A 111436-nucleotide genomic window follows, 5' to 3' on the forward strand; every position below is an offset into this window, starting at 1 on the left:
CAGCGTTCATCCTGAGCCAGGATCAAACTCTCCAATAAAGTTAGTTTGTCTAGCATCTAAAATAAAAATTGACGTTTCACGTTGTTTGTTTCGTTCAGTTTTCAAAGAACTACTTGGTCGCTCATTTGCGACTCCCTTATGTTAACATCTTCGTTTTTCGATGTCAACTAAGTTTTTCAATTTCTTTTTTGTCGTTTTCTGCGTTTCCGCATCAGCGACGGTTATTAATATATCATGCAGAAAAATGAAATGCAACACCTTTTATAAACTTTTTTCAAATTAACTACATTTCTTTTTTAATATCATATACTTAAACGAAATATCTCTTTCATTTCTAAGAGATTCCTACATATATTCTATATAAAGTCACTCTATCCAAAAACGTTTCTTTCTATAATAAACGTTTTATTTATATACGATACCATACAAGGAGGAATATATATGGACTATACCGATTTATTAATCAAACTAGGTCTCTCGGCTATTTTAGGGTTCGCCATCGGTTTAGAGCGCGAATTAAAACGTAAACCACTTGGTTTAAAAACGTGTTTAGTTATTTCTATCATTAGTTGCCTCCTGACCATTGTTTCTATTAAAGCAGCTTACAATTTACCACATACTGATCATATGAATATGGACCCACTTCGACTTGCCGCTCAAATTGTATCAGGGATTGGTTTTTTAGGTGCCGGTGTTATTTTACGTAGAGGAAACGATAGTATTGCCGGATTAACAACTGCTGCTATGATTTGGGGCGCATCTGGTATTGGTATTGCTGTTGGAGCTGGGTTCTATATCGAAGCGATTTTTGGAATGTGTTTCCTTATGATTAGCGTTGAACTTATACCATTAACAATGAAATTTGTAGGACCTAGATCATTTCGTCAACGTGATATCGCAGTAAAACTTGTTGTGCGAAAGATGGACAATATCCCGGTTGTAATTGAGGAAATAAAAGAAATGGATATAAAAGTGAAGAATATGAAGCTTAAAACATTGGAGAATGGCTCGCACTATTTGCATCTTAAATTATGTATCGATCAAAAAAGACATACTGCTGATGTTTACTATGCTCTCCAGCATCTTGAAAGTGTTCAACAAACTGAAGTGGAAAGTATGTAACGTAAAACAAACTCTCTTTTAAATTAGAGAGTTTTTCTTTTTTCTATAATGGCAACAATGAATGTAGTCTTGCAAAGTAAGGAGGAATAGGCAATTGAAATCCCGTCCGAATTTAGTAGATACATTTCGTGATTCCATTATTTTTCGTTTAATTTGCTTTATTGTTATACTTACTGCTTTTTCCGGCTTTCTTATACATAGATTAGAACCATCACACTTTACCACATGGTTTGATGGAATTTGGTGGTCAATTGTTACAATTTTCACTGTTGGCTATGGTGACTTTGCCCCTCATACACTAATCGGGAAACTTATCGGTATGAGTATTATTTTATTAGGAACTGGATTTTGTTCTTATTATATGGTGCTGTTTGCTACTGAAATGATTAATAAACAATATATGAAAGTTAAAGGAGAAGAAGCTGCGACTTCTAACGGTCATATGATTATTGTCGGCTGGAATGAACGAGCAAAGCATGTTGTAAAACAAATGCACGTACTACAACCAAACCTTGATATCGTTTTAATTGATGAAACACTTTCTTTACTGCCAAAACCATTTCATCATTTAGAATTTATAAAGGGGTGCCCCCATCACGACCAAACGTTATTAAAAGCTAATATTACAACGGCACACACCATATTAATAACAGCCGATAAAGAAAAAAATGAAAGCTTAGCGGATACACAGTCCATTTTAAATATTTTAACTGCAAAAGGGCTCAACCCAAACATTCACTGCATCGCTGAACTTCTTACTTCTGAACAAATACAAAATGCAACGAGAGCTGGCGTGTCAGAAATTATAGAAGGAAATAAATTAACGAGCTATGTATTTACCGCTTCTCTTTTATTCCCTTCCATTTCAGGTGTACTATTTTCACTTTACGACGAAATCTCTGATAATAAATTACAACTGATGGAGCTTCCTATGTCCTGCACCGGACAAACTTTTGCGAATTGTAGCTATACTCTTTTAAAGCAAAACATTCTCTTACTAGGTATAAAGCGCGACGAACAATATATGATTAATCCAGTTCATTCCTTTGTTCTCATTGAAAGCGACATACTCATTGTTATTCACCATTAGTAAAATGACGCTCTAATTCTTGCATGAGCACTTTCCCAATATTGATATATTTTCTTTTTACATCTCCATCTGGATCTTTCGGCTCAGCAAATTGATCCATTCCACTCGTTCCAGCTGTTAACGTATTTACATGATCATCTAGTTCGTCTTGATATACGTGCGAAAGAATATACGGCGTTCCAAGACGAACTATTACGCCTGGTACATCTAGTTCTCCATCAATGGCTGTAAATGGCACTCGCAGAAATTGATAGCCATCTTCTTCATCAATTTTATAATCAAAGCATCCTTTATCATAATCCCAATTGCCACCAATGCTATATCCGAGTGGCTTCATTATTTCTTCTAACTTATATAACGCATATGTACGTCCTTCTAAATTTGAATGAATCGGAATCAAGTCCATCCCTCCTAGACTTTTTCTTTAGCATACCCACTCTAGTTTGAATATACTGATGGACTTTTCGATGAAATAATAAAAAGCGGCCGGATCCGGCCGCTTTTTATTATTTTAAACGCTCTTCTAATTCTGCTTTTAATTCTTCAAATCCTGGTTTACCAAGTAAAGCAAACATGTTTTTCTTGTATGCTTCTACTCCTGGTTGGTCAAATGGATTTACGCCTAATAAGTAGCCGCTCATCGCACATGCTTTTTCGAAGAAGTATACAAGGTAACCAAATGTGTACTCATTTAATTCAGGAATATTTACGATTAAGTTTGGTACTCCGCCATCGCTATGTGCAAGTAGTGTACCTTCGTATGCTTTCGTGTTTACGAAGTCTACAGTTTCACCAGCAAGGTAATTTAATCCATCTAAATCGTTTTCTTCTGATTCGATTGTTAGTTCATGTGTAGGTTTACCTACTTTTAGCACTGTTTCAAATAAGTCACGACGACCTTCTTGAACGTATTGACCTAATGAATGTAAGTCAGTTGAGAAGTTTGCTGAAGATGGGAAAATACCTTTTTGATCTTTTCCTTCACTTTCACCAAATAACTGTTTCCACCACTCAGCGAAGTATTGAAGTGCTGGCTCATAGTTAACAAGCATTTCAATTGTTTTTCCTTTATTGTATAGAGCGTTACGAACTACTGCGTATTGGTAAGCTGGGTTTTCTTCTAGTTCTGATGTACCGAAGTCCTCACGACCAGCAGCTGCCCCTTTCATCATCTCTTCAATATTTAAGCCACTCACTGCGATTGGCAATAAACCAACTGGCGTTAATACAGAGAAACGTCCTCCAACATCATCTGGAATAACGAATGTTTCGTAACCTTCATTATCAGCTAATGTTTTTAATGCACCACGCGCTTTATCTGTCGTTGCATAAATACGTTTGCGAGCTTCTTCTTTTCCATACTTTTCTTCTAATAACTTACGGAAAATACGGAATGCTAGTGCTGGCTCTGTTGTTGTACCTGATTTGGAAATAACGTTAATAGAGAAGTCTTTACCTTCTAGTACATCCATTAAATCTTTCATGTAAGTGGAGCTAATGTTTTGTCCAACAAATAGCACTTGTGGAGTTTTACGTTGTTCTTTAGAAAGTGTGTTGTAGAAAGAATGGTTTAACATTTCAATTGCTGCACGTGCTCCTAGGTAAGAACCACCGATACCTACAACAAGTAAAATGTCAGAATCATTTTTAATTTTTTCTGCGCATTTTTGAATGCGAGCAAATTCTTCTTTGTCATATTGAAGCGGAAGGTCTACCCACCCAAGGAAATCGTTCCCAGCTCCAGTTTTTTCGTGGATTGCGTGATGTGTTACTTTCACTGCATCACGTAAATAAGTGATTTCATGTTCACCGATGAAGGATAACGCTTTAGAATAGTCGAACGTTACATGTGTACTCATCTTTTTCCCTCCAATTATGGATATGTATTTCTGTATTCACTTTAGCGAAACTGAAGTTGTAAATCAAGCGATTCACCCCTTGTAAACGTAACCAATATATATTTTTTAAAAAAAGTTCATTTTTTGCATAAAAATTCGCATTTTTCGGTATAGATGTATATACATCCTATTTCGAACATTTTTTATGTATAAAAACAACATAACTACCCCATTCTATAAAAGAGTTAATTAACTCATCGCTTGCTCATGCTTCACAATTAAGGGGGGCTTTTTCATGAGTACTTTGCAACGTATCGCATTAGTCTTTACTGTAATTGGAGCTGTGAACTGGGGATTAATTGGGTTCTTCCAGTTTGACTTAGTGGCAGCCATTTTCGGTGGACAAAACTCAGCTCTTGCACGTATTATTTACGGCATCGTCGGTATTTCTGGGCTGATCAATCTTGGTTTACTCTTTAAACCATCAGAAAATCTTGGTACTCACCCAGAAACGAACGAAATTCGCTAGTCAGTATGTCCTTACTCACCTTCGACATACGAATATGATTGCATGCAATCATATTTGCAAATATATATCATAAGAAAAAGTAAAAGAGGAACGCTCATATGCGCTCCTCTTTTACTTTGTTAACTCAGACTCTTCAATCCATTCTGTTAGCTTTTCTCGTAGCGTATTAAATCCGTCCTTAGATGGATTCGGTATAAGAATCCGTCCTTGTTTTCTTTTCGCCGCTTTTAACGATAAACTCATTTTTCTGTGTTCTTCATCAATTGAAAGTACTTTTACTTCTACTGTATCGCCGACTTTTAAAAAGTCATGAATATCCTTTACATATCCATTTGTAATTTCAGATATATGCACAAGTCCTTGTGTTTCTGCATCTAACGCTACAAATGCACCGTAATCTTGAATCCCAGTCACTTTCCCTGTTACAACCACTCCTGTTGTATATTGTTCTGACATATGAAACACTCCCATACGTTTACCATTTTCTCTACAATTGTAGATAGCAAAGCAGATGATTTATTGTTAAATATCCGATTAGTTAATACGTACCGTAAGTAAAGCTACTCAGGATACGCATACCTTATATTAGTAAATTATACCACTATGACAGAGCTCATTCAAAATTCATGAAAAAATTTCCTTAAGTAAGTATAATTCTCCAATATTAGGATAGAATACTAACACATGGCTTTCTAGTATTCCCCCCCTTTTATGGACAAAACGTATTGTGTTTTGTCCTTTTTTTATTCTCTATAAACCGTTCCATTCTCTTCATTGCTTCCATAAGCTGTTCAAGCGATGTTGCATACGAACAACGAATAAACCCTTCGCCACTTTCGCCAAATACACTTCCAGGTACAACAGCCACTTTTTCTTCTAATAATAACTGTTCTGCAAATTCCGCTGAAGATAGTCCAGTTGAAGAGATTGAAGGAAAGACATAAAATGCTCCGCCCGGCACGTGACACGTTAATCCCATTTCATTGAAAGATGTCGTCATAAAATTACGGCGTTTCTTATAGCTATCTCTCATCCGAATTACTTCATCATTCCCGGCACGTAACGCTTCAAGTGCTGCGAACTGAGACATCGTTGGGGCACACATCATAGAATATTGGTGAATTTTGAGCATTAATTCTGAAAAATGAACAGGAGCTGCAATCATACCAAGACGCCATCCTGTCATTGCAAATCCTTTTGAAAATCCCGAAATTAAAATCGTATGCTCGCGCATATTTTTAATACTCGCGAAACTTGTATATGCTTCGTCGTATACAAGTTCTGCATAAATTTCATCAGATAATACGATTAAATTGTACTTCTCAACAATCACTGCTATTTCTTCAAGCTCGGACTTGTTTAACATTGCACCTGTTGGGTTATTTGGTGAACAAAGTAAAATTGCCTTTGTCTTCGCTGTAATAGCTGCCTCAATTTGTTCTGGTTGTACTTTAAATTCATTTTCTAAAGTAGTCGCCACAGGAACTGGAACGCCTCCAGCTAATGTCACAAGCGGGGCATAAGAAACGAAACTTGGCTCAATAATGAGTACTTCATCATCAGGATTTATAATGGCGCGCATCGCTACATCTAACGCCTGACTTGCTCCAACTGTAACAATGATTTCATCGTTTGGATCATAAGAAACTGCAAATTGTTTTTTTAGATACTTTGCTATTTCTTGACGGAGCTCCAATAATCCTGCATTTGCTGTATATGACGTATATCCTTGTTCTAAAGAACGGATACATGCTTGCCTCACATTCCAAGGTGTAACGAAATCAGGCTCTCCTACTCCAAGCGAAATAACACCTTTCATATTTGCTGCTAAATCGAAAAACTTTCGAATACCAGATGGTTGTAAAGATTCCGCTGCTCTAGATAGTTCAAATTGCTTCATGGTGTCACCACAATTCGCTTATCATCATCGTTTTTTTCATAAATAATTCCCTCATGTTTATACTTCTTCAAAATAAAATGCGTTGTCGTAGAAACGACAGATTCAATTGTTGCTAATTTCTCAGAAACAAACATCGCCACTTCTCCCATTGTCTTTCCTTCTAATGTAATAGAAAGGTCATATGTCCCTGACATTAAATACACAGATTTCACTTCTGAATAACGATAAATTTGCTCAGCAACCGCATCGAACCCAACGCCGTGCTTTGGCGTAACTTTCACATCAATCATTGCCGTTAAACCTGTATGTTCTTTCACCTTCGTCCAATCGATATGTGTTACATAATCCACGATAATCTTTTCTGCTTCTAATTTTTCAACCATTTTCTTTACTTCTTCTACTTCTATATTTAACAGCTTCGCTAATGTATCTACAGATAATCGACTACTTTTTTCAAGACAAGCTAATAATTCTAATTCTTTTTCTGTCACCATATAAATCATCCTTCCTTTTCGTTTGTGTCTAAATTATACAAATAGCCTTTCCAGTTTGAAAAGAAGATTTTTTTAGTGAATTATGTCAAAATAAAGTGAAACTTTAATCCATGGAAAGGTTCACCCCATGGATTATTAGCCCGCTCCAATCGGGCTTGATCTCCCACCTCACTTCTTTGTCTCAACCGTCTTTTTAGGTGGGAGTCTTACTGCTCGTTAAAGCGGGGTAAAGTGAAACTTTACTCAGCAGAAAAATGCATGATAAAGCGAAAGGGGATGGAATCGTGAAACCAAAAGTTTATATTGCTGAACCAGTTCCAACATTTGTAGAAAACTATTTATCAGAACACTGTGATTATGAAAAATGGGAGCAAAATGAGAAGGTACCTCGTGATGTTCTACTAGAGAAAATACAAGATAAAGATGGTTTATTAAATTTCGGATCTGCTATTAATGAAGAATTATTGGAGGCGGCTCCTAACTTAAAAGTAGTAAGCAACATTTCTGTCGGTTACGATAATTTTGATTTACAAGCGATGGAAAAGCGCAATGTCATCGGAACAAATACACCTTACGTACTAGATGATACAGTAGCTGACCTCGTTTTTGCTCTTATGTTATCTGCTGGTCGTCGTGTTTGTGAACTCGACTCCTACGTAAAAAATGGTAAATGGAATGCGGAAATTGGAAAAGAGCACTTTGGGCTAGATGTACACCATAGTACAATCGGCATTATCGGTATGGGCCGAATTGGTGAAGCTGTTGCAAAACGAGCGAAATTCGGATTTGATATGGATGTTCTTTATTATAACCGTCGCCGAAAAGAAGAAGCTGAACAAAAATTCGATGCTACATATTGTGATTTACAGACGCTTCTAAAGCAGTCTGACTTTATCGTTCTTCTTACTCCATTAACAGATGAAACGTACCATCTTATCGGAGAAAAGGAATTTTCATTCATGAAAGAAACAGCTATCTTCATTAATGCTTCTCGCGGGAAAACAGTAGATGAAGAAGCGTTAATCGATGCGTTAACAGAAAAGAAAATCTTTGCAGCAGGCATCGATACGTTTACACAAGAGCCGATTCAAAAAGACAATCCGCTCTTATCATTACAAAATGTTGTGACCTTACCACATATCGGATCTGCAACATTAAAAACTAGGCAACAAATGGCTATGACCGCCGCTGAAAATTTAGTTACAGCGTTACAAGGAAAAACACCGCCTAATATTGTTCGCGGGTAATACTGAATATACGAAAGGCAAGATGACATCGTCATCTTTCCTTTTTTTGTTAACATATTTTTTTCTGCCTTGGAAATGATATGAACAAAAATCAATGGAGTGACAAAAAATGAATCACGAATCTACTTGTCCTTATTTCACTTTTTCCACTCGCGGCACTACTGTTCATTACGAATTGTATGAACATGAAAATAAAACAGAACGTCCTACTTTCGTACTCGTTCACGGCTTTTTATCTTCCTCATTCAGCTACCGCCGTCTAATTCCTTTATTATCGAAAGAAGGAACAGTCATTGCCCTTGATTTACCACCGTTCGGGAAGAGTGATAAGTCTCATCTATTTAAGTATTCTTATCATAATTTAGCAACGATTATAATCGATTTAATTGAACACTTATCTCTCTCAAACATTGTGTTAGTTGGACATTCTATGGGCGGCCAAATTTCACTTTACGTAAACCGTATACGTCCTGAATTAATTTCAAAGACAATTTTACTATGTAGCTCTAGCTATTTAGCACGCGCAACTTTACCTTTACTGTACTCTTCTTATTTACCGTTCTTTCATTTATACGTAAAGAACTGGATTATACGGCGCGGCATCGTTCATAACTTAATGAATGTCGTTCATGATCATTCATTAATTGACGATGAAATGAAGGCAGGTTACTCTGCTCCTTTTTATGACAACCGTATATTCCCCGCTTTAACTCGTATGATACGAGATCGTGAAGGTGACTTACCTTCAACTGAATTACAAAAAATCGAAACACCTACGCTACTCATTTGGGGTGAAAAAGATCGGGTCGTCCCTGTACATGTAGGTCATCGTCTGCACAAAGATTTACCGAATTCGAAATTTATTTCTTACGAAAACACAGGACATTTACTACCTGAAGAAAAACCGGAACATGTTTATGAAGAAATTATGGCTTTTTCTGCGCAGTAATATAAAAAGGCTGTCGGAAATTCCGACAGCCTACAATGAACAACTTCCGCCTTCTTTTATTATAAGTAATTCCACAGCTAACTTCTCACATTTTTCAAGCGCAGGTACTTCCTCAAAAGACATAAAGTATATATGTTGAATCTTCTTTGCGATGTATTTTGAATCATCAAACACACTTGCGACGTTCACAACATCGCTCGCTTCTGTTTCATAAAACTCCGGTCCCATTTGAAACGGATCCCAATTCTTCACAACCTCTATCATCTTTTCATATGTACCCATTCGCTTCCCGCCTTTTCACTTTTTAATACTTTTCTTTATCCTATCACATCAGCTATTCTATAAGAAGAGAGAGAACTTTCATAACTTAACGGTTTTACAGAAGAAGGGGGCAAACTTATGCAACTATTTCATAAAGCAGTCAATCGCCGTGGAACTCATAGTACAAAATGGGATACATATAAAAACGAAGAACTTATCCACGCGTGGATTGCTGATATGGATTTTGAAGTACCACAACCAATTCAAGCTGCTTTAAAGAAACGTATCGAGCATCCTATTTTCGGCTATACACTTCCTCCCGAAAATATTGGCGATATTATTTGTAACTGGACAAAAAAACAGTACAACTGGGATATTCAAAAAGAGTGGATTGTCTTTAGCGCCGGAATCGTTCCAGCTCTTAGTACGAGCATACAGGCCTTCACAAAGGAAAACGAATCCGTTCTCGTACAACCACCTATTTATCCCCCATTTTTCGAAATGGTCACAACAAACAATAGACAATTATGCGTAAGTCCATTACAGAAACAAAATGATACATATGCGATAGACTTCGAGCATTTAGAAAAGCAATTTCAACAAGGTGTCAAACTTATGCTTCTTTGCAGTCCTCACAACCCGATAGGCCGTGTTTGGACGAAAGAGGAATTAACAAAGCTTGGATCTTTATGTACCAAATATAATGTAATCGTTGTCGCAGACGAAATTCATTCCGATATTATTTATGCAAATCATACACATACACCGTTCGCTTCTTTATCTGAAGAACTAGCAGCGCGCACGATAACTTGTATGGCTCCAAGTAAAACATTTAATATCGCTGGATTACAAGCATCGATTATTATCATTCCAAATGAAAAACTCCGTCAAGCCTTTACATCTATCCAATATAGACAAGGCTTCCACGGATTAAATACATTTGCCTATACAGCGATGGTAAGTGCCTATACAGAATGTAATGATTGGCTAAATGAAATTCGATTATATATAGAAGATAATGCTCAATTTGCTTGTAAATATATGAAAGATCACATACCTACTCTTTCCGTAACGAAGCCAGAAGGTAGCTTTTTATTATGGATTGATTGCTCTCGCCTACAGCTTTCTCAAAATGAGCGCACTAAATTGCTCGAAGAAAAAGGAAAAATTATTGTTGAGCCTGGTGAGAAATACGGATTAGGCGGCGAAGAACATATTCGAATTAACATCGGCTGTCCAAGGTCTGTTTTAGAAGAAATTTTAAATAGGCTGCGCCATACGTTTTCATAATAAGAAAGGAGACTGTTTGGGACAGCCTCCTTTGTCAACTTTTGTCGGTAAGTCGATATATTTTAAAAATCGTCGATATATTCCAATAATCGCCGATATATTTTAAGTTACAGTCGATATATTCCAATAATCGCTGATATATTTTCACTTACACTACACAAAAAAGCTACCGCGCACGGTAGCTTTTACTTTTTCTTCATATCCGACGCTTTTTTTACAATAACACCACAAGCAATTCGATCACCTGATTTACCTGTCGGTTGTGTCATGCCATCATCAGCGTTTTCTGTAATAATAATAGACGCTCCATCTTTTCTATGAATCGTCGTTTTTCCTTCTTTAAGCGTTATATGCGGCGCATCAATTTCTGCTTTAATCTTTCCAGAACCATCTGCAATTACGTTCGGTAAATCACCGTTTTCTGCACCCTTCGGATTGAGTAGTCCATGCTTTTTATCATCTGGATTAAAATGATTTCCAGCTGATTCAAAACGAGGTGCTTTACACTCTCCAATTTCGTGTACATGTAGTCCGTGCGGGCCAGGTGCGAAACCTTCCCCTTTAATCGTAATTTTCACTCCGCTTGTTTGCTGAGTTACTTTTGCAGTCCCCACTTCATCACCTGAAGCATTATGTAATTTCACGTCAATTTCTTTCGGCTTTCCTTGGTCACAACCTGCCATCAGAAATAGTAAACAACAACTGAAAAAAAGCCGTTTTTTCATTTTATTCCCTCCAAAATACATTCTGCCCTTAGATTGTCCGAGCATAGAGGGAAACATACAAAAATGAGTTACTGTTTCTTTTCAGCTAACAGCTTTTCTTCAACTTTCTGTAATCGATCTGCTTCTCGTTTTGATACACGAACGAACATACGCCATGTAGCAATCGCACCGATAATAAATAGAACACAAACAATCCCTGGAATAATATATTCTGTTTTATCTTCCGGAAAGTATAAAGGCATCATAACGAACACTCCTTAATTATAGGATTCGAAAAACATCAGAATTTTCTGTTATATACATTTAAATTATAGTTGAACCTATCCATATTCTCAAGGGGCGTTCCGAAAGCGAATGATTTCTTTGACTCCTTCTCCTACTTTCCTTACTATAAAATTGAGGTGAAAAATATGAGAGAAACATTTGAAATTGGCGAAATCGTTACTGGTATTTATAAAACGGGAAAATACATTGGCGAGGTTACAAATAGCCGCCCTGGCAGTTACGTCGTAAAAGTATTAGCTGTTTTAAAACATCCGGTGCAAGGTGACTTACATAACGTAAAACAAGCTGACGTACCATTTTTCCACGAAAGACGTGCTTTAGCTTTTCGTGAACAGACGAACATTCCAGAGCAAATGGTGAAGAAATATGAAGGAGAAATTCCAGATTACACAGATTCACTCAAATTAGCATTAGAAACTCAAATGAATTCATTTTCTGAAGATGATTCACCTTTTGCGGTTCGTAGTCTAGAAACATTAGAACAGTTAAAAAAGGACTACAAACTTTAAAAAAACAAAACGACCAAATTACATACTGTGCAATTTGGTCGTTACTGTGTACTCACTTTCTTTAACACTTTTGAAAAATCAACGAGTTCCCCTAATGTTGGAGGTGCTGGTTTCACTAAATACTCTTTATCTTTTTCTACTAATTTAAAAATATTATACGTCGTCATCGCATCATCTAGCGCACAATGATGCTTACCCGTCCCTACTTTTCCATACGCTTCAATCGCTTTCCACAATCCTGTTTGATTTCTCTCACCAAAAAACTTCTTATACTCAAGTGATAAATCACGACACTGTCCTTGGAAAGGAAAATCTACTCCCGCTTTTTCACAATTATGCTTCAACACTTTCATATCCATATTTCCCCACGTAACAATGGTCGGTTTACATCTCTTTTCATATTCTGCAAGTTTTTCAACGAGTTCTGGAAACGAAATTCCTTTATCTACGACTTCTTGTTTAATCCCTAAAAACTTCTTACATCGATCCGTTAAAGAAGGAAAAGTCTTCGGCCTAACATGAGCTGAATACGTATCTTCTACCTTACAGCCAACAACCGAAACGAGTCCTACCTCAATAATCTCCGGGAAAAATCCTTTTGGTTTTTTTCTGTGCTGGGGCATCGTAAACTCAAAATCCAAAAATAAAAATTGTTGTTCATTCATACGATCCCTTCCTTATCATCTTTGTCATTCCTTTCTATTTGACACTCCTACACGAACAAGCTCGAATGCTAATTCCATTTTAAATATTCAGATTGGATGTATCTTATATATATGTCAAATGCCCGCAAATATTTTTAAAAATAAGAAAAAGTAACCTTTGCAGAAAATATAACAAAATAAACCCTTTCATTTACATCCGACATTTTTCTACTTTATAATGACGTTATGTGTGTTTCATCTAGTTAATTTTTGACACACTAAGAAAAGTGAATGAAAGGAGATGAGAGTTTTGCACGAAACAACGCAAGAGCTCGCAAACTGGCAGTATTATTTTGCTATCGCAGTCTTTTTAATTACATATGCCATTATTATTTCTGAAAAAATTAATCGCGCTGTCATCGCACTTCTTGGCGCAGCACTCATGGTAATTATGGGGGTCGTTGATTTACACAACGCCTTTACGAAACATATTGAATGGGGGACGATTACACTACTCATCGGTATGATGATTTTGGTGAACATTACGAGTAAATCGGGTGTCTTCCAATACGTTGCCATTAAAGCGGCAAAAGGAGCGCAAGGAAATCCAATTAAAATTTTAATTTCCCTTTCCTTACTTACTGCGCTTGGTTCCGCGTTTTTAGATAACGTTACAACTGTACTTCTTGTTGTTCCAGTTACTTTATCTATTACGCGCATACTGCAAGTAAATCCTGTCCCTTATTTACTTTCTGAAATTATTTTTTCAAACATTGGGGGAACAGCAACATTAATTGGTGATCCACCTAACATTATGATTGGTTCTGCCAATAAGCATTTAGATTTCAATGCTTTCTTACTAAACTTAGCGCCAATCGTAATTATTATCATTGGTGTGACAGCGACAATACTTTACTTCATGTACCGCAAACAATTAATCGCTGATCCTGTACAAGTTAAAAAATTAATGAGTTTAGATGAAAAGCAATACATTAAAGATCCAGTATTAATGAAAAAATCTTTAACAGTACTTGGACTTACAATTGTAGGTTTCATGACTCATTCCATTTTCCACGTTGATGCAGCTATCATCGCTTTAACTGGTGCTACTGTACTTATGTTAATCGGTGTGAAAGAACATGAAATTGAAGAAGTATTCGCAAGTGTAGAATGGGTAACAATCTTCTTCTTCGCAGGACTATTCGTACTCGTTGGAGGACTTATCGACATCGGTCTTATTAAAATGTTAGCTCAAAAAGTAATTGGCATAACAGGCGGAGATATTTCTTACGCATCTATCCTTATTTTATGGGTATCTGGTATCGCCTCTGCAACAATTGATAACATTCCATTCGTTGCAACAATGATTCCTCTTATTAACGATATGGCTGTCGGATTAGGTTTATCACCTGCTGACGCACAAATCGACGTATTATGGTGGGCATTAGCATTAGGTGCTTGTCTGGGCGGAAACGGAACATTAATCGGCGCTTCTGCTAACGTAATTGTCGCAGGTATCGCAAGCCGCGAAGGACATAAATTTAGCTACATGGACTTCTTAAAAGTCGGTTTCCCAATTATGATCGTTTCATTAATCATTTCTCATATTTATATTTATGTACGCTACCTTATGTAGCACAAAAAGCGCTCTGATAACCAGGGCGCTTTTTTCATTACACATATTTAAATTAAACTTACTCGTTATACCTCACCGGCTCATTTCTGATAATGAACAAGTGAATCGGCAAGAACACTGAAAATGTGATGACATGAATAATTGTAAATAATATAGAGTTCGTTCCATATCTGTCTAAAATAGCGTAGATAAGATAAATAGACAACACAATGGATACAGCTGTTGCTATTAAATATAAAATTGGTACGAAATTAAAAATGAAACATGCGACATATATGCCGAATACTTTCCATCCTGCTTCTTCTTTCAAGAAATCGGGTAATTTATCTTTCGCTAAATCACCCCATATTTTACTATTTAAAAAAGGAATAAATGCTAGAACTCCATCCGTTGCACCGTCATTTTTCGCCATCGTATACAGTGCAAAAGCCGTTAACAAATACGCAATAACTGCCCAAATCAATATAACAAGAATAAACGCAAAACTAAGAGCAAAGAAACCTGCTAGTAAGCCTTGATCTTCCATCTTATCCTCTCCTCTCTACTCTCAACATATTTCATTGCATTGCAAGTTATGTTTTAAAATTCAACCAAACTCTCTGTATAATAATAGGAGTAAGATAATAAGAGAGGAGAACAACCGATGCATCCATTTGTAAAAACATTACAAGAGCATTTCATAGCTCACAAAAATCCGGAAAAAGCAGAACCGATGGCACGTTATATGAAAAATCACTTCCCATTTCTCGGTATTCAAACACCTGAAAGAAGACAATTATTAAAAGACGTCATCCAAATACATACTCTCCCAGATCCAAAAGACTTCCAAATTATCGTACGTGAGCTTTGGGATTTACCAGAACGAGAATTTCAGGCAGCCGCACTCGATATAATGCAAAAATATAAAAAGCATATAAACGAAACGCATATTCCCTTCTTAGAAGAACTTATTGTAACAAAATCTTGGTGGGACACTGTCGATAGCATCGTCCCTACATTTTTAGGTAATATTTTTTTACAACATCCAGAATTGATTTCTGCCTATCTTCCAAAATGGATTGCATCAGATAACATATGGTTACAACGAGCCGCTATTTTATTCCAGCTAAAATATAAACAAAAGATGGATGAAGAACTTCTTTTTTGGGTTATTGGACAACTACATTCTTCGAAAGAATTTTTCATTCAAAAAGCGATTGGATGGGTCCTTCGCGAATATGCAAAAACAAATCCCGATGTCGTTTGGGAATACGTGCAAAATAACGAGCTTGCCCCGCTCAGCAGGCGTGAAGCAATTAAGCACATTAAACAAAATTACGGAATAAATAACGAAAAAATAGGCGAGACTCTATCATAGATAGACGCGTTCCTCTATTGAGATTTAAAAAAGAACGTGTTAGAATATGTTCATTATTATTAATATAAGTAGCGATGACGGACTTATAAGTACTTGCACAAAAAGCGATTCAGGGATAGTGAAAGCCTGAAGCCGCAAGGAAACGGCAGTCTCGAGCAATACGTGATAAAGTGGATGCACCTTTTGTGTATCAACTAGGGTGGAACCGCGGGCAAACGCTCGTCCCTAGGCAATTAAGCCTTGGGATGAGCGTTTTTTTATGTTTTTCAAAGCATATACTGCTCGTTTCACAAGTTACCTGAGCACGTCATCGCCAATACGTTAACTTTCAAAAGGAGGATTTTATTATGTATTCAATGGAACAAGTAGTAAACTTAGCGAAACATCGCGGTTTCGTTTTCCCTGGTTCTGAAATTTACGGTGGTCTTGCAAACACTTGGGATTACGGTCCACTTGGAATCGAATTAAAAAATAACGTTAAAAAAGCTTGGTGGAAAAAATTCATTCAAGAATCTCCATACAACGTTGGTTTAGACGCAGCTATTTTAATGAACCCAAAAACTTGGATCGCTTCTGGTCACGTTGGTAACTTCAACGATCCAATGATCGACTGTAAAAAATGTAAAGCGCGTCATCGTGCTGACAAATTAATTGAAGATGCATTAGATGCAAAAGGCATCGAAATGGTTGTTGATGGTCTTACTTTCGACCAAATGGCTGACTTAATGAAAGAACATGAAGTAAAATGTCCTGATTGCGGTAGTGAAGAATTCACTGAAATCCGTCAGTTCAACTTAATGTTCAAAACATTCCAAGGTGTTACAGAGTCTAGCACAAACGAAATCTTCCTTCGTCCTGAAACAGCACAAGGTATTTTCGTAAACTTCAAAAACGTACAACGCTCTATGCGTAAAAAACTTCCATTTGGTATTGGCCAAATCGGTAAGAGCTTCCGTAACGAAATCACGCCTGGTAACTTCACATTCCGTACACGTGAATTCGAACAAATGGAACTTGAATTCTTCTGTAAGCCTGGTGAAGATTTAGAGTGGTTCGCATTCTGGCGTGAAACTTGTAAGAACTGGTTACTTTCACTTGGTATGACTGAAGAAAGCATGCGTCTTCGTGACCACGGTGAAGAGGAATTATCTCACTACAGTAACGCAACAACTGACATTGAATTCAAATTCCCATTCGGTTGGGGCGAACTATGGGGCGTTGCATCTCGTACAGACTTCGATTTAAAACGTCACATGGAACACTCTAACGAAGACTTTAACTATATTGATCCACAAACGAATGAGCGTTACGTACCGTACTGCATCGAGCCATCTTTAGGTGCTGACCGCGTAACATTAGCGTTCTTATGTGATGCATATGAAGAAGAGCAATTAGAAAACGATTCTCGTACAGTTCTTCGTTTCCACCCTGCTTTAGCACCATACAAAGCAGCGATCTTACCATTATCTAAAAAGCTATCTGAAGGTGCTACTGAAGTATTTGCAGAACTAGCTAAAGACTTCATGGTAGACTTTGACGAAACTGGTTCTATCGGTAAACGTTACCGTCGTCAAGACGAAATCGGTACACCATTCTGTATCACTTATGACTTCGACTCAGTTGAAGACAAAGCTGTTACAGTACGTGACCGTGACACAATGGAACAAGTGCGTATGCCAATTAACGAACTAAAAGGTTTCTTAGAGAAGAAAATCCAGTTCTAATTATAAGAAAAAGAGGCTGCTCATTAGAGCAGCCTCTTTTTTTACTTTTCACGTTTTTCTTTAATTGCTACTGTACATCTTGAAATACATAATAAATCGTCATTCTCATCAATGATACGTACATCCCAAACCATCGTTGAGTTTCCTCTATGTATCGGTGTTCCGATCGCTGTTACAATTCCATCTTTCTTTGAGCGAATATGGTTTGCATTAATTTCTAGACCGAAGCAAATACATTTCTCTTGATCAATTAAATTGTATGAACCGACGCTTGCTACTGTTTCCGCTAACGCAAGAGACGCACCACCGTGTAAAAAACCAAACGGCTGATGTGTACGTTCATCAACAGGCATCGTAGCAACTACCTTATCTTCTGTCATCTCTAACAACTCAATTCCAAGCGAATCCATTAAAGTTTTTGCCATATCGTTTCCCCTTTCTCTCACTTTAATTAAATGTATAATTTTACCTATTTACTTTCAAACTACTTATAACACTTATATAAGGAGGTTTCACCTAAATGAAACAGAAATTTTTTATACTATCGCTTATGTTCTCCTTGCTGACTATTGTACCAAATTGTGCACTAGCAGCCAAAGCATCCAACCTGACAATCGATGTTCAGACTGTCACGCAAAAAGGTAAGAAACCTTATATAGAATATCAAATCAATAGGCCTTCGTTTCATAACTTTTCCGATTCTAAGTTTCAAAATAAGCTAAATTTCTATTACAAAAAATCTACTGAAAAATTTAAAACAAAATTAGAAAAAGACGCAAAAAAATATTATAAAGAAACAGAAGGATCTAGTACACCATTTCATCCGTACGTGGCGAATGTTGATTATAAAGTCTCCTTAAATAAATCACCTTTGCTCAGCCTATATTTGAATTACTATCAATATACAGGCGGAGCACACGGTCTTTATACGTGGAAGGCTAACACATTTGATTTAAAAGAAAAAAAGTTACTACACTTAGACGATTTATTTCAACAAGAAGATAAATATAAAGACGTAATTCGTGCTGAGATTGTAAGACAAATTAAACAAAATGAAAGTATTTATTTTCCTGATGCAACTGAAAAAGTCATGAGCACGAAAAAGTTTCACTTCTTTTTAGAACCGAACAATCTCGTCATTTATTTCCCTTTATATGAAATTGCACCTTATTCAAGCGGCATTCCACAATTTCGTATTCCATATACGTTGCTAAGAGAGTATTTGAAGCCTTCTTATCAAAATATTTTAATTGACAACAAGTAAATAGTTTCGCTACGATAATGTTAACTTAAAAACAACAGGAGGTTAACATTATGAGGAGATTTCATGTTTTAGATTTAGCATTAGCCGCCATGTTCGTCGCTCTTATGGCCATTGGTGCAAATATTGTATCTTGGGCACCATTCCTGCAAGTAGCGGGCATCCCATTATCTATGCAACCATTTTTCGCAATTTTAGCAGGGCTTCTTCTTGGAAGTAGACTTGGTGCATTATCAATGACTGTTTACATGCTAGTTGGAGTAGCAGGTGCACCAATCTTCGCTAACTTCAAAGCTGGATTTGGAGCACTTTTAGATCCTACTGGTGGCTTTATTATCGCATTTATTATCGTTGCTTACGTATCAGGAAAACTCGTAGAACAAAAGGAAAAACCAACATTTCGTACATTTGCAACTGCCTCTTTCACAGGAATCATTTTAACTTATATTATCGGTACTACTTACATGTACGGGGCAGTCAATCTCTTTATGGGCGGTAATATGAGCTATAAAGCTGCTTGGATGATTATGATGTGGTTTGCAGTAAAAGATATTGCATTTACAATTATCGGTGCTATTATCGCACCTCGCATATACTATGCTGTGCGTCGTTCTGCTTATCAGCATTCTCATTCGACGATTTCATAAGAAAAAGGAGTTGTTCCTACTGGAACAACTCCTTTTTTATATTAAGACTCTTGATTCGTTTGTTCTTCTAAAATTTTCTTCATCATTACGACCATGTCATCACGTAATTCTGGGTGTTGCAGTGCCATTTCGATTGTCGTTTGAACAAATCCTAACTTTTCACCTACGTCATAGCGCTTTCCTTCGAAGTCGTAAGCGAATACACGTTGAATTTCGTTTAAACTTTGGATAGCATCTGTTAACTGAATTTCGCCACCAGCACCAACATGTTGCTGTTCTAAGAACATAAAGATTTCAGGCGTTAAAATGTAACGTCCCATAATCGCTAAGTTTGAAGGTGCTGTACCTTGCGCTGGCTTCTCAACGAAATTGCGAACTTGGTAACGACGACCTTCTTGTTCTAATGGATCGATAATTCCATAGCGATGTGTTTCCGACTCTGGAACAGTTTGTACACCAATAACAGAAGAAAGTGTTTTTTCATACTCATCCATTAATTGACGTAAACATGGTTTCTCAGCTTGGACAATATCATCACCTAGTAGCACTGCAAACGGCTCATCGCCAATGAATTTACGTGCACACCAAACAGCATGTCCTAGCCCTTTCGGTTCTTTTTGACGGATGTAATGAATATCTACCATTTTTGAAGAAGCTTGTACTTTTTCAAGCAACTCATATTTTTTCTTCTCCAATAAGTTTTGTTCTAGTTCAAATGCGTTATCAAAATGATCTTCGATAGAACGCTTTGTTTTACCAGTAACGATAATAATATCTTCGATACCCGATTTCACTGCTTCTTCTACAATGTATTGGATCGTTGGTTTATCTACTATCGGTAACATTTCTTTCGGCATTGCTTTCGTTGCTGGTAAAAAACGTGTTCCTAATCCAGCTGCTGGGATTATCGCTTTTCTTACTTTTTTCATCACAAAATACCCTCTCTCCTGTCGGAATCAATAGCAATCATTTCCTACATAAAACAAAAGGGAGATTTCGCTCCCTTTTGTTCCTTACTACTTAAAATTACTTTGTATTATAAACGATTCATAATGTCTTCTTTAATAGTAAGTAACTTTTGTTCACTATTTTGTAAAGAACTATCTTTTACACCAAAGTAGAACTTAATCTTCGGTTCAGTTCCAGATGGACGTAGGCAGAACCATGAACCATCCTCTAATTGATATTTTAACACATTTGATTTCGGTAAGTGAATCTCTTCTTTATGTCCATCTTGTAAAGATGTAACGATGCTTGCTTTATAGTCTTCAACTGCTACAACCGTTAAGCCCGCTACTTCTTTCGGAGGATTTTCACGGAATGTTGCCATCATCTCTTGGATTTTTTCCGCTCCATCTTTTCCTTTTAACGTTAACGACACAAGGTCTTCACGGAAGAAGCCGTACTTCTCAAATACTTCTAATAGACCGTCATATAACGTTTTCCCTTGAGATTTGTAGTATGCAGCTACTTCACATGCGAATAGGACAGATTGTACTGCATCTTTATCACGGCAGAATGGGCGGATTAAATAACCATAGCTTTCCTCATAACCGAATTGGAATTCATATTGTCCGCTTTCTTCATACTGTCTAATTTTCTCACCGATAAATTTAAACCCAGTTAACGTATCAATTGTATCTAAACCGTATGCTTTCGCGATTGTACGGCCGATTTCAGACGTTACGATTGTTTTTAATACGACACCGTTCTCTGGAAGCGTTCCGTTTTCTTTCTTTTGTGATAGTAAATAATCAAGCATTAATGCACCTGTTTGGTTACCAGTTAATACTTGGAACTCACCATCGTGATTACGAACTGCTACACCAAGGCGATCTGCGTCAGGATCTGTTGCGATTAATACATCCGCTCCTACCTTCTCACCGTCACGAATTGCATATTCAAATGCTGCATGCTCTTCTGGGTTCGGTGATTTTACTGTAGAGAAGTTCGGATCTGGTAACTCTTGCTCTTTTACAACTGTTACATCTGTAAATCCAACTTCTTTTAAACCACGGCGTACAGAAATATTTGATGTTCCGTGTAGTGGTGTGAAGACGATTTTCAAATCTTTGCCGGCCTTTTCCACCATTTCTTTATTAATAATGACATTGTTCAATTCTGCAGCATATGCATCATCGACTTCTTGTCCAATAATATGTAATAAACCGTCAGCTTTTAATTGCTCCACATTAGCAACCTCAACTGTTAACTCGTCTTCTACTGCGTTTACGTAGCTAATTAATTCATCAGCTTCTTTCGGAGGCAACTGTCCACCATCTTCACCGTATACTTTATAACCATTATATTCAGGCGGATTATGACTTGCAGTAAGAACGATTCCACTCACTGTATGTAAATGACGAACTGCGAAAGAAAGCACTGGCGTTGGACGTAAGCTTTCAAACACATATGTTGTAATGCCGTGTGCACCTAGTGTAGCAGCAACTTCCATTGCGAACTCAGGTGATTTATGACGAGAATCATAGGCTACAACAACACCGCGTTTTTTCGCTTCCTCACCTAACTTTTCGATAAAGCTTGCTAATCCTTTTGTCGCTTTACGAACTGTATATACGTTTAAACGGTTCGTACCAGCACCAAGTTCACCACGCATACCACCTGTGCCAAACTCTAGATTTTTATAAAAGCTATCCTCGATTTTCTTCTCATCTTGCTTCATATTTTCTAGCTGTTCTTTTAATTCTGCATCTAATTGTGCGTAAGAAAGCCAGCGACTAAATTCTTGTTTCCAATTCATTCTTCTCTCTCCTCTCGCTCGTCATACCTTTATTATATGAAAAAAACATGCTGTATCTCAATATTTTATAAAATCTAGCAGGATTTTACTAGGAATATTTGTATACACTATTGTTAAATACTCCACTAAAGGGAATGAGGATTATGCGCGAATGGGGCTTGTCAGAAGAGCTCAAAATACAAACAAAGCAAATGATTGAAATTGCTGAAAAAGAACTATCGATTATGAGGAGCGCAATCGATAAAGAAGACGAATGTATTTTATGCAAAATGGAAGATATTCATCATATGTTAGCAAATGTACAAACATTGGCAGCTACATACTATATTCAAGCATATTTATCACCTTATACGGAAAGTTCATCTTTTATTACGACAGCTATCCAACATTTAAGCGCCCGAAAACATGGCGCTCTTATCGTTGTGGAACGAAACGAGACGCTTGAAGCTTTCATTCAAACTGGAACGACATTAAACGCTCATTTAACCGCACCATTACTCGAATCAATATTTTATCCAGGTAACCCTCTTCATGATGGAGCCGTTCTCGTTAAAAATAATCATATTGTCTCAGCTGCCAATATTCTTCCGCTCACGAAAAGCACAGAAGTTGATCCTGAACTAGGAACACGTCACAGAGCTGCAATTGGCTTATCCGAAAAAAGCGATGCCCTTATTTTAGTTGTCTCTGAAGAAACGGGCCGCACTTCCTTTGCTTTAAACGGGACTTTATATACAATTTCTCTATAAAGTAAAATTACATCGGCCGTAACACCATATATCAATAAAAAAGGCTGTTCCAAAATGTAGGAACAGCCCTCTCTTACGATCTTATTCTTCGCCGAAACGTTCAACAAGCGTTGCAAGTGTACGTACCATTGCACCTGTTGCTCCAGCTGGACCTAAATCATGTGCTCCTGATGATTCAGATGTTCCAGCGATGTCTAAGTGTACCCAAGGTGTATCTTCAGCAAATTCACCTAGGAATGTACCAGCCATAACCGCATGTCCTTCGCGGCCTGGTGAGTTATTTAAATCAGCAAACTTACTGTTTCTCACGCGTTCTTTATCACGATCAAAAATCGGTAATTGCCAAATCGATTCATCTGTTTCCATAGATGCTTCTAGCACTTGCTCAAACAACTCTTCATTGTTTGTCATTGCACCCGTCGTATGATTTCCAAGTGCAACAATTACACCACCTGTTAATGTCGCAACATCAATTAAATAGTTTGCACCTAATTTTTTCGCATACGTAATACCGTCAGCTAATGCTAAGCGACCTTCTGCATCTGTATTTAATACTTCAATTGTTTTTCCGCTCATAGATGTGATTACATCGTCTGGCTTAAATGCGGTACCACTTACAACGTTATCTGTTGATGGAATAACAGCGATCACATTTTGCTCTGGGCGAAGTTCACCGATAATTTCCATCGCACCTAATACAGCAGCCGCACCGCCCATATCACCTTTCATACCGACCATACCTTCACGTGGTTTTAAAGAATAACCACCTGTATCGTATGTGATTCCTTTTCCAACGAATCCAATAACATCTGTCCACTCTTCTTTTCCTTTATAAATAAGAGCGATCATTTTGGGTGGCTCTACACTACCTTGGTTTACTGCAAGTAACGCACCCATACCAAGCTCTTCCATCTCTTCTTTCTCAAGAACTTTATAATCCATATCATACTTCTCCGCTAACTCAACAGCATACTCAGCAAGCTTCGTCGCTGTTAATACGTTTGGCGGCATATTTACAAGTGTACGAGCTGAATTTGTTGCACGTCCATGTACGTAGCCAACTGTTAATGCCGCTTCAATTTCCTGTGCATCTTCCGCTGTAATAGCCGTAAACTTCTCTAACTCTACACGATCCTTTTTATCTGATTTATACGTTTGTAACTCATATGTACCAAGGCCTTGTACTTCTGCCGCAATATGAGCGACATCAATCGCGTCTAATTTCTCTGTTACGAAAGAATCAAGTAAGATTGCTGCATCTTGTACTTTTGCTGCTTGCAGTGTTTTAAACGTCTTACCAAGAGCCGAACGTAATGTTTCTGTCGTATAAGATTCTTTCTTGCCTAAACCAACGAAATAATAACGTTTCACTTCTGTTTTTCCTAAACTATGTACTTTTGAAATAGCTTTCTTCTTCGTAGAAAGTTCTTTCTCTTCTAATAAAACTTGTAATTGTCCTTCAAACGCTTTGTCCAGTTCTTGTACAAAGCTACTCGTTTCCTCTTCTTCAAATAAGGCAACAATCACCGCTTCATGGCTTGCTAATTCTTTTTGTACTTGGAACATGTTCAGACCCCCTAAATTTCTCTACTCTATCTTTATTATAACTTTATTTTCGATAAAATGCGACAATTCTAACTTCTGTTATACCCTATATAAAATAAAAAAAGTCTAGCGTACTTACCACTAGACTATCTTTGTTTTAAATATTGACCACGAAACACTTGCATCGTCTCATCCTGGTTTAACATCGTTAACTCTTCTTCTGAAAACTTACCATTTCCTATCTTAACTACATATACATTTACTTTTTTCTTACCCCATTGGCTATAAACATCTTTCACTGTATCATAGTACAAATCAAGACGGTTTCCTTTTATTGCACCGCCCTTATCAGCTACTACACCATACCCATAACCTGGTACGAATAAGATTGTTCCAATTGGGAATACGCGTAAGTCCGCTGCAATTGTGGAATATAAATCCCGTTTCGCCTTAACACCTGAATATGTAATACCATACTCCGGATGTCCCGGCCTCTTACCAGTTGACTCAATTCCCGACGTATAACCTGTTGCAGTCATTTCAATTGAACGATATTTAGACCAGTCGTTTGCCTGCTCTAAAGCATTTATCACTTCTTTACTCGGAGCAACATTTCTTTTAACTTCTGCTGCATGTACTTCTTTTGCACTCGTTCCCTCATATTTCTTTACAATCTCTAATAAAGAAACTCCTGTGAAAGCATTCCATGTTACGCATAATGCAATTGCAAGTAAACAAGTCATCATAATGCGAATACAATATCGTTTTAACATTTTTATATGCCACACTCCTTCATCGTTAATCATTCCCTATACGATGAAAGAATATGCAAAAAAATAATCTCCAATTGCATTGGAGATTAAAACATTTGATATCCGCTTTTCCGAAGTTTCTTAATAACGATTCCCGCTAAAGCAGCACCAATCAATCCAGTAGATAAAATAAACACATCTGCTTGTCCTAAATGCGATACACTTGTCCCAAATGAAGAGAATGTTTCTTTTGGCTTTGAAAAATAATCCCACATACTCGCCTTATTAATAATAAGCATACAAACAATCGGATATACAATAACCATTACCCATGTCGCTCGCAATATCATGTTGAGTAAAAATCCAATTCCAAAAAACAAAATGAAAAATAACATCATTGAAATAAGTAATACCGGTATACTCACTCTTTCTCCCTCTCCTTTGTATGTGCCGTAAATACGTGATAGGCTGTATAACCAAACTGCTCTCCTGGATTTAATGTTTTGTCCATTTCAAGATGTAATTCTGATTGTCTTTCTAACAAATATGTAATAAGTACAGACGTATTTGGATCGTCCGCAATCGTATCTGGATGTAGAAACGCTACTTCAGACAATTCCTTCTCCTGTACAATAATCTCTTCCCCTTCAGGCTCCAAAAGGAAAATAATCATATTATCACTAATCTCATTGCGAATTACGCCCGATCTAACACCAATGATCCCCTTTACATGAGCGACAATACCTGTCTCTTCTAACACTTCACGTTTCACAGCTTCATCAACGGTCTCACCTTCATTTACAAAACCAGCCGGTAAAGACCATTTCCCCTTTAACCCACTGTATTTCTTCTTAACGAATAACCACCTGCCATCTTTTGTAGCTACTAGGCCACTGACAGCTAACCATACTTTTCCTCGCTTCTCCATGATGTCATACCCTCCTCTATTAGAACGGACAGAATATTCTTTCTTTTTTATATATTATACTATATTTTTTAAATGAAAAAAGCAGAAACAGCTCTTAGCCGTTTCTGCTTTTTCTACTATATATTAAAAGAACTTTAATTTACCTTTTTTAAGAACTAATAAAGGTCCACCTAATAAGAATAGGTAACGGTTATCGATCACTTTCTTCATGAAGGAAGCTTTCCAACCTGTTAACTTTTTGCCCATAACAACGCCCATTGCATCGTCATGACCTAAAGAACATACAGATCCTTTATTATCGAATACGAATTTCTTCATTTCGCCTTTACCACGAACTAACACAGTTAAGTTGTGCGCAATGTTGTAACCTTGTTGAATTGCGATTTGTGCTGTTGGTGGGTATGGACGGTTAATTTCTTCGTTAATGATTAACGCTGCGTCACCAACCATGAATACATCTTCGTATCCTGGAGCGTGCATGTACTCATCAACTTTTACACGTCCGCGCATTGCTTCAAAGCCAGACTCTTCCACAATACCGTTACCACGAACACCTGCAGCCCAAACTACTGTTTCAGACTTAATTAATTCAGTATCATCACCGTTCGCAACGATAATACCTTCTTCAGTTGCTTCTTTAATTGCTGTACCGATGCGGAATTCTACACCTTTTTTCTCAAGTTGTTTCACAGCGTATTCTACTAATGCTGGATCGAAACCTGGAAGTGCTGTTGGAGCAGCTTCTACACAGATAATACGTGCTTTTTCACGTGGTACATTGTACTGTTTGCAAAGTTCAGGAACACGGTTTGCAAGCTCACCTGCGTACTCGATACCAGTAAATCCAGCACCACCAACAACGATTGTTACTAACTCATCGCGCTTTTCATCTGCATATTTAGCGAAGCTAGCTTCCATATGCTCACGAATTTGACGAGTTGCATTAATGTTAGCGATTGAGAATGCATGCTCTTTTAATCCTGTAATTCCGAATGTTTCTGATTCGAAACCAAGACCGATTACTAAGTAGTCATATTCTAACTCGCCGTCTTTTAAGATAATGCGTTTTTCAGCTGCTTTAATTTCTACTACTGTATCTTGTACAAAGTTCACTTTATTTGTATCAATAACGTCTTGAATATCTAGACAGATTTTTTCATCTTGTAATGTACCAGCTGCGCTCTCGTGTAACCAAGTCGCTTGGTAGTGATAGCTGTTGTTGTTTACTAACGTAATTTCAGCTTCATTTACAGATAATGCTTTTTGCAGACGAACAGTCGTAATCATCCCGCCATAACCTGCACCTAAAACTACGATTTTTGGAGTCTTCACCAAATCACAACCCTTTTCTTTATATAATAGTAATGAAAAATAATACCAAGTACTAAAAACTCTATTTGTCAAGAATGTGGAATTTATCACATTCTATATCATAACAAAACACAGTCAAAAAATCGTACGAATTTTGTCATAGAAATTTAACATAATACTTCCCTATATTAGTCGGTTTTATTCCAGAATTCAAGCGTCTGGAGAATTATCAATATTTTAAAATAACATAGCGTTTTCAAGGGTTTTTCAGCCTTTTTTTCATGTATTTTCCTTTCTGTATATTTTATACAATGTAAAAAACATCTATGCGAAAACTTACACACAATTCAGTCGTTTTCAGAAGTATTATGCACTCAAATATGCTATCATTTATTTGAAAGTATCATCATTTGCAGGATTTTCGTGTACATATGAACAATATATGAAATCAATATCAAAATTCCATCTATAGGGGGAATGAAAGTGGCAGAAAATCAAAAAGTTTACGACATAACAATTATTGGTGGTGGGCCAACAGGACTATTCACAGCATTTTATGGTGGTATGAGACAAGCAAGTGTAAAAATTATTGAAAGCTTACCTCAGCTTGGAGGACAATTATCCGCGCTCTATCCTGAAAAATACATTTATGATGTAGCCGGATTCCCGAAAGTGCGCGCACAAGAATTAGTTGATAACTTAAAAGAGCAAATGAAGAAATTTGATCCAACCGTTTGTTTAGAAGAAGCTGTTGATACGCTTGAGAAACAAGCTGACGGTATATTTAAACTTGTTACGAATAAGCAAACTCACTATTCTAAATCAGTAATTATTACTGCTGGCAATGGTGCTTTCCAACCACGCCGCTTAGAATTAGAAGGAACAGCAAAGTATGAAAAGAAAAACTTACATTATTTCGTTGATGATATGAATAAATTTGCTGGTAAGCGCGTCGTAGTATTTGGCGGCGGCGATTCAGCTGTTGATTGGACAATGATGTTAGAGCCAATCGCCGACAAAGTTACAATCGTTCATCGTCGTGATAAATTCCGTGCGCATGAACATAGCGTAGAAAGCTTAATGAACTCTCGTGCAGAAGTAAGCACACCATACGTTCCAGTAGAACTCATTGGTGATGACAAAATTGAACAAGTCGTTCTTCAGCATGTAAAAACGGAAGAAAAAATTATCATCGATGTTGATGATGTAATCGTAAACTACGGCTTCGTTTCTTCTCTTGGCCCAATTAAAAACTGGGGCTTAGATATACAAAAAAACAGCATTCTCGTGAACTCGAAAATGGAAACAAATATTCCTGGTATTTACGCTGCTGGTGACATTTGTACATATGAAGGAAAAGTAAAACTCATTGCTTGCGGCTTCGGTGAAGCACCAACAGCAGTAAACAATGCGAAAGCTTACTTCGATCCAAACGCAAAACTTCAACCGATGCACAGCTCAAGTATGTTTTAATATAGAAATGAAAAGAACTCCCTTTATGCGAAGGAGTTCTTTTTTTATTACGCTATCGTCCCCTTCCAAAATATGTTACAATAAATAAGAACAAACGTTCTATTCAATAAGGGGGATATTTAAAAATGAAAGAACCTACTATCGTAAAAAAAGAAGCTTTCCAAGCAATCGGTGTTTCGGTTACGACGACAAATAAAATAGAGGCATCTACTGAAGGAAAAATTCCAGGGCTTTGGAACCAATACTTTCAAGAACAAATGATGCATCACATTCCAAATCAACAAACGAAAGAAACATTCGCTTTCTATTCAAATTACGAATCAGATGAAACGGGTACATATAAATACACAATTGGCATGCCTGTTTCTTCATTAGAAGACGTTCCTGCAAATATGACAACTTTAACAATACCTGCCGCTACGTATGCGGTATTTACAACGAGAAAGGGACCAATTGCTGAAGTCGTTTGCGAGGCTTGGGAATATATTTGGAAATGGTCAAAGGAAAACAAACGTGCTTTTACAACAGACTTTGAGCTTTATGATGAAAGAGCGTTAGATCCAACTAACGTACAATTAGATATTTATATTGCATTAGCCTAAACGACAAAAAAGAAGATACCAAATGGTATCTTCTTTTTTGTCGTTAAATAGCCACTGTGCAAATCCAACATAATTGTCTACAATGAGAAAGTGCAGTATAGAAATATTAGAAACTGTATAAAGTGAAACTATACTCAGTGGTGGGGGGGTATTCATCCCCCACCACTGAGTATTAGCCCTCACCAATCGGACGTTTACGGGCAGTTAGTCTCCCACCTAACTTCTTTGCTCGAGCCAAATTTTGAGGTGGGAGTTTTACTGCCCGTTAACGCGGGATAAAGTGATTGTTAACAAGTTTTTTAGTTTAAATTTGTCGCATAGAAAGGAAGCAATATGGAGGAACTACAACAAAATAAATCTGCTTTAGAAGGAAGCGGAAAACCGTTATTAAAAAATACGAATTTCCTTTTTCTTTGGGCAGCTACTCTTTTTTCAAGTTTCGCTTTAGCCTTTTTTACTTTTTCACAAACGTGGTACATAGCAAAAACATTAAACCTTGAGGCATCACTCGGTGTTGTTTTCGTAGCTCTTAGTGTTCCAAGGCTTATTTTTATGATTATCGGCGGCGCTGTAGCTGATAAATTCCCGAAAAAAAACATTATGTTTTATTCTAATATTGTTCGTGCTATTCTCGTCGCAACTATCCTTACATGGTTCATCGTAGGTGATGTAACACTATATACATTTGCTTTATTCGCTTTATTCTTTGGACTTGCTGATGCTTTTTTCTGGTCAGCTGATGGATCTATCTTGCCTGAACTTGTAGAAAAAAGCCGTTTAACACAAGCAAACTCACTTACACAAATGACGAACCAAGCATCGGTTATTTTAGGACCTGTACTTGGCGGCATTCTTATTAAATTTACGAACTATGAAACGATTTTCTCGATTACAATTTTATTACTCATTGTCGCAGCTATACTCGTTCAAAAAATACAATTTACGATGCCAGAGCAGCAAAATACAGACAAAAGCATGTTCACTTCTATTAAAGAAGGAATTTTATATGTAAAGGAATCTCCATTCCTTTCAACTTTCCTTATTTGTAGCGCCTTTCTAAACTTATTTTTAATCGGTCCGATGCAAGTCGGTTTCCCGCTTTTCATTAAAAATGTTCTACACGGTGACTCACTTCAATTCAGTTACTTAGAAGCATCTGTAGGAGGCGGAATGGCAATAGGCGCAGTCATTGTCGGTTTAAAAAATATTAATCGTAGACGCGGTCTATTTTGCATTATCATGATGCTACTGTCTGGCGTATTCTTCTTATCCATCAACTTTAGCACTGTACTATGGCAAGCGTTATTAGCCGGCATGTTTTACGGTATTACAATCGCAATGGCTATCGTTCCGCTTATGGCGATGATTCAATCGACAGTGAAAGAAGAAATGATGGGACGTGTAATGAGTTTGCTTATGCTATCATCAATGGGCTTTATCCCGCTCTCTTATGCATTCACATCAATCGCGCTTGCAATAGGAATTCCAATCGTAACCGTTATGAAAAGTGGTGCAATCGCCGTTATCGTCTTCGTACTATTTGTAGCGATTCGTGTTCCAGTTGTAAGAAAGTTTGATTAACTACTTGGAGTCATGCATTTACGCATGGCTCCTTTTTAAACGGATCAAATAACGGTATCCCCTTACTTCTTCTCACAGCTGCCCCCCATTCTAATCCAACCTCTAAAAATAAATCCCGCACTGTACTATATAAAAGTGCCTTCACATTTTTACGGATTTCTCCGTATTTATACGCTCTCACAACACTTTTTACGCGCCAAATGAAATTTCCATACACTTCTTCATCAGCTAATATTTGCTCCAGTAAAACACCTTGCTCTAATAATCCGCTCTTTTTATAAGCAAGCTCCACCTTACTCCAAAATATATTAATCTTCTTCGGATTACTCGTCATCGGCAGAAGTGCATATATAAAAGGCTTCGGTATATCATGACGGCAATACGTCTCATCAAGCTCGTACGTTCCTTTTCTATTCTCTTTTATTTGTGGAATGTTTTTAGAAAGAATTGTTTCCCCCTCATATTTTTGCCCCATTCCACTACAGCCAGCTGCATCATTCTCACTTTCACATGCGGACATTTGCATACGGTCATCCATGCGGTCAATTGCAGATATAAGAAATACATATAAGTTCGCACTATACCCGCCGCGTTTATGTCTTTCTTTCGTTGCAACACGCTTTATAATTCCTAATTCCTCTAACTTTGCAATGGAGCGGCGTACTGTACGAATACTTTTTTCAACATTTGTCGCAATCGTCTCCATTAATGGACAAGCAACCCCCACTGTTTTCTGTTTCTCATTCACTGCATACTTTCCTAAAAAATGAATAATGGTAACATCTGTTTTATTCAATTGAAATCGGTAGCATTTCAAAATTTGTTTTTGATATGTATTAAACTCTTCTTTACTTCGAAATTCACTATATGGTTTCATTAAGTTATATAAGCTTCCCATTTTTATCACCTCATTTATAAGTAAGAGGGAGGAAGGGGATTTGGCGTGCTATTTAATATTTTTTTAATGGAGATGAAAATATGATCGTAATTAGCGCTTGTTTAGGTGGTATCGCTTGTCGGTATGATGGAAATGACAATCTCGTTTCAAAAATAGGGGATTTGCTGCAACAAGAAGAGACACTCCTCATTTGCCCCGAAGTATTAGGAGGATTGCCAACGCCTCGTCCCTCAGCTGAAATTATTGGCGGGAATGGCGATGACGTTTTGGATGGAAAAGCGAAAGTGATGACAAAAGACGGTGAAGATGTCACGGAAGCTTTTGTAAATGGTGCTTATAAAGCATTAGAACAAATGAAAGATTTGCGCCCAGAATATATTATTTTAAAAGAACGCAGTCCTTCTTGTGGTAGTTCCACAATTTATACAGGAGAATTTAACGGGAATAAACAAACTGGTTACGGGGTAACAACTGCCTTATTCAAAAGACATGGATTTACAGTCATTTCAGAAGATGATTTTGAAAATATAAAAAGGAATTGACCCTGTTCGTCAATTCCTTTTTTCTTTCTTATTTTGTACCTAATTTTTCTTTCACTTTCGCTGGAAGTTCATCTTTTTTCACTTCTTCCCAAGCTGTTACACCTTTTTTATCTGAGTGATATACACGTAGGAATGCATCTTTACGGAGATTTTTATGAGCTGTGAATTCTATTTCTTTTTCTTTTCCGTCTTTATCGAATCCTTTTAATTTATACTCAAAATATTTGTATGGCTCTCCGCTATCAGACTTCTCATTTTTTTCAATTCCATCAGCTGTGATTTGAACATAGTACTGATCTTTCCCCATACGGTTAATATCACAACCAACTAAAAGGCTTGCGAATACAACTAAAATACTAAACAGTGCAATATATCTTTTCATTTCCTTCACCTCATATGTTTTTTCTTATATTGTTATCTTAAAGCCCAAAGCTTAAAGAAGAAATTCAAAAACATGACATGAACATTACACTTTTGTAAGATAATAATTATTGCTTCACTTTAGAAACCGTCATGCCGTCACCAATTGGCATGAGTACAGATTCTAAATATAGATGAGTTGCTACTACTTCATTATAAAAAGCCTTAAGGGAAATGAATGAATCATCTCCCTTAAGGCTTTTTATCCTCTATCTCTTTACTGCCAATTTTTTATGTACCTATTACCGCCAATAACGTCTTTCACGCCACTTTCGCCACTTATCACGTAATTTCCTTATACCGTTTATTACACCTTCTATTATGCATTCTATTATAATATCTATCACAAGGTATCTTATACATCTAAAAATAGGACCTATAACGTACTTCAATATAAATTCAAAAATATTTTCCAGCATATATCCCCTCTTTCTACCCTTCAATTATAACTGGAAAAAAGAGAACTTTAAAAGAAGATCAAATAAATAATCATGCAAGATTTGACCAACTTAAAGCTACTTCAGCAGCTATTTTTTGTATCAACTAGCAATTTCGTTTTCAATATGTGAAAAGGGATTTCTAAATGATGAAGTGAATATATATTTATTGTTTTCTAGCTCTCAGGTTGTTTTTTTACATAAATTTAATTATATCCCAATTAAAGGTTTTGAGAGGAGAAATAATATGAATCCTATTTTATTAGATGTTCCGTTACAAATAGAAACAGATAGACTCATTCTTCGAGCGCCACTTCAAGCAGGTGAAGGGAATGTAGTACATAAAGCTATTAAAGATTCAATTCATGAATTAAAGCAATGGTTGTCTTTATTCCAGTCCATTCCTACTGTTGAAGAAACGGAAATTCTTCTGAGAAATGCCCATATAAATTTTTTGAACAGAGAAAGCTTTCGCTACCTTATCTACCATAAGAAGACGAATAATTTTATTGGAACAGCTAGCCTTCACCGAATTAATTGGAATGTTTCTAAATGTGAAATTGGATACTGGGTTAACACGCAATTTAGTGGCAGTGGATACATAACAGAAACAGTACGTGCGTTAACAAACCTTGGATTTCAGTTATTCAAATTTAGAAGGATTGAAATACGATGTGAATCTAATAACACGAAAAGTCGTGCGATTCCTGAAAAACTAGGCTTTGAACTTGAAGGGGTATTACGTAATGAAGATGTTTCAGCTGACGGCAAACAACTAACTGATACTTGCATCTATGCAAAGATAAATTAGTTTAAGATTTTAAAATTTGTTATACAAATATCTTAAGGCTCGTTTCTAAATTTAGAAGGCGGCTTTTTGATTTTTTACTGTAAAAGAAAAGACCTCCTTAACGATTGCACTCCATCGCTAAAAAGGTCTTTCTCTATTTCAACTAAAAACTTAGCACTCTTCTGGCTTACCAGCATTCGTCGCTGTACGGAAAGATGATCCACATCCGCATGATGCGATTGCGTTTGGATTATCAATTGTGAATCCGCCGCCAAGCATAGATTGTTTATAATCAATTTTTACTCCTTTAACAATCGGAGCACTTTCTTTATCGATAACAAATTCGACACCGAAAAACTCAAGAACTGTGTCGTCTTCTTTTGGTTCTACTTCAAATCCTAAGCCGTAAGAAAGACCACTACATCCGCCGCCGTGTACAGCAAGGCGCACGTACTTCTCTCCATCTTCAGCATCTTTTAACATATCTTTAATTTGAAAAGCTGCTTGTTCTGTTACTTCAATCATGAAATACACCATCCTTTCTGTTCTCGTTCTATTATACATCTTTACGCTTCTATCTTGTACTCATACACTCCGTGGCAAATTACTTCTGCTGGTCCTTTCATTAAAACGTTGCCTTCTTCTGTCCATGCAATCATTAAATCGCCACCAGCTAAATGAACTGTAATTTCCTTACCACGTTCCATTTTTCCATTTAAAATAGAGGCTACAACTGCAGCGCACGCCCCTGTTCCGCAAGCTTGTGTTACACCAGATCCACGTTCCCAAACGCGGAAGTTCATCTCTTCCTCATTCAAAATCTCAATGAATTCAACATTTACTCGTTCTGGGAACATTTCATGTGTCTCAAGAACTGGTCCAAGTGTTGTAAGAGGTGCTTGTTCTACATCATCCACAAAAATAACTGCATGCGGATTTCCCATTGAAACAGCTGTAAATGCATAACGATGGTTATTGTATAAGAAGTTTTCACGAATAAATGGTGTTTCACCTTCGCCAAGCATCGGTATTTCTGCACGCGTTAAACGCGGTGCTCCCATATCAATTTTCGCTAACGTAACTTTCCCTTCTTCTACCGTTACTTCAGCCGTTACAATGCCAGCTAACGTTTCAATTGTGAAAACTGTATCTTCTACTAGTTTATGCTCATACGCATATTTCGCTACGCAGCGTAGACCGTTACCACAGCTCTTTCCTTCTGATCCATCATTATTAAACATGCGCATTTTCACCGGCGCTACGTCAGACGGACAAATTAAAATCATTCCATCTGCTCCAATACCAGTATTAATATTTGAAACCTTTTCCGCCACAAGAGCTAAATCTTCTTCAGGAATTTGTTCTTCAAACATATTTACATATATATAACTATTGCCAAGACCATGCATTTTTGTAAAAGAAAATTGGCTCATTTGTATTCACTCCAAAAATAATTTGTTATTTCAAGTATAAAATGCACGCTTTTAGAACACAATATGAATGTCCCCCGTTTCTCATATTTGACAACATTTGGCGATGAGCCATTCTTGCGCAAATTGTGTAAGAAAAAAGCCCTTCTAAAAAGGGCCTTTTTTATTTATATACAATATTATCCTCCCCTGCGAAATAAAATTTTATCTAATAGAAAAAGAAAAAGGTGCTGCCGATTGCAACACCTTAAAACATTGGATTTTCATCCAAATACTCATATACATTATTAACAAGTTCTTCTACTGTAGCCCCTTGTACCACTTCACCATTTACAAGAGCAAACGGTCCTTCAAAACAAATACCACAATATCCTAAACAACCATACTCCATTACATCTAAATTCGGATCTTTTTCTAATTTCTCTAAAGCGGCTTGTGAACCACTCGCAAGGTTACCTACACAAAATTCAATTAATGGTTTAATCAAAATTCTCCCCCCCTGTACTACAAAACAAATTACTTTCTGACTTCATCTATAAGAAAAAAACTAAGCTGTTTCTTGTTGTTTTCATTACACCTTCTAAACTATTTAGTTACTTCATTATTTCACTTCAAAATAGATGATTCCTTCTATATAACATGCTATTTACGATGAAATGGTAACTAAATAATGCAGATCGTTTACTCTACTTTTCTTCTTATTGTACAACAGAGTATTCATTCATGCATTGTTATTTGTTCACAAATTCGATATAATTTGATTGAGTAAAGTCAAAATATTTTATTAATATAAAATTTTATGATTAGGGGATATTTCAACAGAAAAGGGGTAATCCATCATGAAACACCTCGTAATATTAGGTGGTGGCTACGGTGGAATGAGAATTCTGCAACGGCTACTTCCAAGCAACCAACTTCCGGATGATGTACAAGTGACATTAATCGACAAAGTACCATATCATTGCTTCAAAACTGAATATTATGCATTAGTTGCGGGTACTATTTCAGAAACGCATATTCGTATACCGTTTCCTGAACACCCACGCCTCAATATTCAATACGGCACAGTAACAAATATTGATCTCGAAGAAAAAGCTGTTCATCTCGATGGCGGCGAAGCAATCCAATATGATGATTTAATTATTGGACTTGGCTGTGAGGATAAATACCATAACGTTCCTGGGGCGAAGGAATATACACATAGCCTACAATCGATTGAACAAACACGTAAGACATATGAACAATTAAATAGTCTAGAACCAAATGCAACGGTAGCTGTCGTTGGTGCTGGATTAAGTGGCGTTGAAGTTGCAAGTGAACTTCGCGAAAGCCGTTCTGATTTAAAAATTTACTTATTTGATCGAAAAGATAGAATTTTATTCCCATATCCAGAGAAATTAAGTAGATATGTAGAAGAATGGTTCGTAAAACATAAAGTTACTATTATACGAAACTCTAACATTACAAAAGTAGAGCCAAATATTGTGTACAACCACGATGAACCACTTGAATGTGATGCAATCGTCTGGACAGCTGGTATTCAAGCAAATGAAGTTGTTCGAAACCTTCCAGTTGAACAAGATGGTAGCGGACGGGTTGTTTTAACAAAATATCACAATATTCCAAATAACGAGCACGTATATGTTGTAGGAGATTGTGCAGCACTTCCACACGCACCATCTGCACAACTTGCTGAAGGTCAAGGGGAACAAATTGTCCAAATATTATTAAAACGTTGGCATAATGAACCACTTCCTGACGAACTACCTGTCATTAAATTAAAAGGTGTTCTCGGCTCTCTTGGTAAGAAGCATGGCTTTGGTTTGCTAGCAAACCAACCATTAATGGGACGTGTACCAAGGTTACTAAAATCCGGTATCCTCTGGATGTACAAATATCATAACGGTTAATACTTTACAGGCTGTCTCCTAATTAGGCAGCCTCTCTTATTCGTTAAAATATAATTATCAGACACATCTTTCTCAATATGAATCATGATTTATTTTTCATTTTCATATTAAAAACTACCAATAAACAGTGTATGCTATTGATAAGTTGTTTTATTTCCTTTAAGGCCGAATTCATTCGGTCTTATTTTTTGTGTTGTAAATACTTTTACAGGAGGCATTTCATTTCACTTATGAACGTAACGAAACTAAATGATCGCATAGAAGCGAAGAAGAAAGAATTGATCTATCTCGTTGAAAAGTACGGATTCACTCATCATAAAGTAATTTCTTTCAGCCAAGAATTAGATCGTTTACTTAACTTATTAATAGAAATCAAGACGAAGAAAAAACGTTACTCTTTATAACCGTTACCTTCTCTTTTTTGATACGATAGAACTAGAATCAGAAAGGAGCCATCTATGTTTATATTAAAAGACGTTACATATAAAGATATACTGCACATTCCTTATTTACAGATTCAAAAAGAAAAAATCACATGTATTATCGGCGAGAGTGGGAGCGGAAAAAGCACATTGCTCCGTATGTTAAATGATCTACAATCTCCAACATCTGGAACAATTGAATATAACGGAAAGCTAATTTCTGATTATCCCCCTATTCAATTACGACGTGACGTAGTCATGCTTGGGCAAACGCCACCTATTTTCGATGGAACCATTAAAGACAATCTATTAATGGGACTTCGTCTTTCTGAAAAGCCATTTCCAAATGATGCTGCCTTGCGAAGTGCATTAACGACTGTTAGCTTGGAAAAAAATTTAGAAGACAACGCTGATTCATTATCAGGTGGCGAAAAACAACGACTTGCTTTTGCACGTATCGTACTTATGGATCCACCTGTCTATTTATTAGATGAACCAACTTCGGCGTTAGATAGCGATACAGAACGACGCGTTATGAAGCAATTCACTATGCTAGCAAAAGAAAAGAAAAAAACAGTCATCTTCATCACACACTCACAACAGCTTCCAGAAGAAATTGCAGACGATATTATTGAGATTAGTAAAGCAAACGGTGCAACTAGAAAGGAAGTGCTCTCAGTTGAAGGGCGTGATTGAACTCCAAATTTGGCAACTTGCCGCTGCATATATTTTCATTCTTATTTTAATCGGGCTCGTGAAATTAAAAGGGATACCTCGCGAAAAACAAATCGCGCTCGCAACGTTCCGTATGACGATTCAGCTCGTACTCGTTGCATATGTCCTTACATACGTATTTGAAAATAGTAATCCATTTTATACAATTGCTCTTATTACTTCTATTACTACCTTTGCAATTTTTAATATTTATAAACGAGTGAATATCCCAATGTCTAAAGAATTAAAACGAGTAGCCGCCCTTTCCATGGTAGCCGGATCAATTGGGCCACTTCTACTATTTATCTTTGTTATTATCGGACATGATCCGTGGTACGCCCCGCAATATATCGTTCCGATTACCGGAATGTTAGTTGGGAATGCAATGACAGGTGTTTCTCTCGGTGCAAATACGTTCTTAAACAATATGAAATCGCAAAGAGGTCAAATCGAGGGGGCACTTATGCTCGGCGCCACACCGAAAGAAGCCGCTGCTCCGCTCATACGCGACGCTTTTGACTCCGCTATTTTACCAACGATCAATTCTATGGTCGGAATGGGAATTATAAGCTTACCGGGCATGATGACTGGTCAAATCTTATCTGGTGTATCACCATTTACAGCTATTCAATATCAAATCGCAATTATACTCGGTATTTCAGGAAGTACCGCTTTTGCTGTCATTATCTTTTTACAGCTTGGATATAAAACATTCTTTAATAAGAGGTGTCAGTTGAAGGATATTGACTATGGTGGACGGTAATCTAGCTTTTTGCTCGGTAAATGATGCCCCTTTCTCGGTGAGTGAAATTATATCGACGATTTTTCGAATATATCTATCATAACTCAAAATATATCAACGATTTTTGAAATATATCGACGATTCGACAAGGAATATCGACTTACCGACAAAAAATGACATAATAAAAAGAAGAGGCCTATACGCCTCCTCTTTTTATTTACTTACGCCTTCTTCACGAATTGTGATTTTAACTTCATAGCTCCGAAACCGTCGATTTTGCAATCAATATCGTGATCGCCATCAACTAGACGGATACTCTTTACTTTCGTACCGATCTTCACAACTGAAGAAGTTCCTTTTACTTTTAAATCTTTAATGACAGTAACAGCATCGCCGTCTTGAAGAACGTTTCCGTTCGCATCTTTTACAACTTTTGCACCATCATTATTTTCAGCTTCTGCTTCTTGGCCCCACTCATGAGCACACTCAGGACATACGAAAAGAACGCCATCCTCATACGTATATTCTGAATTACATTTTGGACAATTTGGTAAAGTAGCCATAAATTCATTTCCTCCGTTCATTATTTATACGTAAAAATCAAAATTGATGTTTACATCTCGATAAATAAAATTTGTATAGCATTTCTATATAGTGCCATAGTCTCACGTTATTGACAAGCCTACCTCAAATTCTCATTTTTTATTGTATTTTACAAAATTTCAATTCGTATGGTGTTTCCAAGTAAAAAAGAAGAACCTTCACAAGATTCCCCTTTTCAAAATGAACGAGTTCTCACTAGAACCCCCAACCATTTTCTTCAATGTAAAATTGATATTCTTCTAACTCTTCTTCACTTAACTTCTTATTATTTTCATGTACTTCTTGCCATTCAAAATAGTCTTCACTAAAATAAACAGCAAATTTAATTTTCACGTTCTTCTTCTCTGCATAATCATAACCAGTAAATTCTACTACATCATAATCTTGTTCTTTCTTCACAAACTTCCAAGTTGGATTATCCGTCATAATCTCTAAAGTCACACCTTCACTACTTGAACGAACGACATTTTTAATATTTGGCTCAGTTGGTAAAAGTGAGAGTCCGAACATAGCTCCACCAAACACGATTCCAACTATAACCTGGAAACCAACCATACCAGCAAAACTAGCGCCACCCTTTGATTGTAAGTAATAAGCCTTCTCATGATCTGGCATATCTTCTCCCTTATGTAATACACGAACAGCATGCTTATAATATAAACGGTTTCCTTGCCATCCAGTAAATATCATCGTTCCTAACTGAAGAACTAAACTACATGTTAAATAAATCCCATCTGGAATATCTATAAAAGGAGTTACAATGATACTAGGTACCGCTAATAACGTAAGTATAATAAACAACTTATACATTTTACGATAAGCTAACCAAAAAGTTGGGAAGAAAAAGGCTACCCAATTCCACGTATTCCCTTGCGCTGGATTTTCTACTTTGCCCCATTTAAAGTCATAATAAGCTGTATTCTTTTGAACAACTTTATGCAACTCTTGCGGGGAATTTGTTTCTTGTAAAACAGTGTCCTTCACGTACATCATCCTTTTCTTCTTTCTACATACATGTATTTTATAGAAAGAAAAAGAAGGAATCTAACAAAAAGTACATATATTTCATAAAAATGAACAGAAATCGAATATATTCCTACAATTTACCGTTTATTATTCCATTTTACTTTTAAATATATTAGAATACTTATGAATGATACGTTTAATACACTAAGTTAATTATTTTATATATTCACTAAAAAGGATGCATCAAAATCATTTTATACATCTTTTTTAGTGAATATATACTACTATTTTAAAACAAACATCTCGATTTAAGAGAACTCACAAATTAGCTTTCTACTATTTCAAACATATTTCCACTTACGCAACTAATGAATAATGCATTATTAACTTCCTCAATTGATACAATAAAATCTATTGCTACAACATTTTTAGGCAGTTTAATTATATCTTTTACCTCGCCACATGCAGCATCAAGTATTATCAATTCTAAATTTGAAGTTGCAATATAAATTTCTCGATCTTTATATAACAGAACCTCTGTAATATCATGTAGAGTCGTATTGTTCCAAATCACTTTACCTGTTTGAATATGAATACCACAAATTCTTCCTTCTCCTAAGGACAATACCATCATCTCTCCGATAAGAAATGGAGGCAATTCAATTTCAAAAGGCATATTTACTTCATATAACTTTTGAGCGCTCTTATGGTCATAACATTGTATTTGTTTACTTACCTCTTCATAATCATACTCAGTTCTTGTTAATAATATTTTTGATCCCTGTGATGCAATGTAAGAGTACTGTACCTCATCAAAGGCTTTTTCAAAAATTAAGTTACAACCTTCTTTTCCATATTCCCACTTTTGTAATGAATCTATTGCTACACATATAAAATGTTCATTAGTTAAAGTAACTGGTTCATTTGGATTACAATCTTCCATCATTTGTTTCCATCGTGTAGAAGCATCTAATAATTGAATGGCAATTGCAACGTTACTATATGCATCAACTTCCGCATCTTCATCCAAAGGATTCCCTGCTAACACATAGTAATCTGAGCCAAAATGGCATTGCAACTTCTCTCCTCCAACTCGGACATTCTTTTCCCATACTTTCACTCCACTTTCAAGCTCTAATAAAACATTGTAGCCTTCCTGTGTCATAACTAATAAACGTGGTAATTCTTCCTTCGTAGTTTTTACAACTTGTATAATATGCCCTTCTATTTCTAAATTCCATAGAAACTCCCCAGAACTTGATGAAATAGCGTACAATTTCGCAATATTTTCTCCAAATCTATTCGCATGCCAAATAATTGTGACATCATTCACAGTTATGCAATTACAATCTTCTACTAGTGGAAGATGACACTGCCAAACCTCTTCTTTCGTTTCACTATCGAGTTTACGAATTTCGTGGCTGTTTTCCTCCACATAAAAGATACTCTTCTCATTATGAGATAGTACCGGAGTAAATATCGGTTCAACCTCTACCCCCTTTAAATAATTCCAGTTTAATTCATACTTACCACTTGTAGAATGATATGTTCGGTACATAATTGCGTTATTTCTATTTACAAGTTCAGAAAGAAATGGCTCAATTTCTAAAATTCTATGATACGCATCTTTTATTCGGAAAGAATCAACTCCACTTATGTAAATCTGCTCTATCTCCTTTTTAAGAAACGAAAAGATTACTCGTAAAAATTGCTCGCTATCAACACTAGCTAACTTTTTTCCTCTCTGATTAATAATGAGAAAGTCCCCATCCTTCTTCTTAAACTCTACCTTTTTTTCATACCTATCTAAAAAAATCACAGCACCATCATCTTTAAAACATTCACCCCATGCGTCAAACAACTGACAAATCGGGTCGATTATGTCTGTTTTTTCTTGCAACACAATTCTATCATCTATACTAATTACTATTTCTCCGGCATTTTCTGTCGGCAGTTTATTTAGTTCGATTTGAAACTTTTTCATTATTTCCTCCCTCTATTGCTCGTTATTCAAACTAACTATAATATATGACATAAGATTCTTAAAACTATTATTTGAGGTGACCCAATATGAAGACTACAATTTGGACAGAAGATGATTATTTAAAACTAGCACCCATTAACGACGAACTAATCAAAAAAGCAGAAGAAGTACTGAACGTAAAGCTTCCGGAATCATACATAAACCTTCTAAAAGAACAAAATGGAGGAACACTGCGCCTTGATGCTCACCCTACTTCAGAGCCGAATTCTTGGGCAGACGATCACGTTAATGTTTCTGGCTTATATGGCATTTCTTTTGATGAAAATGAATCTAGTATTTTAGAGAGTCATTATTTAATTCAAGAATGGGAAATGCCTGAGAATCTCGTACTTTTATCTGGGGACGGACATACATGGATTGCATTAGACTATCGAAATGTAGCTGAAAATCCTCCAGTTATATTTATTGATAATGAAGTTGAGCAAATAATTGAATTAGCACCTAACTTTGAAAGTTTCTTACAAAACTTAACTACATATGAATATGACGAAGAGTAAACCTTATTCTAAAGCGGTACAAAATTCCATTGCAAATTTACATGCTGCTTTAAAACTGCTTGGATTTAAGAAAAAAAGACATACATTTTGCAAAGCTGAAAACGGATTTTATAAACTCATTAACATACAAAAAAGTCAATTTGGAGATGACTTCTATATACATATAGGAGTTCATCCTATCGGTCTCCCGCAGCTTATCACGGACCAATTACTAATTAAAGAAAACATCTCAATATTCGATTGCATTCTGCGAACGAGAATAGAGCCTATACATATGAAACAGAACCAGTTATTGCATAATGTTTCACATGAAACTATCGACATTCCGAATTATCTTTCTACTATTTTCGACTGGTTTCAAGTGTGGGCATCTTATGAGAATTTAGTAAAAATAAATATACATTCCGTTACTCCAGTACTAGCCGTCGTTCCAATATTACAGGAAAAAGCGTTTTTGCTTCTTACTTGTTTCTCTTTCTACAATTTAAAACAGTACGAGCAAGCTAATCACTACTTACAGCAATATTTGCAATGTGCTGTACATCTGAATACCGAGGAAAAAGAGCCCGTATTCTTTCACGAAGTTGACATGTATATGAAAAAACTAGTAGAAAACGCAATGTAACTTCACATTGTGCTTTCTGCTAGTGCTTTATCACACTTTTATATCCTTCTCCTACAACTCCCAAGTAATATTCATCTCTTTAAAAGATACTTTACTAACTTCTAACCCTTCACTATCATCCGTTCCAATCATTGCTACCTCATCTTTAGACAATATAATTTCCTCATTTTTACTTTGGATTTTTCTCTCATACACGATTTGTAAAAGCTCTATTTGTTCCTCTGTTAGCTCATACTCTTCTTCCAATCTTTCCATCGCTGATTCCTTATCAAGTAATGGCGTTTCTAATAAGAATCCGCCGTGCTCTTCCATCTCTTCAAATGAATCAATTGAATACGCACCGCTATCCTCAATCCAAAATGCAGTTGTAATAAAAGGAACTGTTTCACCTTCTACTTCTTCTAATACGTATTGAAGAGCTTCTTCTTTCGCAATATCTATCACTTCCGAAGGTGCTCCTTCAAAATAATTTGCCACATCAATCCACTCATCCATTCTCTCACTATTCACATCTTGAAGACATACGATCGTATAATCCGGATGAAACGTAATTGTCCCTCTTCCGCCTTGACTATCTTGCATACTATAGTTACATCCATCCCATGAACTTTCATGTAAAAAGTCCGGAGCATGCGCTACATTAATAGCATGAGCAATCGAATTTAAAACGCACCCTTTCCATAACTGTTCTCTATCTATATGTAATTTATATTTACTCATCGTCTTCCTCCACACACATATTTTTTCTATTATCTTTCCTCTACATAATACTTGTAAAGCCTTTCCCACCTACTACATAATACGAAAGACGCCCTTTCAAAAAGGCGTCTTTTTTACAGTTGAAAATTTACTAATAAATAAAATGAATTGTTTAATACATGAATTCCAATTGGAACGAGTAAATTGTTTGTTTTCTTATAGGTGTAGGCTAAACTTATGCCTATACCAAAAATATATAAAGTACTCCCTACTGTAAGGGGATGCCCTAAAGTAAATATGAAAGCACTTATAACGGCACTACTAAGTGTAGAGAAGCGCTGAGATAATTTCATAAAAAACATACCTCGGAATACAAGCTCTTCCCAAATCGGCGCAAAAATCGTGAGTACAACTACATATAAAATGATTTCATTTTTAGTAGGCTCTATTATTATATTAGATTCCTCCACACGAAGCCCATGTGGTAAAACTAAATTTAATACCGCAAGATATATAAGCAGTACGATCATCGTCATTATTATTGTTACATAATGTTTTGAGTTATTGAATTGTATTGATTTTAGTAAATGCACACAGTAATTTCTTGCCGGTGCATACATTACAATAATCATACAAAACGTGAAGGGTGAAATGAGATGATTTACATACCACGGATATAATGAGGAGCCATATAAAAAGTTCAAATAACCAATTCCATACATGGTCCCAAAAATAATTACGATCATACCGATTACTTCTAGCATACTCATTTGTACATTCTTTTCTTCATATGTAACTAATTCCGTGTCCACTATATCCCCTCCAGTATAATTAAACCTTTTAAACCATTATATACCAAATTAAACGTAAAAAAAGACAATACACTCAACTGTATTGTCCATTTTCTTCCCTACCATTTCTCTCTACATGTTTCAATCAAATGCAGTAAGTACCTCTTCGTCATATCTGCCCTTCTCCACCTTGAGAGCATTCGCTTTTCTTTTGGATTTTGCCGTATTCTCGCTACTTCTTTTAATAAAAGCTCCCACTCTTCCGCTGAATGTTCTAATAAGTATTGCAATCCTCTATCTTTTGAAACGATTGTTTTATAATTTAGTGTATATAAAATGCGCCCCATCGTAACGACCGCTGATTCTACCCATTCTTCTATAAAGAATAAATATGGCTGCTTCGCCTTACCACTCCAGTACTGTTCTACGTTGTATTTCATCGTATTTACTACATCATCCCACCTTATTTGGAACGAAAGGTCTTCTGCTTCTTTCCCGTTCACTGTAATACCTTGATTTTTCAATGTCCACCATGTGACTGCATTAATATCCCAATGTCCTATATTCGCCTTACCATCTGCACAATACACGTACTCATTCATTTCATCATTGTATTTTCCTAAATCAGCAAGCGGAATATACATACCATCCATTCTTTTCCCTAACGTACTACCACTAAGTTTCTTATGAAGCTCTACAAGTTGCTGTTTTTCAGCTTCATTCACGGGATCACTTATTACCGTGACAAAATCAACATCGCTCGTTTCTGCATGAAATGCACCGAGTGCGATCGATCCGTAAATATACACCCCGACTATTTTTTCATCTAAAAAAATTTCTTTCAGTCCTACTATGTACTGCTCCATCAACTGCTCTACTTCTTTCGGCAACGCATGCTTTACTACATTCTCCACATCTATCCCTCCAATAAAAAAAGCCTTTGCAAATTCGCAAAGGCTTCCTGCTTTATAAATATTTCTCGATTTCTTCGTAAACATCCTTCAAACGAGGATTTCCTTCTCCAACAATTTCTCCATTTACAAGAACGACCGGATAAAATAAATCTTCCTCCACTACGCGCTCTGCGAATGCTTTTTTCTCTTCATCTTCTTGTTCTTCTTGAAAATCAATATACTCGAAATTAAATTTATTTTCTTGTCCTTCATATTTACGACCAATCGCCGCTTGTAACCACTCAAACGTTTCTGTTGAAGATGGCATTCCAACGCAGCTCGCACAAATTACTTTCGTCCCATACACTTGCACATTAACCATTTCTTCTCCCCCACTTCTTGTTCTGACAGTATATTCAGATGTCTTATTACATAAGCACATCATTTTACAAACTTATTCCATACCCCTATACTGAAAAAACACGTTGTAAACATGATAAAAAATTTCGGCAATAAAACAAGAACAGAAAAAATAGATTTTCCCCTCTATCTTGATTATAATAAAACTGATGAAAGGAGTCGATAAAAATGGAAAACCCACATATGCAAGAACAAGTACTAGAAGTATTAGATAAATTACGTCCATTCTTACTTCGCGATGGCGGAGACGTTGAATTAGTAGACATTGAAGAAGGTATCGTAAAATTACGCCTTATGGGTGCATGTGGAAGCTGCCCAAGTTCTACAATCACACTAAAAGCTGGTATCGAACGCGCATTACTTGAAGAAGTACCAGGCGTTATCGAAGTAGAACAAGTATTTTAATCTAAAAGTGGAAGCGGCTCGTTCAGAACAGGAGGTCATTGGAGCTCCTGACGAAGAGGCGCTTTTTGCCTCACAGGAAGGCGCGAAATGGCCGACTGTTCTAGCCACCGAACATTTTAGCCGCTAGAGCTAGATATTATCTAGCGGCTCGTTCAAAGCCACTTGCTAAAAGGAGACCAAATTTGGTCTCCTTTTTTTATACAAATCACATTTATCCGTTAACATCATAAAACAAAATTGGAAATCCTTCTCAAAAAATGCGATAATTGATACTATATAGTGAATCGTTCACACATATAAAGTAAAAAACATAGGGGGACGACACATGCCAAAAATGGGGAACACTTTTTTAACAATGCAAGAACTAGAAAAGAAAAAAGAGTATTTATTAGACCTTTCATCCGTTATACCGACATGGAATGCGAGCTATCAATTTTTATTTAAAGAAATCCAGCAAGAATTATTGAGTAAAGTAAATGAAAAAATCGAACAACATCAATTCATTTTAAATATATGTGCAGATCAACAGGTAGGGGCATAATGTATTACATACAATTGTGGTATATAAAAAAGAGACCTCAATCGGTCTCTTTTTTATATTTTTAAGACAGCCAATCTAATTTTCTAATCCCAAGCTTATCAACCGGTAAACGGAGTGAGCCATAAAAATGCTTCATAAATTGCTCAGAGCGGTTCACATCGTGTAGAATGGCTTCTAAGCGATCTCTATATATGCTTTTTTGTTCTTCGTTTCCTGTTTGGTAGTACCGTTCGACTGTTTCAAAATAGTGAAGTGGGAACAGCAGTCTTGCAAATAATAGGCGCCATCCAAATGAGGATAGCGAATAATTCCGTTCATAATCTGTAACAAATTGAATGATTGTTTGCTCCCAGTCTTTCTTTTTTTCAATCATCATATAGCGGATTAATTCTGCTATATCTCGAGTCGGGTGATCATACACCCAATCAAAAGGAAGTTTGAGACGCTTCGTTTGATGCCATAATAAAGGTGTGAATCGTTCTTGGCAAATGGTTGCTGCATCCGTTAGTTGCGGTGTGTCATCCATTTCTGTATCAACAACATATTGAATGGCATTTTCCGCAACTCCTAAGTAATACGGGAAGGATTCAATAAACAATTGATCGAATACGTCTGTAGGGTGGTTCATCACTTGTGATTGCCAAAACTTTTCTAATTGATCGAGCCTTTTTTCCCATAATGCTTTCCATTCACCAATGCGGCTTAGTTGCTCAATTTCTTCTGGAAAGAATGCACCTCGTTTATGGAATATAGAAAGCTCACTTCCTAATGACATAGCATGTCGTTCTAACGCGCGCATACCTTTTAATAAGCAGTAATTTTGTTCTTCTATCTCACTTACATAGTAGCCGTGTATAGTCGGAACGAAAGTCGCTACAGTTATATCCCCTTGCTGGTTCATATAATCACTGAGCTTTTTCATCTCTACAAGTACTTCTTCCTCCATTTCTCCAATTGGAACAAGTACATAAATTTTGTTGCGAATCCAAAAGCTTTTATAGGGGCCAAGGGGGATTAATTCTTTAACATGCATATGATAATGCTCATAAATATGATGAATCATCGCAGTCGCCACCTATGGTTTTTCTTTATATATATGAGCTTGTGCTCGCCTTTCATTCCTATGCACATGATAAAGCAACGAAACGTATACAAATACTAAAAAGAAAAAAAGGTGATAAACATGAAAGAATCAAATCAACTACAAGAAAGAGCATTGCAACTATTACAAGAACGCGGTGTAACAATTGATGATATTGCTGAACTTGTTCATTTTCTTCAAAAAAAATATCATCCAAATTTAGAGATGTCAGAATGCCGTTATAACGTTGAGCGTGTATTATCAAAACGTGAAGTACAAAACGCACTGATTACAGGTATCGAACTCGATGTTCTCGCTGAAAAAGGCATGTTAAGTGAGCCGTTACAAGATATCGTAAAACGTGATGAAGGCTTATACGGAATTGATGAAGTGATCGCACTTTCTATCGTTAATGTGTACGGCTCTATCGGTTTCACAAACTTTGGATATATCGATAAATTAAAACCTGGTATTTTAGAATACTTAAATGATAAATCAACTGGAAAGGTGCATACATTCCTTGATGATATCGTTGGCGGAATCGCTGCCGCTGCTTCAAGCCGTTTAGCGCACAGAGCTGAGCATTCGGAATAATAAAATATGAAAGACCGTCAGTGTCATACTGACGGTCTTTCATATTCCATGAGCATAAATTCTCTTCCGCGGCTCAAAAAAATGGGCCCTTGCTGAAAACCTATGTTTTTATATAGCGTAATCGCTCTTGTATTAAATGTTGCTACACTAAGTCGAAACGTTTTCGGCCTAAATTCTTTAACAGCAAATGCTATGCCAACTTGAAAAAACATTTTTCCCAGCCCTTTCCCTGTTAACGCCGGCTTCATGCCAAGTCCGATATCAATTACATCTTCTCCACCATATAAATGGGCATCTCGTCCCCCTGGCACTTGTGCGTTTTCTCCAAAACAAAAATAGCCGATAAACTCCCCATTATCGTCACAACAGCCATAATACGTCCCATCTAATAATTCTTCTATTACTTCTTCTTCGCCTGAAAAACTATACAAATGATAAGGTTCTTCATACGTCCACGTATTTATCTCATTTGTTTCTTCTACCGTTAACTTATGTATATCCATCCTTCTCTCCCCTTATCAAATATTCTCTATATATTCATTCATTTTTCGTGCCTCATTTCCCTCTAATTGAAATATGCACAATTGCATACGCACGCCCACGGAACAAATGGTACAATTCATTTGAATCGCTGTTGCTACACTTCTTGATCAAAGAAAAGGCGTTAAAACGGATATTAGCGCCTTATCAAACTCAAGCAATTGGCACATTTTGTCATCTTGAAAGACACTCGAAAGAGTGTCTTTTTTTCTATACCTTACAAGGACTTACTCATTTCAAAGCATAAGCACATAAAATAATGTAACTCTTTACATGCATGAATTCTTTTCTAAAAGTTATGCAGTAGACTCAAAATAAAAAAGCACTCTTGGCTAGAGTGCTTTTTACTTTCAAATCAGGAGGTTACATATATGGATAGTACTCTCGTATTTAACTTCGGCATTGGTATTGTCATTATTTTATTTGTTTTCTTTGTTCTTTGTATGAGTGGTGTGTAGAAAGACGATTTGAGGCGTCTTTTTATACATATGTATTACTTGACTTCCGCAAAAGAAGTAACAATAATGGTTACAGAGAAACCATTCACATATCCACAAATAGGAGGAATAACAATGAAACATGTAATCGTTTATGCACACCCGAATACAGAAAGCTTCAACCATGCGATTTTAGAAACGGTAAAAAGTGAATTAGCAGAAAAAGGTCATGAAGTTCGCGTTCGTGATCTATACGAATTAAACTTCAATCCAGTATTAGGCGCTTCCGATTTCATCTCATTTTCTCAAGGAAACACACCAGCAGATATTAAAGAAGAGCAAGAGCATATCTCTTGGGCTGATACCATTACATTCATTTACCCAGTTTGGTGGGCGGGACTTCCTGCTATTTTAAAAGGATACGTTGACCGTGTATTTAGTCACGGCTTCGCTTATGCTTACGGTGAAAATGGCATCGAGAAGTTATTAAGCGGTAAAAAAGGATTATTATTATCTACAATGGGAAATACGAAAGAGGCATACCTAGCCGGCGGTATGTTTGACGCAATGAAGAAAACAGCGGATGTTGGTATTTTTGAATTTACAGGCATTGAAACAATTGAGCATACATTCTATACGAGTGTTCCTTCTGTGGATGACAGTGTGCGTAAACAATATCTTGAAGAGGTTAAAGATGTTGTGAATCGTGCATTTTAATAAAAAAACTCCGGTTTTAACAACCGGAGTTTTTCATTTCATCATTAATTTCGGAATATATCTTTGAAGAATGCTTTCTAATTCATTCATATCTCCCTGTCTAATAAGTAAATTCACATTGTCATTCATTTTTTCTCGCCCGCGATATAAAAATATATTCTCTTTTGGATTTTCCCATGTTGATGTTTTATAGCCCTGCAATTCTTCGTATGAATAAAAGTTTAATCCGTCTACTACACCTTTTTCATATATTTGTACACTTTTAATAAGATGGATGGCTATTAAAGTCATAAAACAACTTGCTACAGTATAACTCCCCGACTGAACAAGAAACTGTTCAACTGTATGAATATCTCCACTTACATACTGAGCATATATATACATACATTGTCCAATGAAATACGTTGGTCCAAGTAATGCAATCCAACGTCTCTTCACTCTTGGATATGTTGCAATAAGTTTTCCCGCACTTTTCTTCATTTCATTTATTTTATATATCTTCCATAGAACAAAAAATAAAACACATAATGTAAAAACAAACATAATACATGACATCCAGTACACTCTGATTTCCTCCCCACAATATCATTACATATAAATTTTACATTTTATATAACAATAGCACATATGCAATTATGCATAAAAAAACAGGTAACCTATTCCGGTTACCTGCATTTCATTACATCTTCTCAATCCACTCCGTCAAGTTATGCACAACTTGCGTCGGTTGAACTTCGTATTCTGTTAACTTCTCCACAGTTGTGACTCCAGTGTGGACAAGAAGCGTATGCATACCAGCATTGATTCCTGCTAAAATGTCTGTATCGTAGTTATCCCCAACCATTAAGGCTTCATTCTTTTCTATGCCAAGCACTTTTAAAGCTTGTTCCATAATGATTGATTCTGGTTTTCCGATAAAGATTGGATCCACACCTGTTGATACTGCTACAACTGATGTTAATGAACCGTTACCTGGTAATAACCCGCGCTCAGTCGGAATGGCAATGTCTCCATTTGTAGAAATAAACGTTGCGCCGTTACGTACAGCAAGACAAGCTTTTGCTAATTTTTCATATGTGATGTCACGATCTAAACCAACAACAACGAAATCAGGATTTTCATCTACAAGTTCAAATCCTTTTTCCACAAGCGCATCATGTAAGCCTTCTTCACCAATCATATATACAGTTGCGTCTTGTTTACGTTCGTAAATGAAGTTTGCTGTTGCCATACTCGTTGTGAATACTTGCTCTGCTTTCGCTGGAATATCGAAACGAACAAGTTTTTCTGCCACTTGTTCTGGTTTACGAGTTGAGTTATTCGTAACGAATAAATATGGAATGCCGCGCTCTCCTAATGCTTTTACGAAGTCGCTCGCTTCTTCAATTTGTTCTTCTCCGCGATACATTGTACCGTCTAAGTCAATTAAGTAACCTTTATACATCGATTATGTCTCTCCTTCTATGCTAACGTTCTCACCTTATCATACCACTCTTATATTACCCGCTTTTCCAAAAGAAAAAAACGCTTTACCTTAAAGCGCCCCATAACGTTCATTTTTTCTCTTTTATTTGGTAAGAACAACTACAATCGCCCTCGCACATGTTTGCTAGCGTTTTTACATCTGCGTTCGCAAATAAACGATTATACATCTCTTTTTCATCTTCACACACTTGCGGGAATCTCTCAGCGATTTCCTTTAACGGACAGTTTTGTTTTTCAATTACGAAAGAGTTCTCTCCGTCTCTCTTAATTTGAACCATATAACCATTTTTCTCTTGCATAGCTGCTATCTCTTGCACTTTATATGCTAAATTCTTTTGATTACTCACGCGCTTTTGTAACTGTTCTTCCATTCGCTTCGTTCTCTCTTTTAAAACGTAACGAAGTATTTTTTCATCGCCCATTCGCGCTAAATCTTCTAGCATATCAATCGCAAATTGCTTATACTCTTTCGGGAATGTATCTTCTCCCTTTTCGCTTAATCCATACAAATAAGTTGGTCTTCCGACATGTTGCCTTACCATCTTGGAATAGATGAAACCATCTTTCTCAAGATTACTTAAATGTCTTCGAATCGCCATTTCTGTAATCTCTAAAACTTCAGCTAGTTCCGCTACGGTGTGCTCTCCCTTTACTTTCAACAACTGCACAATTTCATCTTTCGTCGTACGTGCTTCCCCCATGCTTCACCCTTCTCCCTCACATACAATATAAGACCCCCAAAAGGCATTCTCTGGGGATCTTATAAGCATAATTATTCTGGTACAAATGCAGATACAGGTCCTAATTCCTTTTCTAAATAATTGCGAATATTTGCTGGGTATTTCCCTACCACCGCAATATGTTTTTGAATCGTCTTATATAATTCATCATGATTCATTTGAATATAATCTTGCGTAAGCATTTTTCGAAGAAGAATCACTTCTTTCATTCCTTGTCCTTCTTCTGCACTTATCACTCGCTCGTCCATTAAAATATCGATAATATCTTCATAACTTCCTGGATCGCGCATAATAAATCCATCAATCATCGCATTACCTACATCTAATACAGAATCAATCATTAGATGCGCTATGCGTTCTAATGCGTAAAATTCAAACTCGGTTTCATATATCTTTTTCTCTTGAAATGTACTTGTTGCTCGTTCTAAACATACTAGCATTTGTTCTATTTTCTTTCTGTCTACAAAATACATGAATGTCACCTACCTGGAAATTAAAGCATTTACATTTTAATTGTAACGCTTTCTTCTGAAAAAATCGACAATTTTTCGAATTCACCTTTTCCCCGTAATTTGTTATAGTTATATTTGTATGATTTTTGAAATTGGAGGAATGGAATCTTGGAACGTGAACTCGCACTAGAAATTGTCCGTGTAACAGAAGCAGCAGCATTAGCATCCGCACAGTGGATGGGCCGCGGAAAGAAAAATGAAGCAGATGATGCAGCAACTACAGCAATGCGTGATATGTTCGATTCAGTAAACATGGCAGGTACAGTTGTAATTGGTGAAGGAGAACTTGATGAAGCACCGATGTTATATATTGGTGAAGAACTAGGAACAGGTAACGGTCCAGAAGTAGATATCGCCGTTGACCCATTAGAAGGTACAAACATCGTTGCAAAAGGTCTTGCAAATGCAATGGCAGTTATCGCAATCGCAGATAAAGGAAACCTTCTTCATGCTCCTGATATGTACATGGAAAAAATCGCGGTTGGTCCAAAAGCAGCTGGTAAAATTAGCTTAGATGATCCAATTGAAAAAACAATTGAAATTGTAGCGGAAGCTAACAATAAAAAGATTCGCGATCTAACAGTTATCGTTCAAGAACGTGAACGTCATCAAGATATTATCGATCGTGTTCGTGCAAAAGGTGCACGCGTAAAATTATTTGGTGACGGTGATGTTGGTGCGTCAATCGCAACAGCACTACCTGGAACTGGTATCGACTTATTCGTAGGTATTGGCGGAGCTCCAGAAGGCGTTATTTCTGCAGCAGCATTAAAATGCCTTGAAGGTGAAATGCAAGCTCGCTTAGTTCCAATGAACGAAGAAGAAGAAGCTCGTTGTCGTGAAATGGGATTAGAAGACCCTCGTCAACTTCTAATGCTAGAAGACTTAGTGTCTGGTGATGATGCAATCTTCTCAGCAACTGGTGTATCTGCTGGTGAGTTATTAGACGGCGTGAAATTCCTAGGCGGAGATTTAGCTGAAACATACTCTATCGTAATGCGTTACAAAACAAGAACGGTACGATTCATTAAAACGCATCACCATTTAGATCATAAGCCACACTTAAACTTAGATATTTAATAAAAGGAGCCATGTGTATGGAAGAACGTTTCTTTCTGTACGACGACACTGTCGCTACAAAAACTCGTTTCGTTAGCTTTATGGGAGAAAATGAGCGTCATGATTTAGCGCTACTATACTCCGATCGTCATTACGGTAAAACAATTGTCCTTGATATGCAGCGTAATAAATTTGCAATCATCGGCGCCGACGATTTAAACGAACCAGGCTACTTAGAGCACGCATTTTCTATGACTGAAGAAATTGCAGAAGAACTACGCTCATTTTTATTTGAACTTATATAATTTATCTTAGGCACCAGCTTTTTAGCTGGTGTTTTTTCACTTTAATTATTTTGAATTTTCAATTATCCGTGTTATAATGAAAAATAAATCTATTTGGATAGAAAGGACGTTATCTACGTATGCCAACATTTACTTTGTAATGGACCAGCAATTGGATAGCATTACTCTCAAAAAAGCACCGTGCTTTTTCAAGGGAGTAGTCTGCCCATTCCCATTACAAAGGAGCGTAACTCATCTGTAGTATGATGTTTACGGAGGTTCCTCTTTGGGGAACCTCCTTTTATTTTTGTCTTTTCCTCATGTCTTCATACTACAAGACATCCAAATAGCTGTATTACGTTTCTTTGCCACTACGATAAGAGGTGAAGGAAAATGCAGAAAGTACAACTTTCTTGGAGTTTATATGAAAACGAGCAAAACACAATCGAAAAGTATTGTAAAAATTGCAGACGCACTACCCTATTTACCGACACAAATATTCGTAGGCATAACGCCAACGGAAAAAATATATATCGTTTTGCTATTTATAAATGCCCGAAAGATCATACGTGGAATCAAAAACTTCGTATTTATAAATCATTTACTGATCATGTGGAAACAGTCGATATGCCTCAGCAAGATCAAACGGAAACAACTACTACCATTTCCATTACACAGCATAAAGAAAGTGGCATAGCCGAAATCACAATTGTATTAGACCTCGTTTTCGGTTCCCACCGGATGGATAAAGCTTTATCCACATATATTTCCGACTGGAGCCGTACACGCATTGTGGATAAAATTAAAAACGGGGATATTCAATTGAACGGACAACAAATGAAACCAAATACAATACTTTCTGAAGGCGATCGTATCTCGATTTGTTTATAAATGAGAATATACAAAAAATCCTCTTACAATTGTAAGAGGATTTTTTTATTTCTTCACTTTTCGTAATACGAAGTGTGCACAACCAAAGTTACAGTACTCGTATAAATACTCCGATAACGTACTAATTTTCGTATCATATGTCGCACGCTGGTTACTATCATCAAAGAATCCGCGCAATCTAAGTTGCTCATAACCCCAGTCCCCAACGATGTAATCATATTTATTTAAAATTTCTGCATAGCGCTCTTTAAATGCTTCTTCACTAAAACCGTCACGAAAGTTTTTAATTACTTCGTACTGCACATTATTAATGCTCACCGTAGCATGAATCTCCTGCTTTTGCTCCATCATTAACTTCCTCTCTAAGCATTCTTCTTTTTATCGTATCACAAAGCATACCAACCAACAATTTCAAATACAAAAAATTGAAAATTAGTGCATGCTATGGAGAAGGAGGTGATACATCGTGAAAAAACAAATTATACTTTCTCTCCTCACTCTTTCCTTATTTGCAGGCTGCCAACCAACGAATAAAGCCGAAATGGAACGTGAAGAAGGAAGTCGTGTTCTTGTTTCCAACAAAAACGACATGTATCATACGGAAAATACAAATACACGATTAACGAGAGTCGGCTATTCATCTAAACAAAAGCATGAAGTATCTAATAAACAAGTAGGAGCCATTAACCGTGAGAAAGTTGCTGAAATGATTACAAGCATGACAGTCAAACTTCCTGACGTTACAAACGCTGCTACGCTCGTTACAGACGATGAAGTATTTGTTGTATACCGTGCAAACACAACGGATCCGAAACTCGTAGCGGATCAAGTATATAGAGCTGCTTTGTCCATCGTCCCTCGCTATTATAAAGCATATGTATCAACAGACCAAAAGTTGATTTCTCAAATTCAAGGGCTTCAATCTGGCGCATTAAATGATACAGAATATACGCAAAGCCTCGATATGTTAAAACGTGAAATGAGTAAAAATCCTCATTTGAACAATACAGGGGATCAGACTTTAAATGATATGATAAAAAAATAAAGAAGGTGGAGAAAAACTCCATCTTCTTTATTTTTTACTATTTCTTACGATTTGCGTAAACCTCCATCGCATCACACATAAACTGCGCTAAACCTTCGCCAAACTTATCGATATTTTTCGTAAAGCGCTCATCAGCGACGTACATTTGACCGAGTCCTTTAAAAGCATCTAATGAATATTCACCGAAGTTTTGCAAGTAATCGTACCATACTCCAATTGCTTCTTGTGCCTCTTTAGAATCTGGTTCTCCGTGTCTAAGCGCCGCTAAGTTTCTGTAAATCGTATTAAACTCTTCTTGGTTTTCTTTAGACATACCTTTCGCATATTCATTCGCTTTATCTACAGCTCTGTCTCCCCATCTTTCACGCGCTTCTTCTTCGTACGGATTATGGCTGAAATCGAAGCCTTCAAATTTCTCTTTATTCGTCATTTCAATCTCTCCTTTTGTATGCTGAATTGTTTTATCAATCGTCGCAATCACTTTATCTAACCTAGCCCGCTTTTCAAGAAGCATTTTCTTATGAAGCTGCAATGCTTCTTCCCGGTCAAATGATGGACTCATGATAATTTCTTTAATTTTTTTCAAAGGGAAGCCTAGTTCTTTAAAAAATAAAATTTGCTGCAGCGTCTCTAAATTTTCATTGGAATACAGACGATATCCAGACTCTGTCGTCTCATCTGGGGTTAACAACCCAATTTCATCGTAATGATGCAGTGTGCGCACACTAATTCCAACTAAATTAGCTACTTCTTTTACCTTCATTGCCATGTGTATCTCCCCCTTAATACATACGATAAAGTATGACGCAACGTTAGAGTCAATAAGTAAATTCATTTTCTTTATAAAATATTTCATGCATAATAGATATGTACATATATTAGAAAGCGGTGAAAATATGGTTTCAAATACTGTAATTGCCAGCATCATCTTTCAACTCATTGTCTCGATTCTGGTCCCAATTATTGTACTCGTTTATTTCCGTAAAAAATATAATATAAATTGGAAAGTGGTCGGCGTTGGTGTTCTTATCTTTATCGGATTTACCCAAATTCTCGAAACACCATTCCACCTATTTATGCGCGGTAATCCAGCAATCGCTCCAATTTTAGAAAATCCATTTGTTTTCGCACTTTATGGCGGACTAACTGCTGGTATATTTGAAGAATTAGGACGCTTCGTTGCCTTCTTCTTCCTACTAAAAAAATATCAAGAATATAAAGATGGCTTCGCTTACGGAATCGGTCACGGCGGAATTGAATCCATTTTAGTTGGCGGATTCTCTGCATTCCAAGCACTTATATTTGCGAATTCAATTAACAACGGTAGCTTCGCCCAGATGGTCGAAAAAATGCCAGAACTAAGCCGCCTACAAGACATGTTAATTCAGCAACCTGCCTACTTATACTTCCTTGGCAGCTTAGAAAGAATTATGGCACTCGTGCTGCAAATCGCCTTTACAATGCTTGTTTTATACGCAGTAAAACAGAAGAAGTATATCTTCCTTGTGTACGCTATACTATTCCACGCACTTGTAGACTTCTTCGCGGCACTTTACCAAACGAAAACAATTAACATCTTTGTTGCAGAAGGAATCACCCTTCTCTTTACAATTGGCGCTATCATTCTTATTCGTAAAATGAAAGAGAAATTAATGAGTGTGCCAAAGTAAAAATAACCCGCCTGTTGGTGGGTTATTTTTTATAAAGATTATCATAGCGATGATAACTTTTACCGCTTTGTAGCTCCTTCTTTGTTTCTGCATCTATAACGATGTACTTGTGTAACTCTTCTACTTCATTTTGAGAAAAGGAAGCGAAAAAATAAACTTGGCGATCAGGGTGAATAAAAGAATCTTGAAGCACTACTTCACCCCGACAACCCGCGGCTGTTTTTTGTAAAAAGGAATATTCTTCGTCGGGTACTTCTTTAAATAAAATCTTTTTTCGAACACTATACGCTGCATTATTGTATTCTTTATACATTTTCTTATCTAACTGTTCGTAAAACACATCTTCGCTCACAAATGGCTTATTTCGATTACTTGGATAATCTAACTTTTGATTGGATTGTGCATATGTTGTGGACAGTTGTGAGAGAAAACAAATCACAAATACAATACATAGCATTTTTTTCATCATTGCACCTCGATTTTCTATTATCCACATTACTTTTCCACATGATCAGATCATTATGTCCTTTCCAATAAAAAGGAATATTTTCCACATTTGTCGAAGTATATAGCGTCAACTTGAAAGATGGGGATGAATTATGAAGAAAATCATTGTAATACGACATTGTTCAGCAACTGGCCAAGAACGTGATGCCGAATTAACGACCGATGGAAAAAAACAAGCAAACACCCTTGCTACATTCCTTTTAGAAAACCAACTACAAATAGACCATATTATTTCAAGCCCATTTGTGCGAGCTATCGATTCTATTCGGCCCTATGCACTCCAAGCTAATTTGTCTATCCAAGAAGATGAACGATTAGCTGAACGCATATTAAGCGACGTTTCAATGGACGATTGGATGCAAAAACTAGAATCTACTTTTACAAATATAGATATTGCCTTTTCAGGCGGAGAGTCAACAAAACAAGCAACGGACCGTGCTATATCACTTATCGAAGACGTTTTAAAATTAAACCATACTACAATATTACTCGTTACACATGGAAACTTACTTACTCTCATTTTAAAGCACTTTGATCATACGATCGGCTTTCATGAATGGAGAACTTTAACGAATCCTGATATGTATGAAATTACAATTGATGAACAATGTAGCCTAAAACGATTATGGAAAGCACCGTCCAAGTAATATCTCTTTCCAACACATTCAGTTGACGCCACGAGAAGAAACTGTACCAATAATAGAAAGGGGTATCACTCCATATGTACGAAGATGTACTTGCTTTACTACATAAAACAAATGTTTCTTATGAAAAATTCGAACACGAACCGGTACTCGATTATGAGACAGATCGGATTGTACGCGAGAGGCTTGGCTTACAAGGTACTCCAAGTAAAAGCTTATTTTTAAAATCAAAGGCTGGAGATTATTACGTACTTTTCACGTTAGAGGGCACAAGGCTTAACCGCGGAGAGATGAAAGAACTAACAGGAGAACGCTTATCTCTCTGTTCCGCTGATGAACTGCGAGACAAAACTGGTTGTACGCCAGGATGTGTAGCTCCTTTCGGGTATGCACACGATGTAACAATTATTGTGGATAACGCTATTTATACGTACGATAAAATTTTAATTACACCTGGTGTACCTGAATTTACAATTGAATTATCCACAGAAGAATTAAAAAAGATTTTATTAACATGCCCAAATACTGTTTTGGAGTACAAACAAAAAGAGAGCTAATCATTAGCTCCCTTTTTTCATTATTTTGCTTCTGCTGTGTTTTCTTTTGCAGAACGAACTTGCTCGTCCGCATGGTAAGAAGAACGCACAAGTGGGCCAGCTTCACAGTGGCTAAAGCCTTTGCTAAGTGCAATTTCTTTTAGCTCTGCAAATTCCGCTGGTGGGTAATATTTAAGAACTGGTAAATGCTTCTTAGATGGTTGTAGGTATTGTCCAAGAGTTAAAATATCCACATTGTTTGCACGTAAGTCATCCATTGCTTCAATTAAATCTTCTCTCGTTTCCCCTAAGCCCACCATAATGCTCGATTTAGTTGGAATATCAGGCTGCATTTCTTTTGCTCGACGTAAAAACTCTAATGAACGATCATATTTTGCTCTAGCGCGAACTCGGTCAGATAATCGACGTACTGTTTCAATGTTATGGTTTAAAATATCTGGTTTTGCATCCATTAACATTTTTAAGTTTTCTTCTACTCCACCCATATCAGATGGTAATACTTCGATTGACGTAAATGGATTTTTACGACGTACAGCGCGTACTGTTTCAGCAAAAACAGCTGCTCCACCATCTTTTAAATCATCACGTGCAACCGCTGTTATAACAACGTGCTTTAAGCCCATTTGTACTACAGAATCTGCTACGCGTTCTGGCTCTTGTAAATCAAGCTCAGTTGGTAATCCTGTTTTAACCGCACAAAAACGACAAGCACGTGTACAAACCGCACCTAAAATCATAAATGTTGCTGTTTTTCTTACAGCCCAGCATTCATGAATATTCGGACATTTTGCTTCCTCACAAACTGTATGAAGATTTTTAGAACGCATCATTTTCTTTAAGCCTGTATAGTTTTCATTCGTGTTTAACTTAATTTTCAACCATTCGGGCTTGCGCTTATATTCTGTTTGTTTTGTCATGGTTATCAACTCCGCACAATATGAAATAGTTTACCGTGTTCGCTTCTTTCAATGTAACATATCTATTCTAACGTATGAAAGCGATTTGCTCAAATGAAGATTCTAAGATTTTTTCCAATCGTTCCCTATAATGAAATACTCCGTATATCCCACACTAAAAAGAGTGATGATGTGAAAGGAGTCTATTTCATGCTTCGAAAAATTTCTCTTTTGCTTTCGATTTGCTTTCTTCTCCACCAAAACATCGCTTACGGTGAAGATAATCAGCAAAGCATATACGAAAAGCGCATGGCACTATATAAAGAAACCGAGCAATCTTCAGGCATTCCGTGGTATTACTTAGCTGCAATGGATCAATACGAAAGAAATATACGGAGCGTAAGAAAAGATATTCCGAAAAAACCAGATGCCATCATTTCCCTTTATTTCAAACCAGAAATATGGGCTGGACCTGTTAATGGTAACGACACTCTCCCCCACACAATTGCTCTATTTGGCGGGTTAGGTTTAGATGGTGACAAAGATGGATTTGCAAATGCAAATAACGACCGTGATCTTTTGCATACAGCAGCAACGATTTTAAAGAAACAAGGAACGTCAGAAGAACGTATTAAAATCATGCTCTGGGAATATTATAGACGTGCAAAAACAGTTGATTTAATTACCGAATACGCCCAAATTTATAAACATTACGGACGTATTAATTTAGAAGGAAATGCGTTCCCTCTTCCGATTCGCAGTGACCATAGCTACCGTAGTACTTTTGGCGCTGGAAGAAGTTTTGGGGGAAGAAGGGTTCATGAAGGAACCGATATATTCGCAGGCTATGGCGTACCAGTAAGATCCACTTGCTATGGCATTATTGAAACAAAAGGCTGGAACCGCCTTGGCGGATGGCGCATCGGTATTCGTGACCTTCATAACAATTATCATTATTACGCTCACTTAGGCGGGTTCTCAAAAGAGATACAGCTTGGACAAATTGTCGAACCCGGAAAAGTAATCGGATTTGTTGGTAGCACCGGTTACGGTCCTCCCGGCACAGCTGGAAAATTCCCGCCTCACCTACATTTCGGCATGTATAAAGACAATGGTTATACAGAATGGGCTTTCGACCCCTACATGCACTTAAGTCTTTGGGAGCGAAAAGAACGCGCAAATACAAAACGATAACCGTAGCACATTGCTACGGTTATTTTTTATTTATGGCTAACTATCCGTTTTCTTTTTATCAGGTACAACAACACTTCCGCTTCCGTAATAAGTAGGCACTTCCCCTTGAACGATGCGCGTCGCAATTGGAACATTTTGTTTCACTTTTATTTCTTTCGTATGAAATGGAATAATGACTTGCAACGTAACTTCCATCTCCATAATAATTTGAATCGCTGTCGTATTGATTCCGTGCGGCTCAATTTTTTGTTTAATATCCGTATTTACATGACCAATCGTCGTGAAATCAATTGGAATATCGGGTCCGATATTTCCAAGAAGCGCATTATTTGTTACACGACCAAACGGAACTGCCATCGTTGCCCCATTTTTTTCAGAAATACCTAGTCCCTTCAAATTCCCTTGTTCTACTTGCTGTAAATACTTTTCTATGTATGTGGTCGTTGACGTTACGATTTCATTTACTTGCTTCGTATTTAAATTAATTGTGGATACTTTCCCGTTTTTATCATTTTGTACTTTCATTAATGAATCGACATCGAATCCCTCATCAATTCTATCTTTTACCGCCTTCGTCATAACCGCTGTCGCCATTTTATGTGTCTCTACTTCTCCATATTTCATTAATGTCGGCTGAATGCTACTATTCACAATCCATAATCCTTGCACGAGTAATATGACAAAAAGAATAAACGACATAAGCAGTATGTGCCGAAAGGAAATAGGCCCCCTTCGAAACCGCGAATTTTTCGAACGAAATATACTCATAAAAAACCCTCCTTCTTATATCATTTCTATGCAAGAAGGAGGGACGATATATGCTTATCTCATTTTTAATAATGCTTCTTTTCCGATTGTGCCAGCCGTAATACCTAACGCTTCGGCTTCAATCGTTACTGATTCTAGCGGTGCTTCAAGAAGTTGTTCAATCGTTCTTACACCAACCGCGCGACCAGCAATAATACCACGATCCCCTAACTTCTCATTTAAAAGACCTACATCTAATGCACCGCACATAATATATCCTTTATCGCTCATTACAGCTAGCAAATTTGTCTTTGGAAGTTTGACGCTAACCGCAATAAACGTATAATTATCGATTATAATCGGCTCTACATTAACCATAGTTCACACTCCTCTCTTTCTTATCTGTATGACAAGAGAAAAATGAGTGTTACAAGTTAACTAGCCTATAGTTTGACAGAAGATGTATAAGTTATTAACATGTCTGCTAACACATCTCTAAGTAGTTCTGGCATATAATATTGTTTGTCAGAAAGTGTGGATAGCTCTGGGTATAAGTAGCCAAATGTAAACATATCAATCGTTCCTACCGTATATATACGTTCTAATTCCAGCGATTCCCCGTTAATTAATACATCTTCGAGTAAAATTTTATTCCCAGGAATCGTATCTGGAATGACTTCTACACCAGCGTAAATCATTTTCCCCATTACTTTCCCCCGAAATCCAAACCCTTTTACCTCAAGGTTCTCCATATTCGGCCGACGTGCTTTCAAGATCACTTCTCTTAACGTTTTCCCCGGCACTTTTAATAGGCATGGATTAATTGGATGTGGACAAATTCTGTGAATATCTCCGCGCGTCACAACGCCTTCTTCTAATCCTTCAAGAAGTACACCAGCGTTCACCATGCCAATCTCTGCATCGCACCAGTTTTTCAACGCATTTGCTAACATGTGCGAAAATGCTGTCTCATGAAACCAATCAACCGGTAATGATTCCTTTAAATGAACAACAGGTTCTTCCATAATATGTTTACTTTCTTCCTGCAGCGCTTCAATTGTGGATAATGGTTTGTTATAAGCACCTAAACGTTCAGTCTTAATTGCTCTACCATCCTTTTTCAACAGCTTCTTCGTCTCTTTATCCACAGTAAGCTGAACGTGCCCAACGTAACGTCCCCACTTTTCACAACAACAAAGTAACGTATGATTCATAAGAACACCACGCTCAAATAAATGATGGGTATGTGCCCCTAAAATAACATCTATATCATAATGCTCCGCCATATGCTCATCCATACTTTTTCCAAGGTGAGAAAGGACAACCGTTATATGAGCCTCATCTCTCACTTCTTCTAAAATAGACTCTAAATGCTCAATTGGATCTTCAATATGCCAATCTAACATTTGATAAAACTCTGGATACGCAACCGTTAATCCGATAAAAGCAATCGTAATCCCATCTGTCGTTGTATGTAATTTATAAGGCTTTGCCCACTCTGGACGTACCCCTTCTTTTTCAAATAAATTTGCGACAAGCACCTCAAATCCAGCATCATCATATAGACGATTCAAATGCTCCTTCGCTAACGTAATTCCTTCATTATTTCCGATTGTTACATAATCATATAACGCCTCATTTAAAAGCTTCGTATTGCCAAGCCCATTCGTCGCTTCCGAAATACTATGAAAACGATCCACATGATCGCCGATATCTACAGTTAAAACAGTCTCTCCCGCTTCCTGTCTTCGCTTTTTCTCTCCTTGTACAAAGCGAGAAATTTGCGGCCAATTTTCAAAATGACTATGTATATCGTTTGTATGATAAAGGTGGATGATTGTTTCTTTATTTATATTCAGAGAAAAAACCTCCTCTCAGTTCCTTACTGCCATTTACGCTATGCGCACGCAATAATCCTGTAAATACTTTTCGTCTTTTCTTGCTATTTTACATTGTACTCGCATTGTGAGAAAAAGCAAAAGATTGCCCTTTTTATATGAGAAACTTTCTTTTTTAGTTGTTGGATTTGTTGGTAGAGCGGGGATTTGTCAGAAAGTTCAACAGGAGATTCGCAGGTCTTTTTTCAATTGGATTCACCAGTGGATTTGTCAGTATCTTTGCCTTACTTCCAGTCGGTCCCCTTTCATATAAAATGTTGCAGGGTATATGAAGAATTTCTTTTGTCGTAATTTGTTGATAAGTCGATATTCCTTGTCGAATCGTCGATATATTGAAATAATCGCCGATATATTCCGAGTTGTGATCGATATATTTGAAAAATCGCTGATATATTTAGTCAGAAACCCACCTGGGTATCTCGGCTAACCCCACCCCAAGCCCAACTCACACAATAAAAAAAAGCGCCCTGCACAGCAGGGCGCTTCCTTTATATATTATCCAGTTCCAGCGGCTAGAATGTTCGGTGGCTTCACTTCTTCCTATGAGGCAAAAAGCGCCTCTACGTCAGAAGCTCCATCCCCCTCACATTCTGGACGAGCCGCCTCCACTTTAAATATGTCCAGCTTTGCCTCCTAGACCCTCATGTCTAAGAACCTTCCGCACGAGAAGATAAAAAGCATCTTCTGTGCGAAAGAACCTTAGCCAACGGGTCTGAACAGTCGGCTCCGCATTTCTATTTAACCAATAGAACCTTCCATCTCAAACTTGATTAGGCGGTTCATTTCAACTGCGTATTCCATTGGAAGTTCGCGAGTGAATGGCTCGATGAAGCCCATTACGATCATTTCTGTAGCTTCTTGCTCAGAAATACCGCGGCTCATTAGGTAGAATAATTGTTCTTCTGATACTTTTGATACTTTCGCTTCGTGCTCAAGTGAAACGTAATCGTTTTTGATTTCGTTGTAAGGAATTGTATCAGATGTAGATTGGTTATCCATGATTAACGTGTCACACTCGATGTTAGAGCGAGAGTTTTTCGCTTTTGGTCCGAAGTGTACGATACCACGGTAAGTTACTTTACCACCATGCTTCGCAATCGATTTAGAAACGATTGTTGAAGACGTGTTTGGTGCTAAGTGAATCATTTTCGCACCAGCATCTTGGTGTTGGCCTTTACCAGCAATCGCGATAGATAATGTTAAACCACGAGCGCCTTCGCCTTTTAAGATAACTGCTGGGTATTTCATCGTTAATTTAGATCCGATGTTACCGTCAATCCATTCCATCGTTGCGTTTTCTTCACAAACCGCACGTTTTGTAACTAGGTTGTATACGTTGTTCGCCCAGTTTTGGATTGTTGTATAACGGCAATATGCATCTTTCTTAATGATGATTTCTACTACCGCACTGTGAAGTGAGTTAGTCGTGTAAACAGGTGCTGTACAACCTTCTACGTAGTGTACGTGTGCGCCTTCGTCTACGATGATAAGCGTACGCTCGAATTGTCCCATATTTTCAGAGTTAATACGGAAATACGCTTGAAGTGGTGTATCAACTTTAACACCTTTTGGAACGTAGATGAATGATCCACCAGACCAAACTGCAGAGTTTAATGCTGCGAATTTGTTGTCTGTCGGTGGGATTACTTTTCCGAAATGCTCACGGAAAATATCTTCGTTCTCTTTTAATGCGCTATCTGTATCTTTGAAGACGATTCCTAGAGCTTCTAGGTCTTCTTTCATGTTGTGGTATACAACTTCAGATTCGTACTGTGCAGATACACCAGCTAAATACTTTTGCTCAGCTTCTGGAATACCTAATTTATCAAATGTAGCTTTAATTTCATCAGGTACTTCATCCCAAGACTTCTCAGATTTCTCAGATGGTTTTACGTAGTACGTAATTTCATCGAAATCTAAGTCGTTTAAGTCGCCGCCCCATTGTGGCATTGGCATTTCATAGAACTTATCCAGTGATTTTAAACGGAAGTCTAACATCCACTGTGGTTCTTCTTTCATACGTGAAATCTCTTCAACGATCTCTTTTGTTAAACCGCGTCCAGCACGGAAAATCGAAACGTCTTTGTCTTTGAAACCATATTTATAATCGCCGATATCTGGCAGTTGCTTCGCCATGTTGGTGTGTCCCTCCTTAGATAACCTCGTTTTTAGGAACCTTTAACATTACTTATCTTCGTTTAAGCCCTTTTCTAACGCTTTCCACGCTAATGTTGCACATTTAATACGTGCAGGGAACTTGCATACGCCTTGTAATGCTTCAATATCTCCTAAATCGATGCTGTCATCGTACTCTTTTCCTAGCATCATGTCAGAGAAAATTTTAGAAAGCTGAAGTGCCTCTTCAATTTTCTTACCTTTTACTGCTTGTGTCATCATTGAAGCTGAAGACATTGAGATAGAACATCCTTCTCCTTCAAACTTCGCTTCTTGCACAATACCTTCTTCTACTTTCATCGTAAGTTGAATACGGTCGCCGCAAGTTGGATTGTTCAAGTTAACTGTAACACTATCTTCTAACACGCCATGGTTACGAGGATTTTTGTAATGATCCATAATAACTTGACGATATAACGTATCTAAATTATTAAATGACATTTGTGAAATACTCCTTTGTCTTGATTAGCGATTCAACAAATGTATCAATTTCTTCTTTTGTATTATATAAATAGAAGCTTGCACGTGCTGTTGAAGAAGCTTTCAGCCACTTCATAAGCGGTTGTGCACAGTGATGTCCTGCGCGAACCGCAATACCTTCTACATCTAATACTGTCGCTACATCATGAGGATGTACGTCTTCAATATTAAATGTAACAAGACCAGCGCGATGCTTTGGACCATAAATTGTAACGCCATCTACTTCTGATAGTCTTTCTAAAGCGTATTGCGCTAATTCATGCTCATGCTTTTCAATATTATCAAGACCGATTTCTTCTAGGAAATCAATTGCCGCACCAAGTCCGATTGCATTACCGATAATCGGCGTACCTGCTTCGAACTTCCACGGAAGCTCTTTCCAAGTAGATTCTTGTAAATCTACGAAATCAATCATTTCACCGCCAAATTCAATTGGCTCCATATTGTTTAGCAATTCTTTCTTACCATATAATACGCCGATACCTGTAGGGCCGCACATCTTATGAGCAGATAATGCGTAGAAATCACAGTTTAAATCTTGTACATCCACTTTCATATGAGGTGTACTTTGTGCACCGTCAACGACCATAATTGCGCCATTTTCATGTGCAATTGCTCCGATTTCTTTTACAGGGTTAATCGTTCCAAGTACGTTAGAAACATACATGATAGAAACGATTTTTGTATTCGGTGTAATTGTTTGACGAGCATCTTCTATTGAAATTGTCCCATCTGGTTGAAGCGGAAGATATTTTAAAGTTGCACCAGTTTTCTTCGCAACTTGCTGCCACGGAATGATGTTACTATGGTGCTCCATGTAAGAAATAACGATTTCATCGCCTTCTTTTACATTTTCAAGACCATAGCTAGCCGCTACTGTATTTAATGCAGTTGTTGTTCCGCGCGTGAAAATAATCTCTTCCATTGATTTCGCATTAATAAACTTGCGAACTTTCTCGCGTGCACCTTCATACGCGTCGGTAGCTTTCGTACCGAGCGTATGAACACCGCGATGCACATTAGAGTTATATTCTTTATAGTAACGTTCTAACGTTTCAATGACTTGAATTGGTTTTTGAGAAGTTGCTGCACTATCGAAATAAACAAGTTGTTTGCCGTTCACTTTTTGATCAAGAATTGGAAACTGTTTGCGTATTTCATGAATATTCATTAGCGAACTTTCCTTTCAATTACCTCAACAAGCTGTGCCTTTACTCCCTCAATTGGAAGCTCATTAACTACAGGTGCTAAGAATCCATGGATGACTAAACGTTCTGCTTCGCGTTTTGGAATACCACGGCTCATTAAGTAATATAGTTGAGTTGGATCTACGCGACCTACTGAAGCTGCGTGACCTGCCATAACATCATCTTCGTCAATTAAAAGAATTGGGTTTGCATCACCGCGTGCTTTCTCATCTAACATAAGAACGCGAGAAGATTGTTGTGCATTTGACTTAGATGCACCGTGTTCAATCTTACCAATTCCGTTAAAGATAGATGTTGCACTATCTTTTTGTACACCGTGTTTTAAAATCCAACCTTCAGAGTGTTTACCGAAGTGAACAACTTTAGTTGTAAAGTTTTGTGTTTGGTTACCACGGCCAATTGTTACTGTTTTTGTATCAGCATATGAACCGTCGCCCATTAAGTTTGTAACGTTCTCTGAAATTGTGTTTCCGTCATTCATAAGGCCTAGAGCCCAATCAACGCGGCCGTCGCGTCCAACAATACCGCGGCGGTTAACGTAAGTTGTTACGTCTTTTGCTAATAGATCAACCGCACCGAATTTCACTTGTGCGCCTTGTTCCACGATTACTTCTGCTACGATATTTGCAATACCTTTAGCATTTTCATTTGCAACGTAGTTTTCTACATAAGTTGCAGTACTGTTCGCATCAGCTACGAATAATACGTGGTTATATACGTTAGCTTCTTCGCCGTCTACTAAGAATACAGCTTGAAGTGGAGTTTCAAGAACAACGTTTTTCGGAACATATACGAATGCACCACCGTTGATTAATGCAGCATGAAGTGCAGTTAGACGATGCTCGTCTACCTTCACGCCGTCTTTCATTAAGTACTTTTGTACTAGTTCAGCATGCTCAGTTGCAGCTGTTACGATGTCTGTGAAAATAACACCTTTTTCTTTTGCTTCGTCTGCTAAAGAAACGAATGCAGTTGTACCAGTACGTTGCACTAATACACTGTTATTTTCATCGATTAAGTTTTTCACTGCTTCTGGAAGCTCTGTTAAAGAACTTACAGGCTCTTGCTTAGCAGCGTCGCCTTTTCCGATAAAGTCCCATTTGTCAATTTTCGTTTTATCAGGAGTTGGCATTGGAAGTTCAGTTGCTTGTGCAAGAGCTTGTAAGCGGAACTCAGTCAACCAAGCTGCTTCGTTTACTTCGCTTGCGCGTTGACGGATTGTTTCTTGATCGAAAGGTAATGTACCGATTGTCATGTTTATGCTCCTCTCTTACGCTTCTTGCTCTGTTGTTTCGTCTTCAATACCTAATTCTTTTTTAATCCAGTCGTAACCTTCAGCTTCTAGACGTTGTGCAAGCTCAGGTCCACCAGATTTAACGATACGACCGTTCATCATAACGTGAACGAAGTCTGGAGTGATGTAGTTTAATAAACGTTGGTAATGCGTAATCATTAGGCAACCGAAGTCTTCGCCGCGCATTTCGTTAATACCTTTAGATACAACTTTTAATGCATCGATATCAAGACCTGAGTCAATTTCGTCTAAGATTGCGATTTTTGGCTCAATCATCATTAATTGAAGAATTTCGTTACGTTTTTTCTCACCGCCAGAGAAACCTTCGTTTAAGTAACGTTGTGCCATTTCTGGATCCATTTCTAGGAATTCCATGTTTTTATCTAATTTACGGATAAATTTCATAAGAGAAATTTCATCGCCTTCTTCACGACGTGCGTTAATTGCAGAACGTAAGAAGTCAGCGTTTGTTACTCCGCTAATTTCACTTGGATATTGCATTGCTAGGAATAGACCTGCTTGTGCGCGCTCATCTACTTCCATTTCTAATACATCTTCACCGTCGATGATGATGCTACCTTCTGTTACTTCATATTTTGGGTGACCCATAATTGCAGAAGATAAAGTTGATTTACCTGTTCCGTTAGGTCCCATAATTGCGTGGATTTCTCCACCTTTTACTTCAAGGTTTACACCTTTTAAAATTTCTTTGCCATCAATTGATACGTGTAAGTCTTTAACCGTTAATGTAGAACCAGCCATCTCAATACCTCCATTAATCCTATATATACATTTTAAAAATTCCTAAAACGTTCATATTCTCATTTTATTCTCATTCTAATTTTATATCAAATAAAATGATATCGCAAACGACGAAAAAAAGTAACAATTTTTTCACAAATGTATATAAGTATTTCCTTCACATCTTTCTATGATACACCTTTCTTCTTATTTATATAAAGAAAAAAGGACTGGTAATTTTCCAGTCCTTTCCTTATATTTATTCACTTACCGGAAGTACAGCACCTTTATATTCTTTATTAATAAAATCTTGAATTTCTTTTGAATGCAGTACTTCTACTAGCTCTTTAATTTCTTTTTTCTTCTCGTCACCTTTACGAACTGCAATAATATTTGCATACGGAGAGTCTGATCCTTCAATCGCAATCGCATCCTTTGTTGGATTTAATTTTGCGTCAATTGCATAGTTTGAATTAATAAATAATGCATCACCTTCATTATTTTCATATAACTTTGGTGAAAGCCCAGGCTCTACATCTGTTTTAAACTTTAAGTTTTTCGGATTTTCTACAACATCTTTTACTGTTGCTTTCACAACATCTACTCCGTCTTTTAGTTTAATAACGCCGCCTTTTTGTAACAGTGCTAGCATACGGCCACGCTCCGCTACGTTATTACTCATAATCACTGTCCCGCCATCTGGTAAGTCTTTTAAGCTTTTATATTTCTTTGAATAAATACCCATTGGCTCTAAATGAATTTTTCCCGCGTTTACAATTTTATATCCTTTTTCTTGGATTTCTTTATCTAAATAAGGAATGTGTTGGAAGTAGTTCGCATCAATTTCCTTATCCGCTAACGCTTTATTTGGCAACACATAATCTTGGAATTTTTTAATTTCTAATTTAATTCCCTTTTTCTCTAATATCGGCTGTGCCTTTTCTAAAATAACAGCGTGCGGCACGTTAGAAGCTCCCACAACAAGCTTATTCTCCTCTTTCCCTCCGCAAGCAGCTAATGTAAATACAGACAACGCTGTAACAACTGACAATAGAATCTTTTTCATATGATGTCCCCTTCTCCCGTATAATTATGTAGTTATAAAAAAGGCTGGCATACACCAGCCCTTTTACAGCAATTATTCTTTTACAGGAACAACTGCCCCTTTATATTCTTTATTAATGAAGTCTTCGATTTCTTTAGAATGTAATACTTCTACAAGAGCTTTAATCTCTTTCTTATCTTTATCGCCTTTACGAACAGCTACTACGTTTGCGTATGGTGAATCATTACTTTCAATTGCAATTGCATCTTTTTCTGGGTTTAACTTCGCATCAATTGCATAGTTCGAGTTAATTAAAACCGCGTCGCCTTCTTTATTGTTATACACCTGTGGTAATAAACCAGGCTCAATATCTGTTTTGAATTTCAAGTTTTTCGGGTTATCCGCAATATCTTTTGGAGTTGCTTTAACTGGATCCACCCCATCTTTAATTTTTAAAATGCCTTCTTTTTGTAAAATTGCTAAACCACGTCCATGATCAGCAACTGAATTACTCATAATAATTGTCGCTCCGTCTGGAAGTTCTTTTAAGCTCTTATATTTTTGAGAGTATACACCAATTGGCTCTAAATGAATCTTTCCTGCTACTTCAAAATCATATTTTTTATCTTTCATTTCTTTTTCTAAATACGGAATGTGCTGGAAGTAGTTTGCATCTAAATCCTTATCCGCTAACGATTTATTTGGTAATACGTAGTCTTGGAATTTTTTCACTTCTAATTCAATTCCTTTTTTCTCAAGTAACGGTTTTGCCTTTTCTAAAATTTCAGCGTGCGGTACGTTAGAAGCACCAACAACTAGTTTCTTTTCATCGTTATCTTTCCCGCCACAAGCAGCTAACCCAAAAATTGAAGTTGAAATCAGTGCTGTCAGTAATAATTTTTTCATTTGAAACATCCTCCCGTTTTTTATTATCGTTTATCTATTCGAGTCGTTACACGATCACCAATCCACTGAATGAAAAATACAACTAGTAATACACAAATTGTCGCAACGATTGTTACGTCGTTATTTCCTCGTTGGAATCCTTCTAAATAAGCAAGTGTTCCAAGACCACCAGCACCAACAACTCCCGCCATTGCTGTATAGCCTACTAAAGCAATTGTCGTAACCGTAATACCAGATACTAATGCTGGTAACGATTCTGGAATTAACACCTTCAAAATAATTGTGCTTGTTTTTGCTCCCATCGCTTTTGAAGCTTCAATTACACCTTTATCAATTTCACGAAGGGCGATTTCAACCATTCTCGCGTAAAACGGTGCCGCTCCAATAATTAAAGCTGGAAGTGCTGCACTCGCTCCAAGAATTGTTCCAAGCAGAATCTTTGTGAATGGGATTAATAAAATGATTAAAATAATGAACGGTATCGAGCGGAAAATGTTTACGAACGCTCCAATCGCCGTGTTAACCGCTTTGTTTTCCCATAAATTATCTTTCGCTGTCATAAAGAGTAACAATCCTAAAATGAGTCCTAAAACAAATGTGGCAAGAGCTGCGATTGCCGTCATATATAACGTTTCACCCGTTGCTTCTAACATTTGATTCCAATCAACATTTGTGAGTAATTTATCCATGTGCAATCACCTCCAGCTCTACTTGATCTTGATGTATTCCCTCTATTGCTTGCTGAATCGCTGTTTCCTCACCATTTAAATGAACAACTAAACTACCGTAAGAGCCGTTATTCGTTTGTGCAATATTTCCTTGCAAAATGCTAACTTCTATATCACTGCGTTGCATCAATCTTTGAAGCACTGGTCTTTCTACCGCTTCACCGATAAACTGCAAACGAACTACTTTACCATCTGGATATTTCTCAATTAAACTTTCAATCGTTTCATTTGTATCTTCAGAATCCGTTAACTGCTGTACAAATCGTTTCGTAATGTCTTGCTGCGGATTACGGAACACATCAAGTACTGGACCTGTTTCTACAATCTTTCCTTTCTCCATTACCGCAACGCGATTACAAATCTTTCGAATTACGTGCATCTCGTGTGTAATGAGTACAATCGTTAAACCGAGACGTTTATTAATATCTAATAATAAATCTAAAATTTGATCTGTCGTTTCTGGATCAAGAGCTGACGTTGCTTCATCACATAAAAGTACTTGCGGATTGTTAGCTAACGCTCTTGCAATCCCAATGCGTTGCTTTTGTCCTCCGCTCAGCTGAGATGGGTACGCGTCTCCTCTTCCTTCTAATCCAACAAGATGAATTAGCTCATCAACGCGTTTTCTTCTCTTCGCCTTATCAACACCTGCAATTTCAAGTGGGAACTCAATATTTTCACGTACAGTTCGTGACCAAAGTAAGTTGAAGTGTTGAAAAATCATTCCGATCTCTTGTCTTGCCTTACGAAGTTCGCTTCCTGTAATCGCTGAAATGACGCGATTCGCAATTGTAATTTGACCTGAAGTTGGTTTCTCCAACTGATTGAATAATCGAATTAAAGAACTTTTTCCAGCGCCACTATATCCGATAACACCAAATATTTCACCTTTCTCTATTTTTAAATTGGCATTATCTACAGCAGTGACATCACCGCTTTTTGCTTTATATATTTTCTTTACATTCTCTAATAGAATCATGGTGTATCACCCCTTTTTTGTTTAGGTCGACTCCGCAATTTTTTATTTTTGATGCGTATAGCCCACCGTTATCATTACTTTTATTATTTGAATGTCCTCCACATTCAAACAACAAAAAAACCTTTCCGCTTTAGAGAAGCAGAAAGGTTTATATGCGTATATAACAACATTATCCCTCTCTCTCATCTCTCAAAGCATTTGCTTTGCAGGAATTGGCACCATTTCAACATAAGTTGACGGTTGCCGGGCTTCACAGGGCACAGTCCCTCCACCTCTCTTGATAAGAGAAATCAGATTACATTTTCGTCTGATTTGTAATTTATGAAATTGTCTATATTTTATGAATTGAATTGTATCAATATCCACACACCATGTCAACAGAAATTTTCGTAAAAAACGAAACTTCAGAATTTTAAGCACCTACTGACATTGGTTTACATATATGAAACATCGATTCAATTAATAACATCGTTCGATACGTTCCCGAATATTGTATACGTCCATCGTCCATTAACGTTTGCAATCGTACATTGCCATTCACCAATTGTTTTACATCTTCTTCATCTACACAAACGATTTGCTCCGTTCCTCTTTCTTCTTTCAACAGTTCTATATAATCTCTTGAAATTTGTAACGAACAACTTTCATCTCCAAAGCGGAAATTAACAGTTTTTTCTCCTTGTCTTAAAAGCGGCTCTAAATGATATTGACCATTAGCGTAATTTACAAATGATTGAAGCAAAGAATATAATTCCACTCTAAATCACATCCTTCATATCACTTTCTATTACATACCATTCCCTCTCACTCAAGAGCAATCCTGTTACTTTCGCTCGACAAATACTGTAACCACCCTGCATCTCGACATATTTCCCAAGAAATATGTCGAGGCGGCAAAAACTTTGCCGCCTACTTTAATTCCGTATATAAATATTCAACCGAATGAAATGCATATATCTTCTTCATGAGTGTCCCATTTTCAAAAACAAGTAAACACGGTACACTTTCAATTCCATACTCTTTCGCGAAATGCGGAGCATAATTTAAATCTAACATCCCAATTTTCAAATCTTCAATTGTCATCTCAACGACTGTTAACATCTTTTTTGCTAATTGGCATGTTCCACACATTGGAGTATATACATATAACACTGTTTTTTCTTCGTTCTCTATTAGGGCTGTAGCTTCGGCTCCTGTCCAATCAATCACTTCTATCATTCCTTACCGTAAATATTCTGTATAAACGTCAATGTCAGCTCCCCATAATACATTTGCTAAGTGTGAAGATGGCGCTGTTGCCACTTCCCGGTACGAGCGATCAATATAAATATGCTCTGCTTGCGGAAATTCTTTTCGAAACTGTTTCCTTAACTTTTCTCCAGCATCATCAGCATCCACTAGGACATACACTTCCTTATCAAAAAACTGATCAACGAGCTCATCCATTTTCGACAAACCAATTGTACCATTTGTACAAACAATTTCCACCGGTTCCCGAATAATAGATTCAATCTTTCTTCTATCTGATGTACCTTCTACAATAATGACTTTTTCTACATAAATCATATGTCATCACCCGATCACCATATACTATACAACCTTTAACTTAGTATATAGTATATTCGTTATTTTCATGTTGTTTCCTGTTTATTTTTGCAAAAGAAAAGCGCAAGCGGCTCGTTCAGATTGTGAGGGGGATGGAGCTTCTGACGTAAAGGCGCTTTTTGCCTTGCAGGAAGAAGCGAAGCCACCGAACAATCTAGCCGCTGAAGCTGGATCATAGTGAAAAGCGGAACCGACTGTTTAGCCCTGTTGGCTAAGGTTCTTTCACACAGAAGACGCTTTTTGTCTTCTCGTGCGGAAGGTTCTTAGACATGAAGGGCTAGGAGGTGGAGCTAGACAATGAAAAGCGCAAGCGGCTCGTTCAGATTACAAAGCCCCATGAAACCTTATCGAAAAACATTCATTCCCATAATAGCTTATTCATTTGCGCTCGTTTTTAAATGCATTATGTAACACAAAATAAAAAAGGACAGCACAAAGGCTGTCCTTCAGTCGACTATAATTAGTCTTGGTTTGTCATTTCTGCATATTTTTCAGCAGTTAATAACTTCTCAACTTGGCTTGCATCAGAAAGTTCAACTTTAACCATCCATGCACCCTCGTATGGAGATTCGTTAACAAGTTCTGGTTGGTCACTTAATTCTTCGTTTACTGCTACAACTTTACCGCTTACAGGTGCGTATAATTCAGAAACTGTTTTAACAGATTCTACGCTTCCGAATGGCTCGTCAGCTTCGATTGTTGCACCTACTTCTGGAAGTTCAACGAATACGATATCGCCTAGCTCACTTTGTGCAAAGTGAGTAATACCGATAACAACTTCATTACCTTCAGTTTTTACCCATTCGTGTTCTTCAGAGTAACGTAAATTATTTGGAATGCTCATGACTGTACCTCCAGTGAATGTATTAATTATGTAAAAATACCTTATTGGTACTTTTTCCACACACTTTCAAACTGCTCTTCGTTAAAACCAAGTGTTACCTTCGTTCCATCTGTTACAATTGGACGTTTAATCAACATGCCATCAGATGCTAAAAGCTCGTACATTTCGTCTTCACTTGCATCTTTTAACTTATCTTTCAGACCAAGTTCACGGTAACGCATTCCACTTGTATTAAAGAATTTTTTTAATGGTAATTCACTTTTTTCATGTAAATTACGTAAATCTTCTTTTGATGGTGGATTTTCAACAATATGAATCATCTCATATGCTACATCGTTTGCCTCAAACCATTTCTTTGCTTTTTGACATGTGCCACACTTTGGATATGAATAAAATGTTACTGTCATAAATTCACCTACTTTTTTACTAACCTTTACCTTTATCATATAGAAAACGTTTTATTATTTCAAACGATTATTCGCTAAACTTTTACTTATTTCGTGATAATTTTTAATAATCCTGCAAATTTTTCTTATTTTTCCGCCATTTGTTAAGGAAAAATAAATATATAAATTTTTTTAGATTCTTCTCTTATCACTCTCCGAACATATATCTTAAACAAACGTTTGATTAACTCCCCTTTTTTCTTTGTTAACCCTTGAGCTGTATCGCTTTCTTCCTACCGAACATACATCTTAAACAAACGTTTGATTAATTTCCTTTTTTCTTTATTAACCCTTGAGCTGCATCGTTTTCTTCCTGCCGAACATACATCTTAAACAAACGTTTATTTAACCAGTTCAGCCTATAGTCACAAAACCCGGAAACACTTTACATGACAAAGGCGTACAGATGAAAGGAACTAACGATTTTGACCGTAGTAGTGAGCCCATAAAAAAGTTATTAAGCCTATCATCAATAAAGCAAAAGTAACTGCTCCTGAGAATATGAAATTCAAATTACTGACTGAAATATAAAAAGAAGTGCCCTTGCTTAGAAACAGGAGCACTTCTTTTTTATCATCAATCTAAAGGTAAACGTATCCTTTATTAAAGCAGAAATGTATACTTTTCTACTTTTTCGTAGTTTATTTAAACTCTTTGCGGAATCGCCACTAGCTTATTTACATCATTATCGTTAGCTGAGGTTAATTATATTTTTCTACGTACTACATAAAAAGCTAAGGAACCCATAATAATAGGTGCAACTAAACTAGAAGCATATGCACTAGTAATAGTAAAAAGAGAGAGTATAAATATATAGATAAGAGATAGTCCAATAAATACAGGAATTCCAACTCGAAACTTCCTACATTGTTTTATGTTCCTGTATAACACTTCTCCAATTAGGCAAGCTACAAGATCTAATACACTACCAAATATGATGAGAATTACAATAAATCCAACTATGTTAGGTAAACCATTCTCGTTAGAATAACTAGGATCCGAAATATACGGTATTAAGAACCATATAATAGTAAAAGTAAGCAGGCTTGTAGCATAACTAATTAAAAATTCCCTCAACGTAATCATCCCCATAAATTTCTAATATTATCTTCATTGTATGGCATAATGCTCTATCATTGATAGCAAGACTACCATCCACAAAATTGCTAATTGCATGAAATAAAAAAGACGCATTTAAATAGATGCGTCTTTTGGCGATGTTTCTTTTGTGAAATCATATAAAGCAATTGCGCCTAAAATAACCAATATACTTTCAGGGGCATCTAACAAAATAGTTCTCCAAGTTTCTGATACTGCCCATTTAATACCTGCCGCTGATTCAAGATATGTTTGAAAATAACTGATTGTAAAATCAATTACAAATAAACATACAAGTAATGTTAGACCGAATCGAATTAATTTCTTATTTTTAAACATGTAACACCTCTCAAAATTCATTGGATATTTCTAATTTTAGTTCATTACATATAAAAATCTCTATATTTAATTTTAACATACAAAAATTCCAAATAAATACAATATGCATATTTGCATATTTCGTGTATATTGAGGAATTACTGTTAATAAAAAAGCCCTACTAGTAACCTCATAAAAATGGAATCATTTGGACCATTATATAACCAATTCCTGAATGCAAAATAAAGGAGAAACCTTGTTTACAGGCTTCTTCCTCATCTATTCAAATAATCTGCAATTGTTTGAAATACGACGATATACATATTATGAATACTTTCTTCTGTATTTCCGCCATTAGATAAACCAACTGCCCATTGTTGTCCTTCACCACTTCCGATATTTGCAAACCCTTGCGTATACATCGCATTTACATCTTTTCGGGCACTGTTATACTCTATCCCTTTTGTAATAAAAATCGAATATGATTTATCTTGTAAACCGATAAAAAATACTGGTTTCTTTAGTGATGAAAATACATTTTTATATTGCTCTGTTGAGGCTTCTTGAAAGTGATCTTTCATTATTAGAAAACCATCTACTTCCTTAGATTTCTTTTCCAGTTCCTCTAACTTTATTTCCTCAAACTTTACATTCCTAAACGTATCTTTCGGTTTTTCTCCAACAACTCCAATTACGAGTGCTCTTCCGTTATATTCTAATTTCTCTCCTTCTTTATCCTTTGCACACCCAGCACCGACTAGGCATATGAATATAAAAACTAAGAAATACGATAAACGCTTCATTTAGCACCCTCCCCTTCTTTTCAGTCAAGTGACAAAAACGTAAGGTTCATTCAAGAAAATGTAAGTAAAATCGATAGCCCAAATTGCGTTTCTATATTATAATCAATTGAATTTACTTACATTACTAAACATAGGAGATTATCATGAAGAAATTTAAACTTTCATCTTTTCTTCCGTTAAGTTATATACTTCTACTCGTACTCGTAAGTCCCCTTTACGATGTATTAAATAAATCGACTGTACACGCAGTAGATGTCACAACTGTAGTAGATGATTGGATTCCATTTGTAAAAGCATTTATTATTCCTTATTTAATTTGGTTTCCTTACTTATACGGCGCACTTATTTATTACTGCTTTGCAGATCGAAAACAATATTATGTCACTTTAAGTAGTATCATTCTTGGAAAACTTGCTTGTTTTTCTATTTATTATTTTTGGCAAACAACTGTACCACGTCCAACCGTCGTTGGAACAGACGTATTTTCCGAACTAGTCCGCTATATTTATAGTATCGATCAACCGGTGAACTGTTTCCCTAGCATTCACGTTCTTACTACCTTTATCATTATGTTAGCTGCCTTTAGACGTAGAGAACAACATGCTTTTGAATATTACATTCTTACCTTCTTCGGTACGCTTATTATTTTATCAACGCTATTTACGAAGCAACACGCATTTGTAGACGCCATTTCTGGAATGACGCTTGCAAGCATACTCTACTTCGGCGTTCAGCTTTTATTAGCAAAAGAAACCGTACGTGTTCCAGTAAAACAAAATCATAAAATGTAAAAAGCAGACTGTGGCTTCTCAGTCTGCTTTTCTCTATATAAAAGGAGATTTTCAAGTTAAGATTGCGGTACAGTCATATCACCAGAGTGAATACGACCTGCTTTTTTAAGAGCAATGTAAAGTATATAAGAAACAGCTACTGGAATGACGATATAAGTGATTACCATCGCTGGGACAACTTCCCATCCTTCGCTGGAAATTAAATTAATTGGTGCGATAAGAGAACTTAATCCAAGACCTGCAATTTCTTTTCCTGCTTCCAGTTGGAAAATTAATGCGGATACTGGACCAACTATCGCACTGGCGACGACAGTTGGGACGAGAATCATTGGATTTTTAGTGATATTTGGCAACTGTACTTTCGGAGTACAAAGTGCTTGAGCTAATATGCCACCTAAATTATTTTCTTTCGCTGAGATGACAGAGAATCCGATAAACTGAGCAACGCAGCCTGCAAGAGCAGCACCACCTGCAACACCATCTAAGCTAAGTGCGATCGCTAACGCAGCTGATGAAGCTGGAGAGATAAGTAATAGTCCCCAAACGACTGCAATGACGATAGAAGCGATAAACGGGCTACCAGCTGAACTATCTTTAATGAATGCTCCAACTGCATTTAAAACAGGAGTAATATTATGAGATAACCAAATACCGACTAAACCAGAACCTAATATTGCCGCAAATGGAACGAGCATCATATCTAACGCAGTTTTTCCACTTAAACGTTTACCAATATATACAGCTAAAGTCGCTGTTAATAATGCACCGATTGGCTCACCTGTTTTAATAATTAGACCTGCTTCAGTAATTGAAATGGATCCGGCACCAATTGCTCCAGCTACCATAGCTGAGAAGATTACAAGACCGTTTGCACCGAGCATAAAAGCAATTCCAGCACCAATGGCTGGTGCCATAAGTGATTTTGCAACAACTCCGATTGTAATAAGCAACGGAATATCAACAATTCTTCCTATATTTTCGATTAGTAAACCAATTCCAAGGGATACGAAAATACCTTGTGCGATTCCAGCTGATGCTTTAAATACACGAGACATTATATATTCCTTCATTTGTTTCACCTTCTCCTATAAGTTAGTAGCCAATTGTTTTCATATAATCACGTAAAATGTCGTTTGATTTTGCGAATCGAGATTCTTCATCCTCCGTTAAATTTAGTTCTACAATTTCTCTTATACCATCTCTAGTAATAATAGCTGGCACTCCTGTACAAATATCATATTCACCATACTCACCATCTAAAATAGCTGATACAGCAATGACACGGTGATCATCGTTAAAGATTGAGTTTGCAATATATGCTAGAGAATTTCCGATTCCGTAATAAGTAGTACCTTTTCGTTTATAAATTTCCCATCCGGCTTTCGCAGTCTTCTCAACGATTTCATCTAAATCTATTTCACCAAATCGTTCTTTTTGTTCTTCTAATATTTGCAGAATTGGTTTTCCACCAACAGTTACGTGTGACCAAGCAACCATTTGAGAATCACCATGTTCTCCTAATGAATACCCATGAATACTACGAGGATCTACATGTAACATTTCAGATAAAATTGTTCGTAAGCGAGAAGAATCTAGTGATGTACCAGTACCGATCACACGATTTCTAGGTAATCCAGATAATTTCCACACTTGATATGTAATAATATCAACTGGGTTTGATGCAAGTAAGAAAATACCATCAAATCCACTTTCCATTACGCCGCCAACAACACTTTCCATAATCTTTGCACTCGCTCCTAAAGTATCTAAGCGACTTTGTCCTGGCTTTGGTGCTGGTCCTGCTGTAATAATAACGATGTCCATATCTTTGCAGTCTTCATAGCTTCCTGCATATACTTTTGTTCTTGTATTTGTAAAGTTAATGCAGTGTGATAAATCCATTGCTTCCCCAACTGCACGTTCATGATTTATATCAATTAATAATAGCTCTTCGCAAATGCCTTGATTGACAATGGAATATGCACAACTTGATCCAACTAATCCAGTACCGATAATTGCAATTTTTCTTGTATGTCTTTTCATAGCAATCTCTCCTAATTGATCATATAATCTATTTCTTTTGTTCCTTACACTCCTAATTATAGAGGTTCCCACGATAGAAACCATGGATACTTTGTGAAATATTGAGCAAAGTTTTTGTCCTTTTTGTGAATTGTTATATTCCATTTTTGTCATATTTGTTACAACTGGAAAAATATTTATTATGTATTTATTGACATATACAAAAAGAAAACGAGCGAATAGATTCGCTCGTTTTCTTTTTCCTGTTATTCCGCACTTAATTGGCTTTTTAATTGCTGTACAATCATCGGATTTGCAGGTGCTGCCGGTTTGTAATAACTCTTTTGCTTTGCATACTCATACATATTACGTTGGCGCATTTCATCTTGATTACGAATTTGGATTAACGTTTGGTGTAACTGTTCATTATCAGACTGAGCAATATAATTTGCATAACTTGTTAAACTTGCATTTAATCCTGCTAAATAATCATTTACCATATCTTTTTCATTCATCTTTCGCTTCCTCCTATCCTAAGAAAGTCATTAATTGTTGCTTCGTATTTCGTGCATCTTGCGCATCTTTTTGTAGCATTTGTTTCAGTTGTGGATCCGTACACGTCTGTGCATACTGCTCCAACTTGTTAATAATTGTTGCGTGTCCACCAATTAAATGACGTAAGTTTTCTACTTCAAGCTCTGTTAAATTTTGCATAGGATACTCCTACCTTTCTTCTTTCATTCCCCTTTAGTATTCTGTTCTTTTTAAATCGTATTCATGAAAAAGCTTTCTTACATTTCACATCTATTTATAAATACAGAAAAATGTTATAATTACAGAAAAATACAAATTTTCAAAAGGTCACCTTACACTAACGATAGCATCTCAAAACAAATCATAGTAGGTAGGTGTGCTTATGCAAAAATATTTTAAAATTATCTTCTTAATGGTTTATGCAATTCTGTATATAAAATTGTTGATTGATATATTAACTTTAAAGCCATTACTCACTTCTATTCCTTTACATATGTTATTTCTCATTTGCTTTCTATTTATAGCACTTAACAATTACAAAAATCGTAACACTACATTTTTCCTATTGTTTATTAGTGCAACTCTATTAGTAAGTATTAGTTTCATTAAAAGTATTCTTATATAAAGGAGCAATAAACATGAAAACACACGACTTCCTTACAGAAATCCAAAAGGGCTCTGAGCCTAGTCCCTATCAAGATCCCATCGCATTCAGTTTCGTTTGCTTTTTCTTAGCGATATTTACATTTTTCAAACCAGCTAAATAATATCATTTAACAAAAAAGAGCCTCTAAACCACTAGAGGCTCTTTCTCATCTAATATCTTCTTTTCAAAACTACGATAGTTAAAGCATACGAACAAAGCACTCCAGCTAATAAAAATGCATTTGCCAATTTATACTGTTCGCCTGTTAACGAATATAGATTCCCGATTAAAAAGATAACTAAATATAGAAATAAAAATACAAATAATGAAATTTTAGCGGCATTCCCTGTAATATGCTCGCCTCTTTCATCTTCCCCCTCATTCTTCTGAAAACGTGTGGAATATAAAACACCTATTAGTCCCGCTACTGAGATTATGATCCCTATTACAACGCTCATTCCGTTTCCCCCTCTATTTTATATTGAAAAACTTCATGAAACTCCTTACCTAAAATATGTGCAATTTCAAAAGCTAAAATTAAAGATGGATTGTAACGATTCGCTTCAATTGAGGCGATCGTTTGTCTACTTACCCCTGCTTTGTTCGCTAAATCAGTTTGTGACCAGCGTTTTTCTGCTCTAAGTACAACGAGATTATTTTGTAAAATTCCACTCTGTTTCATAACCTCTCCTTTTTACATTATTTTCTATATTTTAATTGTAATTTATTTTTAACATGATGTAAACTATTTTTAACAATGACGAACTAAATCTTTAATCTTCCAATTTCACCTACCATTATTCAGGAATCATACGCACTAAAAAACCTTAGAATCGCTTCTAAGGTTTTTAATTATCCCGCTTCCTATTCACTTTCGCATAACATGTAATCCTTTAATAAACGTTTCCAACAATACATGTAAACTCGTATCCAGATCTAACGGCAAACCAAATCCACCCTGCTGTTCAATCGACGCAAATCCGTGACAAATGCTTCTAAATCCACGTGTCGCATGAAGTGCATTCTCCCCTTCTAAGCCATACTGTTGTAAAACTTGAAGACAAAGCTTTACAATTCCGTCGCCTGCTTTTCTTACTTCTTCATCTCGTAAAAAGGTTGCTTCATATAGTCCAGGATGTTTGCGTACGAATGCTACATACGCTTCTCCTAAAGCATGAATTGCTTCATCCATCCGTTTACCCTCGGCCGCTTCTTCCAGTTTGTTATACAGCTGTTTGATTCCGTAAATACCAAGATGTTTCCGTACATCTTGTAACCCTTTTACATGATTATATAGTGAGGGAGAACGTATCCCTAACCTTTGCGCTAATGAAGCTAACGTTACTTCTTGTATTCCATTTGCATCTGCTATTTCTGCTGCTGTTTCTACAATTTTCGGTAATGTAAGTCCGATTCTCGGTGACATAAATTACCCCTCTTTTCTACTTTCTATATTTCGCTTCGCTTCCTTAATAGCAAGCTCTATGACAGCCCCTGGATCGTTTATCATTTTCCCATGCCCTGCCGCAAGCAAGGACGGCTCATATTCTCTTAACTTCTCTGCACTTTGTAATGATATTTCTTTACTCCACGTTGCCATCGCAGGAAACGGAAACCAAAATTTCATTTGTCCCGAAACAGCCGTACCTCCTCTTGTTTGAAATGCATCCCCAACAATAAGAGCTTTATTTCTTATATCAAGAAACGACATGGAGCCCGGTGTATGTCCCGGTGTCATAATAGCAAGCAGCGATCCAACTCGGTCACCATCTTCTAATAAAATATCAGGTACCGTTTTTATCTTTTTAGGTACACCGCCTTTTATTGGCGTATTTGGTTCATCCTTTTGTAACGTCGTATCTCCTTCTAACAGCTTTGCGTCCCGCTTAGAAATGTAGACTGGAACATAAGGAAGTACTTCCTTTAATGCGTCTAATGCACCGATGTGATCATCATGCGCATGTGTTAATACAATATTCGTAATTGGTTTTCCTATTTTCTCAGCCGCCTGTAAAATTCCTTTTGCGCTATATGGTAAAGCAGCATCAATTAAAGTTAAACCATCTTCTTCCTCCACAAAGTAACAATTCACAGGAAACACTCTTGGCAAAAATGACAATTGATATACCGTTTTTTCATGCATCATTCTCATATTCCCATCTCCCTCTTCACGAAAACTAATACCATTAGTTTTATTATACTAATGGTATTAGTTTTATGCCACTAAAAATTTCATTTTTTCAGAAAAAAGAACAGTAGCCGTATAAACGACTACTGTTCTTTAAAGGTATTAAACTGTATAACGCTCATCTTCTAAAATTTTCGCAGCGATTTCACGTTTCTTCGGAATTACGTTAAGTGGTGTGTGGCGAGTTAATTTACGTAATGATGATAACATCATGCGTAGCATGTCGCCGTTTTCAACTGCGATAAGTGTTTCTTTCGCATGTGCTTCGATTTCGTTGAATGCTTCTTGGCAAAATACTTCAGTGTATAACACTTTTTGTTTATTCTTTTCAAGACCAGTTGTTTTAATTGCTTTTTCTGTACGAAGAACAGCTGACTCCATTGCGTATAGGTTGCTTACGATGTCAGCGATATTCACAAGAATTTCTTGCTCTTTATCTAATGCTTTACCGTACTTTTGAGCAGCTAACCCAGCTACCATTAAGCCGATTTTCTTCGCATTATTTACTAAATATTTTTGAAGTGCTAATGGCTCATCGCCTACTTCTTCTGGCATCATCATCATTAACTCTTCTTGTAATTTTTGTGCTTTTTGAAGAAGTGGTAATTCACCTTTCATCGCTTTACGTAAGAACGTACCTGGTACGATTAGGCGGTTAATTTCATTCGTTCCTTCGAAAATACGGTTAATACGAGAATCGCGATACATTCTTTCAATCTCGTACTCTGCCATAAATCCGTAACCACCGTGAATTTGAACACCTTCATCTACTGTATAGTCTAGTACTTCAGAACCGAATACTTTGTTTAAAGAGCACTCGATTGCATATTCAGCGATAGAAGCTGCTACTGCTTTACCGTCTTTTACTTCTTCTTCAGATAATGTGCTCATTCGGCTTTCGAATAAGCCTACTGTACGATATACAGAGCTTTCAGCTGCATATGTTTTTGCTGCCATATTCGCAAGTTTCTCTTGAATTAATGGGAAACGAGCGATTGGTTGCTTGAACTGTTGACGTTGGTTTGCATATTGTGCTGAAATTTCTACTGCACGTTTCGCAGACCCAACTGTACCAACACCTAATTTATAACGACCAATATTTAAAATGTTGAATGCGATAATATGACCTTTACCGATTTCACCAAGTAAGTTTTCTTTCGGTACTAACGCATCTTCTAAAATTAACGTACGAGTTGACGAACATTTAATACCCATTTTCTTTTCTTCTGGGCTTGTAGATACACCAGAGTAGTCTTTCTCTACGATAAATGCTGAGAAGTGCTCTCCATCAATTTTTGCGTATACGATAAATACGTCAGCGAATGCAGAGTTTGTAATCCACTGTTTTTCACCATTTAATACGTAATGTGTACCTTCTGCATTTAAACGTGCCGTTGTTTTTGCACCTAATGCGTCAGATCCTGAACCTGGCTCTGTTAATGCGTATGCAGCTAATTTTTCACCAGTTGCAAGTAATGGTAAATACTTTTTCTTTTGCTCTTCGTTACCGAATAACACGATTGGTAAAGATCCGATACCTACGTGAGCACCGTGAGTAATTGCAAAACCACCAGCGCGAGAGAATTTCTCTGCGATTAACGCTGAGCTTACTTTATCAAGACCAATTCCGCCGTACTCTTCTGGTACGTCAGCGCCTAATAAACCAAGTTCCCCAGCTTCTTTTAAAAGACGAACAGAACGATCAAACTCATGTTGCTCTAAATATTCAAGCTCTGGAAGAACTTCATTTACGATAAAGTCCTCTGTCGTTTTTGCAATCATTTTATGCTCAGATGAAAAATCTTCTGGCGTAAACACTTGATCAATCGTAATCTCATCTACTAAAAAGCTACCGCCTTTAACCGCACTTCCTACTGTTTTTTCCATGAAAATTTCCTCCTTCATATTTTCATAAGCCGCTTCTCTCATTTTGAAAGAAGCTGGCTCTCCCGTTTATTTTTTATAAACCTTTGTTGCTTCCATTCTTTGCATTGTCGGCGTCTCGTTGTGAGCGAGCCGCTTCCACTTTTTTTATAATCCAGTTCCGGTGGCTAGAACAGTCGGTCGTTTCACCCCTTCCTGTGAGGCAAAAAGCGCCTCTTCGTCAGGGCTTCCAACGCCCTCCTGTTCTGAGCAAGCCACCTGCACTTTTTATCTAATCCAGTTCCAGCGGCTAGAATGTTCGGTGGCTTCGCTTCTTCCTGCGAGGCAAAGAGCGCCTCTACGTCTGAAGCTCCATCCCCCTCACATTCTGAACGAGCCGCTTCCACTTTTTTTATAGTAATTCAAATACTCCCGCTGCTCCCATTCCGCCGCCGATACACATTGTTACGATACCGAATTGTTCGTTGCGGCGTTTCATTTCGTGAATAAGAGATAGTGTTAGTTTTGCTCCTGTACAGCCAAGTGGATGTCCAAGTGCGATTGCACCGCCGTTTACGTTTACTTTTTCTTCATCTAAACCAAGTTCACGAATAACTTGGATCGATTGTGAAGCGAATGCTTCATTTAGTTCAAATAGGCCGATATCAGATAGCTCTAAGCCAGCTAGTTTTAACGCTTTTGGAATTGCTGCGATTGGGCCGATTCCCATTACTTCTGGTGGTACACCCGCTACTGCAAATGAACGGAATTTCGCAAGTGGCTTCATGCCATCGCTCACTGCTTTTTCACGATCCATCAATAGTACAGATGCTGCACCGTCACTCATTTGTGAAGAATTACCAGCTGTTACAGAACCGCGAACGTTAAATGCTGGACGTAATTTACCTAAAATATCTAGCGTCGTTTCAGCTCTTACACCTTCGTCTTGCGTGAAAGTGATTGTTTCTTCTTGCAGTTTGTTATTTGCTCCAACAGTACGTAACGTTACATCTACAGGTACTGTTTCATCAGCAAAGTTCCCTGCAGCTAATGCTTTCGCAGCGCGTTGATGACTTCTTACTGCAAATGCATCTTGCTCTTCACGAGAAATTCCATATTTCACAGCAACTTGCTCTGCTGTATGTCCCATACCCATATAATATTCTGGAGCCGCTTCTACAAGGCGACTATTCGGACGAACGACGTGCCCCATCATTGGAACTAAACTCATTGATTCCGCTCCACCTGATAATACAGCTTCCGAGTGACCAAGCATAATACGCTCTGCTCCGTAAGCGATACTTTGTAAACCTGAAGAACAGTAACGGTTAATTGTAATAGCTGGAACATCGTAAGAAAGTCCTGCTAATCCGCCGATATTACGAGCCATATTTAAACCTTGCTCTGCTTCTGGCATCGCACAACCGAAAATTAAATCATCGATTGGCCCTTCATAATTCGCACGCTTTAACGTTTCCTTTACTACTAACGCCCCTAAATCGTCAGGACGAACTGTTTTTAATGAACCCCTCTTTGCTTTTCCAATTGGTGTTCTTGCTCCCGCAACAATGACAGCTTCTCTCATGAACGATATCTCCCCTCGTTATTAGTTACGTAATGGCTTTCCTTTTACAAGCATGTGCTGCATTCTTGCTTGTGATTTCATCTCACTTACTAAGCTAATAAATGCTTCACGTTCTACATCTAATAAATACTGCTCATCAACTTCTGTTCCGTACGGCACTTTTCCGCCTGCGATGACATATGCAAGTTTCTTCGCAATATGAAGGTCGTACTCTGAAATGTAACCAGATAAATGCATTGCTTCTGCACCAAGTGCAAGAGTTGCATATCCTGTTTCACCAACAACCGGTATCTTTTTACGAATCGGTGCTTTGTAACCAGCTTCATATAAAGCAAGTGCTTTCTGTTTTGCATCGTATAGTAAATGATCACCATTCACACTAATACCGTCTTTATCACCTAAGAAGTTATGAGAAACCGCTTCTTGTCCTGAAGTTGAAACTTTCGCCATTGCGACTGTTTCGAACACTTTATTTGCAACTTTTTGTAGATCAAATTCTACGCCATTTGCCATTTTATTTAAGTGTTTAATGTATAGCTCTTTATTACCGCCTCCGCCAGGGATTAAGCCAACGCCAACTTCTACTAAGCCCATATACGTTTCACTAGAAGCTTGAATGCTCGCTGCTGGTAAGCAAACTTCTGTACCTCCGCCAAGCGTCATACCATATGGTGCTGCTACAACTGGCTTAGAAGAGTATTTCATTTTCATCATTGCATCTTGGAAGTTTTTCACAACTAACTCAATTTCAAAGTAGTTGTCGTCTTGTGCTTCCATTAAGATCATTGCTAAGTTCGCACCAACGCAGAAGTTCTTCGATTGGTTACCGATAACAAGACCTTTATAATTCTTTTCTACTTCATCAACAGCGTAGTTAATCATTTGCGTAATATCCATGCCGATTGCATTGCTCTTCGAATGGAATTCTAAGCAAAGGATGCCGTCGCCTAAATCGATTAAGCTCGCTCCGCTATTTTTCTTTAATACGCCATTTTTCGCTTTTAATTGTTTAAGAGAAATGGCCTTTTTATTACGCTCGATTAACTTATATTCGCCATTATCGTAATAGTAGCTATCTCCGTTATCATGTTTGTAGAAAGTAGTGAAACCTTTCTCTAACATTTCTTTCACCCAAGCCGGAACAACTACGCCGTTTTCTTCCATCTTTTGAACGGACTTTTCAACGCCGATTGCATCCCAAACTTCAAACGGTCCTTGCTCCCAGCCGAAGCCCCACTTCATCGCTTGGTCAATTGCAACGATATCGTCAGCAATTTCTTTATGAAGTTTTGCGGAGTATAAAAGAGTTGGTGTAATGATGTTCCATAACAACTCTCCTGCGCGGTCTTTCGCGTATACAAGCGCTTTCAATTTATTCGATAAACCTTTTTCTTGTTTACTTAACTCGATCGATGCAGCTTTTAATTTTTTGCGAGCTTCGTACTCCATTGTTTCTGGATTTAATTCTAGAATTTCTTTTCCTTGTTTTAAGAAGAAGCCTTGACCTGTTTTGCTTCCAAGCCATTTTTTATCAAGCATGTCATGCATGAAAGCTGGTACTTTAAATACATCGCGCTCTTCTTCTTGTACGTTTTCATATACGTTATTTGCAACGTGTACAAATGTATCTAAACCGACAACATCTAATGTACGGAACGTTGCGCTCTTCGGACGACCAATAAGTGGGCCTGTTACAGAATCAACTTCCCCAATGCTATAGCCGCGTTTTACCATCTCTTGAAGAGTTACTAATAAACCGTACGTACCGATGCGGTTTCCAATAAAGTTTGGTGTGTCTTTCGCGATAACAACGCCTTTTCCAAGAACGTCTTCGCCAAATAGTTTCATGAAGCTTAATACTTGTGGATCAGTTTCTTTCGTCGGTATTACCTCTAGAAGTTTTAAATATCGTGGTGGGTTAAAAAAGTGTGTGCCTAAGAAGTGTTTCTGGAAGTCGTCTGAACGACCTTCTGCCATTTTTTCAACTGAAATGCCTGACGTATTCGAGCTTACGATAGAACCCGGTTTACGAACAGCATCTACTTTTTCAAATAGTTTCTTTTTAATATCTAAGTTTTCAACTACTACTTCAATAATCCAATCTACATCAGCTAGACGCTCAAGGTCATCTTCTAAGTTACCTGCTTCAATCAGTGCTAAATTTCCTTTCACTGTCAGAGGAGCTGGTTTTTGCTTTAATAGTTTTTGTAGTGCCGTATTACTAAAACGATTTCTCACACTTTTATGTTCTAATGTAAGTCCCTTCGCTTCTTCTTCTTTCGTAAGCGCAGGTGGTACAATATCAAGCAATAATGTCGGAATACCAATATTAGCTAAGTGTGCCGCAATTCCTGAACCCATTACGCCTGAACCTAGAACAGCAGCCTTTTTAATTTGGAACATCCAATTCTCCCCCTATTCTTGAATGAATGCTCATTCAATTTTTCGACATAAGTCGCAATCAATGAGTGAGCCTCTACTAATAAATATATGATACTGTTTAAATTTTCGCAATATATTTATTGATAAAATTTTCTGAAATAAATATTTTTCTTTTATTTGCCCATGCTATATATGTATTTTCTTCACTAAAATACACTTTCCCTTTTTATAATCTGACGAAACTGGAGGAATATATATGGCAAAACTTAAGAAGAACCCTTCAAAGGCTGGAATTAGCGCAGCAAGTGTGACAGGAAACGCTGGACCAACTGATCGAGGCGTGGAAAAAGGACGTCAAGGTAATAACCAACAATATAAGAAGCATAATATGGGCGAAAAATAACGCTATATTTTTGGGCAGAGAACGTGGCATAATGGGTAATGGCTGCTTTTTCTGCCCAATTTATTTGTAACAAATGAGGGAATTATAATGAAACGAACAATAGTTATGATTGTAATGATTGCCACACTATTTACAGGGATGATTTTCTTCTCTTACGCACAAAGACAACAAGCTGTAAGAGCCGATCAACCTAGCATCACTGGGCAATACGGGATTACAATCGATGCAGACACAGGTGAAATTTTGTATGGCAAACGAGAAGACGAACGCTCTTATCCGGCTAGTATAGCCAAAATGATGACAACGCTTCTTTTACTAGAGAATGTAAAAGAGGATGAGGAAATTACAGTTACAGAAAACGCAATTAAAACAGAAAGTCAAAGTAAGAAAATTAAACTTCGTGCTGGGGAAAAGTTAAAACGTGATGAGGCATTAAAACTGATGCTTATCATTAGTGCAGATCCAATAGCTGAATCCATCGCAGAACATATCGCAGGATCAAAAAATGAATTTGTAAAAATGATGAATGCTAGAGCGAAGGAACTTGGTACAAAGCATGCGACTTTCAAAAACGCAAGTGGTGCTGATGCACTAGGAAACAAAGTATCACCATATGACATTGCTATAATTACGAAAGAAGCATTAAAGTACCCAGTTGTTTTAGAATATATGAATTCAACGCGTACAACTCTACATACTTCAGAACGCTCTCCAAAGATTGCAAACTATGGACGAGAAGAACTATATGACGATCCATATGCAATTGGAAGTAAAAGCGGTCTATCAGCACTCGGAAAATATACAGTCGTAACAGTGGATGAGAAAGACGGTAAACGCGTCATTAATGTTGTATTATCTTCTACTCGCAAGCAACTGTATCCTGATACGAAGAAAATGGCACATTACGCATTTCAGCAATTAAAATAACCAAGGAGTATTTTCTCCTTGGTTATTTTTTAACCATACCTTTTAATACGAACGCAACGTTTGCTGGACGCTCTGCTAGACGACGCATGAAGTAGCCATACCAGTCGTTTCCATAAGGTACGTAAACACGCATTTTGTAACCTTCTTTTACTAGCTCAAGTTGACGCTCATTGCGAATACCATATAACATCTGGAATTCAAATTGATCCCTTGGAATGTTGTGTTCTTCGGCAAGTTTTTTCGTATATTCAATAATCGCTTCGTCATGTGAAGCAATTGCAGTATAATTTCCATTTAATAAGTGCATTTTAATAATCTTTTTATAATTTTCATCTACATCTTTCTTGTCTGGGAATGCCACTTCTTCAGGTTCTTTATAAGCCCCTTTTACAAGACGTAAATTAGGATTATAAGCATTTAAATCCTCAATATCTTTTTCTGTACGATATAGGTAAGCTTGAATAACAGTACCGATATTATCGTACTCAGATTTTAATTGTTTAAAGATATCGATTGTCTTTCCGCAACGTGTATAATCTTCCATATCAATTGTAACGAATACACCATTTTCTTTTGCAGCTTCTAAAATGCGGCGCATATTGTTCATTACAATTTCATCAGAGATATCTAATCCCATAGAAGTCATCTTTAAAGAAAGTTGCGAATCCAAACCTTCTCTTCCAATAGCACGGATTGCTTCAATCGATTGGTTAGCCATTTCATTTGCTTCCGCTTCATTATCAACGAACTCCCCTAAATAATCGATTGTTACACAAAGTCCTTGCTTGTTTAATTGTTTAATAGCTGCTGTCGCTAATTCAATTGTCTCCCCTGCGACAAAGCGACCTGCACCAAAGCGTAAACCGTACTTTTTAGCCAGTTTTGTTAGCGCTTTATTTTTAGATAAGAAAAGAAACGAATTTCGCATTAATTGTTCCATGTAATTCACCCCTATGACTTAATTTATCTGTTTTTTACCCCTCTTCAAAATTATATCATTGTTTAAAATTATTGGATACAAATAATTATTTAGATAATTTATAAAATACTATAAAAACATTTAAAACCCTATATTCTCGCTTATAAATATGCCTGAAATATTTTTCGACATTTAGAAAAATAGAGTTTAATAGGCACAAAATAAGCATGTCGAAAATATTCGACATGCTTATAAAATCCTTTATATTCCATGTAAATTATATGAGGATATTAATGTGAAAAACATATACACTTCACATTCATCAATCATCGTGACTTTGAATATCTCCTTAAAAATAGTTTAATGACTAGCTCTTACAATTAAATATACCCTTTACATTAAAACCAAACTTCTATGTAGATTAAGATTCATTTTATATTTTGCATATAGAGGATATTGGTTAGTATTTTGGCCCCATCATCATAAACTGATTGGCAAAACTGTCTACACTTCTTCTATACCTTGCTAAATCCCCTTCTATATTTTGAAATTGATTAAGTACATACATTAATTTGTCTTCAGTTTCATTTAATCTTCTTTCAATTTCATTTGCTGTATTCCCTTTCCAATTATGAGCTAATAATGTTTTGATAGAGTATAGTTTAACTTTATGATTTTCTAAATCTGATAAACACCTAGCTAATTGATTAGTTGCCCCTTGTACATCTAAAGAATGTTGAATAACATCATAGTTTTTCATATTACTTCCCCCTATTTACCTTTCATTATCCACTCGTTCAAATTCATTTGCCTTTTGATAAATAAAATCTGATGTGGAACGTAGAGATTCCATATAGTTTCTTTGAAATTGATTTACAGCATACGTAATTGTAGGAATTAAATTTCCATCTACACTAGCTGGTGATTGCTGTAATACTTGTATAACCTTTGAACTGGCTTCTACAATTTGTTCGTTAATATGATCTATTTCACGTTTTAAATCCGTTGTAATTGCTTGAATATCCTCAACTTTCAGATGAATTTCTGTATTTTTCGCTTGACGAATAACGCCATGAGGTTCGGATACTAACATCGGGCTTCCATCGGAATGGAACATCCCTTGAAACGTATCCATAGGATGTTCTGCCATAAGTAAAAGACCTAACACACCATGAGAAGTTCCATTACTTTTTACGATATATTGTTTACCAATCGGATTTGCACCAAATTGTTCAAAATTCCCTACAGCATCTTTTTCATGTGTATAATCAACAGCCTTATGATCCATTACACCTTCATCTACACGTTTTTTTGCTTCATCACTTAACAAGCGGTAAATATTAGGGGCAGCATACGTTGTCGCATAAAAGTTTCGTTCAGCAGCAACAAAATCAGCTTCTGCAGCTCCTTTGCTATGTCCAGTCGTGTGAACAGAGATTGGTTTATAGGTTTTGTTAACCCTGTCTACAAATTCTAACGAACTATCAAAAGAAGTCGGGAGTTTTTGAATATCTCCGCCAACAGCTCCCCAGTTATCTTTCATTCCCATTGTGATTTGGAAAGTATCCGTAGATAAATCGCCATCAAACTTTCCAAATTCCGTTCCACGAAAAGAATAAATAATATTATCATATTGCGTTTTATCTGGTTCATAATCCTTGGCAGGTACAACAGCAATAGCTTGCAGGCCATTTTTTGCTTCGGTTTGATTGGTATCGACGGATTCAATCACTACCCATTTTTCCCCTCCACTACCTTTTACTTCAGTACCCTTTTGCAAAACGTCACCATAAACTTGATCTGCTAATTCAAAATAATCTTGATCTGTCGCAATAGGATTTTTTTGAAATTCAGTCATCTTTCACCAATCGTTTCATGATATATTTTAATTATATTTTAATGCAAGGAGATTCCAAATGAAAAAGAAATTGGTAATTACATTAACCATTATTTGTATTATAGCAGGAGGATATATTGCGATGAAATATGTAGAGAAGAAAAAACAAGAAGAGCTGTTTTGGAAGAAACAAGAAGCACGAGTGGAAAAGTACATTCGTTATAATGTAAAGGATGTGAAATCTATTACATTTACAAAAAGGGAAATAACCCCTATGGGCATTCCACATATAAATGGATATATAAACCAAGATGACAAATTATGGTTTATAGCTAGCGTCAGTACTACAAAAGATTTTGAGGAACAGCTTACACGTTCTGGAGAACTGGGAAAACTTATAAAAGATCCTGAAAAATCTGTATCCGAAATAGAAAAAGAAGAAAAAAGATAGAGCATGAATTCAAATCAGCATTCTTCCAAGAACATACGAAATAGCTGATTAAAAAATTGAAGAATGCATTTAATTTTATAATGAGGAATCGATCAAAAAATGCACAACCTTTCTCAATATTGTATTGAGAAAGGTTGTGCATTTTATTCTTTTTATCCTTCATTTCTCTTCTCTTCATTCAGCCTTTTAATATGTGTAATTAACTGCACCATCTCTTCTTTCGCATCGGGATAAGTCTCATTCCAGTGCTTCACTAAAGCCGGCATCGTCTTCGCTATGTAAGAATACAGTGCCCACTTCTGTACCTGTTCTTTTCTCTCTTCATTGCTCTCTCCAAGTAATAGTTCCGTGTATTTCTCTAACAACCCGTCAAACTGTTCGTTAAACTTTTCACTCATCTTATCTACCTCCTATATGAAAAAAGCAGCGAGGATCGCTGCTTTTCTTTATAATTTTGATCGAACAGAGTTTAATTTCTTCTCCATTGTGCTTACTTTATCACGACGATCATCGATACGAATTGTTGTTGCAACGCGCTGTGCACCTTTCGTATATGGAACTTCATGCATTTGTTGAATTACTTCTAGAATGACAGGAAGATCTCCTTCAATAATTGTATTCATTGGTGTTAATTGATACTTCACGCGATCTGCATTTTTCTCTAGCACCTTTTGTACTTCTGCTACATATTCACTAACACTTGGATTACCTGTTCCTACTGGAATAATCGATACGTCAACAATTGCCATAGTAGTCTTCCTCCTATAATTGCTTCTTATATATCCATTATCTATTTTACCGAAATACGCATCATTTTACTAATTTGTTATTCCTCTATTTTAAATTGCTCAACCAATCTTTCCAAGTCTCTCATATGCTCCGTCAAGCTTTCCATCGTATGAGCTACCTTTTCTAGATGATTCACTTGTGATTCAGTTGCAGCATTTACTTCTTCAGAAACAGCTGCGCTTTCTTGACTCGTACCAGCAATTGTATGCATGACCGCTGTAATTTCTCCTTGCTCGTGACCGATGTTATGGACCTCTTCTACAATTTGTTCCACTGAAGTACTAATCGTATTAACAACTGACATAATTGTGCGGAACTCCGCCTCTGCTTCTGTCGTAACATTATTTTGTATATCCGCAATATCTTTTAATTTACTTACAACTTCTACAACTCGTCTTACCTCTACTTGTACATCACCAATCATCGTCGCAATTTCTACTGTTGCTTCTTTTGATTGTTCCGCTAATTTCCGAACCTCTTCCGCAACAACAGCAAAGCCTTTACCTTGTTCACCCGCACGTGCCGCCTCGATTGAAGCATTTAAAGCAAGTAAATTCGTTTGATCCGAAATACCTTTTATAAGCTCTACAACATTTTGAATCGATCCAACCCTTTGCTCTAACTTTCCAGATGCTTCCTCTGTATGAACGACAATTGAAGAGGATTGTTCTCTCGTACGAACTAAATTTCGCATCGTATTTAATCCTTGCTTAGATGCCTCTTCTGCTTTACCAGCTACTCCTTTTATTTCACCAACAGAGTTATTCATTTGTTCCACTGACTGCGCCATATTCTCGAGCTGCTCTGAAACTTCATCTACACTATTAGCGAGCGTAGAAGCTCCTCCGCTCACGTCATCCATTGCACCTGACACTTCTTTACTAGCTGCTACAGTTTCATTCGTTAAATAATGTAGATTATTCGTTGATTGTTGCACGGTTGATACACTATTTTTAATTTTGCTTACCATTTCATTCATTTGTTCAACCATATGATTAAAATGGTTCGTCAGTTCTCCAACTTCATCCTTACTTGTCACTTTCATTTGCAACGTTAAATCACCTTCTGCTACTTTTTGAACGTGATTCGTTAATAATTGCAGTGGTCTTGCTAATCTTCGTGAAAACAAGTATGAAGCTACGATTCCAACGAATAAGCTAATACATGCCATTATAATGACTGTATTTCTCGTACTATGTAATAGCCCATCAATTGTTTCTTTCGGATAAAAAATTCCTATCTTCCATTTCATCAAATCAAATGACTGACTATATGCAACTACCTCTTCACCTTTTAATGTAGTGACAGCATATTTTGTTACATCTTTATTTAAACTCTGCACAAGTGGCTCTTTCGAAACATCTTTCCCTATCTTTTCCGGGTAAACAAGAGCCATATTTTTATCATTTATAATAAACATTTCTCCGCCGTTATTGTATTGAATATTATGAAGTAATTTCTGAATTGTTCCGAGCGATACATCCATCGCCACAACACCTAATACAGATCCATCGTGAGCTGTAATTGCTTTAGAAACTCCCACGCTTAACTTACCTGTTGCAATTTCATACATAGGTTGTCCCCAGTGAACCGTTTTCACATCAGCTTCTGAGTCTTTATACCAAGGTCTTGTCGTTGGATCATATCCCTCTGGCACTTTTCCACCTTCAGCAAGATTGGCACTTAATGTTTTTTTATCTTTCGTACCAATATATAAGTCTAAAATGCCTGGATGGTTCTTTTTATACTCCGAAAACTCTTTCGTCAAAAATGCTTCCTCTTCTGGAGTAACTCCGTCTTGAAGCATATTACGAATCATCTCACTGTTCGCATAATACCCCATATCTTCATCCGTTCTTTGAACAAATGTCGTAAGTTGCTCTGTCACAAGATCCATCGTATTTTGAGAATACTGGTCTAAGGAGCGCACTTCCTTCTCTTTCTGTAATTCATACATAGCTGTACCTAATATTACGAACATCATAGAAATAAGTACCGAAAATACTACCGCAATTTTTAAACGTAAACTTCTTAACATCTTCCCCCAAGCATCCCGATACGATAAACTTAACTAAATCTATACAATTCAATCAAATTTACACGAGTTAGTGCTTCATCGTGTTCTCGCAACCCCGAAGGGACGAGGGGTATAACACTCCACACGAGGCAGTATCGTTACCTCCTATTATCAAGCATTTATTTTACCCATCTTGATAAATTTATCGCAGCATTTACATCCCTATCGTGATGGCTATTGCATGAAACACAACACCACTCACGTATTTTTAAACTCCATTGTCCTTCTGGTTGAACTGAATGGTCGTATTTTATGCCGCAACATGAACAAATCTTGCTTGAGGCGAACCATTTATCGGCTTTTTCATACGCAATGCCGTACTTCTCGCACTTGTATGATAAACATTGAAAGAAGAAGTTTAATTTTTGAAAGGAAAGTGCCTTCGATAGTTTTTTGTTTTTTAACAGGTTCGAAATAGATAAGTCTTCCACAACAATCCTCATTGGTTTGGTTTTCACCAATTTAGCTGTTGCTTGATGGATATGGTTATTTCGGATATTCATAATTTTCCTAGATAACCGCAGGTGCTCCGCTTTCGCTTTTTCATATCCAGCAGATTGAATTTTCACACCTTTTTTAAATCTCCTAGACATATCTCTTTGTGCTGACTTTTTCCTTTTCAAAAGCTTTTTAACCTTGGCATCTTTGTTTATATTTCGTTCTTTCATACCATTAGAAGCTACAAACAACTCTTTTAACCCAACATCCACACCAATCGACTCATTCGTTAGTTCTTGTGATTCAAAGTCTTCTTGGAATCCTACACTAATCCACCAGTGACGACCATCAAAGGTAACTCTTGGATTGGATGGTTTTTTGTTTCTTGGTAGTTGTTGGCTTGTTTTCACTTCTCCAATAGACTGAATATGAACGACTTTCTTTCCTATAATCAGTCTTTCATAATTGGCATAAAATCCTTGGATTACATCTTTTTTGGATTTATAAGAAGTGTGAGAACCATTTTTGTACTTTTTGAACGAATGTTTTCTCGCCGTATCAAAATCTTTTGAAGCCTGTTTGGGAACTTGTGCATTAATGTCTTTTAACCACTCATATCTCTTTCGCTTCTTGATCTTTGTAAATCGTTTCTGTAAAGCTAACTGTGAAACAGATTTTCCAAATAGCTTATAGTATCTATCACTCATTCTTTTACAATAGTTATAAGCAAATCTTGCAGCACCAGCATGATTTCTAAGCACTTTCTCTTGTTCAGGCGTTGGAATCAGTCTGACTTTCTTCGCTAATATCATCAGAATGTAACTCCTTTAATGAAAGATTTGTTCTTCTGAATCGTAGCGTGTTCCACCAGCATTCTCCTTAGACTACTCGGATGCAAACCTGTTAATTCTGATACTTGACTAACTCGTGAAAATTTCATTATTATTCTCACCTCATTAAACCTAACATAGCACGTATGTTCGATACTTTCAATGAAGTTTGATAGATTTAATTAAATGTATCTTGTTCAACTAAGGGCGCAATTCCTTAGCCAGTTCTCTTATGAACTTCTCATGTTTTCACATGAGCGCAGACTATATGTTTATCTACTTAAAGATAGAGGATTTTTCCACCACCATAGGCTTGTGATGTACTCTCGTCAGTTATACGAGATAGTCGTTGAACGTTCACCTTATCCATTTTGACTTAGATGATTCGAGGCGGAAGACCCATTGTTCTAGTGTTTAGGATTTAACCTTGCACCATCTGATTGATTTTTTCTGCTTTCGCGACATTCACGCTCGCTATTTCTAGCCACGTTGTAGTTCAATCAGCTTTAGGGATTGCCCGCAGTTAACCCTCACTACTAGCCAATCACTTGACTAGCAGGGCTTACTGATATATTTAATTAACTTTCGTTATAATTGGTTAAATAAATCGTAACAGTTAATTACCCTTCTTGTTGTATTGTAATCATATTAATCATTATATTAAGTATAATAGATAAAATTAAAAAATTGAAATTAATTCTCACCTTAATACAATTAGAAAACTGACTACCACTTGTGCAAAAACAAATAGTTCATTATCCTTAAACTATAATCTCATTCGTTCGGAGGGAACTATGTTACAAAAATTCGGTTTCTCACAATATGAAAGCCAAGCTTACGAAGTTGTCGTATCAAGCAACGAACCATTAGATGCTACAACGATTGTGAAGCATTCTGGCGTGCCAAAAGCAAAAATATATGAAGTGCTTGCACGTCTAATCGATAAAGGAATGGTAATGGATTCTGTTTCGGAGAAGAAAAAGATGTATACAGCATTACCACTCAAGCTAGCAATTGAAAAATTAACGACAGAATTTCAATCCAATATTAAAGAATTAGAGACAACTATATCGAAAAAATCATTTACAGATGATCGTGTATGGAGCTTAAAAATGCAATCTTCTATTCGCGTTCAAAGTAAAGAGCTCATCGAAAGTGCAAAAGAATCAATTCGCATTTCAGCTTGGAACGATACCCTTTTAGAATATCTTCCGTTATTAGAAGAAAAAGCAAAACAAGGCGTCAAAACCGAAGCCCTTATAGTTGGAAAAGTAAAAACAGACTTAGAAAACATGCATTTTCTAATCCCAGCCGAAGAGCCTAACGCGCTAGAGCGATACTTACTGCTCATCGTTGACGACCGTGAAATTTTATTTGCTGGTGTAGAGCAAGAGTCATGGCAAGCGATGAAAACAATGTCACAACCTTTCGTAAAGTTCTTTACAGAATTTTTCTACCATGACGTTGCACTTGCAAAGATTACCCAGAAACACCATGATCTCTTTATGGAAGATGAGGAAATTAAGAGTTTGTTGATGAAGTTGAGATACTAAAAAAACGCCTCTATTACAAGGCGTTTTTTTCTACATTTCTTTTCTATTTTTCATCTTTAACACATAAGCTCCTGCAATAATAAAACCAAGTCCTAGAACAAATAAAACCGTAAATTCATTGCCGACGCCACCTGTAGCTGGTAATCGCACTTCATTATGAGTACTAGGTTGTTGCATTGGCTTCACATCAGCAGAAGGTTTCACTTCTCCATTCGGTGTTGGCTTATTTGGCTTAGAAGGAAACGATGCCTTTTCTTCTTTCTTATTTTTCACAATATGTTTAATAATTTCTCCATCCTCTTTTATTTCAAATCCGAATGTCTCTTCATTTATTACATATCCATTTGGTGCTATTGTTTCTTTATACGTGTACTTTCCGTATGGTAGTTTGAATTTCGCTATACCTTGCTCATTTGTTTTTCCTTTTACTACTTCTTTCCCTTGTTCGTTGTAGATTGTAAATTCTGCGTTCGGCAGTTTCGTATTCCCATCCGCTATATCTACTTTCGTTATTTCTAACTCGCCTTCTACTTTCTTATCTTGAACGATATGTTTAATAATTTCTCCATTCTCTTTTATTTCAAATGCGAACGTCTCTTCATTTATTACATATCCATTTGGTGCTATTGTTTCTTTATACGTATACTTTCCGTATGGTAGTTTGAATTTCGCTACACCTTTTTCATCTGTTTTTTCTTTTACTACTTCTTTCCCTTGTTCGTTGTAGATTGTAAACTCTGCATTTGGTAATTTCGTATTCCCATCCGCTATATCTACTTTCGTTATTTCTAACTCACCTTCTACTTTCTTATCTTGAACAATATGTTTAATAATTTGTCCATTCTCTTTTATTTCAAATGCGAATGTCTCTTCATTTATTACATATCCATTTGGCGCTATTGTTTCTTTATACGTGTACTTTCCGTATGGTAGTTTGAATTTCGCTACACCTTTTTCATCCGTTTTTCCTTTTACTACTTCTTTCCCTTGTTCGTTGTAGATTGTAAACTCTGCATTTGGTAATTTCGTATTCCCATCCGCTATATCTACTTTCGTTATTTCTAACTCACCTTCTACTTTCTTATCTTGAACAATATGTTTAATAATTTGTCCATTCTCTTTTATTTCAAATGCGAATGTCTCTTCATTTATTACATATCCATTTGGCGCTATTGTTTCTTTATACGTGTACTTTCCGTATGGTAGTTTGAATTTCGCTACACCTTTTTCATCCGTTTTTCCTTTTACTACTTCTTTCCCTTGTTCGTTGTAGATTGTAAATTCTGCGTTCGGCAGTTTCGTATTCCCATCCGCTATATCTACTTTCGTTATTTCTAATTCACCTTTTACATTTTCATTTTTAAGCTCTAATACAGCAGTTTCACCAGTTTTCACTTCAATTTTTTTAACACTTCCGTCTAACACATATCCAGCTGGCGCTTGAATTTCTTTGACGCTATATATACCGATTGGAAGATTACCTAACTCCGCAATCCCCTTATCATTAGTCGTAACATTTTGTTTAAAGTTTTCATTAGAAACTTCAAACACCGCTCCTTTTAATACTTCCTTTTTTTCTCCTAATTTCATAATCTTTAAAGAACCTACTGATTCCCAATTTACAACTAAATCTGTACTGATTTTCTCACTATTTCTTTGTAACAATACCGTTGTATTTTGAACTTTTTCCGATCCTTTAAAAGCTATTGCTTGTAAATTTGTTAAAGTAGACTTCACTTTCATTTTAAAGTTACCACTACTCGTATTTTTCGGTATTAATATTTTGAATTTTTCGTTAATCGATAACGTACTTTTCTCTTCACCATTTTCATTTACAATGCGAAGCCCTTTAGGAGCATTTTCAGGAAGAATTGTATAAGAGCCAGAAACCGCATTTGTTTGCACTGCATAAAATCCTGTTTCTAAATAATCACCTTTTTTTGTAGCAGTTTGTGAATCTACAGGATTAACTTTAAAGAATACATTTTGTGATCCAGTTTCTTTCTTTGAAACCTCTACTAAACGCTTCATAAGATTATGTACACGTTCATTTTTTGCAACTAAATCTTCTTCCGTTAATTCATTTGCTGCAATCCATACTGCTAATTGTGTAGCATAATGCGCTTCTTCCGTTGTCGCTACACCTAATTCAGATGGGCTTTTTTGAGGATATCCATTTAATAAAATACGATATACAGCATCGGATGTTTTCCCCATCTCAGGCAAATCATCCCCATTGGGCGAACGTAAATCAGGCGTTAAACAATACGCAATACTACCCGAAGCCGTTTTAATTATTTCTGTCTTTATTTCACGCTGTTTCGAATTACTATAGCTCCAATCCATTTTATATGTTTCTCTGTTCATTACTTCTGCCTTTACTTGTGGCATCGCAATTCCTAATAAAATAATAAGAGCACTTAAAAAACTAAACCATTTTCCTACCATCTTTCGTTTCATTCTCTCCACCACCATATATAAATTTCTACATGAAGCAATCTTACTGTTTCATTGTACTTATAGTGAAAAAAAGAGAATAGGTGGTTTTTTTGTAGTATCTTGTCGAATTGTTGAGAAAGTTTCACAGTAATAAGCCATTTTAAAACGTTTTGTTTTCATGCTGCTATTGACAAATAAACATTACATGTTTCCAATTTTCAAACATAATAAAAAAGGCACTTTATAAGTGCCTTCATATCTTACGAGAAACAAATTTCAAATGAATACATATTACTTATCTTTTTCCTTTATCTCCATCAACAGCTCAATAATCTTCTCATTTTGCTCCACTTGTTTCTCTGAATTTTGATAGATGAAACGAACCCATCTAAAAATAAACGCGACCACAAATATTGGTATAAGGCTAAGTATCACTCCGACTAAATCATATGCCATTTTCTATCACCTCGCTACATACAAATTCTCTACCTTTCTACTAAAACCTGCAATTTTTTACAAATAAAAAAGAACCTATCAAACGATAGATTCTTCCTTCGCAAACTGAGTAGAACGTCCTCTCGTAATCGAGAAAATCGCACAAAGCAGCGCTAATATAATAAAGCCGCCTCCTACCCAAGCATTATATATAACAGACGATTTCTCAATAACAACTCCGCCTACTGTTGAACCGAGCGCAATTCCTAAGTGAAGGGCAGAGTTATTTAAACTTTGCTGAATACCAGCTGATTCCGGTGCAATTTCAATTAAATAATTTTGTTGTGCTGGCGAAATAGCCCAGCTCAGCATACTCCAAAGTCCCATCATAATAATGAACAGCGGGAATGAGAATGTCATCATCGGCAATAGGAAGATCGCACACGCAAATACGATAATAATTGAAATAATACTTTTCTTCGATCCCCATTTATCAGCAAGCCAACCTCCGAAGCCGCCCCCAATTACTGCTGCGATTCCGAAGATGAAGTAAAATACACTAATCCAATTCGCTTCCACATGCATAACATCTTTTAAAAATGGTGTTAAATATGCATATAGTGTTAAATGACCCGTTAAAAATAAGAATGACGTTAACTGTGCACTGACGATTTTTTTATCTTTTAACGTAGCAATCTGCTCTCTTATTGATAATACCGATGTCGGTGGTACTTTCGTTAAGAATAATGAAATACAAGCGATTGCTATAACTGTTAAGATCGAAATGAGTACAAATGGTGCACGCCATCCGTATGCATTTCCGAGTACAAGGCCAAGCGGTACTCCAAGTACAAGTGACCCACTAATCCCCATGAAAATGATTCCAATTGCACGCGCACGAAAATGCGGTTCTACAACGCTAGAAGCAAGTGTTACTGACAGTGCAATAATAAGCGAACCACTCGCCGCACAAATCACCCTTGAGAACATTAACATCCCGTAATTCACACTAAATGCTGAAATAATATTTCCGATTAAGAAAATTGATAATGCCCCAACATACAATGTTTTTCTTTCAAATTTCCCTGTTAAAGCTAGTAAAACAGGACCTGATAAAGCAAATACTACTGAAAATATTGTGATAAGCTGACCAGCTGCACTAATAGATACACCTAAATCGTTGGCAACTAAATCGAGCGTTCCTCCTATAATTAGCTCAACCGTTCCGACTACGAAAGCCGCGATAGCTAAAATATACACACGAAAATTCAAGTCTTTCCCCACGCTTTCTTTTTTTGGTTACTACGATTATAGTAACCAAAAAAGAAAGCGGAAGCAAGTACAATTTTTTATCATAAGAAACTCCCCTCTTATGATATATCTCCAACATTTAAATAAAGATCCTTATCTGAAAAATTATCACTACTTCTATCCAATTTGTAATCAAACTAAGAAATATTAATAAAAAACAACATTTATTATTAAATTTTTATATATAAATTTAATTTATAATAAACTTGATTAAATTTCCTATTATTTACAAACGAATTGTACCAAATAAGATTTTTCTTTACTAGACTTGTATTAAAATTACAGAAAAATTATTATTTTCTTGTAGAGTAAATACTATACTTTACAAACACACAATAGTTTGGAATATCAAAAAACTTAGGGGGAAAAGAAATGAAAAAATTAACTGCACTAACTTTGACAGCAAGTATTTTAGCTTCAGCTGGGCTTGTGCCTACATCATCTTTCGCAGCAAGTAACGAACTTCCGTATTTAAATGAGATTAAGAAATTGCAGCCAGACGTAAGTACAGAAGAGTTAATTTCAGATATTATTGAAGTTGCAAAAAATACGGGCAATACAAAAGAAGCTTTAGCAGAACAAATTTATAAAGAATTAAAAGCAAATCATGAACAAGGAGAACGAGAAGCTACTCAACGAAATAATAAAGATACTACTAATGTTCAATATGGTGCTAGCGGCGGAAATGTAAAAGTAGGAAATTCTAATATGGGCGACTTTTATTATACTGGATCTACAACTGCTTATATGAATCACGGACATGTCGGTATGTACTATAGTAAAGACTTGATTGTTGAATCTGTACCAGACAAAGGTGTGCGCACAATTGCTACTAATAAACGCTTAGTTGATAAAGGTGATGCAGTTGTCAAATCTGTAAATACTTCTTGGCAAAATAAAAATGACGCAGCTTGGTGGGCGAAAGATCGTGTAGGAAAGGATGACTATTCTTATAATTTCGCAAACAATAGAAATACTAGCCATTATGGCGCGAAGAATTGTTCTAAATTGATATGGTCTGCTTATAAATTACATGGTGGTTTAGATTTAGATAAAGATGGTGGAGCAGGTGTATATCCTCGAGATGTTAGAGATGCGCAAAAAACATCGTTAATTCGTAATATATAATTTTAAAACTGAAAGTGAAACAATTTATTTGTTTCACTTTTTGGTTATTTGAGGAGCAGAAGTGAAAATGAAAAATCACCGGAAAATAATTCTATTTTTTACGATTATTATAACGATTGCAGTATTAGCTTACTATTTATGTATAAAAGATAAGAATGCAAACTTAATATCAGATAAAGAAATACAAAATAAAAATTTTTTAGATGATAAAAAGGCTGTGCTTTACTTCTCATCCACTGCCGATCAAGATTTAGATGGTAAAGGCATTAGTTATGCCATATTTATAAATAAACAAGGCGTTGCTAGCGGATATAAAATGGGTGGTCTAGAGCTCGGCGGTATTGGTGTATCCGACGATAAAAAACAAGTTCTATTAGAGAGTAAAAATACTATAACATTTCTAGGAGAAAATCCTACTACTCATAAAATAAAATACCAACATACCGGTGATTTTAATGGATATTTAGCAAACCAAAAGATATTTGTTACTATTTACAATTCAGGAATGGACAAAGAGAACGGGAACTATAATTCAAATGTTTTATTCGGAAATGAAAAAGTTATTCATAAAAGCAATATCCCTCATTTCATTATTAGCTCTGGATTAGATGGGGAAAATATTTTAGTAGCCACTCAAGAATTAGTTACTAATAAATACGAATTAAAAAAATTAACGTTTAATGATGCAACAATGAATATAGAGAATATTACAGCGCTTAATATAAATGGAAAAGAGGACCATGCTAATCTTTCACCTATTTTAGTAGATTCAGAGAATTACTACATGGTTATGAGTACAATTGATAAGGATGATCCGCTAAAAGGGGAAACATTCTTGTTACGTACTAATAAAGCCACTTTAGAACAAAATACAATATTTATGTATAAAGAAGAAAACTCAACTGCAACCAGCCCATTTTCATTAGATAATTCCGCATATATATATAACAACGAATTATATTTTTTAAACGGTCTTGGTGATATATATACATATAACCCTAAAAATAATACGATGAGCCATAAATTCACCATAGATTACCATGTTAAAGATGGCGTTAGATATAATGAACAAACTTATTTCGAAAACGACTCATTATATGTTCTACGTTATGATGCAAAGCGCAATAATAAATACTATATAGAAAGATACAACTTAACAAACGGAAGAAAAGTATCCGAACAAGAAATACAAGGTATAGAATCTATACTCGCCACCGTGAAAGGCGGAAAGAAAGTTTATGCTTATGACTTTAAAATGTTACTACCCAAAACAGGTAATTAACTATACTTAATTACCTGTTTCTAGGTTATAAAATAGGGTAATGTAATTCCCCATAATTCTAATTTTATACTTTCAAATTTTTTCACATAAAAAACAGGCGTATGATACGCCTGTTTTCTAATTATTAAACAGCAGTTTTATTCTTCTTATTTAAATACCAATATACCGGCAGTCCCGTAAAGACAATTCCAATTGATAAGAAACAACTTAGTGGATCGTTAATAATCGCACTACCGATTACAAAGAGTGAGCCCAAAATCGCAACGATTGGGACGATTGGGAATAACGGTACACTGTATGCACGCTCTTTATTTTTATTACGTTTTCTTAAAATGAAGACACCGATAAACGTCATTACATAGAAAATATAAATAATGAATACGGAAATCTCAGATAGCTTATTCGGATCGCTAATAATCATTAAAATAATTCCTAAAATGATTTCAACAGTAATCGCATTTGCTGGTGTTTTAAATCTTGGACTTTCCTTCGCAATAAACTTAGCAAATGGAAGTTGTCCACGTTCTGCCATCGACATCGGGATACGTGGGAACGTTAAAATCTTTCCATTTAAACAACCGAAAATAGAAACGATAATACCGATACTAATAATTTTCCCACCATATTCTCCAAGTAGCATTCCTGCAGCTGTCGCTGTTGCATTTTCTCCAAGTTCTACAATTTGCGTTGCTGGTAATACATTCAATAACGCCAAATTAATTAATACGTAAGCAGCTGTTACAATTAAAATCCCAACTGTCATTGCTTTCGGTAATAGCTTTGTTGGATTCTTCATTTCTCCACCAATCGAAGCAAGTAAAATCCAACCGTCATAAGCAAATAACGTTGCTAAAATTGCCATCCCGATACTTTGATTTTCTGATATCGGCACAACTACGTTAAAGATATCGCTATTCCCTTTCCAAAAACCTAACACAACAATTAATACGATTGGAATCATCTTCCCGATTGTCGTGATCGTTTGAACGATACCTCCGTATTTTGTTCCCATACTATTTACAACGCCAAGGAACACAACTGTTCCAATTGCGATTGGTAAATTCCATACTTTATCTAAATAGAAAAAATTAATCATTAAAGAACTAAAGTATAGCCCTAATGTTCCAATAATAGCTGGCCCATAAACAATTGTTTGCATCCAGCCTGATAAATATCCCCAAAAACTTCCATAAATCTCCTCTAAATACGTATACAACCCACCATTTTTCGGGATTTGCGCTCCTATTTCAGCTACTGTTAAACCGCTTGCTAACGTCAACAGACCACCAATTATCCAAGCAAGAATCGCCATATTAGAACTCCCCGAGTAATCTAATACGCTCCCTGGTTTCATAAACACACCAGACCCAATAATCGTTCCTACTACGATAGAAAGTGCTACCGTTAAACCAATTTTGTTCTTCTCATCATGATGCATGCTTCGTATCCTGGTTTAAAATTCTTATAAAAATCTATAAATTGTTGGCGAACCAAGTCAAATGCCAACTACCGAAAAGGAATCTCACCTTTTTCCTGTCCGTAAGGGTTGTGACCTTTTCATCCACCTATTGTGAAAGAATGACGGCAGGTTCCTGTTAGGAACGATCTGTCCTTGCATACTACCATTCATCCAAGTCAGTAGTATGCAAGAGGTTATAAGAAATAAACCAGTACCCCCCTTCTCATTTAAATTTTAAATACGAATTGTTGATTGCTCATATAAACAGTTTTGTGTAGAATGCTCCACAATTTCCAATTGTGATATTCTTTCCACGTTTGAATTGTTTGTAACCATTTTTTATATACTTTTTGCGTATTCTTTTTACTTTCTTCCATGGAAGCAACAAGAATACGCAGTTTTGTTGTAATTTGGTTTTTTAATAATAATATAATCTCTTTTGGTACTTGTTCTTGCAATTCTAATCCACGTCTTGCGATCGCGAATGCGGCTGCTTCATGAACGCTAATACCGAAATTTTTACTGTATTTTAATTTTCCAATCACACTTGTATAAGCGGGGTTTACTGTTTTAACAGAAAATCCGTTACGAAGAGACATACGAATTAAACTGTTCAACATCTTTTTATACGTAAATTGATGGAAATTACGATTACTGTATTTATCAGTATCATGAGATTGTTGAAACTTTAAATCTTCTAAAACAATTCCACCTACATTGTTTTCCAATAACCATGTTTTAATTTGTTGTACGATTTGTCCAATTATCGTTGCGCGTTTGTTTGTTGAAAACGCATTCAGATTGTGTAGATAAAAAATTTTTGAACCTTTAAAATTACCTTGTTTTGTACATAAACTAACTGCAATACGGTCCGGATTTACATCAATTCCTGCAATTACATCTGATTGTGGTGTTTCCTTGAAATCTAGTACACGACCTATTTCTGTTTCATCAAACGTAATATTTACATAAAATTCATT

129 protein-coding genes, 1 pseudogene and 1 riboswitch are annotated in these 111436 nt (G+C 36.6%); of the genes and pseudogenes, 45 read left to right on the forward strand and 85 right to left on the reverse strand.

Going from position 1 to position 111436, the window contains the following annotated elements; translation table 11 throughout:
- Positions 1 to 441: 441 nt before the first annotated feature.
- Positions 442 to 1122: an MgtC/SapB family protein gene (locus tag PDQ40_RS24435; protein ID WP_000386678.1), complete on the forward strand. Its 681-nt coding sequence runs from the start codon at positions 442 to 444 to the stop codon at positions 1120 to 1122.
- Between the two features lie 94 nt (positions 1123 to 1216).
- Entirely contained in the window at positions 1217 to 2212 is a 996-nt protein-coding gene (locus PDQ40_RS24440; protein WP_000842331.1) for a potassium channel family protein, read from the forward strand.
- On the opposite strand, the gene PDQ40_RS24445 is transcribed toward PDQ40_RS24440, so the two are convergent.
- Positions 2199 to 2612: a YugN-like family protein gene (locus tag PDQ40_RS24445; protein ID WP_000612285.1), complete on the reverse strand. Its 414-nt coding sequence runs from the start codon at positions 2610 to 2612 to the stop codon at positions 2199 to 2201. The two genes, PDQ40_RS24440 and PDQ40_RS24445, sit on opposite strands and share 14 nt — an antisense overlap.
- A 106-nt stretch (positions 2613 to 2718) precedes the next feature.
- Positions 2719 to 4071, reverse strand: coding sequence for a glucose-6-phosphate isomerase (locus tag PDQ40_RS24450; RefSeq protein ID WP_000103660.1), 1353 nt, complete (start codon positions 4069 to 4071; stop codon positions 2719 to 2721).
- Between the two features lie 274 nt (positions 4072 to 4345).
- Here PDQ40_RS24450 and PDQ40_RS24455 point away from each other — a divergent pair, with 274 nt between their 5' ends.
- Positions 4346 to 4579: a DUF378 domain-containing protein gene (locus PDQ40_RS24455; RefSeq protein WP_000105788.1), complete on the forward strand. Its 234-nt coding sequence runs from the start codon at positions 4346 to 4348 to the stop codon at positions 4577 to 4579.
- A 111-nt stretch (positions 4580 to 4690) separates the two neighbouring features.
- Here PDQ40_RS24455 and yugI read toward each other — a convergent pair whose 3' ends face one another.
- The 3 genes from yugI to PDQ40_RS24470 form a co-directional block, all read right to left on the reverse strand.
- Positions 4691 to 5035 carry a S1 domain-containing post-transcriptional regulator GSP13 gene (gene yugI, locus PDQ40_RS24460; RefSeq protein WP_000003767.1) on the reverse strand — a complete coding sequence of 115 codons (345 nt, stop codon included), beginning with the start codon at positions 5033 to 5035 and terminating at the stop codon, positions 4691 to 4693.
- A 253-nt stretch (positions 5036 to 5288) separates the two neighbouring features.
- Complete coding sequence (locus PDQ40_RS24465; protein WP_000808515.1) at positions 5289 to 6479, reverse strand: aminotransferase; 1191 nt, start codon at positions 6477 to 6479, stop codon at positions 5289 to 5291.
- The gene (locus PDQ40_RS24470; RefSeq protein WP_000255699.1) at positions 6476 to 6973 is read right to left on the reverse strand and encodes an Lrp/AsnC family transcriptional regulator; all 498 of its coding nucleotides are present in this window, start codon (positions 6971 to 6973) and stop codon (positions 6476 to 6478) included. Before PDQ40_RS24470 ends, PDQ40_RS24465 begins: the two co-directional genes overlap by 4 nt.
- A 254-nt stretch (positions 6974 to 7227) precedes the next feature.
- On the opposite strand from PDQ40_RS24470, the gene PDQ40_RS24475 reads away from it, so the two are divergent.
- Together PDQ40_RS24475 and PDQ40_RS24480 are read left to right on the forward strand one after the other, a co-directional pair.
- Positions 7228 to 8220, forward strand: coding sequence for a 2-hydroxyacid dehydrogenase (locus PDQ40_RS24475; protein WP_000543731.1), 993 nt, complete (start codon positions 7228 to 7230; stop codon positions 8218 to 8220).
- A 109-nt stretch (positions 8221 to 8329) separates the two neighbouring features.
- Positions 8330 to 9169: an alpha/beta fold hydrolase gene (locus PDQ40_RS24480; RefSeq protein WP_001015186.1), complete on the forward strand. Its 840-nt coding sequence runs from the start codon at positions 8330 to 8332 to the stop codon at positions 9167 to 9169.
- 30 nt (positions 9170 to 9199) lie between these two features.
- Here PDQ40_RS24480 and PDQ40_RS24485 read toward each other — a convergent pair whose 3' ends face one another.
- Positions 9200 to 9451, reverse strand: coding sequence for a DUF1871 family protein (locus PDQ40_RS24485; protein WP_000537634.1), 252 nt, complete (start codon positions 9449 to 9451; stop codon positions 9200 to 9202).
- 117 nt (positions 9452 to 9568) lie between these two features.
- On the opposite strand from PDQ40_RS24485, the gene PDQ40_RS24490 reads away from it, so the two are divergent.
- On the forward strand, positions 9569 to 10720 hold the full coding sequence (locus PDQ40_RS24490) for a MalY/PatB family protein (RefSeq protein ID WP_001175834.1): 1152 nt from the start codon (positions 9569 to 9571) through the stop codon (positions 10718 to 10720).
- A gap of 185 nt (positions 10721 to 10905) precedes the next feature.
- On the opposite strand, the gene sodC is transcribed toward PDQ40_RS24490, so the two are convergent.
- Entirely contained in the window at positions 10906 to 11445 is a 540-nt protein-coding gene (gene sodC, locus PDQ40_RS24495; RefSeq protein WP_000746506.1) for a superoxide dismutase [Cu-Zn], read from the reverse strand.
- A gap of 68 nt (positions 11446 to 11513) precedes the next feature.
- Positions 11514 to 11690, reverse strand: a complete 177-nt coding sequence (locus PDQ40_RS24500) for a hypothetical protein (RefSeq protein WP_000982758.1) — start codon at positions 11688 to 11690, stop codon at positions 11514 to 11516.
- Positions 11691 to 11855: 165 nt separating this feature from the next.
- Between PDQ40_RS24500 and PDQ40_RS24505 the strand changes: the two genes are divergently transcribed.
- On the forward strand, positions 11856 to 12239 hold the full coding sequence (locus PDQ40_RS24505; RefSeq protein ID WP_001209341.1) for a kinase-associated lipoprotein B: 384 nt from the start codon (positions 11856 to 11858) through the stop codon (positions 12237 to 12239).
- 41 nt (positions 12240 to 12280) lie between these two features.
- On the opposite strand, the gene kapD is transcribed toward PDQ40_RS24505, so the two are convergent.
- Positions 12281 to 12904, reverse strand: a complete 624-nt coding sequence (kapD, locus tag PDQ40_RS24510) for a 3'-5' exonuclease KapD (RefSeq protein ID WP_001005369.1) — start codon at positions 12902 to 12904, stop codon at positions 12281 to 12283.
- Between the two features lie 289 nt (positions 12905 to 13193).
- On the opposite strand from kapD, the gene PDQ40_RS24515 reads away from it, so the two are divergent.
- Positions 13194 to 14519, forward strand: coding sequence for an ArsB/NhaD family transporter (locus tag PDQ40_RS24515; RefSeq protein ID WP_000545225.1), 1326 nt, complete (start codon positions 13194 to 13196; stop codon positions 14517 to 14519).
- A 58-nt stretch (positions 14520 to 14577) separates the two neighbouring features.
- Here the strand turns inward: PDQ40_RS24515 and PDQ40_RS24520 are convergent, their stop codons facing one another.
- Positions 14578 to 15045, reverse strand: a complete 468-nt coding sequence (locus PDQ40_RS24520) for a hypothetical protein (RefSeq protein ID WP_000390057.1) — start codon at positions 15043 to 15045, stop codon at positions 14578 to 14580.
- A 117-nt stretch (positions 15046 to 15162) separates the two neighbouring features.
- Between PDQ40_RS24520 and PDQ40_RS24525 the strand changes: the two genes are divergently transcribed.
- Both PDQ40_RS24525 and PDQ40_RS24530 read left to right on the forward strand, forming a co-directional pair.
- Positions 15163 to 15876, forward strand: a complete 714-nt coding sequence (locus PDQ40_RS24525; protein WP_229143402.1) for a DNA alkylation repair protein — start codon at positions 15163 to 15165, stop codon at positions 15874 to 15876.
- A gap of 347 nt (positions 15877 to 16223) precedes the next feature.
- Positions 16224 to 17600 carry a glycine--tRNA ligase gene (locus tag PDQ40_RS24530; RefSeq protein WP_000287153.1) on the forward strand — a complete coding sequence of 459 codons (1377 nt, stop codon included), beginning with the start codon at positions 16224 to 16226 and terminating at the stop codon, positions 17598 to 17600.
- A gap of 41 nt (positions 17601 to 17641) precedes the next feature.
- On the opposite strand, the gene PDQ40_RS24535 is transcribed toward PDQ40_RS24530, so the two are convergent.
- Positions 17642 to 18025: a hotdog fold thioesterase gene (locus PDQ40_RS24535; RefSeq protein WP_001140608.1), complete on the reverse strand. Its 384-nt coding sequence runs from the start codon at positions 18023 to 18025 to the stop codon at positions 17642 to 17644.
- Positions 18026 to 18120: 95 nt separating this feature from the next.
- Between PDQ40_RS24535 and PDQ40_RS24540 the strand changes: the two genes are divergently transcribed.
- Together PDQ40_RS24540 and PDQ40_RS24545 are read left to right on the forward strand one after the other, a co-directional pair.
- Positions 18121 to 18864, forward strand: a complete 744-nt coding sequence (locus PDQ40_RS24540) for a DUF3298 and DUF4163 domain-containing protein (protein WP_000810358.1) — start codon at positions 18121 to 18123, stop codon at positions 18862 to 18864.
- A gap of 50 nt (positions 18865 to 18914) precedes the next feature.
- The gene (locus PDQ40_RS24545) at positions 18915 to 19508 is read left to right on the forward strand and encodes a biotin transporter BioY (RefSeq protein WP_001252157.1); all 594 of its coding nucleotides are present in this window, start codon (positions 18915 to 18917) and stop codon (positions 19506 to 19508) included.
- A gap of 41 nt (positions 19509 to 19549) precedes the next feature.
- On the opposite strand, the gene galU is transcribed toward PDQ40_RS24545, so the two are convergent.
- Together galU and PDQ40_RS24555 are read right to left on the reverse strand one after the other, a co-directional pair.
- A complete protein-coding gene (gene galU, locus PDQ40_RS24550; RefSeq protein ID WP_002163486.1) occupies positions 19550 to 20437 on the reverse strand; it encodes a UTP--glucose-1-phosphate uridylyltransferase GalU in 888 nt (295 codons plus the stop codon).
- 107 nt (positions 20438 to 20544) lie between these two features.
- Positions 20545 to 22269, reverse strand: coding sequence for a phospho-sugar mutase (locus PDQ40_RS24555; RefSeq protein ID WP_001104208.1), 1725 nt, complete (start codon positions 22267 to 22269; stop codon positions 20545 to 20547).
- A gap of 143 nt (positions 22270 to 22412) precedes the next feature.
- Here PDQ40_RS24555 and cdaS point away from each other — a divergent pair, with 143 nt between their 5' ends.
- Complete coding sequence (gene cdaS, locus PDQ40_RS24560; RefSeq protein WP_001209528.1) at positions 22413 to 23018, forward strand: sporulation-specific diadenylate cyclase CdaS; 606 nt, start codon at positions 22413 to 22415, stop codon at positions 23016 to 23018.
- Between the two features lie 81 nt (positions 23019 to 23099).
- On the opposite strand, the gene pepA is transcribed toward cdaS, so the two are convergent.
- The 5 genes from pepA to PDQ40_RS24585 all read right to left on the reverse strand — a co-directional run bounded on the left by pepA (position 23100) and on the right by PDQ40_RS24585 (position 27575).
- Entirely contained in the window at positions 23100 to 24584 is a 1485-nt protein-coding gene (pepA, locus tag PDQ40_RS24565) for a cytosol aminopeptidase (RefSeq protein WP_000487970.1), read from the reverse strand.
- A 125-nt stretch (positions 24585 to 24709) separates the two neighbouring features.
- Positions 24710 to 25336 (reverse strand): 3D domain-containing protein, encoded by a 627-nt coding sequence (locus tag PDQ40_RS24570; RefSeq protein WP_000920101.1) that lies wholly within the window; start codon positions 25334 to 25336, stop codon positions 24710 to 24712.
- A gap of 86 nt (positions 25337 to 25422) precedes the next feature.
- On the reverse strand, positions 25423 to 25740 hold the full coding sequence (locus PDQ40_RS24575) for a YuiB family protein (RefSeq protein WP_000027014.1): 318 nt from the start codon (positions 25738 to 25740) through the stop codon (positions 25423 to 25425).
- Positions 25737 to 26243, reverse strand: coding sequence for an NUDIX hydrolase (locus PDQ40_RS24580; RefSeq protein ID WP_000415311.1), 507 nt, complete (start codon positions 26241 to 26243; stop codon positions 25737 to 25739). The genes PDQ40_RS24575 and PDQ40_RS24580 overlap by 4 nt, the downstream gene beginning before the upstream one ends.
- 123 nt (positions 26244 to 26366) lie before the next feature.
- Positions 26367 to 27575, reverse strand: a complete 1209-nt coding sequence (locus PDQ40_RS24585) for an NAD(P)/FAD-dependent oxidoreductase (RefSeq protein ID WP_214328411.1) — start codon at positions 27573 to 27575, stop codon at positions 26367 to 26369.
- 462 nt (positions 27576 to 28037) lie between these two features.
- Between PDQ40_RS24585 and PDQ40_RS24590 the strand changes: the two genes are divergently transcribed.
- From PDQ40_RS24590 to PDQ40_RS24600, 3 genes are all read left to right on the forward strand, one after another.
- A complete protein-coding gene (locus PDQ40_RS24590; RefSeq protein WP_000829779.1) occupies positions 28038 to 29027 on the forward strand; it encodes an NAD(P)/FAD-dependent oxidoreductase in 990 nt (329 codons plus the stop codon).
- Between the two features lie 125 nt (positions 29028 to 29152).
- On the forward strand, positions 29153 to 29629 hold the full coding sequence (locus PDQ40_RS24595) for a GyrI-like domain-containing protein (RefSeq protein ID WP_000662718.1): 477 nt from the start codon (positions 29153 to 29155) through the stop codon (positions 29627 to 29629).
- A 333-nt stretch (positions 29630 to 29962) separates the two neighbouring features.
- Positions 29963 to 31210 carry an MFS transporter gene (locus PDQ40_RS24600; RefSeq protein ID WP_000391922.1) on the forward strand — a complete coding sequence of 416 codons (1248 nt, stop codon included), beginning with the start codon at positions 29963 to 29965 and terminating at the stop codon, positions 31208 to 31210.
- Between the two features lie 10 nt (positions 31211 to 31220).
- On the opposite strand, the gene PDQ40_RS24605 is transcribed toward PDQ40_RS24600, so the two are convergent.
- Positions 31221 to 32108: a helix-turn-helix domain-containing protein gene (locus PDQ40_RS24605; RefSeq protein WP_270691711.1), complete on the reverse strand. Its 888-nt coding sequence runs from the start codon at positions 32106 to 32108 to the stop codon at positions 31221 to 31223.
- A gap of 80 nt (positions 32109 to 32188) precedes the next feature.
- Between PDQ40_RS24605 and PDQ40_RS24610 the strand changes: the two genes are divergently transcribed.
- The gene (locus tag PDQ40_RS24610; RefSeq protein ID WP_000635515.1) at positions 32189 to 32650 is read left to right on the forward strand and encodes a DUF523 domain-containing protein; all 462 of its coding nucleotides are present in this window, start codon (positions 32189 to 32191) and stop codon (positions 32648 to 32650) included.
- 28 nt (positions 32651 to 32678) lie between these two features.
- On the opposite strand, the gene PDQ40_RS24615 is transcribed toward PDQ40_RS24610, so the two are convergent.
- Together PDQ40_RS24615 and PDQ40_RS28155 are read right to left on the reverse strand one after the other, a co-directional pair.
- The gene (locus PDQ40_RS24615) at positions 32679 to 33032 is read right to left on the reverse strand and encodes a YxeA family protein (protein WP_000833136.1); all 354 of its coding nucleotides are present in this window, start codon (positions 33030 to 33032) and stop codon (positions 32679 to 32681) included.
- Between the two features lie 106 nt (positions 33033 to 33138).
- A pseudogene (locus PDQ40_RS28155) lies at positions 33139 to 33228 on the reverse strand (methyltransferase); the annotation flags it as partial.
- 526 nt (positions 33229 to 33754) lie between these two features.
- On the opposite strand from PDQ40_RS28155, the gene PDQ40_RS24620 reads away from it, so the two are divergent.
- Positions 33755 to 34318 (forward strand): GNAT family N-acetyltransferase, encoded by a 564-nt coding sequence (locus tag PDQ40_RS24620; RefSeq protein ID WP_001068205.1) that lies wholly within the window; start codon positions 33755 to 33757, stop codon positions 34316 to 34318.
- 150 nt (positions 34319 to 34468) lie between these two features.
- Here the strand turns inward: PDQ40_RS24620 and PDQ40_RS24625 are convergent, their stop codons facing one another.
- The 3 genes from PDQ40_RS24625 to PDQ40_RS24635 form a co-directional block, all read right to left on the reverse strand.
- Positions 34469 to 34822, reverse strand: a complete 354-nt coding sequence (locus PDQ40_RS24625; protein WP_000573822.1) for a HesB/IscA family protein — start codon at positions 34820 to 34822, stop codon at positions 34469 to 34471.
- A gap of 41 nt (positions 34823 to 34863) precedes the next feature.
- Positions 34864 to 35730: a diaminopimelate epimerase gene (dapF, locus tag PDQ40_RS24630; RefSeq protein WP_000077385.1), complete on the reverse strand. Its 867-nt coding sequence runs from the start codon at positions 35728 to 35730 to the stop codon at positions 34864 to 34866.
- A 244-nt stretch (positions 35731 to 35974) separates the two neighbouring features.
- Positions 35975 to 36214, reverse strand: coding sequence for a YuzB family protein (locus PDQ40_RS24635; RefSeq protein ID WP_000595026.1), 240 nt, complete (start codon positions 36212 to 36214; stop codon positions 35975 to 35977).
- A gap of 352 nt (positions 36215 to 36566) precedes the next feature.
- Here PDQ40_RS24635 and PDQ40_RS24640 point away from each other — a divergent pair, with 352 nt between their 5' ends.
- The 4 genes from PDQ40_RS24640 to PDQ40_RS24655 all read left to right on the forward strand — a co-directional run bounded on the left by PDQ40_RS24640 (position 36567) and on the right by PDQ40_RS24655 (position 39536).
- A complete protein-coding gene (locus tag PDQ40_RS24640) occupies positions 36567 to 37637 on the forward strand; it encodes an NAD(P)/FAD-dependent oxidoreductase (RefSeq protein WP_000682073.1) in 1071 nt (356 codons plus the stop codon).
- Positions 37638 to 37867: 230 nt separating this feature from the next.
- The gene (locus PDQ40_RS24645) at positions 37868 to 38041 is read left to right on the forward strand and encodes an aspartyl-phosphate phosphatase Spo0E family protein (RefSeq protein ID WP_270691712.1); all 174 of its coding nucleotides are present in this window, start codon (positions 37868 to 37870) and stop codon (positions 38039 to 38041) included.
- A gap of 54 nt (positions 38042 to 38095) precedes the next feature.
- The gene (locus PDQ40_RS24650) at positions 38096 to 38755 is read left to right on the forward strand and encodes an ABC transporter ATP-binding protein (RefSeq protein WP_000470273.1); all 660 of its coding nucleotides are present in this window, start codon (positions 38096 to 38098) and stop codon (positions 38753 to 38755) included.
- Positions 38739 to 39536 carry an ABC transporter permease gene (locus PDQ40_RS24655; protein WP_000679250.1) on the forward strand — a complete coding sequence of 266 codons (798 nt, stop codon included), beginning with the start codon at positions 38739 to 38741 and terminating at the stop codon, positions 39534 to 39536. The genes PDQ40_RS24650 and PDQ40_RS24655 overlap by 17 nt, the downstream gene beginning before the upstream one ends.
- A 200-nt stretch (positions 39537 to 39736) precedes the next feature.
- On the opposite strand, the gene phnA is transcribed toward PDQ40_RS24655, so the two are convergent.
- From phnA to PDQ40_RS24670, 3 genes are all read right to left on the reverse strand, one after another.
- Positions 39737 to 40078: an alkylphosphonate utilization operon protein PhnA gene (phnA, locus tag PDQ40_RS24660; RefSeq protein WP_000212737.1), complete on the reverse strand. Its 342-nt coding sequence runs from the start codon at positions 40076 to 40078 to the stop codon at positions 39737 to 39739.
- A gap of 235 nt (positions 40079 to 40313) precedes the next feature.
- On the reverse strand, positions 40314 to 41108 hold the full coding sequence (locus PDQ40_RS24665) for a DUF2628 domain-containing protein (RefSeq protein ID WP_270691720.1): 795 nt from the start codon (positions 41106 to 41108) through the stop codon (positions 40314 to 40316).
- 301 nt (positions 41109 to 41409) lie between these two features.
- Entirely contained in the window at positions 41410 to 43068 is a 1659-nt protein-coding gene (locus PDQ40_RS24670) for an outer membrane protein assembly factor BamB family protein (RefSeq protein WP_229143407.1), read from the reverse strand.
- 86 nt (positions 43069 to 43154) lie between these two features.
- On the opposite strand from PDQ40_RS24670, the gene PDQ40_RS24675 reads away from it, so the two are divergent.
- Both PDQ40_RS24675 and PDQ40_RS24680 read left to right on the forward strand, forming a co-directional pair.
- Complete coding sequence (locus tag PDQ40_RS24675; RefSeq protein ID WP_000858819.1) at positions 43155 to 43625, forward strand: SMI1/KNR4 family protein; 471 nt, start codon at positions 43155 to 43157, stop codon at positions 43623 to 43625.
- The gene (locus tag PDQ40_RS24680) at positions 43612 to 44250 is read left to right on the forward strand and encodes a DUF4304 domain-containing protein (RefSeq protein WP_033671962.1); all 639 of its coding nucleotides are present in this window, start codon (positions 43612 to 43614) and stop codon (positions 44248 to 44250) included. Before PDQ40_RS24675 ends, PDQ40_RS24680 begins: the two co-directional genes overlap by 14 nt.
- A gap of 51 nt (positions 44251 to 44301) precedes the next feature.
- Here PDQ40_RS24680 and PDQ40_RS24685 read toward each other — a convergent pair whose 3' ends face one another.
- From PDQ40_RS24685 to PDQ40_RS24700, 4 genes are all read right to left on the reverse strand, one after another.
- Positions 44302 to 44970, reverse strand: coding sequence for a hypothetical protein (locus PDQ40_RS24685; RefSeq protein WP_000049698.1), 669 nt, complete (start codon positions 44968 to 44970; stop codon positions 44302 to 44304).
- 113 nt (positions 44971 to 45083) lie between these two features.
- Entirely contained in the window at positions 45084 to 45761 is a 678-nt protein-coding gene (locus PDQ40_RS24690; protein WP_270691713.1) for a CPBP family intramembrane glutamic endopeptidase, read from the reverse strand.
- Between the two features lie 98 nt (positions 45762 to 45859).
- On the reverse strand, positions 45860 to 46654 hold the full coding sequence (locus tag PDQ40_RS24695) for a nucleotidyltransferase domain-containing protein (RefSeq protein ID WP_002170368.1): 795 nt from the start codon (positions 46652 to 46654) through the stop codon (positions 45860 to 45862).
- Positions 46655 to 46706: 52 nt separating this feature from the next.
- Positions 46707 to 47015: a DUF1462 family protein gene (locus PDQ40_RS24700; RefSeq protein WP_000248594.1), complete on the reverse strand. Its 309-nt coding sequence runs from the start codon at positions 47013 to 47015 to the stop codon at positions 46707 to 46709.
- 206 nt (positions 47016 to 47221) lie between these two features.
- On the opposite strand from PDQ40_RS24700, the gene PDQ40_RS24705 reads away from it, so the two are divergent.
- Positions 47222 to 47458 (forward strand): NifU family protein, encoded by a 237-nt coding sequence (locus PDQ40_RS24705; RefSeq protein WP_000431159.1) that lies wholly within the window; start codon positions 47222 to 47224, stop codon positions 47456 to 47458.
- A 325-nt stretch (positions 47459 to 47783) separates the two neighbouring features.
- Positions 47784 to 47999 carry a hypothetical protein gene (locus PDQ40_RS24710; RefSeq protein ID WP_001125501.1) on the forward strand — a complete coding sequence of 72 codons (216 nt, stop codon included), beginning with the start codon at positions 47784 to 47786 and terminating at the stop codon, positions 47997 to 47999.
- Positions 48000 to 48060: 61 nt separating this feature from the next.
- Here PDQ40_RS24710 and yutH read toward each other — a convergent pair whose 3' ends face one another.
- Entirely contained in the window at positions 48061 to 49062 is a 1002-nt protein-coding gene (gene yutH, locus PDQ40_RS24715; protein WP_073541778.1) for a spore coat putative kinase YutH, read from the reverse strand.
- Between the two features lie 120 nt (positions 49063 to 49182).
- Between yutH and PDQ40_RS24720 the strand changes: the two genes are divergently transcribed.
- On the forward strand, positions 49183 to 49674 hold the full coding sequence (locus PDQ40_RS24720; RefSeq protein ID WP_000665103.1) for a phosphatidylglycerophosphatase A family protein: 492 nt from the start codon (positions 49183 to 49185) through the stop codon (positions 49672 to 49674).
- A 23-nt stretch (positions 49675 to 49697) separates the two neighbouring features.
- Here PDQ40_RS24720 and PDQ40_RS24725 read toward each other — a convergent pair whose 3' ends face one another.
- A complete protein-coding gene (locus PDQ40_RS24725; protein WP_270691714.1) occupies positions 49698 to 50177 on the reverse strand; it encodes a GNAT family N-acetyltransferase in 480 nt (159 codons plus the stop codon).
- Between the two features lie 609 nt (positions 50178 to 50786).
- On the opposite strand from PDQ40_RS24725, the gene PDQ40_RS24730 reads away from it, so the two are divergent.
- Positions 50787 to 51368 carry an NAD(P)H-dependent oxidoreductase gene (locus tag PDQ40_RS24730; RefSeq protein WP_000683415.1) on the forward strand — a complete coding sequence of 194 codons (582 nt, stop codon included), beginning with the start codon at positions 50787 to 50789 and terminating at the stop codon, positions 51366 to 51368.
- Positions 51369 to 51401: 33 nt separating this feature from the next.
- Here PDQ40_RS24730 and PDQ40_RS24735 read toward each other — a convergent pair whose 3' ends face one another.
- The 4 genes from PDQ40_RS24735 to PDQ40_RS24750 form a co-directional block, all read right to left on the reverse strand.
- Entirely contained in the window at positions 51402 to 51932 is a 531-nt protein-coding gene (locus PDQ40_RS24735) for a hypothetical protein (RefSeq protein ID WP_000289902.1), read from the reverse strand.
- 115 nt (positions 51933 to 52047) lie between these two features.
- Positions 52048 to 52812 (reverse strand): TIGR01457 family HAD-type hydrolase, encoded by a 765-nt coding sequence (locus PDQ40_RS24740; protein WP_000276467.1) that lies wholly within the window; start codon positions 52810 to 52812, stop codon positions 52048 to 52050.
- Between the two features lie 109 nt (positions 52813 to 52921).
- Entirely contained in the window at positions 52922 to 53554 is a 633-nt protein-coding gene (locus tag PDQ40_RS24745; RefSeq protein WP_000503356.1) for a helix-turn-helix transcriptional regulator, read from the reverse strand.
- Between the two features lie 71 nt (positions 53555 to 53625).
- Positions 53626 to 54066 (reverse strand): DUF86 domain-containing protein, encoded by a 441-nt coding sequence (locus PDQ40_RS24750; protein ID WP_000274013.1) that lies wholly within the window; start codon positions 54064 to 54066, stop codon positions 53626 to 53628.
- A 147-nt stretch (positions 54067 to 54213) separates the two neighbouring features.
- Here PDQ40_RS24750 and glpX point away from each other — a divergent pair, with 147 nt between their 5' ends.
- The 3 genes from glpX (at position 54214) to PDQ40_RS24765 (ending at position 56339) form a co-directional block, all read left to right on the forward strand.
- On the forward strand, positions 54214 to 55185 hold the full coding sequence (gene glpX / locus PDQ40_RS24755) for a class II fructose-bisphosphatase (RefSeq protein ID WP_000439091.1): 972 nt from the start codon (positions 54214 to 54216) through the stop codon (positions 55183 to 55185).
- A gap of 17 nt (positions 55186 to 55202) precedes the next feature.
- Positions 55203 to 55469 (forward strand): DUF3055 domain-containing protein, encoded by a 267-nt coding sequence (locus PDQ40_RS24760; RefSeq protein ID WP_000392606.1) that lies wholly within the window; start codon positions 55203 to 55205, stop codon positions 55467 to 55469.
- A gap of 372 nt (positions 55470 to 55841) precedes the next feature.
- Complete coding sequence (locus tag PDQ40_RS24765; RefSeq protein WP_001174569.1) at positions 55842 to 56339, forward strand: hypothetical protein; 498 nt, start codon at positions 55842 to 55844, stop codon at positions 56337 to 56339.
- A gap of 45 nt (positions 56340 to 56384) precedes the next feature.
- Here the strand turns inward: PDQ40_RS24765 and PDQ40_RS24770 are convergent, their stop codons facing one another.
- Positions 56385 to 56687 carry a YutD family protein gene (locus tag PDQ40_RS24770; protein WP_000435941.1) on the reverse strand — a complete coding sequence of 101 codons (303 nt, stop codon included), beginning with the start codon at positions 56685 to 56687 and terminating at the stop codon, positions 56385 to 56387.
- A gap of 118 nt (positions 56688 to 56805) precedes the next feature.
- Here PDQ40_RS24770 and PDQ40_RS24775 point away from each other — a divergent pair, with 118 nt between their 5' ends.
- Positions 56806 to 57384, forward strand: a complete 579-nt coding sequence (locus tag PDQ40_RS24775) for a YhcN/YlaJ family sporulation lipoprotein (protein ID WP_000744032.1) — start codon at positions 56806 to 56808, stop codon at positions 57382 to 57384.
- A 37-nt stretch (positions 57385 to 57421) separates the two neighbouring features.
- On the opposite strand, the gene PDQ40_RS24780 is transcribed toward PDQ40_RS24775, so the two are convergent.
- Entirely contained in the window at positions 57422 to 58153 is a 732-nt protein-coding gene (locus PDQ40_RS24780; protein WP_001241003.1) for a MerR family transcriptional regulator, read from the reverse strand.
- Between the two features lie 85 nt (positions 58154 to 58238).
- Between PDQ40_RS24780 and PDQ40_RS24785 the strand changes: the two genes are divergently transcribed.
- Entirely contained in the window at positions 58239 to 59054 is an 816-nt protein-coding gene (locus PDQ40_RS24785) for a YhfC family intramembrane metalloprotease (RefSeq protein ID WP_002163480.1), read from the forward strand.
- A 22-nt stretch (positions 59055 to 59076) separates the two neighbouring features.
- Here PDQ40_RS24785 and PDQ40_RS24790 read toward each other — a convergent pair whose 3' ends face one another.
- Complete coding sequence (locus PDQ40_RS24790) at positions 59077 to 59550, reverse strand: hypothetical protein (protein WP_000264801.1); 474 nt, start codon at positions 59548 to 59550, stop codon at positions 59077 to 59079.
- A gap of 103 nt (positions 59551 to 59653) precedes the next feature.
- Here PDQ40_RS24790 and PDQ40_RS24795 point away from each other — a divergent pair, with 103 nt between their 5' ends.
- The gene (locus PDQ40_RS24795) at positions 59654 to 60208 is read left to right on the forward strand and encodes a histidine phosphatase family protein (RefSeq protein ID WP_000721036.1); all 555 of its coding nucleotides are present in this window, start codon (positions 59654 to 59656) and stop codon (positions 60206 to 60208) included.
- A 74-nt stretch (positions 60209 to 60282) separates the two neighbouring features.
- Complete coding sequence (locus PDQ40_RS24800; protein WP_098946421.1) at positions 60283 to 60762, forward strand: YbaK/EbsC family protein; 480 nt, start codon at positions 60283 to 60285, stop codon at positions 60760 to 60762.
- A 20-nt stretch (positions 60763 to 60782) separates the two neighbouring features.
- Here PDQ40_RS24800 and lipA read toward each other — a convergent pair whose 3' ends face one another.
- Positions 60783 to 61679: a lipoyl synthase gene (gene lipA, locus PDQ40_RS24805; RefSeq protein ID WP_000166370.1), complete on the reverse strand. Its 897-nt coding sequence runs from the start codon at positions 61677 to 61679 to the stop codon at positions 60783 to 60785.
- 189 nt (positions 61680 to 61868) lie between these two features.
- On the opposite strand from lipA, the gene PDQ40_RS24810 reads away from it, so the two are divergent.
- Positions 61869 to 62852, forward strand: a complete 984-nt coding sequence (locus PDQ40_RS24810) for a M23 family metallopeptidase (RefSeq protein WP_000944673.1) — start codon at positions 61869 to 61871, stop codon at positions 62850 to 62852.
- Positions 62853 to 62888: 36 nt separating this feature from the next.
- Here the strand turns inward: PDQ40_RS24810 and yunB are convergent, their stop codons facing one another.
- From yunB to PDQ40_RS24885, 15 genes are all read right to left on the reverse strand, one after another.
- Entirely contained in the window at positions 62889 to 63620 is a 732-nt protein-coding gene (yunB, locus tag PDQ40_RS24815; protein ID WP_002081169.1) for a sporulation protein YunB, read from the reverse strand.
- Positions 63621 to 63674: 54 nt separating this feature from the next.
- Positions 63675 to 63977, reverse strand: a complete 303-nt coding sequence (locus tag PDQ40_RS24820; protein WP_000248463.1) for a YunC family protein — start codon at positions 63975 to 63977, stop codon at positions 63675 to 63677.
- A gap of 65 nt (positions 63978 to 64042) precedes the next feature.
- Positions 64043 to 65458 (reverse strand): bifunctional metallophosphatase/5'-nucleotidase, encoded by a 1416-nt coding sequence (locus PDQ40_RS24825; RefSeq protein WP_218952492.1) that lies wholly within the window; start codon positions 65456 to 65458, stop codon positions 64043 to 64045.
- 777 nt (positions 65459 to 66235) lie between these two features.
- Positions 66236 to 67633: a Fe-S cluster assembly protein SufB gene (gene sufB, locus PDQ40_RS24830; protein WP_001118823.1), complete on the reverse strand. Its 1398-nt coding sequence runs from the start codon at positions 67631 to 67633 to the stop codon at positions 66236 to 66238.
- Positions 67634 to 67681: 48 nt separating this feature from the next.
- The gene (gene sufU, locus PDQ40_RS24835; protein WP_000009523.1) at positions 67682 to 68113 is read right to left on the reverse strand and encodes a Fe-S cluster assembly sulfur transfer protein SufU; all 432 of its coding nucleotides are present in this window, start codon (positions 68111 to 68113) and stop codon (positions 67682 to 67684) included.
- Positions 68103 to 69323: a cysteine desulfurase SufS gene (gene sufS, locus PDQ40_RS24840; protein WP_001020761.1), complete on the reverse strand. Its 1221-nt coding sequence runs from the start codon at positions 69321 to 69323 to the stop codon at positions 68103 to 68105. Before sufS ends, sufU begins: the two co-directional genes overlap by 11 nt.
- On the reverse strand, positions 69323 to 70615 hold the full coding sequence (gene sufD, locus PDQ40_RS24845; protein WP_000152165.1) for a Fe-S cluster assembly protein SufD: 1293 nt from the start codon (positions 70613 to 70615) through the stop codon (positions 69323 to 69325). Before sufD ends, sufS begins: the two co-directional genes overlap by 1 nt.
- A 15-nt stretch (positions 70616 to 70630) precedes the next feature.
- Positions 70631 to 71416: a Fe-S cluster assembly ATPase SufC gene (sufC, locus tag PDQ40_RS24850; RefSeq protein ID WP_000929157.1), complete on the reverse strand. Its 786-nt coding sequence runs from the start codon at positions 71414 to 71416 to the stop codon at positions 70631 to 70633.
- Positions 71417 to 71654: 238 nt separating this feature from the next.
- The gene (metQ, locus tag PDQ40_RS24855; protein WP_000722401.1) at positions 71655 to 72461 is read right to left on the reverse strand and encodes a methionine ABC transporter substrate-binding lipoprotein MetQ; all 807 of its coding nucleotides are present in this window, start codon (positions 72459 to 72461) and stop codon (positions 71655 to 71657) included.
- A 72-nt stretch (positions 72462 to 72533) separates the two neighbouring features.
- Entirely contained in the window at positions 72534 to 73346 is an 813-nt protein-coding gene (metQ, locus tag PDQ40_RS24860; protein WP_000735115.1) for a methionine ABC transporter substrate-binding lipoprotein MetQ, read from the reverse strand.
- Positions 73347 to 73369: 23 nt separating this feature from the next.
- Positions 73370 to 74035: a methionine ABC transporter permease gene (locus PDQ40_RS24865; protein WP_000359556.1), complete on the reverse strand. Its 666-nt coding sequence runs from the start codon at positions 74033 to 74035 to the stop codon at positions 73370 to 73372.
- Positions 74028 to 75053 carry a methionine ABC transporter ATP-binding protein gene (locus PDQ40_RS24870; RefSeq protein ID WP_214328398.1) on the reverse strand — a complete coding sequence of 342 codons (1026 nt, stop codon included), beginning with the start codon at positions 75051 to 75053 and terminating at the stop codon, positions 74028 to 74030. Before PDQ40_RS24870 ends, PDQ40_RS24865 begins: the two co-directional genes overlap by 8 nt.
- Before the next feature lie 179 nt (positions 75054 to 75232).
- Positions 75233 to 75340, reverse strand: a riboswitch (SAM riboswitch).
- Between the two features lie 125 nt (positions 75341 to 75465).
- Positions 75466 to 75810, reverse strand: a complete 345-nt coding sequence (locus PDQ40_RS24875) for a hypothetical protein (RefSeq protein ID WP_046198702.1) — start codon at positions 75808 to 75810, stop codon at positions 75466 to 75468.
- A 152-nt stretch (positions 75811 to 75962) separates the two neighbouring features.
- Entirely contained in the window at positions 75963 to 76271 is a 309-nt protein-coding gene (locus PDQ40_RS24880) for a thioredoxin family protein (protein WP_001998544.1), read from the reverse strand.
- A gap of 3 nt (positions 76272 to 76274) precedes the next feature.
- A complete protein-coding gene (locus PDQ40_RS24885; protein WP_000640869.1) occupies positions 76275 to 76619 on the reverse strand; it encodes a toprim domain-containing protein in 345 nt (114 codons plus the stop codon).
- A 67-nt stretch (positions 76620 to 76686) separates the two neighbouring features.
- Between PDQ40_RS24885 and PDQ40_RS24890 the strand changes: the two genes are divergently transcribed.
- The gene (locus PDQ40_RS24890) at positions 76687 to 76836 is read left to right on the forward strand and encodes a hypothetical protein (RefSeq protein ID WP_001998543.1); all 150 of its coding nucleotides are present in this window, start codon (positions 76687 to 76689) and stop codon (positions 76834 to 76836) included.
- Positions 76837 to 77118: 282 nt separating this feature from the next.
- On the opposite strand, the gene gcvH is transcribed toward PDQ40_RS24890, so the two are convergent.
- The 5 genes from gcvH to PDQ40_RS24915 all read right to left on the reverse strand — a co-directional run bounded on the left by gcvH (position 77119) and on the right by PDQ40_RS24915 (position 80167).
- On the reverse strand, positions 77119 to 77502 hold the full coding sequence (gene gcvH / locus PDQ40_RS24895; RefSeq protein ID WP_000026900.1) for a glycine cleavage system protein GcvH: 384 nt from the start codon (positions 77500 to 77502) through the stop codon (positions 77119 to 77121).
- Positions 77503 to 77543: 41 nt separating this feature from the next.
- Positions 77544 to 77909, reverse strand: coding sequence for an arsenate reductase family protein (locus tag PDQ40_RS24900; protein WP_000218967.1), 366 nt, complete (start codon positions 77907 to 77909; stop codon positions 77544 to 77546).
- 744 nt (positions 77910 to 78653) lie between these two features.
- The gene (locus tag PDQ40_RS24905) at positions 78654 to 79040 is read right to left on the reverse strand and encodes a hypothetical protein (RefSeq protein WP_001998541.1); all 387 of its coding nucleotides are present in this window, start codon (positions 79038 to 79040) and stop codon (positions 78654 to 78656) included.
- 102 nt (positions 79041 to 79142) lie between these two features.
- A complete protein-coding gene (locus PDQ40_RS24910; protein ID WP_000475829.1) occupies positions 79143 to 79385 on the reverse strand; it encodes a DUF3937 family protein in 243 nt (80 codons plus the stop codon).
- Positions 79386 to 79639: 254 nt separating this feature from the next.
- Complete coding sequence (locus PDQ40_RS24915) at positions 79640 to 80167, reverse strand: hypothetical protein (protein WP_000826892.1); 528 nt, start codon at positions 80165 to 80167, stop codon at positions 79640 to 79642.
- Between the two features lie 143 nt (positions 80168 to 80310).
- On the opposite strand from PDQ40_RS24915, the gene PDQ40_RS24920 reads away from it, so the two are divergent.
- A complete protein-coding gene (locus PDQ40_RS24920; RefSeq protein ID WP_000713754.1) occupies positions 80311 to 80958 on the forward strand; it encodes a phosphatase PAP2 family protein in 648 nt (215 codons plus the stop codon).
- Between the two features lie 56 nt (positions 80959 to 81014).
- Here PDQ40_RS24920 and PDQ40_RS24925 read toward each other — a convergent pair whose 3' ends face one another.
- From PDQ40_RS24925 to PDQ40_RS24940, 4 genes are all read right to left on the reverse strand, one after another.
- The gene (locus PDQ40_RS24925) at positions 81015 to 82028 is read right to left on the reverse strand and encodes a PTS transporter subunit IIC (RefSeq protein WP_000666170.1); all 1014 of its coding nucleotides are present in this window, start codon (positions 82026 to 82028) and stop codon (positions 81015 to 81017) included.
- Positions 82029 to 82050: 22 nt separating this feature from the next.
- Positions 82051 to 83001, reverse strand: coding sequence for an L-lactate dehydrogenase (locus PDQ40_RS24930; RefSeq protein WP_000820657.1), 951 nt, complete (start codon positions 82999 to 83001; stop codon positions 82051 to 82053).
- A gap of 245 nt (positions 83002 to 83246) precedes the next feature.
- Positions 83247 to 83495, reverse strand: coding sequence for a spore coat protein (locus PDQ40_RS24935; RefSeq protein WP_001002987.1), 249 nt, complete (start codon positions 83493 to 83495; stop codon positions 83247 to 83249).
- Between the two features lie 13 nt (positions 83496 to 83508).
- Positions 83509 to 83694, reverse strand: a complete 186-nt coding sequence (locus PDQ40_RS24940) for a hypothetical protein (protein ID WP_001180555.1) — start codon at positions 83692 to 83694, stop codon at positions 83509 to 83511.
- Positions 83695 to 84152: 458 nt separating this feature from the next.
- On the opposite strand from PDQ40_RS24940, the gene PDQ40_RS24945 reads away from it, so the two are divergent.
- On the forward strand, positions 84153 to 84281 hold the full coding sequence (locus PDQ40_RS24945) for a hypothetical protein (protein WP_000848035.1): 129 nt from the start codon (positions 84153 to 84155) through the stop codon (positions 84279 to 84281).
- A 49-nt stretch (positions 84282 to 84330) separates the two neighbouring features.
- On the opposite strand, the gene PDQ40_RS24950 is transcribed toward PDQ40_RS24945, so the two are convergent.
- From PDQ40_RS24950 to PDQ40_RS24980, 7 genes are all read right to left on the reverse strand, one after another.
- Entirely contained in the window at positions 84331 to 84618 is a 288-nt protein-coding gene (locus PDQ40_RS24950) for a DUF2178 domain-containing protein (RefSeq protein WP_000117695.1), read from the reverse strand.
- Positions 84615 to 84842 (reverse strand): helix-turn-helix transcriptional regulator, encoded by a 228-nt coding sequence (locus PDQ40_RS24955; protein ID WP_000813828.1) that lies wholly within the window; start codon positions 84840 to 84842, stop codon positions 84615 to 84617. Before PDQ40_RS24955 ends, PDQ40_RS24950 begins: the two co-directional genes overlap by 4 nt.
- A 186-nt stretch (positions 84843 to 85028) precedes the next feature.
- The gene (locus PDQ40_RS24960) at positions 85029 to 85586 is read right to left on the reverse strand and encodes a TetR/AcrR family transcriptional regulator (protein WP_073541771.1); all 558 of its coding nucleotides are present in this window, start codon (positions 85584 to 85586) and stop codon (positions 85029 to 85031) included.
- 3 nt (positions 85587 to 85589) lie between these two features.
- Positions 85590 to 86312, reverse strand: coding sequence for an MBL fold metallo-hydrolase (locus PDQ40_RS24965; RefSeq protein ID WP_073541770.1), 723 nt, complete (start codon positions 86310 to 86312; stop codon positions 85590 to 85592).
- A gap of 138 nt (positions 86313 to 86450) precedes the next feature.
- Positions 86451 to 88235, reverse strand: coding sequence for an acyl-CoA dehydrogenase family protein (locus PDQ40_RS24970; protein ID WP_270691716.1), 1785 nt, complete (start codon positions 88233 to 88235; stop codon positions 86451 to 86453).
- A gap of 388 nt (positions 88236 to 88623) precedes the next feature.
- Positions 88624 to 89796, reverse strand: a complete 1173-nt coding sequence (locus PDQ40_RS24975; protein ID WP_001206325.1) for an acetyl-CoA C-acetyltransferase — start codon at positions 89794 to 89796, stop codon at positions 88624 to 88626.
- Between the two features lie 21 nt (positions 89797 to 89817).
- Positions 89818 to 92199 (reverse strand): 3-hydroxyacyl-CoA dehydrogenase/enoyl-CoA hydratase family protein, encoded by a 2382-nt coding sequence (locus tag PDQ40_RS24980; RefSeq protein ID WP_000486343.1) that lies wholly within the window; start codon positions 92197 to 92199, stop codon positions 89818 to 89820.
- A gap of 235 nt (positions 92200 to 92434) precedes the next feature.
- Between PDQ40_RS24980 and PDQ40_RS24985 the strand changes: the two genes are divergently transcribed.
- A complete protein-coding gene (locus PDQ40_RS24985; RefSeq protein ID WP_001096347.1) occupies positions 92435 to 92581 on the forward strand; it encodes a YuzL family protein in 147 nt (48 codons plus the stop codon).
- 87 nt (positions 92582 to 92668) lie between these two features.
- Positions 92669 to 93508: a D-alanyl-D-alanine carboxypeptidase family protein gene (locus PDQ40_RS24990; protein ID WP_000831472.1), complete on the forward strand. Its 840-nt coding sequence runs from the start codon at positions 92669 to 92671 to the stop codon at positions 93506 to 93508.
- A 22-nt stretch (positions 93509 to 93530) separates the two neighbouring features.
- On the opposite strand, the gene PDQ40_RS24995 is transcribed toward PDQ40_RS24990, so the two are convergent.
- The 3 genes from PDQ40_RS24995 to PDQ40_RS25005 all read right to left on the reverse strand — a co-directional run bounded on the left by PDQ40_RS24995 (position 93531) and on the right by PDQ40_RS25005 (position 96285).
- Positions 93531 to 94448, reverse strand: coding sequence for a proline dehydrogenase family protein (locus PDQ40_RS24995; RefSeq protein WP_000436775.1), 918 nt, complete (start codon positions 94446 to 94448; stop codon positions 93531 to 93533).
- Between the two features lie 439 nt (positions 94449 to 94887).
- Positions 94888 to 95187, reverse strand: a complete 300-nt coding sequence (locus tag PDQ40_RS25000) for a hypothetical protein (protein WP_000800688.1) — start codon at positions 95185 to 95187, stop codon at positions 94888 to 94890.
- A gap of 15 nt (positions 95188 to 95202) precedes the next feature.
- Positions 95203 to 96285 (reverse strand): cytoplasmic protein, encoded by a 1083-nt coding sequence (locus PDQ40_RS25005; protein WP_270691717.1) that lies wholly within the window; start codon positions 96283 to 96285, stop codon positions 95203 to 95205.
- Positions 96286 to 96343: 58 nt separating this feature from the next.
- Between PDQ40_RS25005 and PDQ40_RS25010 the strand changes: the two genes are divergently transcribed.
- A complete protein-coding gene (locus PDQ40_RS25010; protein WP_000728342.1) occupies positions 96344 to 96715 on the forward strand; it encodes a DUF1433 domain-containing protein in 372 nt (123 codons plus the stop codon).
- Positions 96716 to 96867: 152 nt separating this feature from the next.
- Here PDQ40_RS25010 and PDQ40_RS25015 read toward each other — a convergent pair whose 3' ends face one another.
- From PDQ40_RS25015 to PDQ40_RS25035, 5 genes are all read right to left on the reverse strand, one after another.
- A complete protein-coding gene (locus tag PDQ40_RS25015) occupies positions 96868 to 97113 on the reverse strand; it encodes a YusU family protein (protein WP_001290595.1) in 246 nt (81 codons plus the stop codon).
- 48 nt (positions 97114 to 97161) lie between these two features.
- Complete coding sequence (locus tag PDQ40_RS25020) at positions 97162 to 97464, reverse strand: MTH1187 family thiamine-binding protein (protein ID WP_001018860.1); 303 nt, start codon at positions 97462 to 97464, stop codon at positions 97162 to 97164.
- 77 nt (positions 97465 to 97541) lie between these two features.
- Positions 97542 to 99542 (reverse strand): methyl-accepting chemotaxis protein, encoded by a 2001-nt coding sequence (locus PDQ40_RS25025; protein ID WP_048520110.1) that lies wholly within the window; start codon positions 99540 to 99542, stop codon positions 97542 to 97544.
- A gap of 158 nt (positions 99543 to 99700) precedes the next feature.
- Positions 99701 to 100831 carry an RNA-guided endonuclease InsQ/TnpB family protein gene (locus PDQ40_RS25030; RefSeq protein WP_000599323.1) on the reverse strand — a complete coding sequence of 377 codons (1131 nt, stop codon included), beginning with the start codon at positions 100829 to 100831 and terminating at the stop codon, positions 99701 to 99703.
- A complete protein-coding gene (locus PDQ40_RS25035; protein ID WP_000672785.1) occupies positions 100831 to 100959 on the reverse strand; it encodes a hypothetical protein in 129 nt (42 codons plus the stop codon). Before PDQ40_RS25035 ends, PDQ40_RS25030 begins: the two co-directional genes overlap by 1 nt.
- A 684-nt stretch (positions 100960 to 101643) precedes the next feature.
- On the opposite strand from PDQ40_RS25035, the gene PDQ40_RS25040 reads away from it, so the two are divergent.
- A complete protein-coding gene (locus PDQ40_RS25040) occupies positions 101644 to 102402 on the forward strand; it encodes a TrmB family transcriptional regulator (protein WP_000939490.1) in 759 nt (252 codons plus the stop codon).
- Positions 102403 to 102432: 30 nt separating this feature from the next.
- Here PDQ40_RS25040 and PDQ40_RS25045 read toward each other — a convergent pair whose 3' ends face one another.
- The 3 genes from PDQ40_RS25045 to PDQ40_RS25055 form a co-directional block, all read right to left on the reverse strand.
- A complete protein-coding gene (locus PDQ40_RS25045) occupies positions 102433 to 104862 on the reverse strand; it encodes a SpaA isopeptide-forming pilin-related protein (protein ID WP_270691718.1) in 2430 nt (809 codons plus the stop codon).
- A gap of 270 nt (positions 104863 to 105132) precedes the next feature.
- Positions 105133 to 105297 carry a hypothetical protein gene (locus tag PDQ40_RS25050; protein WP_000312826.1) on the reverse strand — a complete coding sequence of 55 codons (165 nt, stop codon included), beginning with the start codon at positions 105295 to 105297 and terminating at the stop codon, positions 105133 to 105135.
- 78 nt (positions 105298 to 105375) lie between these two features.
- Positions 105376 to 106560 carry an MFS transporter gene (locus PDQ40_RS25055; protein WP_113732894.1) on the reverse strand — a complete coding sequence of 395 codons (1185 nt, stop codon included), beginning with the start codon at positions 106558 to 106560 and terminating at the stop codon, positions 105376 to 105378.
- Positions 106561 to 106959: 399 nt separating this feature from the next.
- Here PDQ40_RS25055 and PDQ40_RS25060 point away from each other — a divergent pair, with 399 nt between their 5' ends.
- On the forward strand, positions 106960 to 107715 hold the full coding sequence (locus PDQ40_RS25060; protein WP_000736809.1) for a YiiX/YebB-like N1pC/P60 family cysteine hydrolase: 756 nt from the start codon (positions 106960 to 106962) through the stop codon (positions 107713 to 107715).
- A 67-nt stretch (positions 107716 to 107782) separates the two neighbouring features.
- A complete protein-coding gene (locus tag PDQ40_RS25065) occupies positions 107783 to 108997 on the forward strand; it encodes a hypothetical protein (protein ID WP_000788578.1) in 1215 nt (404 codons plus the stop codon).
- A 124-nt stretch (positions 108998 to 109121) separates the two neighbouring features.
- Here the strand turns inward: PDQ40_RS25065 and PDQ40_RS25070 are convergent, their stop codons facing one another.
- Together PDQ40_RS25070 and PDQ40_RS25075 are read right to left on the reverse strand one after the other, a co-directional pair.
- Positions 109122 to 110435, reverse strand: coding sequence for an APC family permease (locus PDQ40_RS25070; protein ID WP_000546301.1), 1314 nt, complete (start codon positions 110433 to 110435; stop codon positions 109122 to 109124).
- A gap of 248 nt (positions 110436 to 110683) precedes the next feature.
- The coding region (locus PDQ40_RS25075; RefSeq protein ID WP_270691719.1) for an IS200/IS605 family accessory protein TnpB-related protein at positions 110684 to 111436 on the reverse strand (753 nt) is incomplete at its 5' end.

This window comes from Bacillus cereus group sp. Bc061, assembly GCF_027715825.1.
GTDB lineage: Bacteria > Bacillota > Bacilli > Bacillales > Bacillaceae_G > Bacillus_A > Bacillus_A paranthracis.

Excerpts from the sequence above, each read along its gene's own strand:
- PDQ40_RS24455 (WP_000105788.1), top strand. The coding sequence starts at position 4,346 with ATGAGTACTTTGCAACGTATCGCATTAGTCTTTACTGTAATTGGAGCT.
- sufC (WP_000929157.1), bottom strand. The coding sequence starts at position 71,416 with ATGGCTGGTTCTACATTAACGGTTAAAGACTTACACGTATCAATTGAT.
- PDQ40_RS24710 (WP_001125501.1), top strand. The coding sequence starts at position 47,784 with ATGCCAAAAATGGGGAACACTTTTTTAACAATGCAAGAACTAGAAAAG.
- PDQ40_RS24470 (WP_000255699.1), bottom strand. The coding sequence starts at position 6,973 with ATGGTGACAGAAAAAGAATTAGAATTATTAGCTTGTCTTGAAAAAAGT.
- PDQ40_RS24705 (WP_000431159.1), top strand. The coding sequence starts at position 47,222 with ATGGAAAACCCACATATGCAAGAACAAGTACTAGAAGTATTAGATAAA.
- yunB (WP_002081169.1), bottom strand. The coding sequence starts at position 63,620 with ATGAGTATATTTCGTTCGAAAAATTCGCGGTTTCGAAGGGGGCCTATT.
- PDQ40_RS24925 (WP_000666170.1), bottom strand. The coding sequence starts at position 82,028 with ATGAAGGAATATATAATGTCTCGTGTATTTAAAGCATCAGCTGGAATC.
- PDQ40_RS24970 (WP_270691716.1), bottom strand. The coding sequence starts at position 88,235 with ATGGAAAAAACAGTAGGAAGTGCGGTTAAAGGCGGTAGCTTTTTAGTA.
- yutH (WP_073541778.1), bottom strand. The coding sequence starts at position 49,062 with ATGATTCATCATATTTATGAGCATTATCATATGCATGTTAAAGAATTA.
- PDQ40_RS25015 (WP_001290595.1), bottom strand. The coding sequence starts at position 97,113 with ATGAGTGAAAAGTTTAACGAACAGTTTGACGGGTTGTTAGAGAAATAC.
- PDQ40_RS24790 (WP_000264801.1), bottom strand. The coding sequence starts at position 59,550 with ATGTGGATAATAGAAAATCGAGGTGCAATGATGAAAAAAATGCTATGT.
- PDQ40_RS25045 (WP_270691718.1), bottom strand. The coding sequence starts at position 104,862 with ATGAAACGAAAGATGGTAGGAAAATGGTTTAGTTTTTTAAGTGCTCTT.
- PDQ40_RS24540 (WP_000810358.1), top strand. The coding sequence starts at position 18,121 with ATGAAACAGAAATTTTTTATACTATCGCTTATGTTCTCCTTGCTGACT.
- lipA (WP_000166370.1), bottom strand. The coding sequence starts at position 61,679 with ATGACAAAACAAACAGAATATAAGCGCAAGCCCGAATGGTTGAAAATT.
- PDQ40_RS24465 (WP_000808515.1), bottom strand. The coding sequence starts at position 6,479 with ATGAAGCAATTTGAACTATCTAGAGCAGCGGAATCTTTACAACCATCT.
- pepA (WP_000487970.1), bottom strand. The coding sequence starts at position 24,584 with ATGTTCCAAGTACAAAAAGAATTAGCAAGCCATGAAGCGGTGATTGTT.
- PDQ40_RS24600 (WP_000391922.1), top strand. The coding sequence starts at position 29,963 with ATGGAGGAACTACAACAAAATAAATCTGCTTTAGAAGGAAGCGGAAAA.
- PDQ40_RS24605 (WP_270691711.1), bottom strand. The coding sequence starts at position 32,108 with ATGGGAAGCTTATATAACTTAATGAAACCATATAGTGAATTTCGAAGT.
- PDQ40_RS25065 (WP_000788578.1), top strand. The coding sequence starts at position 107,783 with ATGAAAAATCACCGGAAAATAATTCTATTTTTTACGATTATTATAACG.
- PDQ40_RS25035 (WP_000672785.1), bottom strand. The coding sequence starts at position 100,959 with ATGAAATTTTCACGAGTTAGTCAAGTATCAGAATTAACAGGTTTGCAT.
- PDQ40_RS24500 (WP_000982758.1), bottom strand. The coding sequence starts at position 11,690 with ATGATGCCTTTATACTTTCCGGAAGATAAAACAGAATATATTATTCCA.
- PDQ40_RS24785 (WP_002163480.1), top strand. The coding sequence starts at position 58,239 with ATGCATAATAGATATGTACATATATTAGAAAGCGGTGAAAATATGGTT.
- PDQ40_RS24620 (WP_001068205.1), top strand. The coding sequence starts at position 33,755 with ATGAATCCTATTTTATTAGATGTTCCGTTACAAATAGAAACAGATAGA.
- PDQ40_RS24985 (WP_001096347.1), top strand. The coding sequence starts at position 92,435 with ATGGCAAAACTTAAGAAGAACCCTTCAAAGGCTGGAATTAGCGCAGCA.
- PDQ40_RS24765 (WP_001174569.1), top strand. The coding sequence starts at position 55,842 with ATGCAGAAAGTACAACTTTCTTGGAGTTTATATGAAAACGAGCAAAAC.
- PDQ40_RS24535 (WP_001140608.1), bottom strand. The coding sequence starts at position 18,025 with ATGGCAAAAACTTTAATGGATTCGCTTGGAATTGAGTTGTTAGAGATG.
- PDQ40_RS24650 (WP_000470273.1), top strand. The coding sequence starts at position 38,096 with ATGTTTATATTAAAAGACGTTACATATAAAGATATACTGCACATTCCT.
- PDQ40_RS24475 (WP_000543731.1), top strand. The coding sequence starts at position 7,228 with ATGCATGATAAAGCGAAAGGGGATGGAATCGTGAAACCAAAAGTTTAT.
- PDQ40_RS24955 (WP_000813828.1), bottom strand. The coding sequence starts at position 84,842 with ATGAAACAGAGTGGAATTTTACAAAATAATCTCGTTGTACTTAGAGCA.
- PDQ40_RS24525 (WP_229143402.1), top strand. The coding sequence starts at position 15,163 with ATGCATCCATTTGTAAAAACATTACAAGAGCATTTCATAGCTCACAAA.
- PDQ40_RS24795 (WP_000721036.1), top strand. The coding sequence starts at position 59,654 with ATGAAGAAAATCATTGTAATACGACATTGTTCAGCAACTGGCCAAGAA.
- PDQ40_RS24615 (WP_000833136.1), bottom strand. The coding sequence starts at position 33,032 with ATGAAAAGATATATTGCACTGTTTAGTATTTTAGTTGTATTCGCAAGC.
- PDQ40_RS24740 (WP_000276467.1), bottom strand. The coding sequence starts at position 52,812 with ATGTATAAAGGTTACTTAATTGACTTAGACGGTACAATGTATCGCGGA.
- PDQ40_RS24725 (WP_270691714.1), bottom strand. The coding sequence starts at position 50,177 with ATGGATATACATAAGTTAACGGTAGAAGAAACAAATGAGATAAATACG.
- PDQ40_RS25040 (WP_000939490.1), top strand. The coding sequence starts at position 101,644 with ATGTTACAAAAATTCGGTTTCTCACAATATGAAAGCCAAGCTTACGAA.
- PDQ40_RS24480 (WP_001015186.1), top strand. The coding sequence starts at position 8,330 with ATGAATCACGAATCTACTTGTCCTTATTTCACTTTTTCCACTCGCGGC.
- PDQ40_RS24610 (WP_000635515.1), top strand. The coding sequence starts at position 32,189 with ATGATCGTAATTAGCGCTTGTTTAGGTGGTATCGCTTGTCGGTATGAT.
- PDQ40_RS24870 (WP_214328398.1), bottom strand. The coding sequence starts at position 75,053 with ATGATTCTATTAGAGAATGTAAAGAAAATATATAAAGCAAAAAGCGGT.
- PDQ40_RS24880 (WP_001998544.1), bottom strand. The coding sequence starts at position 76,271 with ATGATAGAAGTGATTGATTGGACAGGAGCCGAAGCTACAGCCCTAATA.
- PDQ40_RS24885 (WP_000640869.1), bottom strand. The coding sequence starts at position 76,619 with ATGATTTATGTAGAAAAAGTCATTATTGTAGAAGGTACATCAGATAGA.
- PDQ40_RS24910 (WP_000475829.1), bottom strand. The coding sequence starts at position 79,385 with ATGTTTAAAAATAAGAAATTAATTCGATTCGGTCTAACATTACTTGTA.
- PDQ40_RS24450 (WP_000103660.1), bottom strand. The coding sequence starts at position 4,071 with ATGAGTACACATGTAACGTTCGACTATTCTAAAGCGTTATCCTTCATC.
- PDQ40_RS24490 (WP_001175834.1), top strand. The coding sequence starts at position 9,569 with ATGCAACTATTTCATAAAGCAGTCAATCGCCGTGGAACTCATAGTACA.
- phnA (WP_000212737.1), bottom strand. The coding sequence starts at position 40,078 with ATGGCTACTTTACCAAATTGTCCAAAATGTAATTCAGAATATACGTAT.
- PDQ40_RS24485 (WP_000537634.1), bottom strand. The coding sequence starts at position 9,451 with ATGGGTACATATGAAAAGATGATAGAGGTTGTGAAGAATTGGGATCCG.
- PDQ40_RS25000 (WP_000800688.1), bottom strand. The coding sequence starts at position 95,187 with ATGAAAAACTATGATGTTATTCAACATTCTTTAGATGTACAAGGGGCA.
- PDQ40_RS24555 (WP_001104208.1), bottom strand. The coding sequence starts at position 22,269 with ATGAATTGGAAACAAGAATTTAGTCGCTGGCTTTCTTACGCACAATTA.
- sufS (WP_001020761.1), bottom strand. The coding sequence starts at position 69,323 with ATGAATATTCATGAAATACGCAAACAGTTTCCAATTCTTGATCAAAAA.
- metQ (WP_000722401.1), bottom strand. The coding sequence starts at position 72,461 with ATGAAAAAGATTCTATTGTCAGTTGTTACAGCGTTGTCTGTATTTACA.
- PDQ40_RS24865 (WP_000359556.1), bottom strand. The coding sequence starts at position 74,035 with ATGGATAAATTACTCACAAATGTTGATTGGAATCAAATGTTAGAAGCA.
- kapD (WP_001005369.1), bottom strand. The coding sequence starts at position 12,904 with ATGAATGAACAACAATTTTTATTTTTGGATTTTGAGTTTACGATGCCC.
- PDQ40_RS24920 (WP_000713754.1), top strand. The coding sequence starts at position 80,311 with ATGAAGAAATTTAAACTTTCATCTTTTCTTCCGTTAAGTTATATACTT.
- PDQ40_RS24700 (WP_000248594.1), bottom strand. The coding sequence starts at position 47,015 with ATGGTTAATGTGCAAGTGTATGGGACGAAAGTAATTTGTGCGAGCTGC.
- PDQ40_RS24730 (WP_000683415.1), top strand. The coding sequence starts at position 50,787 with ATGAAACATGTAATCGTTTATGCACACCCGAATACAGAAAGCTTCAAC.
- PDQ40_RS24670 (WP_229143407.1), bottom strand. The coding sequence starts at position 43,068 with ATGAAAAAGTTTCAAATCGAACTAAATAAACTGCCGACAGAAAATGCC.
- galU (WP_002163486.1), bottom strand. The coding sequence starts at position 20,437 with ATGAAAAAAGTAAGAAAAGCGATAATCCCAGCAGCTGGATTAGGAACA.
- dapF (WP_000077385.1), bottom strand. The coding sequence starts at position 35,730 with ATGAGCCAATTTTCTTTTACAAAAATGCATGGTCTTGGCAATAGTTAT.
- sufD (WP_000152165.1), bottom strand. The coding sequence starts at position 70,615 with ATGACAATCGGTACATTACCTTTCGATCAAGAAACAATCCGTCAACGC.
- PDQ40_RS24965 (WP_073541770.1), bottom strand. The coding sequence starts at position 86,312 with ATGAGAATGATGCATGAAAAAACGGTATATCAATTGTCATTTTTGCCA.
- PDQ40_RS24685 (WP_000049698.1), bottom strand. The coding sequence starts at position 44,970 with ATGAGTAAATATAAATTACATATAGATAGAGAACAGTTATGGAAAGGG.
- gcvH (WP_000026900.1), bottom strand. The coding sequence starts at position 77,502 with ATGAGCATTCCAAATAATTTACGTTACTCTGAAGAACACGAATGGGTA.
- PDQ40_RS24800 (WP_098946421.1), top strand. The coding sequence starts at position 60,283 with ATGTACGAAGATGTACTTGCTTTACTACATAAAACAAATGTTTCTTAT.
- yugI (WP_000003767.1), bottom strand. The coding sequence starts at position 5,035 with ATGTCAGAACAATATACAACAGGAGTGGTTGTAACAGGGAAAGTGACT.
- PDQ40_RS25025 (WP_048520110.1), bottom strand. The coding sequence starts at position 99,542 with ATGTTAAGAAGTTTACGTTTAAAAATTGCGGTAGTATTTTCGGTACTT.
- PDQ40_RS24580 (WP_000415311.1), bottom strand. The coding sequence starts at position 26,243 with ATGGAGAAGCGAGGAAAAGTATGGTTAGCTGTCAGTGGCCTAGTAGCT.
- PDQ40_RS24760 (WP_000392606.1), top strand. The coding sequence starts at position 55,203 with ATGGAAGAACGTTTCTTTCTGTACGACGACACTGTCGCTACAAAAACT.
- sodC (WP_000746506.1), bottom strand. The coding sequence starts at position 11,445 with ATGAAAAAACGGCTTTTTTTCAGTTGTTGTTTACTATTTCTGATGGCA.
- PDQ40_RS24570 (WP_000920101.1), bottom strand. The coding sequence starts at position 25,336 with ATGTTAAAACGATATTGTATTCGCATTATGATGACTTGTTTACTTGCA.
- PDQ40_RS24640 (WP_000682073.1), top strand. The coding sequence starts at position 36,567 with ATGAAACACCTCGTAATATTAGGTGGTGGCTACGGTGGAATGAGAATT.
- PDQ40_RS24750 (WP_000274013.1), bottom strand. The coding sequence starts at position 54,066 with ATGTATTTTGTAGACAGAAAGAAAATAGAACAAATGCTAGTATGTTTA.
- PDQ40_RS24980 (WP_000486343.1), bottom strand. The coding sequence starts at position 92,199 with ATGTTCCAAATTAAAAAGGCTGCTGTTCTAGGTTCAGGCGTAATGGGT.
- PDQ40_RS25020 (WP_001018860.1), bottom strand. The coding sequence starts at position 97,464 with ATGGCAATTGTTGACGTATCGATTATTCCAGTAGGAACAGGTAATCCA.
- PDQ40_RS24505 (WP_001209341.1), top strand. The coding sequence starts at position 11,856 with ATGAGAGAAACATTTGAAATTGGCGAAATCGTTACTGGTATTTATAAA.
- PDQ40_RS24900 (WP_000218967.1), bottom strand. The coding sequence starts at position 77,909 with ATGACAGTAACATTTTATTCATATCCAAAGTGTGGCACATGTCAAAAA.
- PDQ40_RS24675 (WP_000858819.1), top strand. The coding sequence starts at position 43,155 with ATGAAGACTACAATTTGGACAGAAGATGATTATTTAAAACTAGCACCC.
- PDQ40_RS24945 (WP_000848035.1), top strand. The coding sequence starts at position 84,153 with ATGAAAACACACGACTTCCTTACAGAAATCCAAAAGGGCTCTGAGCCT.
- PDQ40_RS24810 (WP_000944673.1), top strand. The coding sequence starts at position 61,869 with ATGCTTCGAAAAATTTCTCTTTTGCTTTCGATTTGCTTTCTTCTCCAC.
- sufU (WP_000009523.1), bottom strand. The coding sequence starts at position 68,113 with ATGTCATTTAATAATTTAGATACGTTATATCGTCAAGTTATTATGGAT.
- PDQ40_RS24545 (WP_001252157.1), top strand. The coding sequence starts at position 18,915 with ATGAGGAGATTTCATGTTTTAGATTTAGCATTAGCCGCCATGTTCGTC.
- PDQ40_RS24930 (WP_000820657.1), bottom strand. The coding sequence starts at position 83,001 with ATGAAAAGACATACAAGAAAAATTGCAATTATCGGTACTGGATTAGTT.
- PDQ40_RS24770 (WP_000435941.1), bottom strand. The coding sequence starts at position 56,687 with ATGGAGCAAAAGCAGGAGATTCATGCTACGGTGAGCATTAATAATGTG.
- PDQ40_RS24665 (WP_270691720.1), bottom strand. The coding sequence starts at position 41,108 with ATGTACGTGAAGGACACTGTTTTACAAGAAACAAATTCCCCGCAAGAG.
- PDQ40_RS24745 (WP_000503356.1), bottom strand. The coding sequence starts at position 53,554 with ATGGGGGAAGCACGTACGACGAAAGATGAAATTGTGCAGTTGTTGAAA.
- PDQ40_RS24935 (WP_001002987.1), bottom strand. The coding sequence starts at position 83,495 with ATGAATGAAAAAGATATGGTAAATGATTATTTAGCAGGATTAAATGCA.
- PDQ40_RS24940 (WP_001180555.1), bottom strand. The coding sequence starts at position 83,694 with ATGCAAAATTTAACAGAGCTTGAAGTAGAAAACTTACGTCATTTAATT.
- PDQ40_RS25010 (WP_000728342.1), top strand. The coding sequence starts at position 96,344 with ATGAAAAAGAAATTGGTAATTACATTAACCATTATTTGTATTATAGCA.
- PDQ40_RS24520 (WP_000390057.1), bottom strand. The coding sequence starts at position 15,045 with ATGGAAGATCAAGGCTTACTAGCAGGTTTCTTTGCTCTTAGTTTTGCG.
- PDQ40_RS24680 (WP_033671962.1), top strand. The coding sequence starts at position 43,612 with ATGACGAAGAGTAAACCTTATTCTAAAGCGGTACAAAATTCCATTGCA.
- PDQ40_RS24780 (WP_001241003.1), bottom strand. The coding sequence starts at position 58,153 with ATGGCAATGAAGGTAAAAGAAGTAGCTAATTTAGTTGGAATTAGTGTG.
- PDQ40_RS24820 (WP_000248463.1), bottom strand. The coding sequence starts at position 63,977 with ATGGTTAATGTAGAGCCGATTATAATCGATAATTATACGTTTATTGCG.
- PDQ40_RS25005 (WP_270691717.1), bottom strand. The coding sequence starts at position 96,285 with ATGACTGAATTTCAAAAAAATCCTATTGCGACAGATCAAGATTATTTT.
- PDQ40_RS24990 (WP_000831472.1), top strand. The coding sequence starts at position 92,669 with ATGAAACGAACAATAGTTATGATTGTAATGATTGCCACACTATTTACA.
- PDQ40_RS24625 (WP_000573822.1), bottom strand. The coding sequence starts at position 34,822 with ATGATTGAAGTAACAGAACAAGCAGCTTTTCAAATTAAAGATATGTTA.
- PDQ40_RS25070 (WP_000546301.1), bottom strand. The coding sequence starts at position 110,435 with ATGCATCATGATGAGAAGAACAAAATTGGTTTAACGGTAGCACTTTCT.
- PDQ40_RS24915 (WP_000826892.1), bottom strand. The coding sequence starts at position 80,167 with ATGAAGCGTTTATCGTATTTCTTAGTTTTTATATTCATATGCCTAGTC.
- cdaS (WP_001209528.1), top strand. The coding sequence starts at position 22,413 with ATGCGCGAATGGGGCTTGTCAGAAGAGCTCAAAATACAAACAAAGCAA.
- PDQ40_RS24960 (WP_073541771.1), bottom strand. The coding sequence starts at position 85,586 with ATGTCACCGAGAATCGGACTTACATTACCGAAAATTGTAGAAACAGCA.
- PDQ40_RS24530 (WP_000287153.1), top strand. The coding sequence starts at position 16,224 with ATGTATTCAATGGAACAAGTAGTAAACTTAGCGAAACATCGCGGTTTC.
- PDQ40_RS24435 (WP_000386678.1), top strand. The coding sequence starts at position 442 with ATGGACTATACCGATTTATTAATCAAACTAGGTCTCTCGGCTATTTTA.
- sufB (WP_001118823.1), bottom strand. The coding sequence starts at position 67,633 with ATGGCGAAGCAACTGCCAGATATCGGCGATTATAAATATGGTTTCAAA.
- PDQ40_RS25050 (WP_000312826.1), bottom strand. The coding sequence starts at position 105,297 with ATGGCATATGATTTAGTCGGAGTGATACTTAGCCTTATACCAATATTT.
- metQ (WP_000735115.1), bottom strand. The coding sequence starts at position 73,346 with ATGAAAAAATTATTACTGACAGCACTGATTTCAACTTCAATTTTTGGG.
- PDQ40_RS25060 (WP_000736809.1), top strand. The coding sequence starts at position 106,960 with ATGAAAAAATTAACTGCACTAACTTTGACAGCAAGTATTTTAGCTTCA.
- PDQ40_RS24905 (WP_001998541.1), bottom strand. The coding sequence starts at position 79,040 with ATGGGGATGATTACGTTGAGGGAATTTTTAATTAGTTATGCTACAAGC.
- PDQ40_RS24595 (WP_000662718.1), top strand. The coding sequence starts at position 29,153 with ATGAAAGAACCTACTATCGTAAAAAAAGAAGCTTTCCAAGCAATCGGT.
- PDQ40_RS24995 (WP_000436775.1), bottom strand. The coding sequence starts at position 94,448 with ATGGAACAATTAATGCGAAATTCGTTTCTTTTCTTATCTAAAAATAAA.
- PDQ40_RS24645 (WP_270691712.1), top strand. The coding sequence starts at position 37,868 with ATGAACGTAACGAAACTAAATGATCGCATAGAAGCGAAGAAGAAAGAA.
- PDQ40_RS24890 (WP_001998543.1), top strand. The coding sequence starts at position 76,687 with ATGTTGTTTCCTGTTTATTTTTGCAAAAGAAAAGCGCAAGCGGCTCGT.
- PDQ40_RS24950 (WP_000117695.1), bottom strand. The coding sequence starts at position 84,618 with ATGAGCGTTGTAATAGGGATCATAATCTCAGTAGCGGGACTAATAGGT.
- PDQ40_RS25030 (WP_000599323.1), bottom strand. The coding sequence starts at position 100,831 with ATGATATTAGCGAAGAAAGTCAGACTGATTCCAACGCCTGAACAAGAG.
- PDQ40_RS24975 (WP_001206325.1), bottom strand. The coding sequence starts at position 89,796 with ATGAGAGAAGCTGTCATTGTTGCGGGAGCAAGAACACCAATTGGAAAA.
- PDQ40_RS24720 (WP_000665103.1), top strand. The coding sequence starts at position 49,183 with ATGAAAGAATCAAATCAACTACAAGAAAGAGCATTGCAACTATTACAA.